The organism is Bacillus cereus, from assembly GCF_025917685.1.
GTDB classification, from domain to species: Bacteria; Bacillota; Bacilli; order Bacillales; family Bacillaceae_G; genus Bacillus_A; species Bacillus_A cereus_AT.
Window position 1 is genome coordinate 3340222 of record NZ_CP089518.1, and the last position, 115343, is coordinate 3455564.

Genomic DNA, 115343 nt, shown 5'->3' on the forward strand with positions numbered 1-115343 from the left:
GAAATGTTCACCAAAAACGAACACTCCTAAAATTAAACTAATAGTCGGCGCGATGTATTGTAAAAATCCTATCATATAGAGCGGAATAAGTTGTGCTCCTTTAGCAAAATAAAAGAGTGGTAATGCTGTAACAATACCCGCACCTATTAAAAGAAACGTTGATATTGCCGAAATAGAACCGAACGAACCGAAACCATGCACTCCTGTCATAAACAAATATATAAGTGCAAATGGCGTCACTAACATCGTTTCCATCGTAAGCCCGATTGTTGCGTCGTAATTTAATAATTTTTTCGTTAAGCCATATAATCCAAATGAAAAAGCAAGTGAAAGAGAAACCCATGGAATCGATCCGAAACGTACTGTTAAAATAACAACACCTAATCCAGCTAAACCAACCGCAACATATTGCCAAAAATTAAGCTTCTCTTTTAAAACAACCGTACCAAGTAAAATACTTATAAGTGGATTAATATAATACCCAAGACTCGCTTCGATTACATGGTTATGATTTACGGCCCATATGTATACAAACCAGTTTCCACTAATAAGTACCGAAGCAATTGTTAATGACATTAATAATTTAGGTCGTTTAAAAAGGGCCACTAACTCCCCACCAAACTGACGAAATCTCTTTGTTACTCCTAAAACTAACAACATAAAAACAAATGCCCAAACAATACGATGCGCTAATATTTCATCTGCCGGTACTTCCTCCACCCATTTCCAATAAATCGGAAGGACTCCCCACATCGTATACGCACCCGCCGCATATATAATCCCCTGCTTTTGCTCTGCTGTTTGACTCCCCATCTTTCTTTTTCTCCTCTTCTCTTTTTTTCTTCATTATAAGGTCTCACATGCTTACTTTACCAATATTCAATCTGCATTTCTTTCGACATTCCTCTTACAAATCCCTTATATGTATAAAAACACTCCTACTGTTATAATAACGAGCACTGGAATACCGAAGACAAATTTACTTTTATGTGTCTTATGACGAAACATATACATACCAATCCAAGCTCCAACCGCCCCTCCAGCTGCAGCTGATAAAAATAACGTACTTTCTGGCGTCCTCCACTGCTTTTTCATTGCTTTCCGCTTATCAAGCCCCATCATACTAAATGCTATAACGTTGATAATAATAAAATAAATCCATTTCATCTCTTTCTCTCCCTTAAAAAATTCGCTTTATTGTAACACGAAAAAACCACGCAGGCGAGTAGCCTGCATGGTTTTATAATTCAGTCTCTTGATTCTCTTGTTCTTTTTGTTCTTCCATTTGTTGTTCTGCAATTTCCGCGGAAATCATTCCATAATAAATTTCTGGATACAATCCAAATATTTGATATACACTTCCTAAAAATGGCATCGGAATCCCTCTTTTCTAAAGTTGTATTGCCATTCTTAAGGATTCCCTTTTCACTCATTATACATTCGTTTTTGGCGTTTCTTCTTCATCGTGAACGTGTAATATATTTTGCCATTTTTTATAAGGAGCGCTATTTGGATCTACATACCCTTTCGCATACGAACGATCCCACAATTGTTTCATAAACATCTCTTTCTCTTTCTTTGCAACCATATCTGCACCTGTTCCGTAATAATTTTGAAAATACAGCTCAATTTCATCAAGGAATAGTCTTAACAACTCATCCGATGTTTCTTCTAACGTCAGATCATATTTCGCCTCACGGTCATACATTAAAATCATATCTAAAATATTATGGACATGCTCTTTACGAAGCCATCTAATATCTTGAGCACCCAATACAAATGGATGTGTATATAAATGTCCACCTTGTATCATCGCTTTTTCTTGTTCTTCTTCAAACCTGGACAAGATGTTTTCATAAATGAACGGATTATGAAGCAACGCTCTGTGCAACTTATAACTTTCGCTTGAAATATTTTTCCCCATCGACTGGATTAAAAAGCTACGGCCGACACCGTTATATTGATACACGAATTGTCCATCAACAGCAACTAAACTAATCCAGCGGTACATATAGGCGTATAGAAGAGCACGATTGCATTTATCGTAATCTAACTTTGTTTGCGTTGCATTCAAGTCTGGCATAAAGGCTGGCAAGTGCCAATATTTATCTAAATGCGGCGTCAAACTGGATTTTTTACTATTTAATTTGTTTACGCGGCGATAATACGATTGGAAGTAATCACCTTTATCATTCATAAAGCCATTTGCAATATGCCCAGATGAAAGCTTAGGAAAATCTTGTAGCGATAATCCGTAATGAGCACGATAACAAATCACTTCAAATGGTGAAAACGCCTCGTTTACCGTATCTTTTTCTTTAAACATTTCTTGCAATAACTCTTCTTGCAATTCTTGTTTTAAAGATGGATGTACGCCCCAATATTGTAATTCTCTATGATGAGAAACTTTCGGAACGAACGGACTTGCTAAATGGAAGAGATCTTCAATTTTTTCACGAACGTATTCATCACGGTCACGCTTCTTGAAATCTGCTTCTTTTCGCAATGCCTCAACGATATTAAGCTCTAATTTGTCACGATAGCGCACTTTAAGTTCGTCATAACAATAACTCAATATATGTTCACGATAGAAGTCTTCAACCTTTTTCGACTGAATTTCTTCGGCTTTCGCATCACGACAATATTCCCCGTACAAGCTCATATAAATTTCTGCTGATATATCTTTCGGTAATACACCTAAATTTAAATGTTGCTGCATATCTTGCCAAATCTTTTCTTGCAATTTCTCTTCAGCTAATACATATACATTCGTCGGGTTCGTTTTCCCCTCAAATTCTTTGCTTCGCTTTTGAATTTCAAACAATAAATTTTCACGTGTTTCGTGTAAGTTATCAAAAAACCTTTCCCAATATTGAATCATTTTATCAACTGCTTGGTATAGCGATTGATACACGAGTTCTAACAACATCTCTTTACGATACTCACTTAATTTGTGCACATATTGCGTTACGATATCTTCAAATTCTTTTTTGAACAAACGTTGCTGATTATAAAGCATTTTTCCGAACCAACCTTGTTGCTGCGCAATTTCAACACGGCGAACAGCCGTTACCGTTCCATCAATATTACTCACATTAAATTTCTTATCGTAGTTTTGGATTAAATTACGCTTTTGTTCATTATTTTCATGTAGTCGATTCATCTTCTCTACTAACTGCTTTCGAATTTCATACAACATAAAACGTGATGCGACTGGATGGACAGGATCTGTTTTCTTTAAAAACCATGTGTTTAATTGATAAGACTGTCCTTCTGAGCCACTCGGTGTAAAGCGATCTGATTCGATCATATCATATAAAAGGGTAGTTACATGTTCATGTACACGGCTCGGAATCGCATACGCATATAAACGCACCGCATGATCAACTCTGGCTACTTCACCTTTCATTTGTTCCATTATTTTAAGTTTCGCAGCCGATATTTTGCACTCATGCTGCAGGCGGTTTAATTCCTCATCTTTTTGCACTGTACGGTGTACATAGCTTTCAACAGCCTCTAAAAACAACTTAGACTTTGCGACACCGACCTTGCCGCCCTCTGCTCCTTCACGCGTTTCATTAAACATTTGTCTATAAAAAATATGGGCCTGCTCTGGACGAGTAGCAAGATGCTCTAAATCTTCTAAATAACTTTTCCCGCGCTCTGGCTTTTCACGCTGCATACCACGTTTGACATCTTGGTCGTATCTTTGCTTCTTTTCTTGAAACAGTTGATCTAAATGCAGCCAAGATTCATCTAAACCTTGAACCGCCCATTTTAAAGCACAATATTTCAAAACGTGCTCATACGGATAAATAAGTTTTGCCGTTCCTGCTCCGCAATATCTACCTTTCCCGCTCGATTCTGCCAATTGCTGAATTTGATTATCTTCTTGTGCAAAATGATTTGCAGACATCGGACTAAATAACTGTAAATGAATTGTATTTGCCATTTGCTCCATATAATCTGATAAATTGTGCAAATGGTGCCCATGTAAATTTTCATAATCATATAAGAAACAATAATTGTACGGTAAATGATGCTGCTTTATCGTATGATTCGTTCTTCCATCTTCATCCACTTGATCAGGACGATATTCTAATTCAATCGTGACGCCGCCTCGTTTTGATAATTCACCAGTAGAGCCGAGCGTAATAGCGTGCAACTCTTTTAACGATGCATAACCATTCGCTTGCACTGTTTCAAACTCTTTCGCACTAACCGTTCTCGTCTTCACTAAAACGTCTGGCATTAAAAACGCGCCGCGAATTAAAATGTTGTGATGCTGCAACTTTTTCCGAAGCATTTCACGCAAATATAATGCGATTTGTAAAAACATCCCTGAACCTGTTCCGCCAGCTAGTGACGTTACAATAATGACACGTACACCATATTCTGTCTGATCACTTGTAACCGGAAAAATCTTCTCTATTTCTTGCCAAAACGATGTCAGCTTATCTTCTTTCATCGCTGCACGTAACGCTAAACGTGAAATGACGCGCAACTGTCCGGCCCCTTCTGTTAATGGTTTATCAAGTATAGTCGGGTCCATCGGAAACCACTCCGGAATCGTTGGATCTCCCGCAATATACTCTCGCGGCGTTTTACTCGAGCTCGTTTGCGTCTTAAACTTACGAATATGATCAAATTTACTCAATGTATTCACATCTGTATCAAATACATGCATTGCTACCTTTTTTCGGCGCTCTTCTGGTAATTTTTCATATATTTGATGTGTCACAGTACTACCGATTCCACCTAAACCAATTAATATCGTTGGAACTTGTAATGTCATGTGAACCACCTTCCTATTCTTGCTTGTTTGAAAAGATAGGGGGAAAGAAAACTAAAACCCCTCCTCTTTTCCCTATCTACTATTCACACTCGTACCTATAAATCTCTTTACCATATCCTCTATCAATTAATAAAAGTTCATTTGGATATAGTGTCTTATGTTCCATTCCAACCTCATCCTCTGTTATAAACATTCCATCAATAATCATCCCAACTACTTGTGACTCTTTCGCTACAAATATAGATTTCGATCCTTTTTTCGCTATTAATGTTACAGATTGCACCGTCTTTCTTTCTGCTCGGAATGGAATGCCAAAATAGTGCTTCCACCATTTATTTTTAAGTAATTCTGGTTCGGATTGATACAGCCAATCTTTCGCTACTTCTTGATCCCATTCATAATATAATAATGCTTTTCGGTGAAATCTCGGACGAACAATCCATCCTAAAATAATAATTCCCACTATTAAAAGTAATAAAGTGATAGGAATTACAAATTTAAAAATGAGCGCATATTTCTCAAAAAATGGCGCATTTTCTATGTGAAGTACAATCTTTTCCTTTACTTCTTGTAATTTTGAATCATTAATCGTGATGGTAGCTTCTACGGTGCCTGTATCTGTAAAATTGAATGTGTCGGAGTAATAAGGTCGAGGATAAACGTAAATTTGATTATCATGTTGTTTTACTTCATAGTTGATTGATTGATTGGATGTGACACCAGTAGATTTTAATAGTTTCTTTACAGCCTCTTCTGTCATCGGTTTACCATCTAACTGTGGCTGTAAAATAAATGGTTTACTATTTTCCAAATTTGTTACCTTTTCTTCATAACCTTTTGTAACAGTTTGAAGTGTTAATTTCGGTTTTACGGATGTATCAATTTTGAATTCTTTCGTCTGCCTATAAAATCCCTTTATGTTCATATGAACTTTTCCACGTACTAACTCTTTGCCAACTTTTGTTTCATAATAAAACACATGTCTTTTATCATCCCACTTCATCGGATACTGCTTTCCGTCTATTTCTACTTCTGCTTCAAAATAAGAAATTTGAATTGGTAGCTCCGTAGGTTTTGCTTCAATAACAGCCGTTACTCCTTCGTACATTTTCTCAACATTTTTTCTATCTTTATCATCTTTGTCATACGTAGAAACAGTATAATTGAGCGCTGGTTCAACAAGTACTTGTAATCCTTCTTTCTCAATATCTTGATCCACTTCTATCGTATATGTCCCTGGCTTAATCACTTCCTGATTCGCTGTACTTACATGTACTATATTTCCGAATAATTTAGCTTCTCCTGGTGCATGTATGGAAAAAGAAGACTGCATTTGTAACGGTTTAGAAATTTGCATAACTTTATAATTGGACAAAGACGATGATTGTCGTACAAGCGTCATACGCTTTAATGGGAACGGTGTTGTAATCTCTACTTTTTTCCCTACTACTTTCGTTTTTACAATCGATTCAACTGAGGAAAATGGATCACGATTGGCAACTAATGCTGCCACTTGATTTACACTTTTTACAATGCCGTCCTCACCGCTAGACGGCATGACAACTCCATTCATTTCTTTTTTCCAAATCTCTTTAAACGTATTTAACTGCTCTTTTTCTTGCTGCCCTAAATCCTCTTCCATCGTGATTAAGACTGGGTGTAAAGAAATCTTTTTAGAATCCATTTCTTTCTTAAACTGTGCTAGCTTCTGCGTAATTTGTTCTTTTCCGCCAACCTTATCTTTCTCCAAATCATTAAATGCCCCGTCAGTTAATACAATAAGCCAAAATTCACGTTTTCCATCTATATCTGCTTCCTTTTTTATAGATTGCATCGCCGTTTCTACTGCGCTAAATGGAGTATTTAAATATGTTTTCCACGCGCCGATCCCATCAATTTCTGTTTGCCTTCGATCCTTTGTTAACGAAATGTTTAACGGATCATTTGGTTTACTCATTGGAACGTAAGAAAATTTATCTTTCTCATCTAATAGCGCAACTAAACTTTGCAAAGCGTAATTGGCATACTTCCAGCGATCGTTATTTCTCATGCTGCCCGAATCATCATATACAAGTGAAACGACCCTTTCCTTTGCCTCCTCTCCTTTTGCAAAAGCTGAAAAAGGTAAACATATAAATAGAAACAACATGAACGTGGCACAAATTCGAATTTTCATGATGAGGCTTCGCCACCTTTGTAGACAAATTCCTATGTTTAAATTTATGAGAGGAAACAAGATATATGACTTGTATTTTAGGACAACAGTTCACAACAATCACATTATGTAAACAAAAATAAAATACTCCATATTTTATTTCGAGTTTTTTCCTTATTATATATCTGCAATATCCCCTAGCTTTCATACTTTTCCCGCTATAAATTCCACCATTAAAGTTTGATTTTCTTTTCAATACAAAAAATAAAGAGCACGCTATAATTAGCGCACTCTTTATTTCTTCACATACACTTCAACAATCGGATTTTCCTTCTGATCTGCATGTAAACGTATATTCTCTTCACTTGTATTGTAAATACTAGCTAACAGCATAACAGTTAGTAAGTTAGGTATCTTCGCATCGCTTCCGTATTTTCTTTCAAGCGCCTCCTTATATTCAAAATCTAAATCTCCTTGCACATATGTATACACTTCAAAACCATCCTTCAAATTACATATGACCGTATCAATAATATCCGCCCCTACTTGTTTCTTTATTTCCCCCCGCAATGCTTCAATAAATTCTTCCCAAGGAACTTCGTACGTTTGAAATTGGTCTGTAGATTTCATTTCATTTCCTCCTCACTATATATCCTTTTCATATATTTCCCCTTTCCTATAACAATTATGATAGATAGGTCATTCATACAAGCCGCACTTGTCCCGCTTACATATCGTATTACTGTAATGGGAAGGAGGAAAGAACATGCATAGACAAAAATGTTATGATACATGCCAACGTTATTTCGGAAAAGTAGTTCGAATTGAAGATCGTGACGGTCGCATCCATTTAGGTAAAATAGTAGACGTGACAAATGATTCTGTTTGGATCGAACCGGTAAAAGGGCGTTCATCTTTTGATACAGGATTTGGATACTATGACTCATATTCAAACGGTGGATGTGATATTTGCGGTGGTCTTAGTAGATGTGACAGCTGTGGCTTCGGATGTGGCGGTAGCTGGGGCGGCGGCGGCGGCTGTGACCGTGGTTGTGACCGTGGTTGTGGCGGCGGCTGGGGTGGCGGCTGGGGCGTTGAACTCGGATTTGGTTTCATTTTTGGAATTACTTTAGCTGCATTATTTTTCATCTAACATAGTAAAGAGTTGACTATCTTTAGCCAACTCTCTTTTCTATTTTTCACATATAAAAATACGATGCCCTAAAATATGTTGATACATAAGTAGTACTTGTTCATGCTGTACCCACGCCTCATACAGCTCTTCTGGAATAAATGATGATACATTCCACTCTGGCTCCTCCATATGTCCTGCAACTGTTTGTGCAATAGTTCCGCCACCAGCAATTGTGATTTTTTTGAAATTTGCCATTTTAAATAAATGAACCCACTCATTCTCAGTTAATAATTCTTTCATGCCATATAATTGTACGATTTTTTCTTCCTCATTTTTCTCAATATGACTTTCAATAATCATTTCAATGACAACAAGCTTTCCATCCTTCTGTAATACACGATAACATTCCGAAATAACCTTTTCTTTATTTGTAAAAGCGAGTATAGATTCTCCAAGTACAAGCTCAAATGAATCATTTAAACACGGTAATCCTTCTACATCGCCTTGAATCAATTGTATATTTAAACCATCAAACAACCATCTATCTTTCGCTTTTTGAATCATAATTTCATTCTTTTCAACCGCTGTCACTTTATAACCCAATTCTTTTGTCATATACGCCGCTGTTTTCCCCGTGCCGCAACCTATCTCAAGAACATTTGCTCCGTGTCTAAGTGGCAATTGAGATAGCAATTGTTTTGTTAACGTAAAACCACCAGGATGGGCACTCCCTATTCCGTAATAAGCTAGAAAATCGATGTATGTGTTTCGTTTCATGAAATTCTCCCTTTTTTATTTTATATATTCCAGGAAGGGAGAAAAGTGCATAAAAAAAAGGGCGCATCGCGCGCCCTCTCTCTTACTTATCTTCAGAAATATATGCCCATTTGTAGCTATAATCTCCACCAACTGGGTGATGAATAATACCTTTTACTTTCGGTCTTTGAATAAGGGCATCACCACGTTGATATAACGGTGCAATTGCTGCATCTTCAAGTAGCATTTTCTCAGCTTTTAGTAAGCTATCCCAACGCTCTTTCGTTTTCGTTAATAGCTCGCCTTTACCTTTTTCTACAATTTCATCATATTTCGGATTTGAGTATCCAGTTTGGTTATGAGGTCCATTTGTAACGAACATATCAATGAATGTCATTGGATCTAAGTAGTCAGGTCCCCAACCAGCGTAAGATAAATCATAATCTAGATCTGATTCTAATTTTAATTTTTGTTTAAACGGTTGATTTTTCAAATTCACTGTTAATCCTGGTAAGTTCTTCTCAAGCTCTCCTTTTAAGAACTCCCCTACTTTTTTCGCATTATCGCTATCATAGTTTAATAGCTCTACAGTTACTTGCTCTTTTCCAAGTTCTTTTTTCGCTTTTTCCCAATGCTCTTTTGCTTTTTTCACATCTGTTTTTAAAATATCTCCATTTTCTTTACGGAAGTCTTTTCCATCTGGACTCTTCGCAAATTCTTTTGGCACTAAGTAATCTGCAGGTGTAGATCCGTCATTTAAAATAACATTCGTTAAACCTTTTTTATCATATGCCATCGCAATCGCTAAACGTAAATCTTTACTCTTTAACACTGTATCTTGGCCACCACGTTTTTGGTTTAAACGTAAGAAGTACGTTGACGGTGTTTTTTGTGTAAAGAAGTCTGGATTTGATTTATATTTGTCAACCATTTCAGATGCAAGTGCAGCACGATCGATTTGTCCACTTTCATATAAGTTTACACGTGTACCACTATCTTTTACTACGTTAAAGTTGATTTCTTCTAACTTAACTGTTTTATTATCCCAGTATTGTGCATTTTTCTTTAACTTCCAACCTTCTTCATGTTTCCAGTCTGTTAATGTAAATGGTCCGTTGTATAACGTTGTATCTGATTCTAAACCGTATTTTTCTCCTTTTTCTTTTACAAATTTTTCATTTAACGGATAGAATGTTCCGAATGAAGTTAATTCTACAAAGTAAGGAACTGGATTTTCTAATTCTACCTCTAATGTGTAATCATCTACAGCTTTTACACCTAACGTATCAAGTGGTGCTTTCCCATCATTAATTGCTTTTGCGTTCTTTAAATCAAACATAATGTATGCATATTCCGCTGCTGTATTTTTATCTACCGCACGTTGCCAAGCAAACACGAAATCTTTCGCTGTTACAGGGTCTCCATTTGACCATTTCGCATTTTTATTTAATGTGAATGTATATTTTTTACCATCATCACTCTTTTTATATGATTCAGCAACCCCTGGTGCTGCTTTATTATCTTTATCAAGTCGATATAAACCTTCCATTACGTTGTTTAAAGCAAGAAACGATACTTGGTCTGTCGCTTTTGCTGAATCCATAGATGGAATCTCTTGAGTTTCTGTTAAATTAAGTACTTGCTTTGCAGCTAATTTTCCGCCTTCTTTTTCGCCACTTTTCGGCGTTGTGCTTGCCTTCTCTTTATCCCCTGATCCAGAGCAAGCTGTTAATGCCATACTCATTACTAGAACTGGTGCTACAACAGCTGTTAATTTTGTCATCTTTTTTCTCTTCATTTTTTTGTACCCTCCCCAATTATATGTACGATATTAACATTTAGAGATTCTCTATTAACTTTCGTTATCAGAAAATTCTTATTAATTAATATTCTACTGTTTTTTCGAGTTTTGTAAAGTATTTTTGTAAATTTTCTAAATATTTATTTTTTTATGATAGTAACTTGTTATTTTACTATTACTACTATATGAATTATCCCCCATCTACTATATGTAAACATCCCCATCCTTATTCTTCTCTATTGCTAATTTCTATATTTTCCTTATTCATATGAAATCTTTTACTATCATTTATCTTTCCAACCGTTGAATTTTATTCTAATATCCTACAGTAAACTTTAAAATGTGTCCTCAACGTTTCTCAAAAATTCAATAAGCCTTATCCTCCTTATACTAAAAAAAGCATTTCAAAAGCATATTAACCACTTTTGAAATGCTTTCATATTATTTCTTTCCGCCATCCTCAGTTACATACGCCCACTTAAAGCTATATTCTGGACTGATGTTGTGTTTCACAATTCCTTTGACATTCGGTTTCATTACATATGATCTTCCTGTTTGATATAAAGGAACTAATCCAGCATCTTCTTCAAGGAATAATTTTTCTGCTTTTCCTAACGCTTCCCAACGTTTCTTCGGATCAGACAGTAATTCATTACCTGCTTTTTGTACCATTTCATCGTATTTCGGGTTTGAATAACTCATTTGGTTATATGGGCTCTTCGATTCAAACATATCAATAAACGTCATTGGATCCGCATAGTCTGGACTCCAACCTGCATAAGAAATTTCATAGTCTTGTGCTGATTCTAATTTTAATTTTTGTTTGAATGGTTGAATTTTCGTGTTAATTGTTACACCTTTTAAATTCTTCTCAATTTGATCTTTTACATAATCAGCAATCTTTTTCGCAGTTCCATCATCATAGCTTAGTAATTCGATTGTAACTTGATCTTTTCCAAGTTCTTTTTTCGCTTCTTCCCAAGCAGCTACGCCTTTTTTCAGATCGTATTTCAGACCATTTTTAAATGTATCTTGATAATCTTTTCCATCCGGTCCTGCCGCAAGCCCTTTTGGAACCAATTGATCTGTTGCTTTTGATCCATTATTTAAAATAACGTTTGCTAAACCTTTTTTATCAACTGATAATGCAATTGCTTCACGAAGCTTTTTGCTCTTTAACGGTGTATCTTGTCCGTTACGCTTTTGATTTAAACGTAAGAAGAATGTACTTGATTCTGCATACTCACCGTATTCATCTTTATTCGATTTATATTTATCTACAAACTCTCCTGATAGTAGTGTGAAATCAATTGATCCTGTATCATATAAATTTACTTTCGTAGCAACTTCTTTTACTACACTATAATTAATTTCTTCTAATTTCACAGTCTTATTATCCCAATATTTGTCATTTTTCTTCAACTGCCATCCTTGTTCATGTTTCCATGAGGACATAACGAATGGCCCGTTATACACCGTTGTATCTGCTTCTAAACCAAACTTATCTCCTTTTTCTTTTACAAACTTTTCATTTAATGGATAGTATGACGGGAATGCTAATAAATTTAAGAAGTACGGTACCGGTTTTTCTAATTCTACTTCTAGCGTGTAATCATCTACCGCCTTCGCTCCTAATTCTGTTGCAGGTTTTTCTCCTTTATTAATCGCTTCTGCATTTTTTATATAGTAAGCAATAAATGCATATTCTGCAGCTGTATTTTTATCAAGTAAGCGCTGCCATCCGAACACGAAATCTTTTGCTGTTACAGGATCTCCATTTGACCATTTCGCATCTTTACGCAGTTTAAACGTATATTTTTTACCATCTTCGCTTTTCGTACTAGATTCTGCAGCAGCCGGAATAGGCTTATTATCTTTATCAAGACGATATAACCCTTCCATCGTGTTCCCTAAAATTTGTGCCCCTAAAGTATCAGTAGATTTAGAAGTGTCCATCGTCGGAATTTCTTGGTTTTCCGTACGATTTAATACTTGCTTCGCTGCATATTTAATATCAGATTTTTTTTCTTCCCCACTATTAGATGTAGTAGTCGTTTTCTTTTCCCCACCTGATCCAGAGCATGCTGTCAATGCAACACTCATCGCTAAAACCGGCACTACAACCGCTGTTAACTTTTTCATCTTTTTTCTCTTCATTTTTATACCCTCCCTAATTATATGTACATTACCAACCCTTGAGAGACCCCTTGTTAATGATTTACTTTTCAGAAAATTATAACTAATGTTATTCTACTCTTTTTTTCGCATTTGTAAATAGTTTTATTTTAAATATTCTGATTTTTATCTTCATAATTTAGTATGATTTATCCCCCATCTACTATATGTACATACTATACGCCTTGTTCTTCTCTATTTAACTGAACTAAAAATTAGTATTTTTAGCTCACTAAAAAAAGCATTTCAAAGTAGCTAAGCTACTTTAAAATGCTTTTTTAACTCTATTATTTTTCAGTCACGTATGCCCACTTAAAGCTAAATTCTGGACTGATATTATGTTTTACTACACCTTTTACATTTGGTTGTAAAACATAAGAATCTCCACGTTGATATAAAGGTACAATCGCTACATCTTCTTCAAGTAATGTTTTTTCAGCTTTTCCTAACTCTTCCCAACGTTTCTTTGCATCGCTCATTAATTCCGTTCCAGCTTTTTTCACCATGCCGTCATATTTAGGGTCAGAGAAGCTCATTTGGTTATGAGAATGTCCAGTCTCAAACATATCTAAGAACGTCATTGGATCTGCATAATCTGGATTCCAACCACCGTATGAAATATCATATTGTTGCTCAGATTCTAATTTTAGTTTTTGCTTAAATGGTTGAAGTTTAATGTTAACTGTTACACCTTTTAAGTTCTTCTCAATTTGGTCCTTAATATATTCTCCAACTTTTTTCGCATTACCAGTATCATAGTTTAAGAATTCAATTGTAACTTGGTCTTTACCTAGCTCTTTTTTCGCTTCTTCCCAAGCTGCAGCAGCTTTTTTAGCATTTGGTTTTAAACCATTTTTAAAAGTTTCTTGGAAGTCTTTACCGTCTGGTCCAGTTGCTAAACCTTTTGGTACTAAGAAGTCAGCTTCTTTTGATCCATCATTTAAAATTACGTTTGCTAAATTCTTTTTATCAACTGATAGTGCAATTGCTTCACGTAGCTTTTTACTCTTTAATGGTGTATCTTGTCCATCACGTTTTTGGTTCATACGAATGAAATACGTACTCACTTGTGAATATGTTCCGAATTCATCTTTCTTATTTCTATATTTATCTACGAACTCTCCAGTTAATAAAGCAAAGTCAACTTGACCGCTATCATATAAATTGATAAGAGTTGCTGGTTCTTTAACAACACTGAAGTTAACTTCTTCAAGTTTTACAGTCTTTTTATCCCAATATTGATCATTTTTCTTTAATTGCCATCCTTGTTCATGCTTCCAATCTTTAAGAACGAACGGTCCATTATAAACTGTTGTATCAGACTCTATACCGAACTTCTCCCCTTTTTCTTTTACGAATTTTTCATTTAATGGGTAGTACGATGGGAATGCTACTAAGTTTAAGAAGTACGGTACCGCTTGCTCTAATTCAACTTCAAGCGTAAGATCATCTACCGCTTTCACTCCTAATTCAGCTACAGGTTTTTCACCTTTATTAACCACTTCTGCATTTTTAATTGGGAATGCGATAAATGCATACTCAGCAGCTGTTTTTGGATCTAATAGACGTTGCCAAGCATATACGAAATCTTTCGCCGTTACTGGATCTCCATTTGACCATTTTGCATCTTTACGTAGTTTAAATGTATATTTTTTACCATCTTCACTTTTCGTGCTAGATTCTGCTGCAGCTGGAATAGGCTTATTATTTTTATCAAGACGATATAATCCTTCCATCGTATTCCCTAGCATTTGTGAAGATACTGTATCTGTTGATTTAGAAGAATCCATCGTTGGAATCTCTTGGTTTACTGTTCGATTCAACACTTGTTTTGCCGCTAATTTTCCCTCTGACTTGCTATCTCCACTTGAGTTTGTGCTTGTCTTTTTATCTCCGCCTGATGTAGAACATGCTGTTAGTGCCATGCTCATTGCTAAAACCGGTACTACAACTGCCGTTAGTTTTTTCATTTTTTTCTTTTTCATTTTTTGTACCCTCCCTAATTCTAAACGATATCTAATCAAGAATTTTCTGATAATTCTGTTTTTCTTTATATATTTATCAGACGATTCTTACTAATTCTTATTCTACTAATTTTTTAAAATTTGTAAAGTATTATTATTAAAAATTTTTAAAAAATTATTTTCTTACAGTAATATTCATAAAAATTCCATATAATGTTCAAATTCTATTTCTCATTCATATAAATGTACCATTTTAATAGTCTTTATTATATTTACACATTAAATCTCTGTGAATTATTGTTAATAAATAATGTATATTTTTAGAAACTCTTTTCCTACAAAAATAAAAAAAGTCAGCAAGGCTGACTTTTTTTATCCGGCCATTTTCTCTTTTTTCATTTCATCTAACACTCTCGTATACTTCTCATCATTGAATTCATTTTCGCTTTTTGCCACAACTACAGTCGCTACACCGTTACCAATTAAATTTACAATCGCTCTTGCTTCTGACATGAAACGATCTACACCCAATAAAAGTGCTAACCCTTCTAACGGGATAACATTCATCGCAGATAAAGTAGATGCTAGTACAATAAATCCCCCGCCCGTTACTGCTGCTGCTCCTTTCGATGTAACTAATAAAATAGCTATTATAGTTAATTGTTGACCTAGTGAAAGATCGACGTGAAAGACTTGAGCTAAAAATATAGTAGCCATTGATAAATAAATCGTTGTTCCATCTAAGTTAAAAGAATAGCCTGTTGGAATGACTAAACCTACTACCGGCTTCGAACACCCGAAGTCTTCCATCTTTGTCATCATTCGCGGCAGTACTGATTCTGATGATGATGTCCCCAAAACAATAAGTAATTCTTCTTTAATATGCGCCAAATATTTCCACAAACTAAATTTATACAGTTTACAAATAAAATTTAAAACAATAAAAACAAATAATGCCATTGTCGCATATACGCAAATCATCAATTTACCAAGTGGAATAAGTGTACTTAAACCATATTTACCAATTGTAAACGCCATTCCACCGAATGCTCCAACCGGTGCTAATTTCATTACAATTGATAAAATGTTAAAAAATACTTTCGATAATCTTTCAAAAAAGTCGATAACAGGTTGTCCATTTTTCCCTAGCATCGTTAACCCTGCACCAAATAAAATGGAGAAGAATAACACTTGTAATATATCACCTTTTGCAAATGCCTCAAACATATTAGAAGGCACGATATGTAAAAAGAAGTCCATCCATTTCATTTCTTGCCCGCTTTGTACATATTGTGAAACATCTCCGCCCTTTAACTTTGAAGGATCTAATCCATCTCCAGGACGTACGACATTCGCTACGATAATACCAATGACAAGAGCAAAAGTTGTAACAATCTCAAAATATAATAACGCTTTCCCACCAACTCGTCCTACCTTTTTCATACTTCCCATACTTGCAATACCAAGCACAATTGTTAAAAAGATGATTGGTGCAATGACCATTTTTATCATATTAATGAACGTCTCACCAATTGGCTTCATTTGTTGTCCAACACTAGGCCAAATCGCTCCTACTGCAATACCACAAATAATTGCCACAATAACTTGGAATGTTAAATTCTTTACAATTTTCATTTTTAATACTCCCCTGTTTCTTTCATTTCTCCCATACTATTTCTATCGATGACAATCATTTATTATATATGATAGCCCCCTTGCTATTTAACTTGAACCCCTTTATTATGTTACACTATTATGTATAATTTTTAAATAGTATATAATAATTAAATATAAAAGTTATACTGTTAAACAAAAAAGCCCACTAATTAAGTGGACTTTCTACTTTACAACGGCAAATCTCTCTTCCTAAACACTACAATTGCTAATATAAAAATACATAGTGCTCCAACAGTTAAGCCTAAGCTTACTGGCCATATATTATATGTTCCTTCAACAATTTCTTTCGGACGAAACAATGTAAATAAAGATATATTTCTCATCCATTCTAACTTATCACTTAATTTACCTACCATATCTAATACAAAAAATAAGATAGTTAAACTTGCTGAATAACTTAGTGCCTTTCTTTCGTCATTACATATACAAGAAAAGAAAAATGAATAAGCACTAACTACTAAAAATATTAGGCCTCCGACTACATTTATTTTTAAAAATAATTCTTTATTTAAATTATTATCTTTTAAAAACCATTCTGCACCTAATATACCAGCTACATAAGTAACAATTACAATAATTAATAGTCCCAATATGAGAACGGTAGCTTGCGTAATTGCAATTTTCACCCTGGATACAGGTGTTGCTAATAAATATGCCATCGCTCCTTTATCTACATGACGAGCAATTAAATGCGTTGCAACCGTGACGCAAAAAATTGTTAAAATGATAATAAACAATAGGCTATAATATTCACCAGCTAAAAAATCCATTACGTTTTGAATTGGACTCTCCATTCCAACGATTTTTTTTACACTATCAGGCATGCCACTTATTAATTCATTTAACCCTTTCGCTGAAACCATCGATGGGAATATCCAAATTAATAACCATAAATAAAGAGCTGCACCAGTAGCATAACTCAAAATACTTTTTTGCGTTTCTTTCAAACTAGCTAAAAATAATTGCTTATTCATGCTTTACCCCTTCTTCCTTATCGTAATAATGCATAAATAAATGTTCTAAATCCGTCGCTCTCGTTTGTAGTGCAGTTACATTATAGTTTGAAAGTATTTGTAAAACAGTTTGATAATTTCCTTGCACAATAATTGATGCTGTTTTCCCTTTCACAGCCTCGAATTGTAAATTTGATTGAGTAAGTGACTGTATTTCAGCTTGAGATGCTACTGTTACATCTATTACTTGTCTTCGCATTCCCTGTAAATCATGAATATCTTCAACCGTTACAAGACGACCATCTTTAATAATAGCTACTCTGTCACAAGTTCTCTCAATTTCAGTGAAAATATGCGACGACATAAGAATCGTTTTCCCTCTTTGCTTTTCCTCTAATATTAAATCTATAAACACTTGTTGCATAAGTGGATCGAGTCCTGATGTCGGTTCATCTAAAATTAGTACTTCTGGATCATGCATAAATGCAGCAACAATCCCTACTTTTTGTTTCATTCCTTTAGACATTTTTCGAATTGGTGTTTTCACATCGAATTGCAGACGCTCTATTAAATCATCACGTCTCTTCGTTTCCTTCAGCCCACGCATTCCTTGCATCAAATTTAAAAACTCTAATCCATTCATTCCTTCAATAAAAGAAATTTCTCCTGGTAAATAGCCAACTTCTCTTTGAATTTTCGCAGCATCTTCCCAACAATCTAATCCGAAAATTGTCGCTTTACCAGCTGTCGGTTTTATAAATCCCATTAAATTACGAATTGTTGTTGATTTCCCAGCACCATTTGGTCCTAAGTAGCCAAAAACTTCCCCTTTTTTCACTTCAAATGTAATATCAAACAAGCCTTTCCCATTTGAAAACTGTTTTGTGACATTTTGAACTGAAATCATAAGCGCACCTCATTTTTTGAAATATTTAATGTATGATATTTCAAAATTATTGTACTCCTCATCTTTCATATTCGCAACAACTTTTTGAAATATTCATATGTCCATATTTCAAAAATATTGTTTTCAATTATTTTTTCTTGTATATTTTAAATGAGGTGATTGCTTTGAACGGCTTTGAAAAAGTGAAAGAAAAAAAAAAACGTGCCATTAAAGATGCTGCCTTTAAATTATTTTCAGAACGTGGATTTAATGAAGTGAAAATAGAACATATTGCAAAGAAAGCAAACGTTTCTCAAGTTACAATTTATAATCATTTTGGAAGTAAAGATGCGTTATTTAGGGAGCTTATACAAGAATTTATAATATCTGAATTTCAATATTATAAAGATCTTGCAGAAGAAAACTTACCTTTTCATGATATGATGCAAAAAATGATTGTAAGAAAAATGAATACTGGCGGGTTATTTCAGCCTGATATGTTACTACAAATGATGCAAAGAGACGAAGCGCTCAGAGAATTTATTTATAGTTATCAAAATGAAAAAATCCTGCCTTGGTATTTAGAAATATTAGAACAAGCACAGCAAAAGAATGAAATTAATCCACACCTTTCAAAAGAAATGATGTTACTTTACATTCAAATGTTCACTAAGTTAGGTGATGATTTCGGGGTGCAACTTCTTGAAGGAGATCGAGAAAAACATATACAAGATATAGTCACTATGTTTTTTTACGGCCTTTCTGTTCCACAAAAATAAAAAAGACACGAAATTCGTGTCTTTTTTATTTTACAGGAATAACTCTACCCGTTTCACTACTTTCAATAGCTAATTGAATCACTTTAATAACATCTAAACCTTCTTCTGCTGTTACAGGTGGTTTCTCACCATTTACAATACTATCTCTTACACCTTTATAATACATTTCATAACAGCCGACTTCTGTCGGCATACATACTAATTCTTCTTCTGTTTCTATAGTAGCAAAATTCTCTTCAGAGTCTGCACCATAACCATTATCTCCTGGCTTCATTCCTTCTTTTAATTGTTCTTCCTGTGAATCCATACCATACTTCACAATAGAACCTTTATCTCCATGCAGTGTAAAATGTGGACCTGCTTGGTTTACGTAACTGCTACTATGTAAAATGACACGCTTTACTCCGTAATGAAGTACAACATGGAAGTAGTCATCAATTTCTGCACCTGGTCGTTGCTTTATTACATCAGCATTTATCGCATCTGGTTTCCCAAATAATGATAATGCTTGATCAATTAAATGTGAGCCTAAATCATATAAAATTCCCGATCCTGGTAAATTCTTTTCTCTCCAGCGATCACGTACATGTGGGCGGAAACGATCGAAATGCGCTTCATATGCGTATACATTCCCTATTCTTTTTTCTTCTAACAATTTCTTTATCGTTAAGAAATCATTATCAAAACGGCGATTGTGATACACACTTAAAACGACATTATGTTGCTTCGCTAATGAAATAAGTTCTTCTCCTTCTTCAATTGAAACAACGAATGGTTTTTCCACAACAACATGCTTACCATGTACAATCGCTTCTTTTACATATGGAAAATGAGTTGTATTCGGTGAAGTAATAACTACTAAGTCAATATCAGCACGATTTACTAATTCCTTAATTGTGCCAACAACTTCAGCATTTGGTAATGCTTGTTTCACTACTTCTTCTTTTGATGATAAAATAGCACGAATATCATATTCTTCTATCGTTTGTAATAACGGGATGTGAAATGTTGTACTAGAAAATCCAAATCCTACAATCCCTACACCTATTTTTTTCATGTTGCCCCTCCATTTATCCCGCTACTTGCGGGCAGTAAGACCCCTACCTCAAAATTCAGCGAAAGCAAAGAAGTTAGGTGAGGGCCTTACTGCCCGTAAAAGCCCAATTGGTTCAACTAATAATCAGTGGGGGATGAAGAAAACCCCCACTGATTAAAGTTTCACTTCATGAGAACGATTTCATTCCACTATTATAACAATATTATTTTTATATACATAATGATTTGCTTATAAAAAAGCATCTTGCTATGAATGATAGCAAGATGCTTCCTTTACTCCGTTCTTTTCTTCGTCCACGTTTCTACAACTTCACCAGTATCATTAACATCTAATACTAAACTACCGTTACTATACCGGTCTTTATTTCGATACGCTTTCGGATCAATCTCTTCTACAATGTGTTTCTCTGTCTTCATGTAAACTAGTTCATCGTCTCGAACAATTTCAATACCGACAATGCGGTACGGATTACGTTTTAACTCTTTGAAAATAACAAGACCTCGCTTCGCCCTCGTTGATTTCTCAATTTCTGATGCTTTTAGACGTTTTACAGCACCACGCTGCGTTACGAGAATAAGTTGATCTTTGTCACCATTTAATGGTTTACCAGAAGCGACATAGTCATCTTCTTTTAAATTAATTGCTTTCACACCAGCGGCTCTTACACCAACTGGACTTACTTCATCTTCATGGAAAATAAGTGCATATGCACCATGAGTTGCAAGAACAATATCACTCGTTCCATCTGTCGCAAATATATCAACAACTTCATCTTCTTTTTTCAAGTTTACAGCGACGAACGCTCTTGAATAACGTTGCACTTTATATTGGTTTAATTCGGTTTTCTTAATCATACCGTTTCGTGTAACAAATACGATAAATCGTTTTTCTTCTTCAAAATTCGGTACGACGGTCGCCCAGATAATCATTTCATCCCGCTCGAGTGAAACGAGATTCGCAACGTGTTGACCTAAATCTTTCCAACGGATTTCTGGCATTTCATATACAGGAAGATAAATATAATTTCCTTTGTTCGTAAATAAAAGAACGGTTTCTGTCGTGTTTGTATCGAAACGCTCAAGTAAGATGTCACCCTCTTTCATACCGAAGTCTTTCCCGTTCGATGCATTATGTGAACGCCAACCCGTTCGTTTCACATATCCTTCTTTCGTTACAGTAACGATGACATCTTCTTGCGGAATCATAACTTCCACATCGATTTTAATTTCCTCAATTTGTTCTTCAATAATAGCACGGCGATCATCACTATATGTTTTCTTTACTCTCTTCAAATCTGTTTTAATAACTTGAAGTAGTCTTTTTTCACTTTGTAAAATCGACTGTAACTCTATAATTTTCTTATTAAGCTCATCCGCTTCTTGTTCTAACGCCGTAATATCTGTATTCGTTAAACGATATAATTGCAGCGACACAATTGCTTCTGACTGTGCTTCTGTAAATCCAAATTTCGCACTTAAATTATCTTTCGCGTTACGCTTATCTTTAGAAGCACGGATCGTTTCAATCACTTCATCTAAAATCGATAATGCTTTCTTTAAACCTTCTACAATATGTTGACGATTTTCTGCTTTTCGTAATTCATATTGTGAGCGTCTTGTAACAACTTCTTTCTGATGCCCAATATATGCATCCAAAATCTTAGGTAATGTCATAAGTGTCGGACGACGATTATTTATCGCTACCATATTAAAGTTGTACGGAATTTGTAAATCTGTATTCTTATATAAATAATTTAAAATACCTTCAGCATTTACTTCTTTTTTTAATTCTACAACGATGCGAAGACCTGTACGATCTGTCTCATCACGCACTTCAGCAATTCCATCTAGCTTTTTATCTAGACGTAATTCATCCATTTTCTTAACAAGGTTTGCTTTATTTACTTCGTACGGAATTTCTGTAATAACGATTTGTTGCTTCCCACCACGAATCGTTTCAACTTCTGCTTTTCCGCGAATAATAATTTTACCTCTCCCTGTTTCGTACGCTTTTTTAATACCATCAATCCCTTGAATAATACCACCCGTTGGGAAATCTGGTCCTTTAATAACTGTTAATAAATCATCAACAGTACTATTCGGCTTATCAATACGCATCATCGTCGCATCAATTACTTCTCCAAGGTGATGCGGAGGAATTTCTGTTGCATAACCAGCTGAAATCCCTGTCGATCCGTTCACTAATAAGTTTGGGAACATTGCTGGTAATACAACTGGTTCTTCACTCGTATCATCGAAGTTTGACACAAATTCTACTGTTTCTTTATCAAGGTCACGTAATAACTCAGATGCAATTGGTGATAACCGTGCTTCTGTATAACGCATTGCCGCTGCTGGATCGCCATCAACACTACCATTATTACCATGCATTTCAACTAAAACATTACGTACTTTCCAAGTTTGACTTAAACGTACCATCGCCTCATATACAGAGGAATCACCGTGTGGATGGTAGTTACCAATAACATTACCTACTGTTTTAGCTGATTTACGAAACGCTTTATCATGTACATTTCCTTCTACATACATAGAATATAAAATACGTCTTTGTACCGGTTTTAAACCGTCACGCGCATCTGGAAGCGCGCGGTCTTGAATAATATATTTACTATAACGTGCAAAGCGATCACCTAACACGTCTTCAAGCGGGAGGTCATGAAACTTCTCTGCTTGCATGTTATTCCACCTCCGTCTCCATAATCATTTCATTTTCTAAAATATTTCCCTCTTCTTGCATACCAAATTGTACATTTCGTTCGATCCATTTACGGCGAGGTTCTACTTTATCACCCATCAATGTCGTAACTCGACGCTCAGCTCTTGATGCATCGTCAATTTTCACACGAATTAACGTACGTGTTTCAGGATTCATCGTTGTCTCCCATAATTGATCGGCATTCATTTCACCAAGTCCTTTATAGCGCTGCAACATATAGCCTTTACCGACCTTTTTTGTTACACCATCTAATTCTTCATCAGACCATGCATATTCAATTACTTCACTTTTCCCTTTTCCCTTACTTACTTTATATAAAGGTGGAAGTGCGATAAATACTTTACCAGCTTCAATAAGTGGCTTCATATAGCGGTAGAAGAACGTCAGTAGTAACACTTGAATATGTGCTCCATCCGTATCTGCATCGGTCATAATAACAACTTTATCATAGTTAATATCTTCAACAGCGAATTCATTCCCTACGCCACCGCCAATTGCGTAAATAATCGTATTGATCTCTTCATTCTTAAAAATATCAGCAAGCTTTGCTTTTTCTGTATTAATTACTTTACCACGTAATGGTAATACTGCTTGGAAACGTCGGTCTCGACCTTGTTTCGCTGAACCACCGGCAGAGTCACCCTCTACTAAGTACAGTTCATTTTTCTGTGGGTTACGTGATTGTGCAGGTGTTAACTTACCACTCAATGTACCTTCTGATTTCTTTTTCTTTTTACCAGTACGCGCTTCTTCTCTCGCTTTACGAGCAGCCTCACGCGCCTGCGCTGCTTTAACTGCCTTTCTCACAAGAAGTGTAGCAACATCCGGGTTTTCTTCTAAAAAGTAAGCTAAATGCTCAGATACAATTGCATCAATTGAAGAACGAGCTTCACTTGTACCTAGTTTCCCTTTCGTTTGCCCTTCAAACTGAAGTACTTCTTCTGGTACACGTACAGAAACGATAGCCGCTACACCTTCACGAATATCTGTACCTTCTAAGTTTTTATCTTTTTCTTTTAATAACGATACTTTACGAGCATACTCATTGAACACACGCGTCATTGCTGTTTTAAATCCAGCTTCGTGTGTTCCCCCATCTTTTGTACGTACGTTATTTACAAACGAAAGAATGTTTTCTGAATAGCCATCGTTAAACTGGAATGCTAACTCTGCTTCAATTCCGTTTTGTTCACCAGTGAAGTATACAACTGGATGAATCGAATCTTTCTCTTCGTTTAAGTATGAAACGAAAGCTTCAATTCCTGTTTCATAATGAAATACATCCTCTAAATCATTACGTTCATCTTTTATCGATATTTTCATTCCTTTTAATAAGAATGCAGATTCACGTAATCTCTCACATAATGTTTCATAATTGTAATTTGTTGTACTGAAAATAGTTGTATCTGGTTTAAAATGTATTGTTGTACCAGACTCTTTTGTCTTCCCGATTTTCTCTAACGTCGTTGCAGGAATACCACCATTTTCAAAGCGTTGTTCATAAATATTTCCGTCACGTTTAATCGTTACTACTAACCATTCTGACAAGGCATTTACAACTGATGCCCCAACACCGTGCAAACCACCACTTGTTTTATAGCCACCTTGACCAAACTTACCACCAGCATGAAGTACAGTTAAAATGACTTCAGGTGTTGGTTTCCCAAGTTTATGCATTCCCGTAGGCATTCCTCGCCCTTTATCAATAACACTAATACTATTATCTTTATGTATTACGACAGAAATTTCGTCGCCAAATCCCGCTAACGCTTCGTCAACGGAGTTATCTACTATTTCATATACTAAATGATGCAATCCACGGCTATCCGTACTCCCGATATACATACCCGGGCGTTTTCGAACGGCTTCAAGTCCTTCTAACACTTGAATTGCATCTTCATTATATTGGAACTGATGCTTCGCCAAACTCCTTGCCCCTTTCCTAATTAAATCAGAACATATGTTTCTATTATAGAATAACGCCTCGACTATAGTTTTGGCAAGTTATCTTATCTATTTTATATACCATTTTCAATAGAAAAATCCTTGTTTTTTCACAAGGATTCCTCTAGGCTACTATTTCAGAAAAATAATCGTTTGTCAACGAGAAATGGATATGTATTCCAATATTATACATTCCATACCTTTATCATGATCCAAATGATCAATATCCAAAACGGGATAACAAGTAACAATCCCCAAAAACAGCCTTTAAAAAATCTCATGATGAACACCTCGTCCATCGGCCCTACTTATGTATATTGTGAGGGCTGAATCAATCTTTTTATCTTTAAAGTCTATACTACTTTGTCATCGCATGCTCTACTTTAATACAACGATCCATTATTACAGTATAGCCTTTTTCTTGTAAAAGTTTATATGTATCTTCATCTTGTACTCCTAATTGTGCCCAAAAAACATCTGCATCAATCTCTACAAACTCTTTCCCAACATCCATTAAAAATTCTGAACGGCGGAATACGTTTACGATATCAACATGTTCTTTAATATCCTTTAGTGAAGGCACTGCCTTTTCTCCAAGTACTTCATCAACTGTTGGATTTACCGGTATAATGCGGTACCCCGCGTCTTGCATTGCTTTTGAAACCATATACGATGTACGTTCTGGTTTATCTGATAATCCAACAACTGCGATTGTTTTGCTTTTCTTCAATACTTCACCAATTTCCGTACGAGTTGGGTTTTCAATTGTCATAATTAATCCCTCCTATACCTTTAGTATATCCGATAAAGAAAGTCTCTTTCAACATGAAAGAGACTTTCTTTTATTCCGATTGATGTAAGCTAATAATCAGAAGGAAGAGAACTCTCCACTGGTTAAAGGTTACATTTATTGATTCTTTGTAGCTGAATTATCTGCTAATGTAGCTGTTTTCGTCATTTTTTGACCATTGCGATAGAATGTAACTTCTACTTTCTCGCCTACTTTTTTCTTTTCATATAAATATTTACGGAATTGAAGTGAATTTTCTACTTTTTGATCATCTAATGCTACTACAATATCATATTGCTCTAAACCAGCTTTTTCTGCTGGTGATACTGGATAAATTTTACCTAATACAACGCCATTTGTTACTTCTTTTGGCACTTTTAATTGATTTACTGCATAAGCTTGCACATCTTCTAATGAAACGACACCGACTCCTAGTGCTGGACGTTTCACCACTCCATCTTTTTCAAGTGATTCAATAACTGGTTTTGCGATGTTAATTGGAATTGCAAAACCAATACCCTCTACTGATTGCTGAGCTATTTTACTTGAGTTAATACCGATTACCTCACCGTTTTGGTTAAATAGTGCACCACCACTATTACCAGGGTTAATCGCTGCATCTGTTTGAATAACTTGTGCTTGCCAATCAGGACGTTTATCACCATCAATATCAACTGGAATTTCACGCTCTTTACTACTGATGATACCTTCCGTTACACTTCCATCAAATCCTAATGGATTACCGATTGCAATTGCTTTCTCACCCGCACGGATTTTACTGGAATCACCTAAACTTGCAACTTTATTCACATTAGATCCATCAATCTCTACAACAGCTAAGTCCAACCAAGGGTCCTTACCAACTAATTTTGCATCGACTTGCTTTCCATCGCTTAGTTTAACGGCAAGTTTATTTGCACCATCTACTACGTGGTTATTTGTTACGATATATGCTTTATTTCCTGCCTTTTTATAAATAACACCTGAGCCTGTACCAGCTGTTTGTTCTTGGCCTGTCGGCTGCATCGCAAATGGATCAGCACTTTGTTGCATATTAATCACACCAACAACAACATCCTTCGCGCCCTCGATCATTCCCGGTAAATCAGTTTCATTTTTCGCTTTATTTACAACTGGAACTACAGTTCCTTCTACTTGTTTATTAGAATTGAATGACGAAACAGCTGCACCATTATTTTGCACCCATGGCATGTACGGTGCTGCAAAACTAATCGAAACTGCCCCGACTACAGCTCCAACTAAACCTGTGAAAAAATATCCTTTTTTACTACCTGATTTTTTCATTTCTCTCGTTTCACTATGCTCTTCATTTAAATTCGGTCCGTCGTAATATCCCATGTTTTATTTCCCCTCTCTGGTGAACTCGTACTTTCAGTATAGTCACTTTTTGTGTCCTTCTTGTGAACTCATCGTGAAATCCAATTAAAAAAATACTCCTATCTATCATTGTAGACAAGAAAAGTATTTTTTGTACATTCCACCTACAAAGGAGAGTATAAATTTGCTATATCCCGAAGCTAAAGTGCATAGTAACTTAAAGGTTATTCTTCAAATTTATAACCCACTCGAATGACAGTACCGATATGCTTCGCTCTATCTCCTAGCTTATTTCGCAGTTTTTTAATATGTGTATCAACCGTTCGATCATCGCCGTAGTAGTCATATCCCCATAACTGATCTAATAAATGTTGACGCGACAACACAATTCCTTTGTTCTCCATTAAATAAACAAGAAGCTCAAACTCCTTATGTGTCAATATAATTTCTTCTCCCTCTACTAAAACTGTTCTAGATAGTCGATTCACTTCTATTCCAGCTAAAGACATAGCATTTTCTTCAGTTACTCCTACCGCACCATCCGCACGTTTCAATAATGTCTTTGCTCGAGCTACTAACACTTTCGGACTAAAAGGTTTTGTTACATACTCATCTGCACCTAATTCGAACCCTAGTAATGTATCATCCTCATCTGAACGTGCTGTCAACATAATGATTGGTACTGCTGATTCTTTTCTAATTCGTCTACAAACAGACCATCCATCTATTTCTGGTAACATAATATCTAACATAATTAAATCAATTTCATGCTCTGCAAATAATTCTAACGCTTTTTTTCCGTCTTCTGCTTCGATTACTTCAAAGCCTTCATTACGAAAATAATCACTAACGATTTCACGTAATCTTCTTTCATCTTCAACAAGTAATACTGTTTTATTCATATAATCTATCCCGCCTTTTTACTCTTTCAATCGAATAATACGTTGATTGGAGCTTCCGCGAAATGGAAGTGTTAAATCTTTTTTCTCGATTTCAAATCTTCCATCGACTAAAACATCCCCATAATGTAACAACTCTATCATATCATTATTTTGAGAACTCTGTATCTCTTCTAACGTATAACCTGTATACATCCATAGATTTTTTTTCAAACCTTTCACAACTTTTGCTACTTTTTTCACTTCAGCAGCTTGGAAGAATGGATCTCCACCTGAAAATGTTACATCAGTTAATGGATTACTTGCAATCTCTTTCACAATCTCTTCTACCGTCATTTCAGTTCCATTGCAAACATTCCAAGATGCCGGATTATGGCACCCGAAACAACGATGCGGACAGCCCGCAAAAAACACGACTGTCCGCAATCCTTCTCCATCTACTACACTATCATGAATGATGTTCATAACTTTCATTTATGCTTCACCCGATCCATCTCTTCACTACGTTTCGCACTATTCCACTTCGACATATCTCCTACAAGATAGCCCGTTATACGGCGAATTCTTTCTATATTAGCTTCATCTTCATTTCCACAGCTTGGACATTCATTCCCAATAACTCCATGATAACTACAGCACTTACAACGATCAACTGGATGATTAATTGAACCGTAGCCAACGCCATTCTCTGCCATCGCTTGCACAATTTGCTTTAATGCCTTTTTGTTATGCATAGCTGCTCCGTCTAGTTCAATATACGTAATATGTCCCCCGTTACATAGGGCATGGAAAGGTCCCTCTAAACGAATTTTTTTTATAGCTTGAATGTTATAGTAAACTGGGATATGGAATGAATTCGTATAATAATTATGGTTCGTTATACCGCTAATCACACCAAATTCCTCCCTATCTTTTTTCACAAACTTCCCTGATAGCCCTTCGGCAGGAGTTGCAATTACTGAGAAGTTCAGTTCATGTTCTTCTGTCGCTTTATCCATTCTATCTCTCATAAAGGAAATGATTTCATACCCGAGTTTCCATGATTCTTCATCTTCTCCGTGATGCTTTCCTCTTAAAGCTACTAAACATTCCGCAAGACCGATAAAACCAAGACTTAACGTCCCTTGTTTTAAAATGGATGCTACAGAATCTTCAGGCTGTAACTTTTCTCCACCGCGCCATACACCTTGTGAATATAAAAATCGAAAATCTCTCGCTCGCTTCGTACATTGATACTCAAATCTCTCTAATAATTGCTTAATTCCTAAATCTAAATAATAATTTAACGCTTCAAAGAACGCTTCTTTTGAACCACTAATTAACGCTAATTTCACTAAGTTTATAGACGTAAATGATAAATTCCCTCTTCCAATCGCTGTTTCTTCTCCATGTATATTAGACATAACACGAGTACGACATCCCATGTAACATACTTCACTTTCCGGTCGGCCATCATAATGCACTGCATTAAATGGCGCATCTAAAAATGAAAAGTTAGGGAATAATCGTTCAGCCGTTGTCTCTAACGCTAATTCAAATAAATCATAGTTCGAATCACATTCTTCAAAGTTCACACCTTTTTTCATTTTAAAAATTTGAATAGGAAAAATTGGTGTTTCCCCTTTACCAAGACCCGCTTGTGTCGCTTTTAAAAGCTGTCTAACCAATAACCGTCCCTCTTTTGATGTGTCTGTTCCATAGTTAATAGAAATAAACGGTACTTGTCCCCCGCCCCTACTGTGCATACTATTTGAATTGTGAATAAACGCTTCACACGCCTGATACGTATCATTTTCTGTTTCTTTCCATGCAAATTCTTCTATCTGTTCTTTTGTAAGCGGATATGACTGTAATCGTTTCTTATGTCTCGCTACTGTTTTTCTCACATATGGAGCTAAATCAATATCAAAGAGTGCAAACGATTGACCACCGTGCTGCATATTTTGATTCGCTTGAAAAATAATAGACGAAAGAGCCAATGCACTTTTAATGTCTTGCGGTTGTCTCATATGTCCATGTCCGGTATGAAAACCGTTAGCAAGCATTTGTGCTAACGGAATTTGCGAACAAGTCGTCGTTCCTGTCGCATAAAAATCCAAATCATGTGGATATAATATATTTTGATCTATCGCTTTTTTCACTTGATCTGATAGTAAATTTGCTACAGCATAATACTTTGCGCTCTCAGATGCGAACGTTCCCATCACTCCCATTGGAGATCGGCCATCTACATTTGCATTTTCCTGCATTAAATCTTGTTCATTACCGTGGATAATTGTCTCAAATACTTTCATTAATTCTTCTCCACGTACATTTTGTTTCAACATTCATAACCCTCCACCAACATGTTGTTGTCTTTTGATTAAAATCATACAACATATAGTTCTAGTGTATTTATGAAAAATGTAACATTCCTGTGAAAGTTTTTTTAAAAATTAATGACTTTTTCATTTGTAAAAAAGAAATGTGCTCTTTACAAATGTATGGTACAATATACGGGAAAAACTCTTTTTACCCTTTATCAACACATTTGTATAAAGGAGACTGAACTCATGATTATTACATATCTTTTATTTATCGTTGCCTACTTACTTGGCTCGATTCCGTTTGCATTAGTCGTTGGAAAAATTGGCTATGGAATTGACATTCGTGAGCATGGAAGCGGTAATTTAGGCGGAACAAATACATTCCGTACACTAGGGAAAAAAGCGGGTTTTATCGTTACAATTGCTGACATTTTAAAAGGTACATTAGCAACAAGTCTACCGATTATTTTCGGGTTAGATGTTCACCCACTATGGTTTGGATTAGCAGCTGTTCTTGGACATGTATATCCAATCTTCGCGAAATTCCGCGGGGGGAAAGCAGTTGCAACTTCTGCTGGGGTGCTATTATGCTATTCACCTATTGTTTTTGCAATATTAGCTGTTGTCTTTTTCAGCCTTTTATTTACAACAAGATACGTATCACTTTCTTCTATGGTAACAGCTGTCGTTGCTGTTATTGCATCAATTGTTAGCGGGGATAAAATCTTCATTATTGCGATGTGTTTATTAGCAGGTATGGTTATTTATAAACACCGTGCAAATATCGGGCGAATTATAAATAAAACTGAACCGAAAGCAAACTTTTCAAAAAAGCAAAAATAAGATCGTAACCCACATAACGCAAAAAGAAAACGTGAAGCATATTAATAGCGTCTTTTTGCGTTATTTTTTATACTAAAGAAAAAGCAACATAATTTGGAGGAACTATACATGAATCTTTCCGTAACAAAAGAAGCAGCACAATGGTATAAAAACGAATTACACTTACAATCGGGTGAAACACTACGCCTTTTCGTACAATACGGCGGTTGCAGTACTGTACAAAAAGGACTTTCTTTAGGTATTCGTAAAGATGACCCTGCGCACCCTGCTGTTCAAACTCAAGAAGAAGGTATTAACTTCTTTATTGAAGGCGATGATGAGTGGTTCTTCGATGGACATAATTTATCTGTTACATTTAACGACGGTGATGATTTCCCCCAATTTAATTATGAAAAATAAAAAAAGCGTGGCTTCTGCCACGCTTTTTTTATTTCTTTTTAATTTCCTCATATTTCGCATACCACTCAGGATATAATTTTTTAAATGATACAGGGCGGAACCCTTCTTTTTTCGCACAAATATTCGTTGTACTTGCAGTAATGCAAAGCTCACCATCACCGTTATATATTTCATAACCATATACAACACGAAGCGGGCTCACAGTATCAATCCACGTTTTCACAATTGCTTTTTCTCCGTAACGCATCGCTTTACGATATGAAATTTGCAAGTCTAATACAGGAGAAATAATTCCCTCTTTCTCCATTTCAACATATGAAAATCCTAATTCTTGTATAAGTTTAGTGCGCCCAAGTTCCAGCCACACTAAATAGTTTGAATGGTAAACAACACCCATCTGGTCTGTTTCCGCATAGCGGATTTCAACTTCATGTTCTGCTACAAACATTTCTATTCGCCTTCTTTCACTTCTGCTACCTTGCATACATTTAATCATAATACAGTGGAATCAAAAATAAAATAAAAACAGTGAATCTTTTACCGAAAGGGGCAAGTATATGATCCAAATTGTAACTGTTCGTAGCGGTGATAGTGTTTATGGTTTAGCATCAAAGTACGGATCTACACCTGAAGAAATTGTAAAAGACAATGGACTAAATCCAGCTGAAACACTCGTTGTTGGTCAGGCACTTATTGTTAATACAAAAGGCAATAATTATTATGTACAGCCTGGTGACAGCTTATATCGAATTTCTCAAACGTATAACGTTCCTCTCGCTAGCTTAGCTAAAGTTAATAATCTTTCATTAAAATCTATTCTCCATGTCGGCCAACAATTATATATACCAAAAGGTACAAAACGAGCAGTAGAATCCATCGCTTATTTACAGCCTTCAACAATACCGATAAAAGAAAGTTTAGTAAATGCTACACGTGCTATTAATCCATTTTTAACCTATTTAGCCTACTTCAGCTTTGAAGCAAAAAGAGACGGCACTTTAAAAGAACCAACGGAAACAGCGAAAATCGCTAATATTGCAACGCAAGGTAAAACCATCCCTATGCTCGTTATTACAAATATCGAAAACGGGAACTTTAGTCCTGAACTAACATCTGTTTTGTTGCGTAACCCAACCATTCAAAACAAATTTATTACTAACATTTTGCAAACAGCTGAAAAATACGGCATGCGAGACATTCATTTTGATTTCGAGAATGTAGCACCTGAAGATCGCGAAGCGTATAATCGTTTTTTACGAAATGTGAAAACACGCTTACCTAGCGGGTACACATTAAGTACAACGCTTGTACCAAAAACAAGTTCCAATCAAAAAGGGAAATTTTTTGAGGCTCATGATTATAAAGCACAAGGGCAAATTGTTGATTTCGTCGTCATTATGACATACGACTGGGGTTGGCAAGGCGGACCACCGATGGCGATTTCTCCTATCGGGCCTGTGAAAGAAGTACTTCAATATGCAAAATCTCAAATGCCACCACAAAAAATTATGATGGGGCAAAATTTATATGGTTTCGATTGGAAACTTCCGTTCAAACAAGGAAATCCACCCGCAAAAGCAATCAGCTCTGTTGCAGCTGTTGCACTAGCTCGTAAATATAATGTTCCTATCCGCTATGACTTCACGGCTCAAGCTCCTCATTTCAATTACTTTGACGAAAACGGCGTACAACACGAAGTTTGGTTTGAAGATTCACGGTCCGTTCAAAGTAAATTTAATTTAATGAAGGAACAAGGTATAGGCGGTATTAGCTATTGGAAGATTGGCCTACCATTCCCACAAAATTGGCGTTTACTCGTTGAAAACTTCACAATCACGAAAAAAGGCTGACATAAGTCAGCCCTTTTTTCATATTGCTGTTGAAAATACACCTTTAATTCCCTCACAAAAAAGAAGAATGATAATATCCTTCTTTTCTAACCGTTATCTACAATTGGTTGTTTGCCAGTTTGGTCTTGCATTTGCTTCCCTTTATTGCCACCAGCTTTTTTCGATTGTGTTCCAATTTGATTTGGTGCAAAGTCTTTTGAATTCTTTTTCGGATTACCCATTACTATCGCCTCCTTAACACTAGTATCGTACTAGTGTTAAGAATTATTCAGCCTGCTTAAAAAGTTTCATTTCATAACGTTTTTCAATACGTTCTTCAATTCGATCGATTGCATCACGATCGCTTAATAATTGTTGTTTATTTTCATTTACAAGTTCTTCAAACGATTTACGGCGACTTCTTCTCATGCTGCTCACCCTTTCTCCTTTGCTTTCTTACTACATAGTATGAGCAAATGAAAAACTCTTTAATCAGATTTGCAAGAAAATTTTATGTTTTAGTACTCCTAAAAAAACTCCGTGTACAATATTTTGCACACGGAGTTTTTTTATACCATAACATTTAAATACTCTTTCAGTTTTTCATCTGCATTCTTTTCATTTTCTTTATAATCATGAAGCGCCTGTAATACAAAATCATACTGTTCTAAAATATAACTTTCTAATTTCAAGACATCCTCTAAGTTATTAAGCATAATTCTCGTATTACCAACTTCACTTTTTAACGCCGGTTCACATTTTAAACTCGTACATATTCCCTTGACATCATCTTCTAATATCTCTGTTAATACGTATTTCTTTCGCCCTTTTACCTTTAATCTCATAACTGGATAAAAAGCTTTTATATCTAGATAACTACCTACGTTCATACAACGTAGCCATTCTACATTTCGTCTATTACGTACAAGTATCTCTTTCACTGCTTCGTATACCGCAGTTTCATCAAGTACGACCTTATTTACTTTTCGTTTCCCATCTACTTCAATAGATGCACATTTTTGATAAACAGCCGCGCACGTAATACAATCGTCAAATGCATTATGAGAACTTAAGCGAATTCCAAGCATTCGCTTTAACGTTTCAAGTTTATGATTAGGTGCGTGCTTCATATATTTCTTAGCTAAAAACACCGTATCAATTACTTTATTTTTAGGCTCAGGTAATCCAAGCATATTTACATTACTTTTCAAAAAACGCATATCAAAAGAAGCATTATGAGCCACGATAACATTTGTATGTAAAAACGCTAAAAATAACGGTAACACTTCTTCAATTGTCGGTGCATCCGATACACGATAATTTGTAATACCTGTTAAACTCGTAATTCGGTTCGGAATTGGACGCTCCGGATTTACATATGAAACAAACTGATCTACCAGTTCATGATTATGATATTTCACTGCTGCTACTTGAATAATTTTATCATTATAAGGGTTAAACCCTGTTGTTTCAAAATCAATTACAACATAATCTAACGGTAAGGATATATTCCCCACTCCAAATACACTCCTTTTTCTCTAAACGTTTATATTTCTTTTATCATATCACGAAGCTTTCACTACTTGAAAAAGAAAAGGCAGAAATGATTATATTCCATCTCTACCTTTTCATCGTTATTTTAATTTAGCAATCCGTTTCTCCATCTCTTTTTGAGTCATCGGTCCAATGAACTTATCTTGAATGACACCTTTTGTATCTATAAAATACGAAGTTGGTATGGTAATTACTTTATAAGCTGTTGTCACATCAATGTTCTTGTCCAATAAAATAGGAAAAGTAATTCCTTTTTCTTTAGCAAAATTGCTTACCTTTTCTTCTCCCCCACCTTTTTCTGAAGGCGTATAATTTATTGCTAAAATTTCTACTTTTTCTTTATGTTCTTTATAGAAAGCCTCCATATCAGGCATTTCTTGCTGACAAGGCCCACACCACGTTGCCCAAAAATTTAAAATCACTTTCTTTCCTTTTAAATCAGATAACTTTACATGCGTTCCATCTAACTTAGTTAATTCAAAGTCTGGCGCACTCTTCCCTATTTCAATACCATTCCTTGCAATCATCTCTTTCATAGCAGCTTCACTTTTTTCTTGCTTCCCCTGTACCGCCTGATCTTTTTTACCAAACTGTTCATAAGCCGCATATCCCGCTAAACAAAGTAACACTGTAATAATCGTAAGCTTCCGCCACATTTTATATCACCCTAACGTGTTTTTCTTCTTATAACATAATCACAAAGATACTATATACCTTATTTTAGCTTATACGGACAAGCTTGGAAATATTCACATTCGAAATAGTTAGAATATTTATAGTACAGATGAAATATTTACCTTTTTATCATATAATTAGAAATAAATACAAAACCTGCGAGGTGATATGTATTTTACAATTACTTATCAACCCTTTTACTTTTGTTTTCTTTACTTTACCATTACTATGCATTTGTTTTAGCGGCTTGCTATACAAATTCAAATGGGCTGCTATTATTATTTCTTTTACTGTTCCACTTATTTTTTTCATTATCGTCTCGGGGTTTGATATACACCTAACTTTACAAAACTTAGACGTTTGGATTATTTATAGTGCTATTTATTCTGTACTTTCCTACATAATAGCAGCTCTAATACGAAGAAAACTGCACATGTAAAACTTTCAAAAAGGGGGATTTTTATGAATCTATTTGAAAAAATACTATTATATATTCTTAGTTTTATATTTTCCCCAATCGGGATTATCACTTGGATCGTCTCGCTCTTCAGTAAAGATCCTGAAAAAAAGCAAGTTGGGCGTATTTGTCTCTTTATCGCTTTAATCTCATTTATCCTTTTAGCCGGTCTCGGTATTCTTAGTTTCTTCACGATGACTACCACCACTACTATACAATAGTTATAGAAAGGATGATTGTTTTGGGAGAGCATCCTATTAGTAAAGAACTTCGCTATATACGAATATGTTTAGTTGTTTTAGTAATCGTTCTTTTATTTTTCAACGGTGAAAGAGTCGTTAAAATTTCTACAAATCATGATGCCGTAGAAAACGTTTCAACCAGTAATATGACACAAATTGCTGAAAATACATTTGCTATCCAAGAATATAATCCATCACTAAGTAGCGAACATACGGTCAAAATTTTCAAATATAATCCGGATACAAATCAACTTACTCTAGTCAAAGAGTTTAGTACTAACGATCCAGAGTCTTATACGTATCAACTTAATAAGAGTGAATAAAGATAAGAGCGCTATATAGCTCTTATCTTTTTACTAGCATCTCTTTAAACAATGACTTACAAGTTAATAATTCTCTAGGATCCCCACATTCCACAATACTCCCATTATTCATGACGACAACTCGATCCGCTATCATCGCCCTCTCAACATCATGTGTCGTCACAATTCTCGTTACATTCCCTCCTAGCCCTTTCAGTATATTCCAAACCACTTCTTGATTGTTCGGATCTAATCCCGAAGTTGGTTCATCTAAAATAATGAGATTCGGATTTGATACAATCGCTCGCAATAACGCCAGACGCTTTCTCTCTCCTCCCGAAAACTCTTCTCCGCTTTTATGTAGTACAGTCTGAATACCTTCAGATAACCTCCAAATAATCGGCTTCGCATTTACAAGTTCAATATTTTTTTCTAATTGTTTTTCTAGGCGCTCTTCCCCGAAATACATATTCTCTTTTACTGTCGTTCGAAAAAAACGAGGTTCCTGCCATATAGTAGTCATACAAGCTTTATTACCATAATAAGCAATACTACCATTAGATGGTTTATATAAGCCCGTGATTAATTTTAAAAGCGTCGTTTTACCTGCACCACTTTCCCCCACAATGATAACGAGTTCGCCAGGATTAATTTGCAAATGAATTTTTTTAATTCTACATCTCTCTTCACCGTTCTCTTGAAATGAAACATTTGTTAATCTGATTCCTATCGCTCTTTCTACATTTCTGTATTCAGCCTGTATATCTAAAAAACAAAAAACTCGATTTGCCGAAGCGATTGCGACTTGCGTCATCATCAATAAATCACTCGCATAACGAACAGGGAAAAAAAGCATCTCAATTGTAGCTAATACTGCAACGAGCGATCCAACTTCCATATCCCCTTTTATTATTTTTTGTGCTCCTATAATAAGAACAACTATATACGCGACCGTTTCAATCACCGTTCCAACTATTCCAATGCAATGTTGCATCATCGTCTTCTTTACTTCCGTTTTATAAGATTGTGCTGTTACTCCTTTAAATAAGTGAATTGCCCATTTTTCTTTTTGTAAACTCCGTAAATCTTGTATACCTTTTACAAACTGTGACACCATCTCTACAACACTTGATTGATTTTTTTGAGAAATATCCGCAATATTCCTTACCTTTTTCCCCATAACCATTGGAACAATTGCGCTTAAAAATAAAAACGGAGTTATCCACCATATAAAGTCTATTTCTATATGTTGTAGCGCTATGATTGCACCAATAAATTGCGCAAGTGCATGAATATATTCGACTAATATAGATCCATATAACCTTACCCAGTTCGGGATATCAGAAACGACTAATGTTTCTAGCTCTCCTTGTTTTACCTTCTCGCTTTCTTCAAATGGTAATAGGAAAAAATGACGCAATACATCTATACGCTTCTCTCTTAATATTCGCTGACTCGCTTTTGAGCTTACATAATCAAATGAAAGATTGTTCACCCACATTAACAAGCGGCTGACTGTAAACAAAGTAATGTAAAGATATGCTCCCTTCAGCTCTCGTTGAATAAGATTATCTACAATTAGCCCCATAAATAGTGGCCGAGATAAATTTAAAATAGCTGCAAAAAGTCCACTGCATACAGCTGCTATTACTAATAATTTTTCTTTCTGTAACGGTAACAATATTCTTTTATATTCTTTCATGATGTTCCCTCCATTTTTATAGTAAAAAGAAAAGGATGAAACCAAATGGTTTCATCCCTTTCCATAAAATAAGGAAGCTAACAATTGTTAGCTTCCTTATCGTTTATTTCAATTATTTAGTTCGACACTTTAGACTCTTCAATTTTCTCACGAAGAACCATTTGCAGGATACCACCGTGACGGTAGTAGTCAATTTCAACTTCACTATCGAAACGAGCTACTACTTCAAATTGTTTTTCATTGCCATCTGCATCGGTTGCAACTACTTTTACAAGATCGCGTGGTCTAACTGTTTTGTCAATTTGAATTTCAAATGACTCGTTACCAACAAGACCTAACGTTTCAGCGCTGTCGCCATCTTTAAATTGAAGTGGTAATACGCCCATTAATACTAAGTTACTGCGGTGAATACGCTCGAAGCTTTCTGCGATTACTGCTTTAATGCCTAATAAGTTTGTACCTTTCGCAGCCCAGTCACGAGAACTTCCCATACCGTAATCTTTACCAGCAACAACTAGAAGACCTGTTCCATCTTCTTTATATTTCATAGCAGCATCATAGATAGATGTTACTTCACCAGTTGGCCAATATGTTGTATATCCGCCTTCTGTTCCTGGTGCGATTTGGTTTTTAATACGAATGTTTGCGAATGTACCACGCATCATGACTTCATGGTTACCACGGCGAGAACCGTAAGAGTTAAAGTCAACTGGTTGTACACCGTTTTCTAATAAGTAGCGTCCAGCTGGTGTATGCTTACCGATTGAACCTGCTGGTGAGATGTGGTCTGTCGTTACAGAGTCACCAAATTTACCAACTATGCGTAAACCTGATAATGTTTCAACTTCACCTGGCTCTTTAGATAAACCTTCAAAGAATGGTGGGTTTTGAATGTATGTTGAGTCATTATCCCAAGTATATAAAGCTTCATTTGAAGTTTGGATTTCATTCCAACGCTCATTGCTGTTAAATACTTGCGCATATTCTTTCTTGAACAGTTCAGATGTAACAACATTTTGAACTACGTCTTCAATTTCTTTAGCTGATGGCCAAATATCGTTGAAGTAAACAGCATTGCCATTTGCATCTTTACCGATTTCATCATTTTTCAGGTCAATATCAACAGTACCTGCAAGTGCATATGCCACAACAAGTGGTGGTGATGCTAAGTAGTTTGCTTTTACAAGTGGGTGAATACGACCTTCAAAGTTACGGTTACCAGATAAAACAGATGTTACTAATAAGTCGTTTGCTGCGATCGCTTCTTCTAATTCATCTGCTAATGGACCAGAGTTACCGATACAAGTCGTACAGCCGTAACCAACTGTTTGGAAACCTAATTGATCTAAATACGTTGTTAAACCAGATTTATCTAAGTACTCTGTAACAACTTTAGATCCTGGTGCTAATGATGTTTTTACGTACTCAGGTACTACAAGTCCTTTTTCAATTGCTTTTTTCGCAACTAGACCTGCTCCAATTAATACGTATGGATTTGATGTATTTGTACAGCTTGTAATTGCAGCGATTGCAATTGCACCTGTTTTCATCGTTACTTCTTTATCTTCTAATGTAACCTTCACTTCTTTATCAAACTCTTGCTCATTAAATCCAAGTCCTTGTGTTCCGACTGGTGCTACAACAGCTTTGTGGAACGCATCTTTCATATCTGAAAGTGGAATTAAATCTTGTGGGCGTTTCGGTCCAGAAAGGTTAGATTCGATTGTATTTAAATCAATTTCAACAAGATCAGTGTAAATTGGATCTTTACTGTCTGCTGTATAGAATAAACCGTTCGCTTTACAGTATTCTTCAACAACGCGAATTTGCTCTTCATCTCTACCTGTTAAACGTAAGTATTCTAATGAAATGTCGTCGATTGGGAAGAATCCACAAGTTGCACCGTATTCTGGTGCCATATTTGAAATTGTTGCACGGTCAGCTAAAGGCATGCTCTTTAGTCCGTTACCGAAGAACTCAACGAATTTACCAACTACACCTTTTTGACGTAACACTTGCGTTACTTTTAATGCAACGTCTGTTGCTGTAGTACCACTTGGAAGTGTACCAGTTAATTTCACACCGATTACTTCAGGTACTGGGAAGTATGAAGGCTGTCCAAGCATTCCTGCCTCTGCTTCAATACCACCAACGCCCCATCCAAGAACACCGATACCGTTAATCATTGTTGTATGTGAGTCTGTTCCAACTAATGAATCCGGGTATGCAACTAAGTCACCTTCAGTATTTTTCACAGCATGAACAACTGGTGCTAAATACTCAAGGTTTACTTGGTGTACGATACCTGTTGCTGGCGGAACTGCACGATAGTTATCAAATGATTTTTGTGCCCAGCTTAAAAATTTATAACGTTCTTCATTACGTTTAAACTCTAAGTCCATGTTGAATGCAAGCGCGTCTGCCGTACCCGCTCTATCAACCTGTACAGAGTGGTCAATTACAAGGTCTACAGTAATTTCCGGATTAATTTTATCAGGATCTCCGCCCATGTCTGCCATTGCTTTACGAAGTGAAGCCAAATCTACAACAGCTGGAACGCCAGTGAAATCTTGTAAAATTACACGAGATGGTTTAAATGGAACATCGATATCTTGCACATCTTTCGTTCCCCATTTTGCTAAATTTGTAACATGCTCTTCTGTAATTACGCGTCCATCTACTTGACGAAGTACAGATTCAAGTAAAACTTTCACGGAATATGGTAATTGAGATACGTTGCCAACCCCTGCGTTTTCAAGCGCTTTCAATTGATAATAATGATACGTTTTTCCATCTACTTCGAAAGTTGCACGTGATTGAAATGGATTATGTTTGACCATTATGTTTCCCCCCTGTTAAACGTGACTAAGTTGTCTGAATATAAAATGTAGACAAACTTTTCAATACCTTACGATAATATCTTATTACAACTTTCTAAATAAGTAAATAATAAGAAACTTATGGATTATCATAAGTTTTCTTTATCTTTCTAAATTTGAATAGTGTCCATGCTCTTTATGAATACTATTACCATAAAGTAAAGCGCTCTTTCAGCGTTTTACTTTACGTTCATATATGCTATGAACAACTCATGGTTCGTCTATAAAAAAACATTATAGAGGTGTGAAAAATGAATAAACGAAAAGCAAATCATACTATTTCAGGAATGAATGCTGCATCCGCACAAGGGCAAGGTGCTGGCTATAACGAGGAGTTTGCAAATGAACCTTTAACACCAGCAGAGCGACAAAATAATAAGAAACGTAAAAAGAATCAGTAACAAAAAAACCCAAAAGGTATGTCTGCCTTTTGGGTTTTTTTCTAATGTTTATAACGTAATAACTCCGAAACGGTTACAAATCGATACCCCTGCTTTTTAAGCTCAGGTAAAATTTCCGATAACGCCGCCACTGTCTGACTACGATCACTACCTCCATCGTGCAGCAGTACAATATCTCCACTTTTAGCATGTTTCACAACATGATTTACAATGGATTCAGTACCTGGGTTTGCCCAATCACGAGGGTCTTGATGCCACGACCATAGAACAGTTTGATAACCAGCTTCTTTAGCTGTTTTAAATACAGCATCGTTAATATATCCGCCTGGAGGACGGAATAACAAAGGTTCTTTCACCCATTTTTCAAAATATTTCTTTCCATCTAAAATATCATTTTCTAATTTCTCATCTGATGAATTATTCGCATACAAATGATTCATCGTATGATTTCCAATTTCATGCCCCTCTTTTAGCACTTTCTTTACTAGATATGGATTACGCTGAACTCGAAATCCAATCATAAAAAAAGTCGCTTCAGCTTTATATTGACGTAATAAATCCAATATTTGTGGTGTATAAGTTGGATCTGGTCCATCATCAAATGTAATTGCAATAATTTTTTCATTATTAGGTACTTCCCATGTTACATAGCCAGTTGGTTCTAGCTCTTTTCTGAGCAACATTTTCGCTTCCACTTTTTCCACTTGAAATATATGTACTGCGCAAATTAAAGAAAAAATTAGTAGAACAATTTTTTGTTTCTGCATATTAGCTCTAAAAGTTTTGAGGTTGTTGAATTCACAACAAGCTCATTTACTTTTCTAATTGATCTACATTTCGCATAATATTTTGGAGATTATTTTCGTATTGCTCAAGTTGTGGACGTTGTGTTTCCGAAGCTACTTCTAGCGCATTTTGAATCTGTTCATACGCTTCCTGGACCTCTTGGCGTAACTCTTTTAAATCATGACCGTAGTTCGGATCATTTTTCACGATATTGTTAAATGAATTTTCTGCTTGTGTAACTCCTTGCTGTGCAGCTTGAAAAGCTTGTTGTTTATCTTTATGATATGGCATTATATGATCCCCTTTCTGTAATAGTTAGTCCCATTTATCTTTACCCTTTTTTCTAAAAACATTCTCGTATAAATTCGCAAACTTCTCTCATTCTAAATAGGAAGAGGAGGTGTTATATACAATGGGCAAAAACAATCGTGAATCTAAAGAAAAAAAAGGACAACCTGAGCCATTAAGCGGATCTCATAAAGTAAAAAACCGTAATCATTCTCGTCAAAAAAATCATGCGCATCATGATATGTAAAACAAAACATTCACACTAGCTACCTTTGCCACATACAATGTTTATATTTTTCCATTTATTCTTCACCCCTGGCTCATTCATGCATAACATAGTATGAATTGAGATTTTACGGAGGGTGTCTTACATGGGCAAGAAAAAGAAGGATTGTCTTTTTCATGTTGATGGTTTCGAAGAATGGATGGATCAATTTTGTTCTGATTCTTGTAGTAATTTTAGTTTTCCAAATCAAATTCATATTGACCTTTGTGAAACAGAACAAGAATACATTCTGGAAACAGATGTACCAAATGTGACCGAACAAAATGTACTCATTAAAAAGATGGAGACAGGCCTAAACATATGCATACTTCATAAAAATACTTCTTTACAGCGGATCATTCCTTTACCCGCTAATATTATTTATAAGAAGATGCTAGCCTGCTTAGAGAATGGATTTTTAGCCATTCATATTTCCAAAAACGAAGTTGCCGATAAGCATGAAAAGAAGGTTCTTTTTTCAAATTGAGAGTTAACATAAATACAAAAATAAGCCCCAGTAACTTGCTGGGGCTTATTTTATTTCGCATGCATTTCTATATTAAAATTTCTATCATATCTTTTTTTCAATAAGCCTTTTGTAACTAAAAGTACAGGAAATGCTACAGTTGAAAATATAGCTAGCGCTAAAAATACTACAAATCCATTTTGGTACCCGTAATAATCGAGAAGTACTCCTCCAAACCAAGGACCAATTACTCCTCCAATTCCTGAAAAGCCCATCGCTCCGAAGTATGTTCCTTTCAGATTGGAATCAGCGATTTCATCAATAAATACATCTGTCATTGAAAACATTAACACTTCTCCAAATGTAAAAATAATGGTACAAATAGCTGCCCCTAACATAGATTCTACTAGTCCAAACCCAAATAATCCTCCGCTCACAAATAAAGTCCCAACCATAATTGATGCTAACGGTGTATACTTTTTGCACATTTGAATAACAGGGTATTGAATAACTACTACTGTAATTGCATTTAAAGCTAGCATATATGAGAACAACTTCACTCCATCCTGAAAGATTTGTGCATTTGCAAAATATTGAGATACTGTCGTCGTTAAATGTGAAAAGCCACAATTACTCAAAATAATACCGACTAAAGCAACTAAAAATACTACATCCTTTCGCAAAATACGAATAGCATTTAACATTGTAACAGGCTTTTCTTTATTTATTTTCTTTCGTTCCAGTGGATACTTCTTAAATTGGAACGCCAATATAGCTGTATATAAAATGTATACTCCAGCTGCTACTAAAAAAGGAATTGTTGATTTTGCGCTTCCAATCTGTAATCCGACAAGTGGGCCAATCGCTACTCCAACATTTATTGCACCATAACGCAAATTATATACGAGTAAACGATACTCTGGTTTCGTTAAATCAGATAATAAGGCTCTTGACGTCGGTTCAAAAAAGGACCTACATAATCCATTCAAAGCATTTAATAAAAAGAAACTTAAAACATGATCTGCAACTGAAAAACCTATAAATACAAACACCCAAACGATCATGGACCATATTATAATCATCTTTCGGCCGAATCGATCCGATAAATTCCCTCCGATAAAACTAGCAAAAACTCCAACAAGTGCACTCGTTCCGATAATAGCACCCGTCATTCCAGCTGATACCCCTTTAACAGTCGTTAAATAAATTGCTAAAAATGGAATACTCATTGACGTGGCGAACCTCGCAAATAAAGTCCCTATTATAATTGTCATTCCTAACGGATGAATATTTTGTAACTTCCCCTTCATCTTCAAACCTACTCTCCCTGTTCTTACATAAAAAAAAGAAAGCAAAGGATCTGCTTTCTTTTCCCTTTTTATACTTGAGATGTTTGTACCCGAGCTGTTCTCGTTATGTCCATATCAATTCCATATGTAAACTGTAATTCCTTACAAACATCTTTAATTAAAATTGCGACATTATACGCTTCATTAAATTGTAAAACTATGCTTTCTACTTCTTCGTATGTATACTTATATTCTCCTGTAATGACACTTTTTAAATCAAAGCATTCATTAATACAAAGTTGTACAAGTAGTTGGTCATATTTTTCTAGTACATCTTCTTTCTTCCAAAGTAACTCCTTTACATATAACCGATCAAATTTCACACTTTCTCGGTTACAATCCGTTAAAATCCGGGTCATTTCATTTAGTTCTCGATATAATTCAGAAATATTTCTGCTTAAACTAAGCAGTTTATCTACGCCGTTTTCATATGACATATTCATTCCACCCCCGCATTTTCTTCTTATTATAGCAAGAAAATTCTAAAAATAGTTTCTTTCTTCTGAAATATTAGGAAACTAATTTCAATTGCTTTACAATGAAACTAGCTAACACGAAAGGGGAAAGAAAATTGGAGCAAAAATTATATTACATCGACGCTTATAAGAAAGACTTTACTTCTAAAGTTATAAAGCAAGATTATAGTACAGAAGGAAACTTATATGTTGTCTTAAGTGAAACCGCATTTTATCCAACAGGCGGCGGACAACCACACGACACTGGAACTTTAAATGGTATTCCGGTAAGTAACGTTGAAGAAGTAAATGGAGAAATTCGTCATTTCATAGTAGAACAATTACATACAGAAGAAGTAGAGGGGAAAATAGATTGGGATCGCCGTTTTGATCATATGCAGCAACATACAGCTCAGCACATTTTATCTGCTGCTTTTTGGGATTATTTTAACATACCAACAATTGGGTTCCACCTCGGAAAAGAAACGATAACAATTGATTTAGAAACGGAAAATCTGCATGCAGAAACAGTTGAAAAGGCTATGCAAATTGCCAACAAAATTGTTTTTGAAAACCATCCGATCCGTATAAAGTGGATGAACTTAGAAGAAGCGAAAACATTACCTCTTCGCAAAGAACCGACTATGACAGAAAATATACGCGTTGTTATTATCGAAAACTATGATTACAACGGCTGTGGCGGAACGCATCCGAAACACACTGGTGAAGTAGGTCCTATTCAAGTACTAGGATGGGATCGCAATAAAGGTGGTATACGCTTAACGTTTATCGCTGGCTGGCGCACACTAAAATTAATGGGTCAACAACAACAAATTATGAAAGATGTTTCTAAACAATTAAACAGTAGCGAAGCTGGTATTCCAGCAAAAGTATCCCAACTTCTTACATCCCAAAAAGAAAACGAAAAAGCACTACAAACAATGAATGAAAAACTATTATTTGCAGAAGCGAATGAACTATTGCAACAGCCAGAAGGAATACACGCTGGAACACTTATTTCTAAAGTATTTATTAATCGTTCCATGCAAGAAATCGCAAAACTTTCCGCTATCATTACAGAACAACAAGAGCATGCAATTACATACTTCGTTATTGAAAATGAGGACAAATTACAATGTATTCTTGCTTGTGGTAAAGCAGTGACACTCGATATGAATGCTCTTTTAAAAGAGGCCCTTCCTATAATTGAAGGAAAAGGCGGAGGAAATAAAAAGAGTGCTCGTGGTGGTGGGAGAGCGATTATGGCTGGGGATGAGTTTTTAAATCAACTTGTTTCTTCTTTACAGTCAGCAGTGTAAAACATTTTAAGGAGATGGCGTCTAGTCAAATTTCAAACTAGAGACATCTCCTTATTTTTTTGCATCCTACATAGTAATACGGTAAATGAAATTACAGGAACGACATTTCGACAAGAGATATCGATTTACCGACAAAAATCGGTATTCTAAGTAGTTGATATTTACAAACCAATATTTTGTTTTAAACCTTGATAACTTCCTGCATTCAAGAAGTTTTCAGATGCAAGTTTAGTAAATTTATCAGAAAAACCATAACTACTTAATTCTTCTATCGCTACCATTTGTACATCATGAATTGGGTTGAGATCATATTCATTAGACGGAAGCGTAATTTCCCCTGTAATCCTTTCAAGCAGAAACGTAATATGCAATAAAGATGGGCTAGCATCTGGTTTATCACAAACATAGAGTAGCTTCTTAATTTTAACTTCTAACCCTGTTTCTTCTCGCATTTCCCGAATCATTGCTTCCTCTAACGTCTCACCATTCTCTACCCTTCCTCCAGGTAAAGACCAATTGCGATTAGCAACTTTTTGCTTTACTAGTAACACCTTTTCATCTTCAGTTAAAATTCCGGTAACACGAACTTGCATTACATTTTCCATATGTAATCTCCTCTTCCCATTATATTTACAAATTAATCCTTCCACAAAAAGAACGTATGTTTTATAATTAAAGAAAATTATGGAAGAAAGAAGTTGTTACATTCATGCGTCCACCTTTAACAAAGTCTATATCACTTGAAGATTTCCAAAACTATTATTGGTTAAAAGCAGAACTGCAAACATTTTGTCGTGAACATGATTTGCCAGCTAGTGGCTCTAAGATCGAAATAACCGAGCGTATCTCCCATTATTTAACTACTGGTAAAATATTAAAAAACAGCTCCGGTCAAAAGGTGAGTAAAGCCTCCCTATCCTATAAAGACCTTTCCCTTCAAACTATTATTACTAACAATCACCGCTGTAGCGAAGATGTTCGTGCTTTTTTCAAAGAAAAAATCGGAGCAAACTTCCGCTTTACAGTAGCTCTTCAACAGTTTTTTAAAGAGAATGTTGGAAAAACATATGAAGACGCGATAACGTTTTGGTACGAAGAAAACGAACGTAAAAAAGACCCATCCTATAAAACAACTATCGGCACACAATTTGAATACAATCGTTTTACTCGTGACTTTTTCGAAGATCCAAATAACAAAGGAAAATCAAAAACTGATGCTATCGCTGCTTGGAATGAAATAAAAGCAAAACCTGGTAGCAATGTTTATACTCCTCAAAGAGTAGAAAACTAGTGTAGGAGCTAGTCTTCTATTTTTTCAAATAATAGAGCAAGCCCTATCCCGCCCCCAATTCCTAATGTCGCAACTCCATATTTCATATGCTCTCTTTTAGCCTGATAAAACAAGCGTGTTACAAGCATAGATCCAGACGCACCGTACGGATGCCCGAGCGCAATTGCACCACCATTTACATTTAATTTTTCGTACGGAATTTGTAACTCCTTTGCACATGCCACAATTTTTGAAGCAAATGCTTCATTTATTTCAAAATAATCTATATCCTCTACTTTTACATTCATTTCATTTAATAATTTATTCACCGCAAATATCGGACCAGTTCCCGGAAGATTTGGATCCACTCCAACTACAGCACTACGAACGAAACGAAGTACAGGCTTGTATCCTAATTTTCGGGCTTGCCCCTCTTCCATTACAAGAACGGCACATGCCCCATCATTTACACCACACGAATTACCTGCCGTTACTGTACCATTCTGTAAAAATGCCGGTTTTGTTCTTTTAATGATTCGTTCATAATTCATTTCTAGCTTTATAGATTCATCTAACAATCCATTAAAAAACAATATTTCATCATGTATATATCCTTTTTCTAATGCTTGCAGTGTTCGTTTATAACTGAGGCAAGCATACTCGTCTTGCATTTCCCTCGTTATGTTATAACGCTCTGCAACATATTCAGCCGCTACTCCCATGTCAGGATCACCAATTGTTTCAGGCGAAAACCTCGCTCTATTTTGAAAAGGTGATGTACTTGTACTTTCTACTCCTCCTGCAATATAACAATTACCTGCCCCGCCTTGAATGAGATGGCATGCGGTACGAATGGCTTCCAATCCAGCACCGCATTGCCGATCAATCGTTACACCAGGTAGATGATAACCGAGCCCTGCTTCTAAAGCAGATAATCTTGCAACGTTACCTCCTGGTCCAACAACATTTCCTAATATGACATCATCTATTTCTCTCTCAATTCCTTTGCTTAAAAACGTAAGAAGTGGCGTTGCTAATTGCTGAACTTCATAATCTTTCAACATCCCGTTTTTTTTACCAATAGGTGTTCTTTTCGCTTCTACAATAACCGCCCTATTCATATATCTTCTCCCGGTTTTCAATCATACTTTTTGCTTCGATACGAGCAATCTTCCCACTATTTGTATAAGGTATTTCATCAACAAAGTGCCATTCTTTCGGTATTTTAAAAGATGATAATCGTTGTAAGCAAAAACTCTTTAATTGTTGCTTTGTAGCACTTCCTTTTACGATAGCGACAGGCTTTTCACCCCAATAACTATCTTTTATACCGACAACAACAATTTCTTCAACAGCTGGATGCGTATATAGCAAACTTTCTATCTCTTCTGGGTAAATATTGATTCCTCCAAATAAAATCATGTTCTTCTCTCTACCAACAATATATATAAAGCCTTCTTCATCTTGGTAGCCCACATCTTGTACTGTCATCCAACCATCTTTGGTCAATTGCGGGATTATAGCTCCATCCGATACATAGCCCATAAAAAACTGATCACTTTTCACATACACAGTTCCTATCTCACCTGTCTGTACCTCTTCTCCTGCTTCATTACATATTCGAACTTGTACATTATGACAAGGTTTCCCTACTGAAGTCGGCTTTCTTTCACTCTCTTCATCGACCAATGCCGTTACAAAGCTTAGCTCAGACGCACCATAAAACTCATATCTTTTTGCATAAGGTAACATATTCTTCATCTTTTCTTTCGCTTCAGCTTCCCATTTTGCTCCTGACGAAATAATTTTCATTTCACTTTCAATTACTTTATTTTCTTTATACAAAGACTCAAGCATTGTAGGAACTGTATACATTACAGAAATATTCTCTATCTTTATACTAGATAGCACTTGAACTGGTACAAATTTTCTCAATATGTGTACCGTTTGCCCTAGAAATAATGAACTTATTGCCCCGTATAAAAAAAGAGAATGAACGAGCGGCCCAGCTATTAAAATAGAGTCTTCTTTTTTCATATGAAAGTCATGTACATTACAATCAAAACTATGAATCCACGATTGTTGTGCACGTAAAAATGCTTTTGCCTTCCCAGTCGATCCGGATGTAAATCCCATATAAAAAGGAGCATGATGTACATTCTCTACAGGGGAATATGTAGGAAGATATTTCTCTATCATTCTCTTCCACTCACCAATTTCAATTACTCTTCCTTCTTCACCCGGTAGATCATTTACCTTATATCGCTCTGTCACAATCATATCCGGATTACTGATTGCAATTCTTTCTTCAAGCTCATCCTGTTTCCACTTTATATCTAGTGGTACACAAACCCACCCGGCCATAGCAGCACCAGCAAATAGTTGTAAAAACTCCATACTATTTTCTAATACAATTGCTACCGTTTTATTCTTCGATTCTTTTTCATGCAACCAGTTTGCTACTTTACAAACTGACTCAAACCACTCTTTATGTGTTAAAACTCTATCATTTTCCTTAATCGCTATTTTATTTGGTTGTAAAGAGACATGCTTTTTGTATTCTTTTGTAATCCCCATATGAGACGTCCTTTCTTTACAAAATAACAAAAAGAAACACGCAATTAACGTGTTTCTTCTCTTTCTTATCCCGCATTTGTATATTTTCCATTCTTTAAAGCGGGCGTAATAATGTGTTTCAATGAACGATGTAATTTTGTCACGAGGATTGCTGCTATAATCGCTTTTATGCAATCACCTGGTAAAAACACGATACTTACTTTCATCGTTTTCCATATGGAAATATCCATTACGAAAGCTTGTACAATAATACCAAATACATAAACAACGAAAATACCACCAATTATATTAATGCATAATACTTTTATAATAGAAACTTCACGTAAACGCTCAATTAAATAGCCAATTACAAATGCTCCTACAATATAACCAAGTAAATATCCTGCACTTGGACCAAAAAATACTCCAAGGCCTCCACGCCCGCCAGCAAGTAGTGGCGCTCCAACTCCGACAATAAGTAAGAAAATAAGCTGACTCAGTGCACCAAGACGTGATCCTAACAGTCCACCCGCAAGCATAACTCCAAGCGATTGTAATGTAATAGGAACTGGTGTAATAGAAAGAGCGATTGGAGGTATTAACCCTAGTACTCCCATAATAGAACTAAATAAAGCGACGAAAACTAAATTTTTTGTATTCATATTTGCTTCTCCTGTTTGTAAACTTAAATTCCATTTTAGATAACATATTATAGGAGTTATATTATCTTTCCGCTTAATTTTTGTCAACTTATTTTTAAAGAAAGTTAACAATTAAACTTATTTTATTTCTCTTTATGCAAATGCTCCAGTTCTTTCCGGAGCGTTTGCTTTAAAAACTTCCCAACAGATGTTTTCGGTATTTCTTCCATAAATACAATATCATCTGGTAACCACCACTTCGCAAACTGTGGTTTTAAAAACTCATATAGTTCTTCTTTTGTAACCGTACTATTTTTCTTTTGAACAACGCAAGCAATTGGTCGCTCTTGCCACTGCGGATGGGGAATTGCAACGACAGCCGCTTCAAATATAGCATCATGTGCCATTAAAGCATTTTCAAGATCAACTGAGGAAATCCATTCTCCTCCGCTTTTAATAACATCCTTCGTACGATCAACAATTTTCACGCAACCTTCCTCATCGACTGTAACGACATCGCCAGTATATAACCAACCGTCACGGAACCCTTCCACCGTACGTTCATCGTTATAATAACTTGCAGCGATCCAGGGTGCTCGTAAACATAGTTCTCCCATTTCAGTACCATCCCACTTCACTTCACCCTCTGCACCAACTACCTTCATCTCTACACCAGGAACAAGATATCCTTGCTTCGAACGAATCTCAAGTTGTTCTTCATACGCTAAATCTGTTTCATAACTTTTTAGACGTGCAAGCGTTACAAGTGGACTTGTTTCAGTCATGCCATATGCATGTACGAAAGGAACATTATATTTTTGCTCAAACGCTTTAATAACGCTTTTCGGTGCAGCTGCGCCTCCGCATAGTAATCTCGTTATACTAGATAAATCATAACTATTATTTTCTAACTCTTGTAAAACACCGAGCCAAATTGTCGGCACACCTGCAGCTATCGTTACTTTTTCAGTTTGAATCATTTCTAATAAAATTTTCGGCGTAAACATCGGCCCCGGAAGAACTTGTTTTGCCCCAAACCAAGTAGCCGCAAAAGGAAGTCCCCAAGCGTTCACATGAAACATTGGTACAATAGCCATTGCTGCATCACTTTCCGATAAAGCTGTCGTATCCGCTAATCCGAGTGCCATACAGTGCAACACTGTACTACGATGTGTATAAACAACCCCTTTTGGATTCCCTGTAGTCGCTGACGTATAACACATACCAGCAGGTGTAGTTTCATCAATATCCTTTACAAATTGGAAATTTGGATCACCCTCTGCTAATAGCTTTTCATAATGATATACAGGCTCCAGTGAAGTATTTGGAAGTTCATCTTTATCAGTCATAATAATGTAGGCTTGTACAGTTGATAATTCTGATTGAATATTTTCAACAAGTGGTACGAGATCTTCATCAATAAGTAGAATTCGATCTTCTGCATGCTGAATAATGTATGAAATATGTTGAGGAGATAAACGAATATTAATTGTGTGTAAAACGGAAGCAATACCCGGAATAGCAAAATATGCTTCTACATGTCGATGATGATTCCACGCTAACGTCCCTACACGTTCGCCTTCTTGAATCCCAAGCTTTTTTAACGCACTAGAAAGTCTTCTCGTTCTTTCTCCTAACTGCTTATACGTTAATGTCGTAACTGTATCATGTGTGCGTGAAACGATTTCTTTCTTTGGGAATAACTTTTCTGCTCTTTCCATCATAGAACTAATTGTTAGCGGTACATTCATCATCATATTGGTTACATCCCCCTTTAAAGCGTTTTCATTTTTCGTTTATTATAACAGACTTCCACAAATAATTACGACATTTTTCTGTATTTTCTGAATTATTTCTTTGGAAATAATTCAGAAAATACTAAGAGAAAATATACTAAAATTCCTTCTTACGATATATAAATACCGAAATAAAAAAAGAAAAGATATATATGATAACGCCAAATATTGTATATAAAATTGAAACGTATACAGATGAATTTAAATTTGATATTGGAAATTGGTCTATTAGATAACCAATTATACCTTGTAATCCAAAATAAGTAACAAGTCCCCCACATGCACCTCCAATTGTAATAGCATCAGATTTTTCTGCTCCAAAAACATAGAGGAGTGGATAGGCTATTGCTCCGGCATTAAGAATGATGAAGGTCCCTAAAGAAACACTCTTAAATATACCATCATCAATTGGTGTACCTGAAACTAAACCATGTACATAAAATATGCCATATGATAATAAAGTACCTATAATTACAACTAAAAAATAGAAAAAGTAGTGGCTTTGCACAATATTACTTCTAGTAACTGGTAAAGTAAGTACATACTTTTCATAACCTGACTTACTCTCATATTTAATAACTTCAAGTGCAGGAATTGCAGCAAATAAGATAATGAACGTAGCAATTAAGCGGTACATGGAAGCATCACCAAAATAAAAAACGACTCCGGCTCCCAATATCGCTATTCCCATAAACATAAAGAAAGTTCGATACACTAGATAATAGTTTGTCAATAATAAACCTCTCATTTATTTTTCACTCCTCGTTAATAAGACACTCATTTCTTCTATCGAGATGGTTCTATGAGCAATACCACTTGGTAATTTATGTACATCTGATACGAGTACATTGAAATAAGAACCATGGCTCCTTCTGGCCACAACTATATCTTTGTTAATTAAAGCTAGTTGTTCCTCATCAACATCTACAATGGAGTAACTTTTCAAAACTTTATCCTTTTCTTCGTTCAATAAAATTTCTCCATCTTTTATAATGATAAGATGGCTAGCTATTTTTTCTACATCACTCATAATATGAGAAGAAAGTAATATACCACCATTACTTTTACTCACAAAACTTTTTAATTCCTCTAACACTTCCTCCCTAGATGAAGGATCAAGACCTCCCGTCGCTTCATCTAGGATTAATAATTTGGCATTATGCGACAGCGCAACAGCTATAGTTAGTTTCATTGACATCCCACGCGAGAATTTACCTACTTTCTCATTAGTAGATAAAGAGAAAGTATTAACTAATCTATAAAAATTAGCTTGGTCCCAAGATTCAAACATCTTTTCAAAAACCTTATTTAGTTGCTTTATTGTAAGATGAGCCGGTAGATTCATAGCATCAAATACAACCCCTATCTTTTCCTTACTCTTGGCATCTTTATTTATATTTTCTTCACCAAATATTTTTACCGTACCGCTATCTTTAGAAATTAATTCTAGTACTGTTTTAAAGGTTGTTGATTTCCCTGCCCCATTGTCACCAATGAATCCAACAATTGATCCAGGCGGCACATTGAAGGAAACATCTCTTAAAACAACTTTGTTTCCAAATGATTTACTTAAATTTTCAATTTCTAGAAGATTTGACATCATTACACTCCTATCTAAACTTTTCATAAAAAATCGAATAAAAATAAGTTTTCTCCTATTAAAAATTATCCACTTTTTCTCTCACTTTCTTTTTCAGTTTAAAAATAAGACGATTACTATATTCTTTATTTTCTACTAAAATTCGATACATCTCCCACACTCCTACAACACGAACAAAAAGATAAACTCCGATAGCAATAAGTACAACACAGTACGGATAATACTGCACTAATTCGCCTGAAGTGATATGTTTTTTCTCAAACAAAAACGGGATTGCGCCTGCGGCTATAAAACAAAATCCAACAATCATCACTGCAGCATACTTCTTCTTAATTACTTCATATCTTTTTGTCAATTCTTTTAGAAAGTTTTGATCAAATAGTAGTTCTTCCTTTTTCAATACATTGTATCGACTCTCTTCTATCGTTGCAGGTACCATCATTGCTCCAATTCCAAGGACAGCAATGATAATGACAAGGAATGTCGACATTGTTGCATTTTCTTTAAATAATAAATACGGTATTGTAGATAAAATCAGCAAACTAAACCCTAACGCTATATATTTAGAAATTTTTTGTCCATACACTATATACCCTTCTGCCATTTCTTTACTTACGTAATAGCCATCTACATTTTCATTACTTTGCTCAGCAGTTTCTTTTAATAAATAGTCGAGTGATACTTCAAATACATTTCCAATCATTATTAACTTTTCAGTTTCAGGAAAACCTTGACCGTTTTCCCATTTACTAACCGCTTGCCTTGTCGTATTTAATTTTTCAGCTAACGCCTCTTGAGAAAGGCCCTTTTCCTTTCTTAATTTAAAAAGCTTTTCACCAAATCCCATATGTGTATCCCCCTTTGTTTTCTTAGCTAAATTGTATGTAAACATTGCCCTTACCTCTATCTTCCTGCGGTTGCACTTTGTCAACTTACGGTTGCGATTGTGTTATTTAGCGGTTTTATATACGATTTAGCTATTTTCCCCATGATTATGGGGTGTCAATAAAATAACCATCTCAATAACCAATTATAACAATTAAAGGTAATTATTGTTATAAAGAAATCAAAAAACTCCCTTATTCATTTAAAGGAGTTTTCGCTATGAAATATTCCAAGAAGAGCTAATTTTTCTTCCTCATATTGATTCACAATTTCTTCTATACATTCTTGTATGTCGTGCAACAATTAATAAGCATCCCACACAGTATAAGTTGTCATCTCTTTATACAAGGCATACCCATATATATGTAAAATATTACTCCTATTAAATTCCCTAATAAAAACACTTCTCAATAATCATAACGGCTTCTGCTTAAACTTTTCATAATGTCGTACTTTTAATAAAAGGATATTCCCGCAATCTGTACAAATATAAGCATCCACTGGTGAAGATGTGAACATCGTCTCCTTTTTCCGTATTTGTGCATATCCGACAAACTCACCTTCTCCTATGTTTTGAGAACCACAATTAGAGCATGTCTGCACGTCTTTCTGTTTCATGAGAGCACCACCTTTAATCTGTTTCTACTCCCTTCGACGGTTAACTTCCATTTCCCTTCCAAAAAACTTCTTATCCTCTTACATTTCAACAGGAATCTCAGAACATAAAACGTATATGTACTATGAAATATATTTATTGACGGAGGAATTTTATGACTACTGTTATGACACTCAATACAGCACAAGAAATTGAAAACGCAGAAATACATATGCTTTCTTCTAGATTAGCGCTAATGCAAGCAATAAGCGGCAACCCAATGCAAGTACAAATGAAAAAGTTTGGGAGTGCCACTGCCTTTTCATCAAAAGTAATTGCTGGTCCTGCTTTTAACACAGTAAAAGGTGTTACCTTTACAACTACAGATGAGTTAGATGAAATTATCTCTTATTATCAATCACTACAAATCCCTTGCCGTTTTGAAATTACACCAGCGCAAGGTACAGCTGAATTATTTCAATACTTATCTCAAAAAGGATTTTACCAATCTAGCTTCCATACCGCTGTATATAGTAAACCGAAAGAAGATCCTTCTCTTCTTCCTTCTAACATTTTAGTACGCAAACTAAAAGAAACTGAGTTTGATATTTTTGCATATATATATGTATGCGGGTTTAACATGCCATCCTTTACAAAAGATGGCGTGCGCCAAAATAACGAAATTCTTTACAATAAACCAGGCTGGCATTTTTTCATAGCTGAAGTCCAAAATATCCCTGCAGGCATTGGTGTACTGTATGTAAATAAAGGTATTGCCTCATTAGCTGCTTCTGCTACTTTACCGGAATTTCAGCGTAAAGGGTGTCATACTGCATTAATTCAAAAACGAATAGAAACAGCTATAGCAACAGACTGTCATTTAATAGTTGGACAAGCAAGGTTCGGTAGCATCAGTCAAAATAATATGGAGCGCGCTCATTTAAAAATCGCTTATACGAAATCCATATGGACTGCAAAAGACATATAATTAACATTTTTTCTCCTTCCATTACAATCTTATACATTCTATGACAATTCCTTTTCTATCCTATTAATCATTTGAATATTCAAACTATATTTGTTACGCTATTACTAGATACATCATTCAACTTGCAATATGAAAAGAGAGTTCTAATCAAACTACAAGGAGGAGAAATGTATGACAAAGCATAATTATGGTTTAAAAGAAAAAGTAGAAGGTGCCATCGATAAGGTAAAGGGTGAAGTAAAAGAAGTTGTCGGAAAAGTAACTGACAATAAGAAATTACAAGCCGAAGGAAAATGGGATAAAGTGAAAGGCACTGCTAAAGATACAGTTGGTAATGTAAAAGAAAAAGTACATGAATATAAGAAACATAAATAATAAAAACACGTTAGATGTATTTCCATCTAACGTGTTTTTTTATTTTATCTTTACTTTATATACATAACTAACCAAATAACATACAATATATTTTTATTTCTCTATACTCTTTGTAAGCGGTTCTTTAAAGGCATTTCTATTCCACACAGCAAAAACAATAAGAGAAATAATAAAGAATACAACAAGACATATACCCAAATAATCAAAATTAACTACCTGTATGAGATTCCAAAACGGGCCCTGTAAATTATAGCTTTCAATAAGCAAAGATAATAGTTGATAACCCCCTATTAAAAAAGCCGTTATAACAGATATTGAGGTAATTAATACATTATATGAATTTCTTATTCGACTATTTTCCATTGCCCACTTATAATTCGTATTCATGAATGTACTATCTAATGTATCCATCAACGACATTCCTGCAGCAAACAAAATAGGAAAAGCAAATATACTTACAAGTGGAATGGACTGACTTGTTGCAGTTACTGTAGAAAGAGCAATTAATCCAATTTCACTTGCTGTATCAAAACCAAGCCCAAATAAAAAACCAATCATATACAATTGCTTTTGACTATCAATAAACCTAAATAAGCGCTGCGTGAAACGATATATAAATCCTAAGTTTTCTGGTTGCTTATCCTCTTGGCTTCGTAACACTTTAATAAGGTACAACAGATTGGTAAGACCGATAATAATAAGGAATGTGCTAGAAACGATTGTACCGATAATACCGCCTATAGTAGAAAAACTCTCCATTCCATGTTTTGCCGTTTTTCCAATTAAAGCAATTAATACTATCATCACAAATACTACAGTAGAGTGTCCTAATGAGAAGTAAAATCCCACCCCCTGTGAGTTCTTACCTTTTTCAATTAATTTCCGAACAGTATTATCAATTGCGACAATATGATCACTATCAAACGCATGACGCAATCCTAAAGAATATGCAATAATAGCCATTCCAATTATGCTATTGCCTTTATACAGTGCAGGTAATAATAAGAGAATTCCAAGCACATGAAGAAATATGATAATAACAAAAAAGTTAGTTGCTTTTTTCAGTTCACTTTTCCACATAGTTACTAACCCTTTCTACTCTAAATTGAATACTCTTAAAAAAGAAAAGTGCCATAATGAAAACTAAAATCGTTATAATAGTCACTAAAATAATTACAAAATCATTTAACACGTCTGTATGATTTGTAAGTGTTAACAAAGCTGGTATCGTTGCAGTAATCCAAGATTCAATGAAGCAAACAATCCCTACATAAATATGGATCTTCTTTTTCAACCCATCTTGCAGGAAAAATAAAAACCAAAGGAACGCCCAAAAGAACCAAATTATTGTACTTTGTAGACTTCCACTCTCATGTAATTGATTCACTATTCCCATAACCGTCGCAATAATAGCAACCCAAAGAGAATAGTAACCTACACCCGAAGAATCAAGTTTTAATATATTCGTAAGACCAACATATAAATAAGTAAAACCAAATAAAAAAATAGTTCCATTAGATAGGATAGTCCACTCATCGGATGGACTTCCTGTAAATAATAAATATAATGGTGTCAAAGTTTGTAATGCCCCTACAAATAAATTGAAGTACCCTACGCTTTTGCTATCAATGAGTTTAAAAGCTGCTAGTGAATTCATAAATAGAACTGCACCGACAAACAATAATCCCACATTAGTCATAGTATCCCCTTCTCCTACTTAATATTTTCGATAGGATGTTAATTCTTCATGCAAACAGTTCTCTCTAACAAAACGATGACACTGAAAAAATATGGACTCCATATCCTCTGTATTATGACTGAGTATGCGCATGACAAAACCTTTACAGGGCATAGAAGATATTCCAATCTTCATATTATTGGCGTTAGAAAGCGACGTTTTCAATGCTGCAATTAAATCATTTGTAATGTTCTCATTAATAACTATGAAAGTACCATAATGGGAATATTGATTTAATATTCCCATTTGATCTAACGACTCTTTGAAAGGGTTTAACAATAGATGATCGTAAACTACAAGTTTGTTTTCCATATATATTTTTGTTAGCGAATCAAAATACTGGTATGTGAACTTCTCCATATTTGGAGACCAACCAGGCGTAACTGAATCACATAAAATCAATGTAGAATTACTTTGCATATATATATTTGTTTTTTGCTTATATGCTGCATCCTTGTACATAATTAACGGATCTGGTAAATACTCCATAACAGCATTTTCACCAATACAAACATTCAATTCTTGCAAAGCATAACTATTTGGAGTCTTGTAAACTTTCGTTGCTGATTGGCTTGTTACATATGTTTTCGCATCTTCACGAACATTTATATTTATAGAATAGAAGTCTCCTTTTAAATAGCCTCCACCAGAATTCATGATATAGTAATATGCTCTACCATAATCGTCCAAATATATTGGCTGCGTTACTTTTAAGGCATCTTTATGATAAACCTTAATAGGTACGGTTTTATGTCTCTTTTCCATCACATCAATGTTTAAGACACCTGTAGGGGCTTTCATTTTTTCAATCCTTCTAACATGATGTTTTGTCGCATCCAATTTATTAATTCCTGTAAGCCTTCCTCATCCTTCAAATTTGTAAAAAAATATGGTTTATTATGTCGGTAATTTTTCGTATCCTGCTCCATAACTCCAAGATCAGCCCCTACATAAGGTGCCAAATCCGTTTTATTAATCACAAATACATCAGATTTGATCATTCCTTGTCCACCTTTACGAGGAATCTTTTCTCCTTGTGCCACATCGATAATATAAATTGAAAAATCCACTAGCTCTGGACTAAATGTAGCAGCTAAATTATCACCCCCACTTTCAATAAAAATAATATCTAAATTATTATGTCTAATCATGAGTTCTTCAATTGCTTCAAAATTCATAGAAGCATCCTCTCGAATTGCTGTATGTGGACACCCTCCTGTCTCTACACCAATAATTCTATCTTCTGGCAAAACACCTGTTTTCAATAAAATCTTTGCATCTTCTTTCGTATAAATATCGTTTGTAATTGCTGCAATTTCATAATCTGTATTTAAATATTTTGTTAACTTTTCAACTAACATTGTTTTCCCAGCACCTACCGGGCCACCAATACCAATTTTAATAGGCTTTATCATTTTATTTTTCCTCCCTATGACATGAAGACTCTTATATTTACATCTTCATGTTGCATTTGATTTATTTCGAATTCAGGATCATTCAATCCAAAATCCTCTAATGAAAGCATTTGAATTCTATCAATAGATTCACAGATCAATTCATGGCATTCTTGTAATAGTTTTTGACCATCTGTTTGCCCAAGAGGAATGGCTCTCACACCATTTTGAATAATGCTTCCAACACTTGAATATAAGAAAACTAAGAGCGTTTCTTCTATTGTCATTTTCAATTCCGCCCCTAATATTCCGTATACAATACTAGGATGTCCTTGTAATCTATTACAAAAAATATTTTCTTTGTACACATTTAAATTTTCAAATGAAAACAATTCACAACACAACTTAGAGGCACTTTTACTAATCATTCTATTTGCTTTTCTACATTCAAAAGGCAATGTTTGTGCCGTTATTAATTCATCTAAAAATGTAATTTTCTTATCATCATTATTCTTAATGGCTTCGTAAGTATATTTGCAAATTAAGCCGTCCGTGTGTGTTAATTGCACTTTTACATATCGATTAATCCATTTGAAAAATTCGCCTTTATTTGTAACTTGTCCCTCTTGAATAAATGTTTCTAATCCAAAAGAGTGACTAAAACTTCCTGTTGGGAAGTTCGAATCACTAATTTGGAGTAGGTTAAGTAGGTTAAATATGCTTGTGTGAAGCATGCTTGAACGGTTTTGGTAATACTCTATGTTCTTTTTGATAAGGAACACCTTCCTTTTTGAGTAACTCTTCTACTAAGTAGTCGTTCGCCAAAATCATACACCCTTCATCGAATTGTGCTGGCAAATGTCTATTTCCTAAGTTATGCGCAATAATTCCCATTTCTTTTATTGACGTTGGAGTAATTACAATTACCTCTTCTGGTAACACTTCAATATATACAATACGATGTTCATCTTCATATAAAATATCACCGTTCTTTAATGTTTCCCCATTATCTAAAGACACTCCAATTTCAAAACCAGATTCTGAAAATAATTTCTGAACCCTCTTCAGTAAAAGTTCACTAGAAATCAATATTTTATCAAGATGCTTTTTTGTATTTGAAAAATCATTCATATTGCATACGTTGTTATTAATTTTTTCAATAATCATTTTATCTCCCCCGTTATATCAAAATAAAAAATATCTTTGAGCCATAGGTAATACATCTACTGCTTCACACGTAATAACTTGTCCATCAACTTTAACTTCATATGTCTGCGGATCTACTTCAATTTCTGGTGTTGCATTATTCAGCTTCATATCTTGCTTAGAAATCTCTCTCGTATTTCTAACAGGTAATACAACTTTATTTAAACCTAATTTTTCTTTAATATTATTCTCATAAGCTACTTTAGATACAAATGTAATCGAACTTGACTGTACTGCTTTTCCATATGCACCAAACATCTTTTTTTCATAATATGGTTGTGGTGTAGGGATCGAAGCATTCTCATCTCCCATTAATGCCATCACTACCATCCCGTTTTTCAAAACCATATCTGGCTTAACACCGAAAAATTGGGGATCCCATATTACAAGGTCTGCATACTTTCCTACTTCAATAGAGCCGACATATTCTGAAATCCCATGTGTAATAGCTGGATTAATCGTATACTTAGCTATATAACGTTGAATTCTATTATTATCGTTATATTCTTTATCTCCCTCTAAACTACCAATCTGCTTTTTCATTTTATCGGCGGTTTGCCAATTGCGAATAATAACCTCTCCAACCCTTCCCATCGCCTGTGAGTCAGAGCTAATCATGCTGAAAACCCCTAAATCTTGCAAAATATCCTCTGCTGCAATTGTTTCTTTTCGAATCCTTGAATCCGCAAACATTACATCTTCTGGAATATTTGCTTTTAAATGATGACATACCATGAGCATATCTAAATGTTCATCCAACGTATTCACTGTATATGGCAAGGTCGGGTTCGTTGAAGAAGGTAAAATATTATTCAGTGCAGCAATCTTTATAATATCTGGTGCATGCCCACCGCCAGCCCCTTCAGTGTGGTACGTATGAATAACACGATTATCAATAGCCTTTATCGTTTCTTCCACAAAACCACATTCATTTAACGTATCCGTATGAATAGCAACTTGAATATCATATTTATCGGCGATCTGTAACGAGTGATTAATTGCTGAAGAAGTCGCGCCCCAATCTTCATGAATTTTTAATCCAATAGCCCCTGCAAATATTTGTTCTTCCAGGGCAGGTAAACTTGAACTATTTCCTTTCCCTAAAAACCCAAGATTTATAGGAAAAGCTTCTGCTGCTTCTAGCATTTTTCTTAAATTCCAAGATCCAGGTGTTATTGTAGTTGCCTTAGTACCCTCTGCCGGTCCTGTTCCTCCACCAATTAAAGTTGTTATACCTGAAGCTAATGCTGTATCAATTTGTTGTGGGGATATGAAATGCACGTGTGTATCAATACCTCCAGCTGTAACGATTTTCCGCTCACCAGAAATTACTTCCGTTGATGTTCCAATGATGATATCAATATTATCCATAACTGAAGGATTACCACTCTTACCAATTGCTGAAATCCTTCCATCTTTTATACCAATATCCGCTTTATATACTCCTGTATAATCAATAATAATTGCATTGGTAATAACAACATCCACAACACCCTGTTCCCTTGTAAGTTGCGAATTTTGTCCCATACCATCTCTAATTGATTTCCCTCCACCAAAGACAGCTTCATCACCATATACGGTGTAATTCCGATCAATATGTGCGAATAATTGTGTATCCGCTAAACGAATAGAATCTCCTGTAGTTGGACCATATAAATCAGCATATTGTTTACGTGACATCTTAAAGCTCATGCTATCTCCCTCTTTTTTTGTAAGATTGAATATCGCCATCCACTTTATTTTTAAATCCATATACTTCTTGCTTCCCTGAGTATGGAACTAATTCAATCGTTTTTTCATCCCCAGGCTCGAATCTTACCGCTGTACCCGCTGGAATATTTAAATGTTGTCCAATTGCTACACTACGATTGAACTTTAACGCCTCATTCACTTCATAAAAGTGGTAATGAGATCCAATTTGAATCGGTCTATCTCCCTGATTTAACACCTTAACTTTCGTTGCTTTTTTATTTCCATTACATACTATGTCTTCTTTCGCAAGGATATATTGCCCTGGAATCATCTCATTCACTTCCTTTAATGAATTGGTTGATGAATAGTTACTAATTTTGTTCCATCAGGAAAAGTTGCCTCAACTTGAATATCTGATATCATGTCTGCAATACCATCCATAACATCTTCAGCACTTAAAATATTTTTTCCAAGCTCCATTAATTCCGCTACATTTTTACCATCTCTTGCTCCTTCCAAAATTTCATACGTAATAATAGCGATACTTTCTGGATAGTTTAACTTAAGCCCTCTCTCCTTTCGTCGATAAGCTAAATCAGCCGCAGCAACTACCAGCAGTTTATCAATTTCTCTTGGCGTTAATCTCATTACAATCTTCCTTTCTGAAGTATTTTAAAACTAAGAATATTCTAAAAACAAAAAGTGTACTTCCAATGTCCTTTCCGTGTTTTCTCCATGTTTTTTTCTGCCAATCAAATAAAAAAAGACTAGAATTTCTAGTCTTTTTTTATTTCCCTTCATTCTTCTCTAACACATACAAATCTTCTTCAATATTCGTTAATTTCTCACTTACAAGTTTTCTTGCATCTCCAATTGCTTGATTGTATGCAAATGGTCCTACTAACTTTATCATTTCTTCTATTAAACGTTCTGCTTGGAAACGTCCAATCTCATCTAAATCTTCTTCAACGAAAAATTGCTGAATTTGTGCTACAAGCTCTTCTTTTTTATCATTTGGTATTTTTATGTTCATCATCATTCGTTACTCCTCTATATTTAAGATAATACTTTTCTTAACTCTACCATAGAAAAGCGATTTCCTGGACAAGTTTTTGTAACCCCTTCTAACTCCCTATGGCCGAGTATATTTACTTTCTCTATGGCAAACTGCTTCATAAACATTTTACATAAAGAATATAATGAATTCATTTGCGGGGTAGTTGGATCATATTTATCAAAATTTCCCGTCATACATATTCCAATTGTGTCACTATTATTATCTTTCGCATGTGCTCCAATATGTAAACCTCGCCCTTCGACTACAGTTCCATCTTCTTCAATAAAATAATTGTAACCAATCCCGCTCCATCCTCTTACCTTTTGATGAAATTCGTGAGTTTTATACACATCCCATCCATCTTCTGACGTATGGTGGATAATCAGTTTATTTACTTTCTCTAAAGGAACTAATTCATCTTGAAATGTTAAATTTACACATTTAATTTTCATTTGAACTTCCTCCCCTTAAAAATCAATTATAATAATTGTTTTATCATCTGGTCTTATTCTATTTTCTCCTTCTAGCCTTTCAATGATTGCTACATATTCTTTTATACTATTCTTTCTTATATATACCACAATTTGTTCTAACGACCACTCCGGATGGAACAATCCGTCCGAACAAATAAAGATCCCACTTACATCAGCTACATGTAATTCCCCATGTTGTAAATAAGTCATTGCCTCTTTCATCCCATTTGCAACTGAGTAACCGTTTGGCACATTTGCAAGATAGCGGTTGTATTTTAACTGCTCCCGAACATCTTGAAAAACATGTTCTTCTGGGACTTGTAATCCTTTTTTACGATCCTCTTCTCTCTTCTTTTTTGCACGTTTACTAATTCCCTTAACTGTATCTTTTGTTAATACTCTTATCGCTCCATCCTGAAGTATTGCAACAATCATACAATCACCTAATTGTGCATATTCAAGTTTCTCGCCTTTTATTTGAACTGCTGCAATACATGTACACCACAGATGGTCTTTTTTTCTCGTATCGACCTTGTACTCTAGCATCTTATTTTGCAATAATTCATTCGCCTTTGCAACTTCACCTTGTAAACTATTAATCTCCCTTAACGAAGTAAAATGACTTGCAAATAAATGCGAAGCGATGTATGCTCCATTATGTCCTTCTTCATCACCAAACGGAACGAGCGGTGTTGCTCCATCACATACACCATAAATCATTTTATCTTCATTACAAAAAAATGAATCCTCACACTCTTGTTTTAAAGGACTCTTCTGTTGGTATGTTGTTATCTTCATATCTGTATCCCCTCCCAATTTATCAAACACTCGAACTATTTAGATTAATCTAATTTTCCAAAATAAACTGTTTTCCCCTAAAACTTTCAATTTCATATATAATCTTGAAATAATATGATTATTTAGTGAAGGACGGGAAAGAGATGGTCAGATTTCTTGGTGTTATTTTTGGTTCTATTATTATTGCAATTGCCTTTAATCTTTTCCTTATCCCCCATAAAATTTTAAGTAGTGGAATTGGCGGAATTGCTATTATTTTAGGAATTGCAACCCCTGTGAACACAGGTATTATTAACTTTGTATTGAACTTACCTATCCTTATTTTAGGATACATAGGTCTTGGAAAAAAAGTAATTTTTAACACAGTTGTCTCTGTAATTGTATTATCTGTTGCACTATATTATATTCCTGTAAAAGTCGTGGCAACAGACCCACTTTTATCATCTGTATTTGGCGGTGTCATCGCCGGAGCTGGTATTGGTCTTGTCTTTAACTGCCATGGTTCAACTGGTGGATTTGATATTATCGGTATGTTGTTATCTCGTAAGCGAGATATTAAACTTGGTGGATTCCTTATTGCATTAAATACTGTTGTTGTTGTCATTGCAGGATTTTTCTTCACTTGGGATGTTGCCCTTACAAGCTTACTTTCAATTTATGTAACTGGTAAAGTAATTGATGCCGTTCATACGAAGCATCGTAAAGTTACACTTATGATTGTAACAAATCAAGCAGAAGAAATGAAAAAAAAACTTCTTTCAACTGTAGTACGCGGAATTACATTACTGGATGGTGAAGGTGCTTATTCAAACGAGAAAAAACGTGTACTTATGACAGTCGTTTCTCGTGAAGAGTTAGCAAGTATGAAACTAACAATTTCCGAAATTGATCCTCATGCATTCGTTAATATTACGGAGACTGTTGAAGTATTAGGATTGTTTAGAAAAGCGTAAAAAACTAGGTGGACCTCCACCTAGTTTTTATTTTCCATGAATTCAATTCGATTTCCAAACGGATCTGACACGTAAAATCTAATCACATCTGGTCGTGCATTGTCATCTATTATTTCAACACCTTGCTTTATTAACTCTTGTTTAAATTCATTAATTTTCAAAACATAAAAAGCTGGATGCGCTTTTTTAGCTGGATTAAAGTTCTGCTCAACTCCGATATGAATCTCTTGATTTCCACACTTAAACCAACACCCACCACGCTTCTTTAATTCCTCTGGCTTTGGGATTTCCTCCATACCAATTTTATTACCATAAAATTCTCGTGCTTCTTCTTCACATCCTACTGGCGCCGCTACTTGTACATGATCAATTCCTTGAATATAATTTTTCATATTCCTTCCCCCTCTTCTATTCTAATGTTATAACGAAAATACATTCATGTAACTTAGAAAAAATTAATAAAGCAATATAAGATTCTCTTATTATTTATTTTATATCCCTTACCAAAATCAAGAAAATAAATTTTATTCGGTAATTTCCATTTTTTATAGAAATACACATCAAACCTATATTATAGTTATTAATAGATCCATCTTTTTTAGATGCCAGTTGTACGGAGGAAATATTATGAGTCGTAAAAAATATTCATCTACTCAAAAAAAGCGTCACCCAAACGTATCAGGACGCCTACGAAACCATATACAAAATCGTTCTTTAGCAGAAATGTATGCATCTCTTTTTGAACATAATCCTGATAGTATTATTTCATTGAATTTAGAAGGAGTTATTTTACATATTAACCCCGCTGCTGAAAGAATATTAGGTTATACTTCTAGCGAATTAGAGCGAAAAATAATCACTTCTATTTTAGAAGCACATATTTCTGATCGAGTACTACAATACATAAAAAATACTGCAGCTGACAATCAACAAGAGTATATCGTCTCTATTTATCATAAAGACGGGTATTCACTAGATGTCGTAACAAAATTAGTTCCTATTTTTGTTGAAAACCGTTTAACAGGTGTATACGCCATTATGAAACCCCTTGAAAAATCCGAAAGAATTGAGAAAGCATTACAAGAGAGTGAGAAACGATTACGCACATTAATGAATTCAATGCCTGCGTTTGTTATTTTTAAGGATCATGAAGGGCGCTGGCTTGAAGCGAATGACTATGCGCTTTCTTGTTTCAATTTCCATAGCGTTCCTTATCATGGAAAAAGAGATAATGAACTCATTCAATATAACGAAGCATATCGGGAAGCTTTTTTGCATTGTGAAGAAGTTGATGAACTAACATGGCAAAAAGGACAAATTCTTCACGGAGAGGAATTTATTATACATAGAGATGATTTCGACTTAATTTTAAGTATTTCAAAGGTTCCACTCTTCCACCCTGATGGCTCACGCAAAGGTCTTATAGTGATGGGAAGGGACGTTACCGAACTAAAAGAAACTGAAAAATTATTACGAAAATCCGAAAAACTTGCAGTAGTAGGACAACTGACAGCTGGAATTGCCCATGAAATTAGAAACCCACTCACTTCATTAAAAGGATTTTTAACATTATTACATCCAGAAATAAATGAGGAAAATAAATGGTATGTGGACGTTATGTTGAGTGAAATTTCACAAATGGAATCTATAACAAGCCAATTTATGGCGATGTCTAAACCACAAGTGTTATCTATTCATACATGCAACGTACAAGCATTAATTGAAGAAGTTGTAACTTTTATTTTACCAACAGCAATTATGCATAGCGTTCATATCATCATGGATCATTTCGATTATATTTCTGACATTCAATGTGACAGCAATCAATTAAAACAAGTTTTTATTAACATATTAAAAAATGCAATCGAGGCGATGCCTGATGGTGGTAACATATTCATTCAAACAGCTTCGTTAGAAAATGATTTTATTTCAATACGCATTATTGATGAAGGTTGTGGGATTCCTGAAGAGCGCATGGCTCGTCTTGGCGAACCTTTTTATAGCTTGAAAGAAAAAGGAACTGGCCTTGGCTTAATGATGTGCTATAAAATCATTCAAGAGCATCACGGAAAATTATTCATTTCCAGTGAATTAAACATAGGAACAACTGTCGATATCCAATTACCGATTACTACAGCTCAGCCTGTAACAAACTCTTAACTATGCTAAATTAATATAGTAAAAGACATCTGTTATAAGTAGTTGGGTTATTGCGGAAAACATCTACACTAATACGTTAAAAAGCTCAAAGTCCCTATATGACTCTGAGCTTTATTTTTGTATACGATTTATTTTATTAAATCCACTCTTTTCCATGTTTACGAATAAACTGAATATCATTTTCATAATGTTCAAGATGCCCTTCATCTATCATCTTTTGGAAGTTCATATCGCCTTCTAGTGCTTTTCTTTTCATGTATTTACATAATCCTTCTAATCGTAGAAGTACCATCTCCAAATAATCCTCGGCCATGCCATCACTTTTATAGGATTCAAAAAACAATTTAACTCTTTGCTTTATACGGTCTGCATGCTGTAATGAATTATAATAAACCGCCTCACCTGTTTCCTTATAATAAACTCTACTTAATGGGACACAAGTGTAAAGAGTATAGGCTATGTCCCAAAGTCTTGGTCCAGGACCCGCAACATCAAAATCAATAATACCTACTGGTTTTTCGTTATTAAAAATAATGTTGTATATTGCAAAGTCATTGTGGCATACAACTTCTATATTATTTGGAGTATTATCCATCGGTTTCCAATCATCTGATAAAGGAAAATCACTCATAGCATCATGATAAAGCCGAAGCATCTTCGCTATTTCTTTTAAAACATCATTAGACCACATGTACTTTTTTAAAGGATAATTACCGGCTTTCCCTTCAATAAATGATAATATCTCTCTATCTTTATCATCAATACCTAAAAACTTTGGTGCATAACTAAAACCTTTGTTTTCCAAATGATTTAATAACTTATGAATTTTGGTACTGCCTTTCTTTAATTCTCGTCGAACAGTATCTTCCGAACGATATACGTTTGAAACATTCCCTCCCGTTAGCATTTCTTCATTTTCGTAGTTTGCCATCTAATAGTTTCCCCCTCATTATTAAAAAAATCCACACTCCTGTTCATTAACAAACAGGAACCCCTTTACTTTTCTTTATATTTAAACATAGTTTTCCTATTCTCCTTTAACCCCTTAAATCACAATAAAAAACGGGTATAAAATCTTTATGATTTTATACCCGTTTTTTGTCTATCATTTATGCCTGTGAAGCCATTTTTTCATACCATTCTGTTGCCTTCTCTACTTCACCAATCGTTAATTGATGCCCTCTATTTTCCCAATGCATTGTTACATTTGCATTTGCATTTTCTAATAGCATCTTCAATTCCTCTGACTCAGAAGATGAACAAATTGGATCATTTGTTCCAGCAGCAATAAACACTGCTTTCTCTACTAAATTAGGAAGTTCTATCCCTCTTCTTGGGACCATTGGATGATGAAGAATAGCACCTTTTAATGCATTTTCATAATGGAATAATAAACTCGCTGCAATATTTGCTCCATTTGAATACCCAACAGCTACGATATTATCTCTATCAAATTCATATGTTTTTGCTGCTTCATTTAAAAATTCATTTAATTCCTTCGTACGGAAAACAAGATCCTCTTCATCAAAAATACCTTCTGCTAATCGGCGGAAGAAACGAGGCATCCCATTTTCTAATACATTTCCACGAACGCTTAATACAGAAGCTTTTGGATCAATTCTTTCTGCAAGCGGTAATAGATCTAATTCATTTCCTCCTGTGCCATGAAGCAATAACAATACTGGTTTTGATGTATCTTTTCCTTTTTGAAAAACATGTTTCATCATATTCCTTTTCCCCTTTCAATCACTTTAGTCTAGATTTCTCACTTCAAATGGTAAGAGTGTCTGTTCAATTTGTTTTCTATGTTGTTCATATCGGTCCGGTAACTTTAACTCCTCACCCATCGTCTCTAAAGATTCGTCATGGGCAAAACCAGGAGGGTCTGTTGCAATTTCAAATAAGATTTCGCCGTGTTCTCTAAAATAAATTGCGTTAAAATAATTTCGATCTTGTACAGGGGTTACACCATATCCAAAGCGAGACACATGCTCTTTCCAGTCTAGTTGATCGGCATCGTCACTCGCTCTCCAAGCAATATGATGAACTGTACCAACACCCATCTGACCACGTCCGATTGTTGATAACCTCAAGTCGATAATATTTCCAATGTCAGCAGAAGAACGGAATCGAACAAATTCACCTTCTTCTCCAATTTTCTCAAGACCCATAACATGCTCTAACAATTCAGCTGTTTTTTGAGGTTGTGCAGATAAAAGGACAGCACCGCCAAATCCTTTAATTGCTACTTCTGGCGTAACTTCTCCAAAACTCCACGTATTTAATTCGCCCGCTTCTCTTTCTACTAATTCTATATGCAAACCATGCGGATCATCAAATTCCAAATACTTTTCTCCAAAGCGAGTCATTTTTGTATACGAAATATTGAACTTCTCCAATCTCTTTTCCCAAAATCCCATAGCACCTTTAGGTACAGCGTAAGAAGTTATCCCTACTTGACCATCTCCAATAACACCTTGCTGAGCACCTGCCCATGGGAAAAATGTAATAATAGTTCCTGGTGTTCCTCCGTCATTCCCAAAGTAAAGATGATACGTGCCTGGGTCATCAAAATTCACTGTTTGTTTTACTAAACGTAATCCTAATACACCTGCATAAAAATCTACATTTTCTTGTGGATGACCTACGATTGCTGTAATATGATGTATCCCCATTGTTTTCTTTTCCATTTCGCCCACTCCTTCTTCATTTCGTTATAAAAACTGTTTATACACTAAAATTCATTATTCATTTTGCCCATAGCACAAAGTAAAATCCATCATAATAATTTTATCTTGAATTCGAGATATTAACCAAAAAAATTACCACACCAGTGTTCACGGAACTAAAGTTATCTTGAATTCGAGATGTTTTCCAAAAAATATATATGTTATTTCAAATTATAGAACATCTTTACTATTTATATAACGTTCAAAATTTATCTTTGATTCGAGATTTATTATATGTTAATTGTTTTTTATTGTCAATAAGTTCCTTATTTAATTATTTCTCTTTGATTAACTTTATGATCAAAGAAAAGGTCATACAAACGTATGACCTTTAACGCATATATTTTATCTTCTATTTACTATAGGGAACAATTCCGACAGTGGAACGATTCTTCCGCTTTCATCTTTAAACACAATATGCTCTCTCGTTAAATGACGCGGACTCTTCACTCCCGCTGCTGCCGCTAATGAAAACAAACTATATCTCATACTAATAACATAGTTCATTACTCGCCATTTCTTTTCATACGGATCTAATGCTTTTTGGTAGTGTGGATTCGTAGTTGCAACCCCAGATGGACATTGTCCTGAATTACATTGAAGCGCCATAATACAACCACTCGCCATCATAAATCCGCGTGCTGAATTTACAGCATCTGCACCAATAGCTAAAGCAATCGCCACTTTATCTGGTGTGATTAACTTCCCGGAGGCAAACACCTTTAGTTTATCCCTGACACCAAAATGATTTGCCGTATCAATAAATGTAAGTAATGCCGGTATAAGCGGAAGCCCCATACTATCTGCCATCGATTTATATGTTGCACCTGATCCACCTTCTGAACCGTCGATTGTAATAAAATCTGGATAGATGTTTAATTCTTTCATTGTTTCTAATAAATCTTCCAAAGGCTCCTGTTGACCAATTACAATTTTCATCCCGATTGGTTTACCGCCGTTTTCTTGCAACTTTCGAATAAAATAAAGTGTATCCGCTGCATTTTTTAAAAATGAAAATCGATTCGGTGAATTAATCGTCTCCCCTTCTCGTACGTTCCGAACAGAAGCAATTTTCTCATTTACTTTTTGTCCCTCTAGATGGCCACCACGTATTTTAGCACCTTGCCCAAATTTCAACTCGAACGCCTTAATATTACTTTCTTTCGCTTTATCCATAAATTTCTCCATTGAAAAATTCCCGTCTTCATCACGGTATCCGAATAACCCTGGACCAATTTGCGCAACGATATTCGCACCTGTATGTAAATGTTCTGGAATTACACCCCCTTCTCCAGTATTAATCCATGATCCACCTGCCATTTTCGCACCAAAACCGCTCGCTAAAATATAATTTTCTCCAATCGCACCGTAAGATGTCGCTGATGCTCCAAACATTCCATGTAGCTTCCACGGATATTTTCGGTTTTCACCGACTATAATTGCATCGTCTTCTTCATACAGCCAAAGATTTGTTGTATCCGCTGTCAATTTTTCTCTTCTTGAAAATAAACCTTCTTTATGAATCACATACTTTTTACCTTCTCGCTCTTGCAATAGATTCACACTTAATTCCTCAGTTAATATCGGAAACAATGTATTAGCAATATAATAGCCAGAAACTTCAAAATCTCGTTTCGATCCAAAACCAAGTATTTCAGAGCGATATTTCGCTAAAAACATAACACTTTGAAAATCATAACGTGAAAAAGGCTTTCCATCCGTATCGTGATCAAACCAATATTGCCGAAATTCAGGCCCTATCTTTTCAAGTAAATAGCGCATTCTCCCTAAGTATGGATGCAGTTTTAATATAGAATGATGCGTCCGTTTTTTTACAAAAAATGTAATGATAAAAAAGATGATTAAAAGTAACATCAAAAAGAGCAATATACTAATAATAACGAGTAGCGTTTCACTCATTCCGCTTCCTCCTATGAAATTCTATAATAAAAGGAGAACACTCGATGTGTTCTCCTTTTATCTTTATTCACACTAATGTTACAAGATGCTCTTTCGCGTCATATTCAACTAAACTTTCAGCACGTTTAATGCGATGAACAAAGTCTGGATTAGCAATTAACGGTCTTCCGAATGCTGCTACATCAATTGTTCCTTCTTGTAGTGCTTCTTCTGCCTCTTTCGGATTCAAATTACCTACTCCAACTATAGTACCATCCCAATATTTTCTTACTAGTTGATGAAAATTCTTTCCGTCAGCAATCACTTGCGTATAATTCATCGTTGAAGGATGGATCATCGTTAACCCCGCTTCTTTAAACATATTTACGAACGTTTCAAGCGCAAGTTCAGGATTTTCCCACATATAAGTAGGGTTATCACCTTTAAAGGCAGAGAAGCGAAGAAGTGTTTTATCAGCTCCAACTGCTTCAATTACAGCCTGAACAACTTCTTTCATAAACGTTAATCTTTGCTTTAAATCACCGCCGTATTTATCAGTTCGCTTATTCGCAAGTTCATAAGTAAATTGATCAATTAAATATCCGTGTGCACCGTGAATTTCTACACCATCAAATCCAGCTTCTATCGCATTCTTCGCAGCTTGTGCATATTGACCAATTACTTTCTTTATTTCTTCTATTGTCATTTCTTCTGGTGTATCAAACGGTTTACGAAAACGTGGAACATTCCCTTCTGCAGCAATGGCTGACGGTGCTTGCGGCAATTGACCACCAATTATTTCATGGTGACTCATGCGTCCAACATGCCATATTTGAGCAATAATCGTTCCACCTTCTTTATGTACTGCCTCCGTAACCGGTTTCCAAGAGTTGATCTGTTCTTGTGTATAAATCCCTGGTACTCCTGGGTTTCCTTTTGCTCTCGGACTAATAACAATTCCTTCTGTAATAATTAATCCAATCCCATCCTCGGCACGTTTTCGGTAATACTCTACTACGTCAGTGCCAACTACTCCGGTTTCATTGTCTGCAAAACATCTCGTCATCGGTGCCATTGCAATACGATTACGAAGAGACCAAGATCCAATTTGAATCGAATCAAACAACTTCGTCTTTTCAATATTTTCAAAAGATCCCCAAGCATTTATATTTGTTCCTTCATAAATACTTGCCGCTTTATTATTTGAACTTGTCATTTTTCTTCCCCCTAAAAAAATCTTACTATAATCGCATCATACTTACTTTTAGATAGTAACGTCAATTTATACGCTTTTACCATAAAACATTCGAATATCAAAAAAATAGAATGATATAAATAAAATTAAAAAAGGTTTCCTAAGCAGGAAACCTTTTTTAGTTGACCATATATGGCTAACAATTCGTTTATCTCTTTTATATAAAGAATATAAACTATTATTATCTCTTCACATATAAAAAATTACTTAACAATAGAAGTGAGAGTGGTTCAGTATTCTTCTAAAAATAATAACTTATATATACCTAAAACAATGAAAGCCCTACCTCTCTTTCATCCTTACGGCTCCTCGTCCGTGCCAGTGTGAATCAGGATTGCAAAAATCAAGTAACTATTTTATCGAAGTATTTAATGAAACTTCGAACATTCGTAAAAGAATTTAAAAAATAAAAATGGATTTGATTGTAGTAGTAACAAAAGAGGTTAATGCTCTAAAAGTGGTTTGAAAGAGTTGAATGTCTTTGAAATGATTGATTCTCTATAATTATATTCCCAAAAAATTCAAGATCTTTTTTGGGATGTAATACATTATTTGTAATAAATCTTAACAAAAGCTTTTTATTTGATTTTCTGTGATACCTTCAATTAATCCCAGTTCACTAATCAAAAATTCATGTGCGTTATCTAACATTTTCTTTTCGCTTGCATTAAGTGCTTTTTCTTTCTGCATACGCAATAAATCACGTACAACTTCAGCACCTTCTTGTATTTTACCCGTTTTTATTTTATCAGTGTTCAATTTATACCTTTGTTTCCACGTAAGTAATCTATCTGATTCCCCATGTTGAAAAACATCTATTAAGTGTGTTAATGCCTTTAAATCTGTAACTGGTCGTATATTTGAATTCAATATTTTCCCCATAGGAATCATTACTTCCATATTACTAGCCGACATTTTTATAACATAATACTGTTGTTTTTCCCCTGAAATTTCCTTTTCTTCTATGGCTTTAATTATACCTGCTCCGTGCATTGGATAAACAATGTTATCGCCAATTTGAAACAAATAATCCACCTCCATATATGGTAACCTTCTCAAGCATAACACACATTTATTTTTTTAGCAAAATTTTTATAATATCACAAAAATATTTTCCATGTCAATTTATTTACACATAAAAATTCAATTTGTACAGAAACACTAAAGAACCCGCATTTTTGTTACCTTTTCCTCCAATTTTATATACCTTGTAAAACAAAAAATACATCGCTACATATAAGTAGCGATGTATTTTTATATAATGTGCAACATGAAAGACACAAACGGTTACTTCAAAACTTCACACACAATTCTTCGCTTATATACTAACCTGTTTACTAATCGTTTCTCGTGCTAACAGAAAACTCATAATCACTTGCGCAGCTACTCTACTCGTCATATCCCTAAAATCAAGAGTTGGATCAATTTCTACTATATCCATCCCTTGAACGAGTGGCTCTTTACCAAGGAATTCAATTGCATCAAGTAAAGTTGTACTATCCATTCCACCAGGGCCAATTGCTGGACAGCCTGGCGCAAACGCTTGGTCTAATACGTCCATATCAAGAGAAATGTAAATAGAAGTCACACCTTGTTTTCTTAATACTTCAATACTTTCTGAAATAAGATCTTTTATTTCTCGCTCTCTTACATCTTTCATTGTATACACTGTCACGCCATGCTCTTTTGCATATTCATGGTACGTACGTGCATTTGAAAAATTACGAATTCCGATTTGAACGAGTTGTTTTCCTGTAATGACATCATTTTCTAGTAAACTACGGAACGGTGTACCATTTGACGGACCACCATCATCTAAATTGCGTAAATCATGATGGGCATCAAATTGAATAATACCGACCTTTCCTTTACTATTTGCAAAACCTGTTATACTCGGGAAACTAATCGAGTGGTCACCACCAAGAACAATCGGTATCATTTTCGGATTTACTTTCGTCAAGTGACCAACTGTTTTCGCAATTCGGTTATGACTTTCTTTTATATCTGTCACATGCATCGTAATATCACCGCAATCATGAAGAACACTTTCTTTCATATCGTGTTCTTCTGTAATTGCGTACGTGCTATATGCATCTAACATCGCACGAATTGTTTTCGGTGCAAAACATGCCCCTGAATGACTAATAGATGGTTTAGAAAGGGGTGCACCAATTAAGGCTGCACCGAATATTTCTACGCCTTCCTCCCAATCTTTAATCATCTCACTCCATTTCGTTACTTCACGATCAATAAATTTTGCATTTTTCTTTAAATAGTGGCCGTGCTCCACGATTGTTCACCTCTTGTATATGCGATATTACCGTTCTTCCACACTGTATTTACATGACTTACGCCGTAATGGTACGGTACGTAAGCATAATTGTAAGCATCCCATAAAACTAAATCTGCCTTACGACCAACTCTAATTTTCCCAGCTACATCACCACGATTAATTGCGTAAGAAGAGTTAACTGTTACCGCATTCCAGACTTCTTCTGGTGTCATTTTCAGTTTCAACATCGCAATGCTCATAATAAGCTGAATGTTTTCAGTTGGACAGCTACCTGGGTTAAAGTCTGTAGCTAAAGCAACTGCTACACCTTCATCAATCATTTTGCGTCCACGTGCAAAACTTTCTTTATTTAAATAGAAAGTCGTTCCTGGTAATAAAGTCGCTACTGTATTAGAGTTTGCAAGCATTTCAATTCCTTTATCAGAAGCGCCAACTAAATGGTCCGCTGATGCTGCACCAATTTCAGCTGCTGCTTCCGCACCACCAAGAGGGTCGATTTCATCTGCATGGATTTTCACGTCAAAGCCAAGCTCTTTCGCTTTTAATAAAAATTCTTTTGATTCTTCTACAGAGAACACACCTGTTTCACAGAAAATATCGATGAATTCAGCTAATTGCTTCTCTTTCATTTCTGGCAGTAGGTCTAACATCCATTGTAAAAATTCTTTTGATCTACCTTTATACTCTTTCGGAACTGCATGAGCACCTAAAAATGTGGAAACTAAATCGATTGGATGCTCTTTTTGTAATTGTGCAGTTGCCTCTAATTGTTTCCATTCCGTCTCGTCATCTAATCCGTAACCACTCTTAGCTTCTACAGTTGTCACACCAAAAGATAACATACGGTCTAAATGAAATTTCGCTTTTTGAACAAGTTCTTCTTTCGACGCCTGCTTCGTTGCATTTACAGTTGAAAGAATACCTCCGCCTTTTTCTAAAATTTCTAGGTACGGAACTCCTTGTAATTTTAGTGCGATTTCATTTTCACGAGATCCACCAAATACAAGATGAGTGTGCGGATCAACAAGACCAGGAGAAACCATTTTCCCGCCGCAATCAATAACTTCTTTCGCCTGAAGCCCTTTTGCTTCTTCCGCTGTTCCAACGAAAGTAATTACGCCGTTTTCAATTCCAACTACACCGTTTTCAATAACAGGAAGCGTGTTCATCGCTTCCCGTCTTAACAAGCCATCTTCTTGATCCATTGTTAGTAATTGACCGATATTTATTAGTAAAGTGTCCAGCATGTTTTCTCCTCCTTATTTCATCATTGGAATGTTAACGCCTTTTTCTTTCGCTGTTTCAACAGCTAAGTCATATCCAGCATCTACGTGACGAACAACACCCATTCCAGGATCAGAAGTTAATACGCGCTCAATACGTTTTGCTGCTGCTTCTGTTCCATCTGCAACAATAACCATTCCAGCGTGAAGTGAATAACCCATACCAACGCCACCACCGTGGTGAACAGATACCCAGCTCGCACCGTTTACACTGTTAATTAATGCATTTAAAATTGGCCAGTCTGCTACTGCATCACTGCCGTCTTTCATCGATTCTGTCTCACGGTTTGGAGATGCTACTGATCCGCAATCTAAATGGTCACGACCGATAACGATCGGTGCTGATAATTCACCATTCGCCACCATTTCATTAATGATGCGGCCAAATTTTGCGCGCTCACCGTAACCAAGCCAACAAATACGTGATGGAAGGCCTTGGAACTCAACTTGCTGACGAGCCATACGAATCCAGTTACATAAATGCTCGTTATCAGCAAACTCACGTAAAATTACTTCATCAGTTTTATAAATATCTTCTGGATCACCAGAAAGCGCTACCCAGCGGAATGGTCCTTTTCCTTCACAGAATAACGGACGGATAAATGCTGGAACGAATCCTGGGAAATCGAATGCATTTTTTAATCCTTCATCGAAAGCAACTTGGCGAATGTTATTTCCGTAATCAAATGTAATCGCGCCTTTTTCTTGCATTGCAAGCATTGCTTCCACATGTTTTTTCATACTTTCTTTTGATAATTGTACGTAACGTTCTGGATCTTCTTCACGAAGTTTCGCTGCTTCTTCTAACGTGTAACCTACTGGAATATAACCGTTTAATGGATCATGAGCAGATGTTTGATCCGTAACTAAATCTGGCGTAATATTACGCTTCACTAGTTCTGGTAAAATCTCCGCTGCATTTCCTAACAATCCGATTGAAATCGGTTCTTTCTTCTCTTTATACTCGTTCGCAATAGTTAACGCTTCTTCTAAAGACTCTGTATACAGATCACAATATCTCTTTTCAATACGACGATCGATACTACGCTTATCTACATCAATAGCGATCACAACACCGCCATTCATCGTTACAGCAAGAGGTTGCGCACCACCCATACCACCTAAACCAGCAGTAAGTGTTACTGTACCTTTTAATGATCCATCGAAATGTTGACGTGCCGCTTCACCAAATGTTTCATATGTTCCTTGTAAAATCCCTTGTGTTCCAATGTAAATCCAGCTACCAGCTGTCATTTGGCCGTACATCATAAGACCTTTTTTCTCCAGTTCACGGAAGTGATCCCAGTTCGCCCATTTTGGTACTAAGTTTGAGTTCGCTAACAGAACGCGAGGTGCATCTTCATGTGATTTAAAAATTGCAACTGGTTTTCCTGATTGAACAAGTAACGTTTCATCGTTCTCTAACGTTTTTAATGAATCAACAATTGCATTGTAGCTTTCCCAGTTACGAGCTGCACGGCCAATTCCGCCATATACAACTAATTCTTCTGGTTTTTCAGCAACTTCAGGATCTAAATTGTTCATTAACATACGAAGTGCAGCTTCTTGAACCCACCCTTTCGTTTGTAACTCAGTACCTCTTGCCGCACGAATTGTTTGTTGTACTTTTTCCATTTCAATCTCTCCCTTTTCTTGTTTTATAGTGCTGCGTTTACATCCAATCTTTCTTTTATCGAATAATTCGTTTTTAACCAATGCGTGATATTTTCAATATCCGTTGAGAATATGCGATCATTTGTAATAGAAGGTACTTGCTGACGGCCTTGATGATAGAACGTTTTCGTTACTGTACTCATGTTTTCAATACCGCGATATTCTGCTGCTTGCATCGCACAAATCATCTCAATAGAAAGAACGCGTCTTGCATTTTGAATAATTTGATGTGCGTGACGTGAAGCGATTGTCCCCATACTCACGTGATCTTCTTGGTTAGCTGACGATGGAATTGAATCTACACTCGCCGGATGTGCTAACGTTTTATTTTCTGAAACGAGTGAAGCCGCTGCATATTGCATAATCATTGCACCAGACTGAAGTCCTGGCTCTGGACTTAAAAATGGTGGTAGATCATTTAATTGCGGATTTACTAAGCGTTCAATACGACGCTCTGAAATATTTGCAAGTTCTGCCATTCCAACTTTTAAGAAGTCCATGGCAAATGCAATCGGTTGTCCGTGGAAGTTACCACCTGAAATTACTTTTTCCCCGCCATCAAAAATAAGTGGGTTATCTGTCGCTGCATTCATTTCAATTTCTAATTTTTCTTTCACGTAATTTAAAACTTGCCAAGAAGCACCGTGTACTTGTGGGATACAACGAAGTGAATATGCATCCTGTACACGAAGTTCTCCTTGTTTTGTCACTAACTTACTATCTTGAAGGATGTCACGAATTCTGCTCGCTACTTCCACTTGCTCTTTATAACCGCGTGCTTTATGCACATTTTCATCAAATGCATCAATAATGCCTTGTAATCCCTCAATTGTCATAGAAGCAATTAATTCAGCTTGATAAGCCGTTGCTTCTGCTTCTATATAAGATAGTACTCCTTGCGCTGTCATCGCCTGCGTGCCATTAATTAACGCAAGACCTTCTTTCGCTTCAAGTTCAATCGGCTCAAGGCCCTCTTCTGTAAGAGCAACCATCGCATGCACTCTCTTCCCTTTATAGAACACTTCACCTTCACCTAATAAAACAAGAGCAAGATGAGATAGAGGTGCTAAATCGCCACTCGCACCAAGTGAACCTTGTTGCGGAACGACTGGGTGAATTTTACGATTTACAAACTCAAGAAGCATATTTACAACAAGCGGTCTAACACCAGATACTCCTTTAAGCATCGTGTTCGCTCGTAAAATTAACATACCGCGTGATACTTCTTCAGGAAATGGATCGCCTATCCCGCATGCATGTGATTGAATTAAGTTGTGCTGAAGTGCCTTTACATCATCTTTTTGAATAAGCACATCACTAAACTTTCCAAAACCAGTTGTAATACCGTAAACGACTTTTCCGTCCTCTACAATTTTCTCGACAACTTCGCGGCACTCTGCCACCTTTTGCATACTAGTTGGGCAAGCTGTTACACCTTCACCTTCAAGTAACAACCTCTTCATTTCTTCAACTGTCAATGTGTGTCCTGTTAGCGTAATCATTCTTTTTCCTCCTTATAAAGGCAAAAGGGGACCTTATCTTTTTAAGACAGACTTCTGTCCTAAAAAAGTAAGGCCCCCTTCTAACTAATAGACTATGGGCAAATCATATGTGATTAATTCCTAAACCAATCGCCTCATGCTCAGATCCTTTTACAGGTGCACCAATCGTTCCATATAATGCAACAGCAACCCATTCGCCTTCTTTTTTTCCGTCGTATGGTCTACCGCGCACAATCGCAAAGCGAAGTCCTACTGTACGAAGAACGTCTGCTAACTGAATTTGACCTCTCGTCACTCCGTACAAAGCTTCCATTATTGCATGATAAAGTGCATGTGTTTCTCTGTAAACGTCTGTTTCAATAACTTGGGTGCTTTTCGCCGCTGTTTCCATTGCTGCTACAACCTTTTGCGAATTCATAGAACCCACTTTCCCCGTACAATACTTCCAACCTTTTGGAATAGATAATACAGGGCTTTCATTCTCATCCGCAAGTGCCAACAGCATGGCCATACGACCAATTCGATGTGTTCCTTGAAGAAGCATGTGACTCTCTCATTTCTTTTGAATTATTTGAATATTACTTAATTTAAGAATATATGAAAATGGTTAAATCGTCAATAGTTTAAAATAATATTCAAACAATTTTTTCATCTTCTCAATTTGTGTACACAAATTATTTACATAAATTTTTCAAGCGTGCTATAGTCTCACTAACAGATGCAAAGGAGCGAAATTTCAGTGGCGAAGCGAAAAGATATTCATTTTCGAATTGAAGAAAAATTACTTGAAAGATTTGAAGCAGCACTCCATTACGAAGGTTTAAATAAAACAGACGTATTAACACATGCAATCCAGCAATTTTGCATAAAGGTGGAATGTGAAAAAATGAATGATGTAAAACGCCAATACAGCGTAAGCAACCATTTACAAACACGTATCAATACGCATAAACATTTTGAAGAGAAACGAGTGAATGTAGATGAAGTCGTCATGGAACATTTACAACTCCAAGGAGAAGAAAAAATATTAGAGGTCGGATGCGCTAACGGAAAATTCCTTTCCCTTTTACAAACAAACGGTCATAAAGGACATCTAACCGGCTTTGATCAATCGGAAACTATGCTTTCTGAAGCTGCAATAAAGAATAAAATAATTGAATGGAAACTGGGAGATGCTAGTAAACTTCCTTTCGACGCTAATTGTTATGACTGGGTAATCGCAAGGCATATGCTATACCACATGAAAGATGTCGAAAAAACAATTCAAGGATTCCATAAAGTAATTCGTCCCGGCGGCGCGCTTTTAGCTACAACAAATTCTAAAGTTTCAATGCCTCGTATAGTTGAAATGTGTAACAGCATGCTAGACGCATTTGACTTACCAAAAACATCACCAGCAGTAGCTCCATTTTGTTTAGAAAATGGTAAAGAGATAATAAAATCTGTTTTTTCAACTGTTGAAGAAACAATTATTCATAATGCACTCATTTTCCATCATGCCTCTCCAATTATAAACTATATTTCTAGCATGTTTCCATCGCTGAATATACCTGATAATATGTATCTTCATGCTGAAATGAAGGAGTGGCTGAAAAAAGAAATAGAAAAGGAATTATCACTTCACAACGGTATATGGCGCGATCCGAAAACGATAGCGATTTATCGATGTAAAAAGGAAAAAAGCTAGCAAATGCTAGCTTTTACACGTTTTTCGGTAATAGCTTCTCCATCATCATATTGCCCTTACCACCATAAAAATTTGTATTATGTTCGTTCGCTACTCCAAAATAAGAAGCAACTGCTATTCCGAATGGTACAAAAGCATGTCCTTGTGCTGTAATAATATTTGAGTGTCGCACAACTTCTTCATACACAAAATTTTCTACTGGAAAACAATCTATTTTTTTATAATCGATAGTCACTGTATACGAGATTTCTTTGAATAAGCCTGCTTTTGCTAGCGCATACGGTCCAGCACAAATAGCAGCTACTAATTTTTCTTGTTCGTGAAATTGACGGATGACTGAAAAGAGCACTTCCGCATCCTTCATATGTATTGCATCTCCGCCCGGAATAATAATCCCCTCATATTCTTCTACACGCACTTCACTTAATTCTATATGCGGTTGTACTTGCAAGCCTGTTTCACTTATAATCAATTCTTTTGTTAAACCCGCAGTAATGATTTCATATTTCTTTTTCAGCAATGCTGTTGCTACTGTAATTTCAAACTCCGCAAATGTTGGATATACGAATAATAATATTTTTTTCATAGTCCTTTCTCCTTTAACCAGCCCATAAAATATGCTTCTAATTCATCCACTGTTAATGTATTCGTGTCCACACAAGTTACAGGAAATTGTTTATACCATTCTTTTTCAGTTTCTACTAATTTAAATTGTTCCTCAAAAGTACTTCGATTTCTTGTCATATCATTATTTTTTCTATCATATACATTCTCTTTCGAAACGTCTAAATAAAAAATTGCATCCGAACGGCATTCTCTTAATTTATACAATTCATCTTTTAATTCTGTTTCTATATCCCACTCTTTCCCTATCACTTTCGGATAAAAGAGTGTATAAAATTCAATATCTTCTGGCCCACGATCAAAAATCACGACTGAACTTTTCACATTTTGAAACTCTTTTATTTTTGCTTCAATAAACATTTTTTGATTTGTAATAAATCCCTCTTTTGTACACATATCCAAATTTAATTTTTTTCGCTTTTCTACAATTTGATAAGGATTTTCATATATAACTGAAAGCCCACATCGCTCTAAGCTTTTGGCCAATGTTGTTTTTCCACTTGCCATCGGTCCTTGAAGTGAAATTACGTATACCATCCCTCTCATTCCCTTTTCTTATAATACATTGATAATATACAGAATTTTGAAAACTATCAACATAATATATATCACCTTGTTTCTTATTCTTATGTAACTTATAATAAAAAATAGAGATTATGACGGACGCAAAATAATGTAAGCTTGGAAATCCAAGCTTACATTATTTTTTGCTTTCCCTTTTCTTATAAAAAGAGTATACTAAATTAGAACGTATGTTCTTAATAATTACATACAGTAAGGAGATAGAACAATGGTATACGACACAAAAGCAATTTCTTGGAATGCATCTTTAAAACAACTTCAACGCCGCTATACAAACAAACAAGTTGACCGAAAAGAATTTGAAGATATTGAACTAATGGAATTCTTCCGCGATAACGACTACATTTCTTTACCTACACATATAAGCGGCCTATCAACAGCGCGTTTTACTTCTTACTCTATTTTCACAACTGAAGATAAAGATCGTAAAGTTGGCACACTTATTATTGAGTACGTTGAAGACGATACTAATAATTTATGTGTTGAACAACTATACTTCGTTTAAACTATAACGCTTGGTCAAATTGACCAAGCGTTCTTGCTTTCTATGAATCTCACTGTTTATAATATGAATAAAAGAAAGCCGCAATCATTAAGGGGGGATATACTTGCTCGAAGGATGGTTCAGTTGGTTCATTGTATTATGGACTGTAATTTTATTAGGACTTATGTCTATCGGTGGATACTTTATGTTCAGAAAATTTTTAAAACGATTACCGAAAGAAGACGGTATGTCTATTTTAGATTGGGAAGCACACTACATTGATCAAACACGACACTTATGGGATAACGAGCAGAAACAATTATTAGAAGAACTCGTAAGCCCTGTTCCTGAACTATTTCGTGATGTTGCTAAATCAAAAATTGCTGGTAAAATTGGAGAACTAGCATTACAAGAAAATGCCTCTCAAATTACACAAGATTTAATTATAAAGGGATATATCGTTGCCACACCGAAGCGTGATCATAAATTTTTAATAAAAAAACTACAAGAAAAAGAGATTGATTATTCTCATTATCAATCTTTACTAACAAAATACCCTTCGTAAAAAAAGATTGCTAGCTTATGGCAATCTTTTTTTACTGACAGTTACTGATTTTACGGCTGTTAATCTAGCTTCCGCTAAATCTATTTGTAATCCAATCGCACCGGCATAAATATAATCAAATGTATTTGGAATATTAACCATTGTAGAAGTTGTCCCCGCTGTCAATACTCCATTAGCAGGGACATCATTAGTCACATCAAATTCAGCACGTCGATTCGTTGCAGCTGTTCCAATCGGCATATTTCTATCCCAAAAACCTCCGACTGTATCTAAATTTCCTAAATAATTATTGACTTGTGAAGCAAAAAAGTTAGGATTTGCATTGTTAGGTCCTGAAAGTGCTCTACCATTTAAAACAAATGTATCTGCAGTCGCATCCGTATCACCATTAGGAATTCCAGTTGGAACCTTGAATCCATCAGAATCAGTAACTATTTCATTCCAAGTACAGGTTATTACACTTCCAGCTAATAGAATGATTACAAATATCGCATCAGTTACGTATACTTCTCAGCCTGATCCTACTAGACCACCCGTCACAACAACGACAACAACACCACCAATTACGATAGAAGTAAACCCGAATGAGCCAAACACATTTATTAAGACTGCAAATGTAAATAGCGTCCAGCTCGGTGACTTCATAACATATACACTTAGCTTCACTAACAATGGCACTATACCAGCAAATAATTTACTCATTACCGATCCACTACCTCCTGAAGTTACTTTCTATCAGGATTCAGTAACAGTAAACGGCGTATTACGTCCTGGAAGTAATCCAACTATTGGTATTCTTATTGAAACTGTTAATCCAGAGGAATCCGTTATCGTTCGCTTCTTCGTACAAGTAACAAGCGAGCCACAAAATGGCCTTATCCAAAATACTGCGCGAGTTAGATATACACTCAGACCAGACCCTACTAAACCACCGATTCCTGTCGATGAGACTTCAGAACCAAACATCATTCCGTTTATCGGTCCATTCATCTCACCAAACTTAAATTGTTTTTTTAATGGTGAACGGTTTATACGTCGCGGTTGGAACAGAGGATGTTAACAATATAAATAAAAAGACAGCGTTTTTGGCGCTGTCTTTTTACTTAATACATATACAGTTTTAAGTTAGTTTCATATCTTTTTCATTATAAAAACCGTCTTCTTTTTCCATTTCCTTCTGTAATTTCGTAAAGGAACGGTACATCGCAATTCTCCATGACACAATCATCGCAAACGCAAGTAAGAAGAACATACCGCTAAGTTGTCCTAAATCAAGAGATTGACTTAAGTATGTTTTAAATACAATCCGCACTACAAGTAATCCAATTAATATAAAAACAAATGCTTTTGAACGCTTCAAATAAATCTCTTGTCCTCTAATTTCAAATTTAGATGTTTTAATAAGAAAAATAGAGAAAAACAACCCGACACCAATTGCTTCTAACATTTCTGCTGGAGTTAATCGAAATTCAGGAAAAACATACATCAACGCTCCCGTACTCATAAAAAATGGCGGAAGTATAATCTTTTTCAATGTTGCAGGTTTCTTAGCTGCCTTTAAACGAATAAACATCGCACCAACAGCCATACAAACAGCAACGATACTGGATAAAACAACTATGTTCATATTTTCTCATCCTTTTTTGTGGCTATATGCAAAATATACTTTCATTATATGCTTTTCCGTTAGTATTTCCAACATTTTCACAGAATAATACTAAAAACCGGTAAATCCACCAAATAAACTTGAGAAATATACGATAATTTTCGTCATCCAATTAAAATATAAGAATATCCCCATGACAATCATAATGTATCCTCCGATTTTCATGAAAGCCATACTATTTCTTTTAATCCAAGACATTTTCGTAATAAAGAATGAAAGTACGAAAAACGGGATAGCAAATCCAAGTATGTAAGCAATCATATAAATCATTGCCGATTCTGGGTTTGTTGCAGCTAATCCAATTACAGACACTAAAATAGGTCCAGTACATGGTGTCCACCCTGCAGCAAATGCCAATCCAATTAGAACTGAACCAAAATAACCACTCGGACGATTCTTAAAAGTAAATTTACGATCTTGCATTAAAAACTTCGGCTTAAACACACCGACAATTATAAGACCGAACACGATGATAAATATACCACCTAACTGTCTAATTAAATCTTTATAATCCGTAAAGATGCCTCCGATAAAACTTGTACCAAATCCAATCGCAATAAAAATAATTGAAAAACCAAGTAAGAAAAACGCTGTATGTATCATACTTCTTTTGCGAAGCATTGCATTTTCTTCTTTCAATTCAGAAACCGACATACCTGTTATGTATGATAAAAATGCCGGGTAAAGCGGTAAGCAACATGGGGAAATAAATGATAGAAACCCAGCGCCAAACGCTAAAAAAATACTAATATCTTGCATGATTCCACTCCTCTCCTTACATATTGTAGCAAAAACACATAAAAATACTATGAACAATTCGTGAACTCACTTTAACAACATGATAATAAGAAAAAATACCTTTACAAACAGTTTCTAATAAAACGTTTTCATTTCCTTCTATTATATAGAACAATCTCAATTGGATTATAAAGCTCTTCCTAATTGTTACTAACATAACAAAGGTTTCACAGTTTCTCAAATACTTAGCACATTACAATTAACTTCGCACATATTGGCCTGAAAAAATATTTTTTTCAAATGCTGTCTTTATACAATGTAACGCTGATTTTACAATACTTTAATTATTATTAATTTCAAGATTATGCATAAATATCATACTTTTATTATTATTCTATAAAATGTCGCACTTTTCTTTCAGTTGACCCTTTATTTTTAATTTTGTATACTTCCCTCTAGTTATATATGTCCGTTACGGAACAATTTCATATAGATGGGAGGAATTTTTCATGCTTCGTTATTCTCTTTTAGTTTTATTAGGAGCGTGTAGTTATGGGATTTTAGCTATTTTTGTTAAACTTGCTTATGCAGAAGGATTTTCACTCGGAGAGGTAATTGGTAGCCAATATTTGTTCGGTTGGATTACTTTGCTTACTATTACACTTCTATTTTCTAGACACCGTGTTCCATTAAAACAAGCGTTAATTCTATTCGTTGCAGGAACATCGGCAAGCTTTACTGGAATTTTTTATTATGCTTCATTAAAAACTGTACCAGCTTCTATTGCAATTATACTTTTATTCCAGTTCGTTTGGGTTGGGATTATCATTGAAGCAGTCGCAACGAAAACATTACCTTCAAGAGAAAAAGTTATTTCAGTTATTTTCTTACTTGTAGGTACATTTTTATCAAGTGGTTTACTAGAAAAATCAGCAGGTGATTTCGATACGACTGGAATCATTTTAGGTTTATTATCTGCCGTTACATTCGCAACATACATTTTCGTGAGCGGAAAAGTTGCTGTTGAAGTGCCTTCATTACCGCGCGGTGTTCTTTTAATGGCTGGTGCTTTAACTTTAGTAATGCTCGTATTCCCGCCAACATTTATTATGAACGGTGCCATTTCTCAAGGGCTTTGGAAATACGGCTTAGGATTAGGAATATTTAGCATCGTTATTCCATCTATTGCCTTTACAATTGGCATTCCAAAAATCGGTTCTGGATTAGCAACTATTCTTGGTGCAGCAGAACTACCAGTTACAACTATTATGTCTGTATTCGTTTTAAAAGAAGCTGTACTATCTTCACAATGGTTCGGTGTATCACTTATTTTAATCGGTATTGCAATCCCGCAAATTGCCTATGCAATGCGTGGACGCTATCAAAAACATCATACACATAAAAAAGTGGCTGCATAAACGAGAGAGGATTTTCACTTGAGAGTCCTCTCTTTTATTGTTGTATACTTATAGTAAATACTTCGTTTAAGAAAGAGGGCATAATACGTGGCATCTATTCCAAATCAATTAACAGAAAAACTTATTTCTATTCGTCGACATTTACATGAGTATCCAGAACTATCGTATGAAGAGTTTGAAACAACAAAAGCGATAAAAGATTGGTTAGAAGAAGCAAACATTACTATTATTGATTCCAATTTAGAAACAGGAATTATCGCTGAAATTTCTGGTAATAAAAACGGTCCCATTGTAGCAGTTCGTGCTGATATTGATGCCCTTCCTATTCAAGAAGAAACAAATTTACCGTACACTTCGAAAAATCACGGTAAAATGCATGCTTGCGGGCATGATTTTCATACAGCTGCTACTATTGGTGCAGCCTATTTATTAAAGGAAAAAGAATCTTCTCTTAACGGAACTGTCCGCTTTATATTCCAGCCAGCTGAAGAAAGTAGTAATGGCGCTTGCAAAGTTATTGAAGCTGGACATTTACAGGATGTACAAGCTATCTTTGGTATGCATAATAAACATGATTTACCAGTAGGTACAATCGGTATTAAAGATGGGCCACTAATGGCTGGAGTTGATCGGTTTGAAATTGAAATTCACGGAGTTGGTACACATGCAGCTGTACCAGATGCTGGCGTAGACCCTATTGTCGCATCTTCTCAAATTGTTATGGCACTGCAGACAATTGTAAGTCGGAATATAAGTTCATCTCATAATGCAGTTGTTAGTGTTACAAACATCCATTCAGGAAATACGTGGAACGTTATTCCTGAAAAAGCTACGTTAGAAGGAACTGTACGTACATTCCAAGCTGAAACACGTGAAAAGATTCCAGCATTAATGGAGCGTATTATTAAAGGGGTTTCTGATGCACTAGGTGTAAAAACAGAATTCCGATTTTACCCAGGCCCCCCTGCTGTTCATAACGATAAAACACTCACTAATCTTTCTATTCAAATTGCAGAGCAAATGAATCTAAACGTTATCTCTCCTACACCATCAATGGCCGGAGAAGATTTTTCTTTTTACCAACAAGAAACACCAGGTTCATTCGTCTTTATGGGAACAAGTGGTACACATGAATGGCATCATCCAGCTTTTACAGTAGATGAGCAAGCATTACCTATTAGCGCGGAGTATTTCGCCTTATTAGCCGAAGAGGCTATTCATCAATTAGCACATACAAAAAGCCGTTAAGTTAATCCTTAACGGCTTTTGCTTATGCTGTTAAATCTCGTTTTATAAATATTGTATAGGAAATCCCTAGAAATACAATTAAATACAGAAGAAGCATACAAGAAGCGAATGGGAATGTTACCCCATCAATAAAGCTTCCATTCTTTGAAATACTATATAAATCTGTGTTTGCTGGCAATAAATATTTCGCCCATTCATATCTAGTTGCTGCTATTAACGCAATATTTCCTGATAAAGCAAGAAATAGCGAAATACCAATTGCGCCGCCACTAGATCTCGTTAAAACAGAAATCATAAACGCAAACGCTGCGTACACAATAGTTGGCAACCACGATAAAACATAATACTTACTTACTTCCATAAAAATGTTTTGTTTTATTATATTTCCATCTTGGAAAATAAATTCACTCCATGCAGGCTGTTGGAATTTATAAATAACAAGTCCACATAAAGCGGAGAAAATCATATTAAATATAAACAATAACGCTGCAAATATAACGATTGCTAAAAATTTTGCTGTTAATATTTTAAATCGATTTGCCGGACGGATCGTTAAAAATTTATATGTTCCCCAGCTGTATTCATTCGCAAAAATTGTACTTGCATACACAAGAATAAACGGAAGCAAAATTGGAAATACGATAAAACCTGTATCTCTCATAAATGAAAGCGGAGAACTACTTGACGGTGCTGTGTCCGTATCTAAATACTTCATTTTAAGCTGATATTCCTTTACAAGCTCGTCCCCTGACTTTTCTGCTAAAATATCCGCTTTTTTCATGCCGAGTTTTTTCTCTATTTCTACAGTGCGTTCTGTATAATCCGCTTTCCACCCTTTTGTTTCTGGCTCTAAATACTTGACCGTAACCCATCCTAATCCAATAATTAATACTGCAATAACTGCAAAAGGAATAATCGTTCGCTTTCGCTTAAATATTTTATACAACTCGTTATAAACTAGATTAAACAATATCTTTTCCTCCTGTTAATTCTAAAAACTGCTCTTCTAGCGTTTTTCTTTCTTCATATACACGATAAACTTGAATGTTTTTCTCCATCAATGTACGAAGAATATTTGGAATTTCTTCATCTTTCACGTTTATAACTAATTCGTTTTCTTCTACTAAAACATCGTATTCTAAAACTTCTTTCGCTTTATTCACATCATCTACACGTATATGTATTTTTTCCGTTTCTTCCTTTTTGTCACTTTGAATATTTTGTGTTGCGACATATTCTCCGTGCTGAATAATAATAACTCTGTCACACATTAATTCTACTTCTGAAAGTAAGTGACTAGATACAAGAACCGCCTTTCCTTGTTCATGTGCAATTTTCTTTATGTACATCCGCATTTCATGTATACCACTAGGATCTAATCCGTTCGTTGGTTCATCTAGTATTAATACGTCTGGATCATGAATAAGCGCCTGAGCAATTCCTAAACGCTGTCTCATACCGAGTGAATATGCTTTTACTTTACGATCAATTACTTGTCCCATCCCTAGCAATTGCACTACTTCATCGATACGTTCTTCGGTCACATTGCCATTCATTCTTCCGAAATATGTTAAATTTTCATAGCCGCTTAAGAAAGGATAAAATTCCGGTGTCTCAATTACAGCACCAATTTTCGCAGCAGTTTTTTCAAATTGCTGTTTTACAGATTGACCATCAATCCATACTTCTCCTTCTGTCATACGAATCATTCCAACCATCATTCGCATTAATGTCGTTTTCCCAGCACCATTTGGTCCTAATAAGCCAACTACTTCACCTTTTTTCACTTCAAAACTAATATTTTCTACTAACGTCTTTGAACCAATTCGCTTTGTTAATCGATCAACTTTTACGATCGCTTGCTCATTTATCATTCCATACAACCTTTCTTCTTAACTCTTTTTTTCAGTTCTTCCCACTGTATCATGATTAATAACATGTGTAAAATGAAGAAAAAGCCATGATTTCTCATGCCTTTCTCCTCGTTTCATATGACTTTTCATTTTTTAACCTTTGTATAAATCTACAACATTGCCACATCGATATTATAATGACGGTTATCATAACAACTGCTGTTACCATTATCGCATACAACGTAATTGGTGCATTTGTTACTCCTTGGATTCCTACTACTTTCATAAAAATAATAATAAATAATTTCAGAAATAACATACCATGAATTAATCCGAAAACGAAAGCTCCTCCGTAAGTTAATAATTGCTCCTGGCATAATAAACATAACATTTCTTTTTTCTTCATATTCACTACTTCATACGATCTAAACTCCTCTCTTCTACTCTGTAAAAGAGAGGCTGTCATTTTATAAGTAATGAACATACACACAAAAATTACAAATAGAAACATTGCATAAAACCACTTTACAAATATAGGTGTATATTCCGCTTTACTTATTACAGCTTCATTGAACCGGAATGATATCATAAAAAAACAAACCATTGTATTCATAGCAATCCACATAAATTGTTTTAACCTTTTGGTAGCAAATGTTTGTATATTTTTTCTCGTCAACCGAAATAAAGACATAAATTTCTTCCCCTACCTTACTTCATAACATACGTATTCTATACTACTAGTGTATAAAAATATGACATTTTAAACATCGCACTTCAATCGGAATCTTTACTAAGCCTTTAGTCCTAGAAAATAAAATGGGAATAAAACCATTTATATACTATAATTGTAAAAAGCAGGGGTTATACGCGTGTAAAATTACTGTTTATTCTTTCTTTGTTACTTTTCACTAGTTGTGTAGCCCACTAAAAAACAATGAAGGTGCCACTGTTAAACCATATAAGTTAACAAAAGAGCAATCTGATATTTTACAAATGACTCCTATAGGAGAAGGAAATAGAATGTTTTATAACGTTACAATCAAAAATAATAAAGATGAACTCCATGCTACAATTGACTATTATCAAAATGGTAAAAAAGTAAAAGAAATTGCTAACATAGCTTCATCACATTTTTCAGAAAAGAACATAAGGCTTTCCTTCATAGCACCACATCTCCAATTTGATAAAGATGTACAAGAAAAAGGCCAATGGTATATTAATATCAACGGTGGTTCAACGCTTGTTCCTGAAGAGTCTCCTCCAATCGTAAATAGTTCTGCAACTACTACAATTCAATCTACTAAAAACGTAAAATACAATCAAAAAACGATTTTAGCCGCTGTAATCCCAACAAATAAAGAAACTATAAGCGTCCCTACAATTGATGAAGAAACGGATATTGATCTACTCTTAAAAGAAAACGAACATGTTTATCTATTTAGTATCGAGCTAAAAAAACAATAAAGCGGAAATGCAATTTAGGTGCATTTCCGCTTTATTGTTTAACAAGGTGTAGTTTTGTGTATCTTAATTAAATCCCTTCTCCGTCATGGTTACTGCTCACCCTTCTCATCTTCCACTTCAATCCTTTTTTTCTCTCTTGCAATTTTCAAAAACTCTAAAAGCTCTGGGTTAGTATTCATTTTTTTATAAGCTACCGACATTTCTGCAACAAAATTAGAATCATATAACTCTTTATATACAACTTCTGTTTTATATAATTTATTTGCCGATACAGGGATTACTGTAATCCCAATCCCTGCTGCTACAAGCCCCATAACTGTTTGATATTCTGTTGCTTCTTGTACAATTTGAGGACTAAAGCCAACCTCTCGACAAAGAGATAAAATTGTATCATACAACGCCGGCCATACTGGTCTCGTAATAAATACAAACGGTTCATCGCGTAAATCTTCTATATGTATTTCATCTTTCTCTGCAAGTGGATGTGCCTTTGGCAAACATAAAGTACAAGATAACCTTTGAATTGGTTCTAACTCTAATAATTGTGTTGGAATTGGTGGACGTAAAAATCCAATATCAATACGATTATCATGAAGTGCATGCACTTGATCTGGTGTAGATAATTCATGTAATGCGACAGACACTCTCGGAAATTTCTTTCTATACTCCCTGACGATAGACGGTAAAATATCATATATCGCCGCACCTACAAAACCAATTGAGAGTGATCCAACTTCTCCCCTTTGCGCACTTTGTGCAACTTCTACTGCTTTTTCAATTTGCTCAAACGCTTTTTTTACTTCTTTTAAAAACATTTCTCCTGCTTCTGTTAATTCAACCTTTCTCTTCGTTCTTGAAAATAACAGAACTCCCATTTCTTTTTCTAATTGCTGAATTTGTTGACTAAGTGGTGGTTGTGTCATTTGTAAACGAGCAGCCGCTCGTCCAAAGTGTAACTCTTCTGCCACAACAACAAAATATTGCAAATGCCGTAATTCCATTTTGGACACCCTTTTCACTTTCAATTAATACGTCTAATATATTAATAACATATAATTTATATATTAGACAAATATTTTGAATGAACGTATAGTAGAAATTGTTAATTCTTTTTTACAATTTTTATGTAAAAAAAGAAAGAGGTGGTTACTGTATGAAATGGTGGAAGTTAAGCGGGCAAATTTTATTATTATTTTGTTTCGCTTGGACAGGTGAATGGATCGCAAAACAGGCACACCTCCCAGTTCCAGGAAGCATAATCGGTATTTTTTTATTATTAATTTCATTAAAATTTAACCTGGTGAAAAAAGAGTGGATACAAGACGGAGCAGACTTTTTATTAAAAGAACTTATTTTATTTTTCATTCCTTCTGCAGTCGCTGTCATACGCTACAAAGATACACTATCACAATATGGAATCGATCTCATTTTAATTATCGTGATTAGTACACTTTGTGTCACTCTCGTAACGGGACTATTAACAGAATTGCTATTAAAGCGGAAAGGATCAACACAATGATCGGCTTTCTTTGTTTGCTATTAACACTATTCACATATTGGGTATCTAAAAAAATGTATCAACGCTGGAATTGGAGCTTACTTTCTCCCCTTCTTGTATGCCCAATCATTTTAATTGCTTTATTACTCGGATTAGATACACCATACGAAACCTACGAATCCGGTGGTCATTGGTTAACAGAATTATTAAAACCTGCAACGGTTGCTTTCGCATGGCCAATCTATAAATATTTTGATCTATTAAAAAAACATGGAACTGCTATTTTAATTAATGTCATTGTCGGTTCTTTTCTATCAGTTATTACTTCAGCACTATTAGCTAATTTTTTTCAAATTGATTCATCAATCGAACAGAGTTTAGCACCACATATTGTAACGACACCTATTGCAATGGCTATTTCAGAAATGATTGGTGGCATGTCACAATTAACAGCAGTTTTCGTCGTATTAACTGCCTTAACTGGGGCATTACTCGGTCCTACTCTCATACGCATATGCCGCATTAAAACAGCGCTCGCAAAAGGTATAATGCTAGGTACTAGCGCGAATGGAACCGGAACATCAAAAGCATTTGAAATCGGTCCTGTCGAAGGTACAATTGCAAGTTTATCAATGCTTTTAACAGCCGGAGCTAGTTTAGTTATCGTTCCGCTTTTCTTATCTTGGATACATTAAAAAAGCGAGTGTTTAAACACTCGTTTTTTTATTTATATATTTATTTAAAATCTTATAATCCTCCGGGAAAGATAGCGTTAATTCCTTCATTTCATCTATCCTCTTCCAAGCAATTTCATGTATTAACTCATCAGGATCTTGGATTTTCATACTACCGCCTATTTTTTTAACGACATAATAATGAACGTATACAGGAACCCCGTATGTAATACCTTCTTTTTCGTATATTTTATTTACAACCTCCACATTGTAACCCGTTTCTTCCCAAACTTCTCGAATACAACATTCTTCTAGTGTTTCTCCATTTTCAAGCCCACCACTTGGAACAGACCACCTTTTTTCTTCACCCTTTTGCCCTTGCAACACCATTAAAACTTCATTTCTTTCATTTACACATACTGCTGCACAACCTACCCATCTTTCCATATACATCCCTCCCCTATAAAAATTCACCTTCTTTATCATTTTCTCCTTGAAAAAAGAGGAAAAAAGTAAACTAATGACGAAAAATCACATTAACTTCATAGACAATCCCTTCTTAGAAATTAAAAACGGAAGGATGAAAATATGATTTCTAAATATGTTGTGGAATGTGTCTTTTGTGAAGAAAACCGAAAACCTCGCCAAGCTATCGTAACAGTTCCTGCCACTACTCAGCTACTAGCCATTGAAAAAGTGCGTGCGGAATGTAAACGTCGTTTTGGAAAAGCTTTATTATTGCAAACAGAAATTAAAGAAGAAATAGTTTTTGAACAAAAAGAAAGCTAACCATAAACTGGTCAGCTTTCTTATCCGATCATATTTTCACATGAAGATTAGGGGCATCCTCTTTAAGGATCGGGATTTACCCATTATGTGCGTTCCATAATGGTCATCGAACAATATATTTCTATACAATAAACTATTGAATAGAATAGGGCAAAACTTGTTCGCATTTTTAGAAAAGGGATAGGGATATAATTCAAGTAATACTTCGAATACTCGAACTTTACACTCATTATATTAAAGCAAATCCTTTTATATTGGAAATATGAATTACTTACATAATTCATTCGTAAAATATATTAATAATTTTCTTTACTCTACTAACAACATACATCCAGCTAGTATCGGTGTCATAATCATTGAAAATCTTAAAAGCATGCGAGGTGCATAATTTGTAAACTTAGCTCCTATATATGCCCCTAACATTGTCCCGATTAAAACTTGTACTAATAATACATAATCTAAATACCCTTCCGAACTATATCCAAGCCCACCTCCAATTGCGATTGGTAATATAACAAGCATTGTCGTGCCTACAGATTGCTGAATTGTTAATCCTAATAGAACTATTAATCCAAGTTGGATAAAAGGTGCTGAACCAATCCCAAATGAACCAGCTAACATTCCAGTAACCAGTCCGAGACATATACATTTAATCAAGTTATCTTTCGAAAGTTCGTTACGCCCTTTTAAAGACGACCGTTCCTTTTTTTGAAATATAATTAATCTAATAAACATAAAAATTGCAGATAAAAATAACATTCCCGCTGTAAACCAGTGTAGAAGATTCGCTGGTATTAGCGAACCAAACTTCGAACCAATAAAGGAACCAATTGCTCCAAATCCCCCAACAATTCCGCCTATTACAAGCACAACATTCCCTTCTCTATAATGACTTAATACCCCAGATAATGTCGTAAATGCCATAGCAGTTAGAGATGTTGCAAGAGCAACGTGAATAGGGATATGGAATACTAAAGTGAGTATTGCGATGATAAATCCTGCCCCTCCTGCTCCGACAAACCCTAATAAAACTCCCATTAATAACATTGTTATAATAATTGCCACATATTCCCCCTCCAATATTCCAATTATCTATCACATGCGCACTTCTATACAAACAAAAAGCATCCTAAATGGATGCTCTTTCTACTTTTTCTATATTAATAATATGTACTTACTCTTGATTAATCAAAATAACAGCGGGCCCAGAAACAACTACTCCGGCCACTTCTATCTTTTCAAATTCCATCACTGTAATAGATATAACCCCTTCTCTTTCCATCAATTCCTTACTCAGGACTTCAGTCGGTATTGATTTCACCGTCCTACCTCCTTTTCATTTTATACAAAAAACTACCCAATGCCTCTAAATATATGCATCACCACCACTTTCATTCCTTATTCCAGTCAAAATTCACATCCCCTTTCTATAACATATTGAAAAATAAAAAAGCACTCGCCAAAGCGAGTGCCTTTTCATTATTTACTCTCTATTACTTTTAACATTCTATTAATAAATGCTGCAGATTCCCCACGTGTTGCAGAACCTTTTGGCATAAACTCATTATTCTCATTCCCTTTTACGATACCTAACCCATAAACACGTTGAACCGCCTGTTTATCATACGCTAAATTTTGATCCGTAAATGGTAATGGAACTAAATTACCTTTTATATTTTTGTATTGCAATGCACGATCAATCATAATGACAGCTTCATCACGTTTAATCGTATCATTCGGAGCAAATATATCATTTCCTCGTCCACTTATAATCCCAGCACTAGCTGCACGATTAATACCATCTACTAGTGATGGATGAGCTGTGCTTATATCTTTGAAATTCGATTTCCCCTCTGGTAATTGCAATGATCTTGAAACTAAATTCGCAAATTCACCACGTGTTACAAGGCGTTCTGGCCAGTAAGAACCCTTTCCGTCTCCAACCATAATACCTCTTTTATCTAATTCACGAATATCCGCTTCATACCAACCGCCTGTAATATCATCTTTATGATTTGCATCATAATAAGCTTTTGTTCCCTGTAAGAATGGTTCCCATGCATTATTATTTATCATAATAGCCGGACAATTCTTTCCGCTCCAAAATTGATGTTTTTTCACATTTTCTAAAGGAATATTTAATTCCCCCATTAAATAGGCTGCTAGTTTGCGAGCATTTTCCACAGCTTTATTATAATCACCATCTTGATTGACAGCAATTTCAATTGCAATGGATTCTCTATTACCAGTTCCTTCTGCTCCATCTCCAGCATGCCAACCATTTTCATTTAATGGTAGATGTTGATAAATTTCTTTATCATCTACTGTAAAATGCCAAGATGCTGAACGATCAGTCGTTCCTGTTGCTTGACTGTATAAATATTGTGCATGGTTTTTAGCATTTGCTCCAACACTATAATTATCTGTCTCATGAATTGTAATGTATTTTGGTTTCATCGCATTGCCTGGACGAATATTTTCATTTCCTGTTGGCACAATCATTTCCTTTAATGGTACACCGTAAATATCCGTTGTTTTCTCTGCTGATGGCGCTGCATACATAACAGCTGCACGTTTTGTACGTGTTGGTGTTGTGTCTTGAATAAGCGAGGCCTTTGTCCCTTCAAATTTTGCTGAAGGTGCATAAATCCATTTCACCTCATTATCTATTTGGACTTGGAACCACTTTCCAACTTGTCCAATTGCAATAATTGTTTGCGGTTGTAACACTTTCTCATCTTTATATGAATTAAATGGTGCGGTATATGTAGCTGTCTCTTCATTAATTACTAACTTTTCGTTTACCAAGCGATAAACTTCCTTAACCTCTACATTTCCTTCACTATTTTGTATCCACCCAGCTCCAGATGATGTTTCAACATAGTAAGCGTTTCCTTTTCGTTTCTCGGCTTTCACTACTTGATTAGAAAGCTGCACACCTGTTGCTTTTTGTAAATCAGCAGAATCAAATAAAGATGCTGAACTTATTATATGTACAAGAAAATCTCCTTGCGCTTCAGTTGTTACTCCTTTGTCCTCTCCACGCCCATCTTCATCTTTCATATGTTTTTCAATACTTTTTAAAGCTTGCTCTTCAGTTGAAATTGTTACGGTCTTTTCTACTGTGTCAGCATAGGAAAAAGTTGGAATCGTTACCATACTAAATACAATTGATGCAGCTAAAACATTATAAAATCCTTTTTTCATAATAATTATTTAACACGCTTATATCGAAATTCGTGTTAACTTCCCTCCCTAATCTAAAAATTTAATACTATCTAGTAAACTTCTAAACTAAATAACCATTTACAATATAACAAACTCTATCTCATTCGTATAGATAGGAATGACTACTATTTGCCTGTTTTTTCTATATTGGAATATAGAAAAGAAGCTATAAAAGATATAGCTTCTCCTCTCACTATTTCAATCTCGTTGTACCTTATACTCTATAACTCTACCATCTTTATCAAATTGCAAAACAAGACATTCACTATCTATAGGAATGAAACTACGTTCATTCCCAAGATAGTATAGTGTAGTAATTCCCGTTTCCAAACTGCTTGTTTTCGTAGGGACCCCTAACAATTTTATGATTTCCTCGTTTGATTTCCCTATCAATTTATGCCGCTTTAATAAGTCATCTATCATATATACCCGTTTTTCCTCATCATTTAACCACCGATCCTGATTAAAGTTTGAAGTGTATTTATTTAAACTTAATTGTAAAGTGCATACTATCAATGGAATGAGAGCAACCATCATTACAGTGAACAGCTGTTTCTTATCTTTATCACGTCTTGCTGATACATGTAAGACAGCCTTTTGAATAATAACTAGTAGAATAAAAGGCATTGCTACTACAAAAATACTCGTTACACTCAATGACACATGAACCATATCAATAACAAAGATAAACACAAGATACATTAATATATACAAACAAAAATAAATGTACAATATTCCCCACAATATAGAGCTTTTACCTTTCTCCACCCAAATAACACCTACTTTATCCCGTTAGTGACACTCCCAGCTCAAAATTCAGCTGTAAAGAAGTTATGTGGCAGTCGTACTGACCATAAAAGTCCGATTGATGCGGGTTAATAATCAGCCGGGAATGCCCCACTGATTAAAGTTTTACTTCGCAACATAATTCATCTGGCCAATCATATCTCTAATCTTTCGTAGTTCTTGTGCTGTATATATTACTTTACTTGTTAAAACTTCATTTCTGAAAAACGTTACAATTTGCTCTCTATCTTTAAATCTCGGCAATTCTTCATTAGAAAGATCAATAACTTCTTTTCCACTTTCATTTTCAAAATATACAATCGGTTTTATTTTTCCCTTTACAATATCTACTTGCATTTCTTCCAAACAATTATATAAAGTTTGAGATAGTATTTTCGCTTTATACGCTGGATTTCCTTCATTTCTTACTTGCCAAGTTAATGAAGTTCCATCCGTAATAAATTCAAATGTCTCTTCTTTTTCAATTTCATGTTGATACTTACCAATTTCCTCAATCATAAATGAATATATACCTGCATTTTCTCTCGTTAAGCCATGGATTAATTTCCCTGTCCATTCTTTCGTCTCCAGTAGATAAATACCAGTTTTACATAAGATGAGATGATGGATTCGATTATCGTTTACGTCACGTTTATGTCTATCTTTATCACTTCTCATAAAGATATTCGGCATAATATGAAACTCATCTTCTAGTATGATTCCTTGCTCAACAAAACCTCGTTTCATATAATGTAATGCTTCATGTGTATTCACTTCGGCACCATTTTTGGCATACTCTCGTAAATCTGCAATTAAATTTTGAAACATATGTAGTTCATTACTATGCTTATCTTGCATTTCACTACGTTCTTTACTATGTTGAACAGCTAGTTGATTTTTCATCATACGCATATTTTCAAGTTCTCTAGCTGTACTCACTTGTAAATCATTATATTTTTTTTGCTCCATATTCTTTAAAGTACTTTGTTGTTCTTTATGCTCTGTAATCGTAGCTGCAATTTCACTTTCATATGTTTCAATCGCTTGTTTCTTTTCAAATTCTACTTGCTGGCTCTCTGATTCTAACTGTTTATTTTTATAAAACAGTACAAACACTGCAGCTAATAATATTAAAATTCCACCTATTAGCACATACTCCATATTTTTTCTCCTTTATTTCACGTCCGATTATTTTTATAATTATATCGATTATATTATACTATGCTTTTAATATACACTTTGTAAAAATTATATATTTTTAATAAAAGGCACCTCAGTCGAGATACCTTTTAAGTTCACTTTATTGTACACCATACTGAATATAACTTGAATCATAGTATACCCATTGATTTGTCCCTAAGCAAAGCCATCCATCTTGCTTACTCCATACTCGATATGATTCACCATGATGTAACTGTCTTATAACATTCCCATTTAATGATGGAGCGTCTCGCAGATTCACATTATCGCCAGTAATAGTTGCCACATAATGTTTATACTGAATATAACTTGAATCATTATATACCCACTGATTTGTCCCTAAACAGAGCCATCCATCTTGTTCTCCCCAAACTTCGTATGATTCGCCACGATTCAATTGACGAATTACACTAGACTGTAAAGATGGTCCACTTCGTAAATTCACATTATCTCCATTAATTACAGCAACTCCGTATACTGGAGTCGCATTATTAGGCGTGGGAACATTACCTCCACCACTTGCTCCATTTCCTTGTAAAGCTTCTAATGAAACAGCTGCTGATACATCACAATTTCCTACACCTGAAATTTGCCCAGAATCTGTGTACTGCCATGCTGTCCACTCTGTCCATCCACCAGCATCAACAGGCGGTATACTAGAATATCTGGAAACCCATAGTGGAATGTCACTTAACCCGTTAATTCCAAATTCATTAATATACCAAACTCCTGTATATAACATTACATTTTTCCCAGTAGCTTGTTTCACATAATTTACGAAACTTCTTGCCCAATTCGATATAGTCGCACCTGTTAAACTACTATTGCTAGTATCCGTTGGCGATTCTAAATCTAAAACAGGAATTAAGTCCATCTGATTACTCTGTAATATATTCACAAAATATTTCGCTTCTGAAATGGCATCATTTTGTTCTGGGTGCGCAAAATGATATGCACCAATTAATACATTCGCATTTCTCGCAGCTTGTACATTTTGAACGAAAGTAGGGTCAATATAGTTCACACCTTCCGTCGCTTTTGCATACGCCGCTGGAATACCAGATGACTTCACAGCATTCCAATCGATGTTTCCTTCCCAATGAGACACATCGATAAACGTAACATTTGAACTGGATCTATTTTGCATATAAAAGCTCCTATCAATTTTTTTTATTCCGTATACAATATGTATAACTTCCGTTAGTGGACACGACTTTTATGCTATAGTAATAAAGTTCTAATATATTTATTTTGTCGAGATGTTTAAGAAAAAAGTGAAATTGAAACTACACCCTACACCACAAACTCCATTAATACACTTTTAACACCGCAAAAAAGGCCTTGTAATTACAAGGCCTTTTGCAAACTACCTTTATTTTGCAGTAAGTACATATTGTAATAAAGTCCTTGTTTACTAAGTAACTCTTGATGTGCTCCGCTTTCTACAATTTCCCCTTCATGCATAACAAATATTTGATCCGCATCTTGGATTGTAGACAATCTGTGCGCAATCGCTATCGTTGTTCTGCCTTTTCGCATTTGCTGCAATGCCGTTTGGATAGCCTCCTCTGTTTCTGTATCAATATTTGCCGTCGCTTCATCTAACACTAATACTTTCGGATTGGTTGCTATCGTTCTAGCAAAAGCAATTAATTGCCTTTGACCACTAGAAAATGCAGCTCCTCTTTCGACAACTTCTGTATCATACTGCTCTGGTAATTTTTCAATAAACGTATTCGCTTGCACAAACTTTGCCGCTTCCTCTATCTCTTCATCCGTAATCTCTTCATTATACATACGAATGTTTTGCTTTACATTTCCAGCAAATAAAAATGCATCTTGCAGCACAAGACCAATTTTCTTTCGAATTTCTTGTTCTTCAAACTTTTCTAAATCTACTCCGTCTATTACAATATTTCCTGATTTAATATTGTAAAATCTCATTAATAAATTCATAATCGTACTCTTTCCGCTACCAGTATGCCCTACAAAAGCAACCGTTTGCCCTGGCTTTACATGAAAAGATACATTTTTTAAAACGTCACGCTTTCCATCATATGAAAAAGTAACATCTTTAAACTGAATTTCCCCATTAGCTACTCGTGGCTGTTCACTCCCAATTTGAACAGGAGCTAAATCTTTATCATCCATTAAATGAAATACACGCGATGATGAAACAAGCGCTTGCTGGAAGAAAGATAGTTTCATCATCATCTCATTTACCGGCTGGAAGAAACGATGAATATAGTTAACGAAAGCATATAAAACCCCTACTTCAACAGGACTCTTTAAAGCATCGATTCCGAATAAACCAAGTACTAACGCAATTGCTACAATATGAACAAGATCTGTTGCTGGACGTAAAAGTAATGCATCTAATTTCAATGTACGACGTCCAGCATTAAAATGTTTATTGTTCACTTCTTCAAATTCTTTTCTCATCCGCTTTTCTTGTCGGAACACCTGAACAATATTCATACCTTGAATGGACTCATTTAACTTTGCATTTAATATACTCAGCTGATTACGTACCTCTAAATAAAAAGCTGCACTTTTCCGTTGATACAACACCATAATTGCAAACATTATCGGAATTAATATGAGCGAAAATAGCGCTAATTTTACATCTAATAAAAACATCGCTACTAAAATCCCTACTAAAAAGACTACATTTTTCACGAATGTTGATAGTACACTAACATAAAAATCCTTAATCGCTTCTGTATCATTCGTTATGCGGGATACGAGCGTACCAATCGGCGTACGATCAAAGAAGCTTAATGACAATTTTTGAACATGTTCATACACTTCAACTCGCATATCTTGGACAATCTTAAAAGCGATATTTTGAAAGTACAATAAGTCTAAATAAGTAAATAATACTTTTAATAAATGAGCAATAATATACACTACAAATAGGGTTACAAGTGCTGATTGTTCAAAGTTACCTGGCACTAAGTGTTCATCAAGAAATTGTTTAATTAAAAAAGGACCCATCATTTCAGTTACAGTTGCACCAACTAGAAATAAAAATGCTAACGCTAATAACCCTTTATAAGGCCTCATATAAGAAAGCAACCTTCTTAAATCACTCCGTTTTTTCTCAGCCATCATACGCCTCCTTTCTCTACTAATGCCTCTAACTGCTGGCTTTCGTACATTTCTTTATACCAACCATTTTCTTTCATTAATTGCTCATGTGTCCCTCGCTGCATAACCCTACCTTCATCAATAACAAGAATAAGATTTGCATGCTGAATAGCACTTAAACGATGGGCAGTAATAATCGTCGTTTTCTCTGCTCTTTCTCGTTTCAATGCAGTTAAAATAGTTTCTTCTGTTTTTGCATCTACGGCTGATAAACAATCATCTAATATTAAAATTTCAGCATTTGTTAATAATGCACGCGCAATAGAGATTCGCTGTTTTTGACCTCCTGATAGTGAAACGCCCCTCTCACCTACTAGAGTGTCATACCCTTCTGGAAATTGAAATATATCATTATGGATACAAGCAATATCAGCAGCTCGGCTAATTTCTTTATATGTAGCATCGGCCTTTCCAAAAGCAATGTTCTCCCCAATACTCGCTGAAAATAAAAAGTGATCTTGCGGTACATATGAAATTGCAGAACGCACACCGTGAAGTGTTAAGTCTCGAATATCCCGCTCCCCAACTTTTAATTCACCATTAAAATGATCATACTCTCGAATTAAACATTTTAACAACGTCGTCTTCCCTGCACCGGTACGTCCTACAATTCCTAACGTTTCACCCTTTCTTAAATTAAAGTAAATATCTTTTAAGTTTAATAGTTCATTCTTTTTATAAGAAAACGAATCAACAGCGAACGAAACATCACCACTTGCTATAGTATTTATAGCATTGTCCCTATTCACTACATCTGAAGTTTGTGAAAGTATTTTCTCCACACGATCATACGAAGCACGTCCACGCTCCATAATATTAAATAGCCATCCAAAGGCTAACATTGGCCATACAAGTGTCCCTAAGTACGTTGTAAATGTTACCAATTCACCTACAGTTAATTCACCCCGTACGACTAATAATGATCCGTAACAAATTGCGATCAAAAATGAAAATCCGACAATTAAAGAAATCGTTGGATCGAATAACGAGTCAATACGTGCAACTAGCATATTTTTGTGTACGACATCTTCAGATTTTTTCCGAAACGCTTGTAAATCCTCTTTCTCTTGTCCAAGTGAGCGAATTACCTTCATCCCACTCATACTTTCTTGTACTTTATCATTGATTTCAGAAAACGATTGCTGTGCCTTATGAAATCTTCTATGCAATAAAGTTCCATAATAATTTGTAGAAATAGCTACAATTGGCATCGGAATTAAACTTAATAACGTTAACTTCCAACTAATTGTAAATCCCATCGCTACGAGTACACATCCTCCAACAGCTAAGGAATCAACGAGTGTTAAAACACCTGACCCCGCAGTTTGCTGAATCGCCTGAATATCATTTGTCGCATGTGCCATCAAATCGCCTGTGCGACGTGATTGATAAAAGGATGGGCTCATCTTAGTAAAATGTTCATATAAATTCTTTCGCAGTTGACGCGCTAGCTTTAAAGAAGATCCAAAAATCATAATACGCCATAAGTAACGTAATATATACATCGTAATTCCTACAACTACTAATAGAATAACCCAGTTCAACAATTTTTCAGACGTTAATGTTCCATTATTAATTTCATCTACTACAATCCCTAGTACTCTTGGCGCTACAAGTTCAAGAAGCGCGACACCAAATAACATAATAATTCCGATTATGTACGCTCGTTTTTCTTGCTTAAAAAACCAAGCTAAATTAAAAAACACTTTCATATTTATCCTCCTCCCTTAAAATGAGCGATGTTTTCAGTTTAACAAAAACACAGAATTTTTAAAAGTTTTAAACACTTATTATCCCCAAAAGAAAAGGACACTCGGTAAGAGTGCCCTTTTCTTTTGGAAAGATTTTTGCCCCATTTGCATCAAAACCCTTATACATCAAGGTTTGACGACTATTTCCCACCGCTATTTTTGTTAAGAAAAATATAGCACATCTTCATTTACCTTGTCTATAAAATTCCAGTATCTTATACAAAAGTGGTTTATCATTCGTCTATTTTTGTAAAATCGTCACTTCACAAGTTAAAATCATTTACTGCTTTTGTCCAAACTCTTTCATCCAAGCAACCTCAGAAGAATAATGTTCTATTCAGCAACCAAATCTATTTTTAAATATTTCACCTTTGAAATCATATCACCACTATAACTATCCTTACATTGTGTTTTTACAATTAAAATTGCATTCCCCTCATTTTCTTAGTTATTTTGGGTCTGGAACGCTTTTAATATCATTAGTATATTTGTTTAACAATTCTATGGCTTTCTGTTTTAATTCTAATCCTTCTTTCATTTTGCTTGAATTTAATTCCTCTACTGAGAGTATTATTTTCACTCCACTATCCATGTAAGTTTCATAACTTTTTAATAATGTTTCATGATGTTGTTTATATGCATCTGGAATATGTTGTTGTGGGTATGTTTTTAATGTGTCATAATCATTTCCAATTGCTTTGTATCCATTTCTTATAGCATCTTTCCACTTATTGTCTCCAAACAAACTTGTGTTATTATTTGCTTCCATAAGAAGTTTCTCTATAAGTTTGTTCGATATACCAGTTTTTTCAGTAATGATGACTATATTATTAACATATTTTTGTCTTTTTTCTTTCTCAATATTAACTAAATCTATTTTTGGCTCTTCTTTAGCCTGTTCAACCTTAGTTTGTTCTACTTTTTCTTCTACTTTTGGTTCTTCATTTTTAGGTTCTTCTTTGACTGTATCTGTCTTTGACGAACATCCAGCCACTAATGCCACCATCAATAGCGTAACTCCCCATTTTTTCAACATTTTCATATCCCTGCTCCCCTTTTATGAATTTCACACTACCACTAATAAAAATACCATGTTTTTCCATACACATGAACTTCCTATTATGTAATATTTTCAAAAATCAGATTCCCGTAAACCTTCAAAAAATATTCTACTACGAGAATTGTTCATAGTAGAATGCTTACATTTTTCATACTTCTTTAAAATTCATTTAAAGTATTCTTTTTATTGTATGAAGGAAATGGCGGAAGCAGACTGAACGAAGTGAGGTAATGAGCCGAAGGCGAACAGGGGAGCGTTAGCGAAAGAAAGATAGGAGAACCTTCCTTTTTTACTATCTATAGAAATCTTTTTAAATGCTTCATTTCTTGGCGCTTGTTCTTCATTGTCTTAGGTGTGAACCCTTTTGCAAACAGTGGTACAAATACTCTTCAATTACATCTTCTAATTCCAACAAAAAAACCACCTTTCCCATTGGTTTATATTCCAACAGAAAAAGTGGTTTTTAAGAAAAACAAAGCAAATTTCGTGAAAATTTCAGAGAAAGATAAACCAATGAATACATTGAGTTTATTCATTCACACGAAATTAATACTTATATCATATTGATGAAACGCTTGCGGCTCTAAGGATTACCCATCCGCTTATTTCGTTTGTTGCTTGCTCATCGCGCTCATCATTTGATTGATTTTCTTTTGGGAAGGTTTTTGTCCCATTTGCATCATCATCATTTTTAACATTTGTTCATTAATTGGTGGATTTTTTTCTAAGTAGTTCATCATGTATTTGCGGGCAATGAAAAATCCTAACGCCACGCCTGCTACTAGTGCTACTACGCCCACTAGAATACCTAACCAAATTGGCATATATTTTCCTCCTTCATGTTGTCTACCTTACAGTGTACTAAAACCTTTTCAATAAGACAAGATAGAATTCGACATTTTTTACACATATGTTCGTACTTGTTTTAAAGGATTCAGCCATCCATACTTTGTATTTTCATAATCCATAGCTAAAAATGTTAATTCACACTTTCTTAACACCTCAAAGAAAGTCGTTTCCATAGAGACATTTCCAGAGGTATTCATGCGAATATAGTGTGGTTTCACCATTATTTCGCCATATTCCGCTCCCGTAAAAAGTGTATGTGTACGATGTGTTCTATCATATTTACCAAGAACGCGCAAAGCTTGCTCTAATTTATGATGAATTTTCATTACTTGTAATGGCATCGTTATATACATCATTTGTTTATATAGTACTTTTTTCTCTGAAAGGGACCCAGATTCTGAAAATCGAGCAAATAAATCAAAAAACAAATATTCACGACCAAAATAAGCTTTCGCAATATCCTCTTGAATTAAATACAATTCATACGTTTTCATTTTTCCCCTCCCAATCTGGACAACCTTTTCTCTTCATTATATAGAAAAAAATTTGCAATGATTGTCTGACTGCGGAGAGATAAAAAACTTTTTCTGTCGAAAATACTCATTTACATAGAAAAACCTCTCCATGCCGGAGAGATTTTTCTAAAATCATTAAAGCATTTCTTTTACTTTACGAACAACGTTCTCTACAGTAAATCCATACTCTTCCATAATCTTCTCACCAGGAGCAGAAGCACCGAATGTATCGATACCTAGTACATCTCCATCAAGACCTACGTAACGGTGCCATCCGATTGTAGCACCCATTTCAATCGCGAAACGTTTTGTTACTGCTTTTGGTAGTACAGATTCTTTGTACTCAGCAGTTTGAGCTTCAAAGCGATCCATAGATGGCATGCTAACAACAGCTGCATCAACGCCGTCTGCTGCTAGAGCTTTTTGCGCTTCAATTGCTAAGCTTACTTCAGATCCAGTTGCAATTAAGATTACATCAGCAGTTTCTTTTTTGCTTGCAGAAACTACATATGCACCTTTTGCTACTTTTTCATAAGTGTCGTCTTTTGCACCTTCTAATGTTGGAAGGTCTTGACGAGTTAACACTAATGCAGTTGGTGTTTTTGTTGATTCTAGAGCTATTCTCCAAGCTGCAACTGATTCGTTACCGTCTGCTGGACGAATAACAGAAACGTTTGGCATTGCACGAAGTGCTGCTAATTGTTCGATTGGTTCATGTGTTGGACCATCTTCACCAACAGCAATACTGTCATGTGTAAATACATACGTTACAGGCAATTGCATTAATGCTGCAAGACGAATTGCTGGACGTAAGTAGTCAGAGAATACGAAGAACGTACCACCGTAAGTTTTTAAACCGCCATGAAGTGCGATACCGTTCATTGCTGCACCCATTGCGAACTCACGCACACCGTACCAAATGTTTTTTCCGCTGTAATCAGCTCTTGTAAAGTCTTTTTCGTTATTCATGTATGTTTTGTTAGAACCGGCAAGGTCAGCAGATCCACCGAAGAATGATGGTACAGACTCTGCAATTGCATTAATTACAGCACCTGAAGAATTACGTGTTGCTGCTTTTGATCCTAATTCATAAGTTGGTAAGCTTTGTTCCCAACCTTCTGGAAGAAGACCGTTCATTGCTGCTTGCAGTTCGTTTGCTAATTCTGGATATGCTTGTGCATATTCACCTAGCATCGTGTTCCAAGCCGCTTGCGCTGTTTCACCAACATCTTGTACTGTTTTACGGAAGTTGTCATATACTTCTTCTGCTACATGGAAGTCTTGTTCAGCAGTCCAAGCGTATGCTTCTTTCGTTAATTTTGTTTCGTCTACACCAAGCGGAGAACCGTGTGAAGCTGATTTTCCTGATTTGTTTGGAGAACCGAAACCAATTGTCGTTCTTACTTCAATTAGCGTTGGGCGTTTTTCGTCAGCTTTCGCTTCTTCAATTGCTTTCGCGATTGCTTCAATATCGTTTCCATCCTCAACACGGATTACTTGCCATCCGTATGCTTTGTAACGATCTTCTACACTTTCAGAGAATGAACGATTTAAATCGCCATCTAATGAAATATCGTTTGAATCGTAAAGCACAACAAGACGACCTAATTGTAAATGAGCAGCTAATGAAGATGCTTCAGCAGAAACGCCTTCCATTAAATCTCCATCACCACAAATAGCGTATGTATGATGATCTACTACATTATACGCATCACGGTTATATTTAGCCGCTAAATGTCTTTCAGCCATTGCCATACCTACAGCAGTTGCAATACCTTGTCCAAGTGGACCAGTAGTTGCGTCTACACCTGCTGTATGACCGTACTCAGGATGTCCTGGAGTTTTGCTTCCCCATTGACGGAAGTTCTTTAAGTCATCCATTGTTACATCATAACCAGATAGGTGAAGTAGGCTGTATAATAACATTGAACCATGACCTGCAGATAATACGAAACGATCGCGGTTAAACCACGTTGGGTTATTTGGATTGTGTTTCATAAATTGAGTCCATAATGTATAAGCCATTGGTGCTGCACCCATTGGCATTCCTGGGTGACCAGAGTTTGCTTTTTCAATCGCATCAATGGATAATGTGCGAATCGTGTTGATAGAAAGTTGTTCGATTGAATGTGACATGCTATTCTTCCCTTCGCGTATGTTAGTAAACGTTTTATACATTTATATGATAGCTTCCCACGCAAGATTATACAACATGTATCGACAAATATGTTGATGTTTTTTTGATTTCCCATAAAAAATACAGTGATTCAGGGAATGTATGGGCATTCAATATGACATACTTTTTTATTATTTTTATTTTAGGAAGAAAGGGAATTATCTGTATTTTTATGCAAATACACTAATTTATTCTATACCAACTTTTTTGATAAACACTTAAAAATACAAAAAAGCATCTGAATTAGACGCTTTTAAAATAAGTTAAATAATTCGCTTACGAATAGAACTTGAAATAAAATCAATTATAATTACCATTAAAATAATACCTAATAAAATAATTCCCACACGAGACCAATTACGTGAACTAAGTGCAAAAATTAACGGCGTACCAATACCCCCTGCTCCAATAACACCTAAAATCGCAGCGGATCGTACATTAATTTCGAACCTGTATAACGTATACGATAGAAAATCCGGTAACACTTGTGGTAATACCGCATACCAAAGTATTTGAAACCGATTTGCACCCGTTGCTATTAACGCTTCCGTCGGCCCCTTATCTATATTTTCAATTCCTTCCGAATATAGTTTCCCTAACATTCCGATAGAGTGTAACCCTAAAGCTAGAACTCCGGCAAAAGAGCCTGGACCAACAGCTTTTATAAATAAAAGAGCCATAACTAATTCTGGAAATGTACGAACAAAACTAAGTACAAATTTCCCAGTTCCTGAAGTTAATTTTCCACTACTCATATTCGTTGCCGCCCAAAAAGCAAATGGAACAGATAAAAAAGCAGAAATAAATGTACCTAATATCGCAATTGCCAACGTATCAATTAAACCATGTAATAAATCTTCACCATCTGGCAAAGATACATACGACCAATCTGGGTTTAATACGCCTGTCATAATTGCTTTTGTAATTTCTCCCGCAGTATTCTTTATTCCCTCGAGTGGGACTCCTGAAAAGGCCCATACATATACAACTGTAAGTGCTATAAAAATAATCCAGCGATTTACACTCAGTTTCTTCGGTTTTGATATGATTATCGTCGTTTTACTCATTATAATTTCTCCCGCAACAATGTACTTATATAATCGATTAGCAATACAACAACAAGGGTATAAATAATAATGGAAGCAGTTTGTTGATATTGTAAAAATCCAAGTGTACGATCATAATATAATCCAATACCACCTGCTCCTACTAAACCTAGAACAGCTGCTGCACGTACATTCACCTCAAATGTATAAAGTACATAGGTGACGAAGTGCGCTTTCACTTGCGGAATGACCCCATAAACTATCCATTGCACCTTATTCGCTCCTACAGCTGTCATCGCTTCTAATGGACCTGGATCAATTGATTCAATTGACTCATACAATAATTTCGCTACGAGTCCAACCGAGAAACAAGTAAGAGCCAAAATACCTGGAAGTGGTCCTATTCCAAAAATCGCTACAAAAATAGCCGCTAATAATAAATCTGGTATTGTTCGTATAAAATTTAAAATCAATCGAGCTGGACTGTACAAAAGTACACTAGTAAATACATTACTTGCGGCAAATAGTGCAAGTGGAATGGCTAAAATCGCCCCTAAAGTCGTTCCAATAATCGCCATACGTATTGTATCTAACATTGCTGTTGTAATAATTTGAAAATAACTCCAATCTGGCGGCACCATTTCCTTCAATAAATCCATCATATTTGGAAAACCCACTACTAGTTTTGAAAATGATGCGTCGACCTGTACACTACTACCCCACAACAGTAAAATAACTAGAATAACCGTTAACATATGTTTCAATTTACTCGGCGGCTTCGGTATCGATTTCGAATATATCGTCACTTCATTCATTTTGCTGCCACCCCTAATAATGCGCTTTTCTGAGCTACGTCCCCATAAATTTCAGCGAATTTTTCATCCGTTGCCGCTTCTACTAATCCATCAAAAACAATTTCACCAGCATGTAATCCGATAATACGAGTAGCATATTGCCTCGCTAAATCAATAGAATGTAAATTTACAATTGTCGTAATTCCGAAATCTTCATTAATTTTCTTCAAATCATCCATTACTTGCTTTGTTGTCAGTGGATCTAACGAAGCAACAGGCTCATCTGCCAATATGATTTTTGCTTCTTGTGCCAATGCTCTAGCAATTGATACACGTTGCTGTTGTCCCCCTGATAATTCATCAGCTCGTGCATATGCTTTTTCTGAGATATTCACTCTATTCAACGCCTGGAATGCAAGCTCCACATCTTCTTTCGGAAACAGACCTAACGTTGTACGCAATGTAGAATGATATCCAACCCGCCCAGCTAATACATTCTTCAGTACCGTTGATCGCTTCACAAGATTAAAGCTTTGAAAAATCATACCAATATCTCGGCGCATGCGTCGTAATCCTTTTCCTTTTGCAGCAGTAATAGACTCCCCTTCAATAATAATTTCACCTTCTGTGATCTCATGAAGGCGATTTACCGACCTGAGAAGTGTAGATTTTCCAGCCCCGGATAGCCCGACCATTACAACAAACTCACCTTTTTGAATTTTCAAGTTTATATTATTCAATCCTTTTGTACCATTCGGATACACTTTGGAAACATTTCGAAACTCTATCACACATCTTACCTACCTTCTATGTATTATCAATAACTGAAAAACGGCAAACTAACTGAAATTACACACTTTCCAGTTAGTCGCCATTTCCATATGTATTATTGCGTTTTCACTTTCTTTCCATATTCACGAACGATATCAAATTTACTATCATCAGATTTAACATATCCTTCATGTGAGTATACTTCTTTAATGATTTTGTGCCCTTCCTCATTCTTTCCTATTTCAATGAAAGCATCTTGTAATTTCTTGCTCCACTCTGCATCTAAATCAGAGCGTACAGAAATCGTATCGTTTGGAATTTTCTCCGTAAATTTTACTATTTTCGTTTGATCGAATATATTCGGATAATCTTTTTTTACAATATTGCGAGCATCTTGGAATACAACAGCTGCATCTACATCACCATTTAAAAGAGCAATAAGTGACTGATCATGACCTTTTAATGTAACAGGTTTCACATCTTTCAACGGATCAATTCCCTCTTTTAACAACACCGCTGCCGGCCATACGTAGCCTGCTGATGATGTAACATCTTGATAGCCAATTTTTTTACCTTTTAAATCTTTTACACTATTAATATTAGAATCTTTCTTAACAACAAACTCTGATTTATAAACATCTACTAAATCCTTTGTGGGAGCTCCGGTTTCATCATCCACCCCAAAACGTTGCGCCTGTAAAATTACGTTTGCAGCCTTCTTCTCATGTGCTAACACATACGCTGTTGGAGGTAAAAAGCCTACATCTACTTGCTTAGATGCCATCGCTTCTACAATTGTATTGTAATTCGTTGAAATACTAACTTTTACCGGAATGTTTAATTTATCACTTAATAGCTTTTCCAATGGTTTTGCCTTCGCCTCTAACGTATCTGCATTTTGAGAAGGAACAAATTGAACATTTAGCGTCTTCGGTACATAACCTTTTTTCGTATCTTCATTTTTACTTGCACTTGATTCCTTCGTTCCACATCCACTTAATAATCCCGCTGCTAGTACAACTGTTGTACTCATTGCAAAAACTTTTTTCAACATGTTAATGCCTCCATTTTTCGTTGTTATAAAATACCCTTCCATAAACATGAAGAAATATATCACACATTTTTACAAATAATTGCTTATTTACAGAATCTTTACACATTCTATACATTCACATTAAAATTCTTTTCATATATTTGATATGATTAATTGAAAGATAACAATAGAAAAGGTGAATGATGTTGAATCAAAATCAAATTGTAACTTTAAATATTTTATTAACAAGTGATATACATGGTACTGTTTATCCAATTCACTACCAAGATAATTCCAAAGCAGAAATTGGTTTAGCTAAAATTTCTACTCTTATAAAAAAAGAACGTTCTAAAAATAAAAACGTTCTTTTAATCGATAACGGGGACTTTATTCAAGGAACTCCATTTACTTATCATTACGCTACATACGAACAGGATAAGAAAAACCCAATGTCCTTATTAGCAAACCACTTAAGTTACGATGCTGCCGTTATCGGGAATCATGAATTTAATTATGGAATGGATA

Annotated in this window: 116 protein-coding genes and 4 pseudogenes (2 of these 120 only partly in view); 27 read left to right on the forward strand and 93 right to left on the reverse strand. The window is 35.3% G+C overall.

Features of this window, described 5'->3' with window-relative positions; genetic code table 11:
• The 6 genes from rarD to LUS72_RS17345 all read right to left on the reverse strand — a co-directional run.
• Nucleotides 1-813 carry the 5' portion of an EamA family transporter RarD gene (gene rarD / locus LUS72_RS17320; protein WP_097832756.1) on the reverse strand. Its footprint begins 129 nt before the window's first position, so only the first 813 of its 942 coding nucleotides appear in the window; it begins with the start codon at nt 811-813; its stop codon lies beyond the left edge, outside the window.
• A 105-nt stretch (nt 814-918) separates the two neighbouring features.
• Complete coding sequence (locus LUS72_RS17325) at nt 919-1167, reverse strand: DUF1294 domain-containing protein (RefSeq protein ID WP_097832755.1); 249 nt, start codon at nt 1165-1167, stop codon at nt 919-921.
• Nucleotides 1168-1240: 73 nt separating this feature from the next.
• Nucleotides 1241-1375 carry a hypothetical protein gene (locus LUS72_RS17330; protein WP_002014348.1) on the reverse strand — a complete coding sequence of 45 codons (135 nt, stop codon included), beginning with the start codon at nt 1373-1375 and terminating at the stop codon, nt 1241-1243.
• 57 nt (nt 1376-1432) lie between these two features.
• Nucleotides 1433-4795 (reverse strand): tubulin-like doman-containing protein, encoded by a 3363-nt coding sequence (locus LUS72_RS17335; RefSeq protein WP_264447511.1) that lies wholly within the window; start codon nt 4793-4795, stop codon nt 1433-1435.
• A gap of 79 nt (nt 4796-4874) precedes the next feature.
• Nucleotides 4875-6971, reverse strand: a complete 2097-nt coding sequence (locus LUS72_RS17340; RefSeq protein ID WP_097832753.1) for a vWA domain-containing protein — start codon at nt 6969-6971, stop codon at nt 4875-4877.
• Nucleotides 6972-7244: 273 nt separating this feature from the next.
• A complete protein-coding gene (locus LUS72_RS17345) occupies nt 7245-7580 on the reverse strand; it encodes a hypothetical protein (protein ID WP_071747644.1) in 336 nt (111 codons plus the stop codon).
• 136 nt (nt 7581-7716) lie between these two features.
• On the opposite strand from LUS72_RS17345, the gene LUS72_RS17350 reads away from it, so the two are divergent.
• Nucleotides 7717-8103, forward strand: a complete 387-nt coding sequence (locus tag LUS72_RS17350; RefSeq protein WP_264447515.1) for a hypothetical protein — start codon at nt 7717-7719, stop codon at nt 8101-8103.
• 39 nt (nt 8104-8142) lie between these two features.
• Here the strand turns inward: LUS72_RS17350 and LUS72_RS17355 are convergent, their stop codons facing one another.
• The 7 genes from LUS72_RS17355 to LUS72_RS17385 all read right to left on the reverse strand — a co-directional run bounded on the left by LUS72_RS17355 (nt 8143) and on the right by LUS72_RS17385 (nt 18318).
• On the reverse strand, nt 8143-8862 hold the full coding sequence (locus tag LUS72_RS17355) for a class I SAM-dependent methyltransferase (protein WP_097829046.1): 720 nt from the start codon (nt 8860-8862) through the stop codon (nt 8143-8145).
• A gap of 82 nt (nt 8863-8944) precedes the next feature.
• The gene (locus tag LUS72_RS17360) at nt 8945-10639 is read right to left on the reverse strand and encodes a peptide ABC transporter substrate-binding protein (RefSeq protein WP_097829047.1); all 1695 of its coding nucleotides are present in this window, start codon (nt 10637-10639) and stop codon (nt 8945-8947) included.
• A gap of 444 nt (nt 10640-11083) precedes the next feature.
• The gene (locus tag LUS72_RS17365; protein WP_141533561.1) at nt 11084-12799 is read right to left on the reverse strand and encodes a peptide ABC transporter substrate-binding protein; all 1716 of its coding nucleotides are present in this window, start codon (nt 12797-12799) and stop codon (nt 11084-11086) included.
• A gap of 305 nt (nt 12800-13104) precedes the next feature.
• Nucleotides 13105-14802 carry a peptide ABC transporter substrate-binding protein gene (locus LUS72_RS17370; protein WP_097829048.1) on the reverse strand — a complete coding sequence of 566 codons (1698 nt, stop codon included), beginning with the start codon at nt 14800-14802 and terminating at the stop codon, nt 13105-13107.
• 351 nt (nt 14803-15153) lie between these two features.
• Entirely contained in the window at nt 15154-16416 is a 1263-nt protein-coding gene (locus LUS72_RS17375) for a dicarboxylate/amino acid:cation symporter (RefSeq protein WP_264447521.1), read from the reverse strand.
• Nucleotides 16417-16625: 209 nt separating this feature from the next.
• Complete coding sequence (locus tag LUS72_RS17380; RefSeq protein WP_264447523.1) at nt 16626-17432, reverse strand: ABC transporter permease; 807 nt, start codon at nt 17430-17432, stop codon at nt 16626-16628.
• Nucleotides 17425-18318 (reverse strand): ABC transporter ATP-binding protein, encoded by an 894-nt coding sequence (locus tag LUS72_RS17385; RefSeq protein ID WP_097829051.1) that lies wholly within the window; start codon nt 18316-18318, stop codon nt 17425-17427. The genes LUS72_RS17380 and LUS72_RS17385 overlap by 8 nt, the downstream gene beginning before the upstream one ends.
• Before the next feature lie 164 nt (nt 18319-18482).
• Between LUS72_RS17385 and LUS72_RS17390 the strand changes: the two genes are divergently transcribed.
• Nucleotides 18483-19076, forward strand: coding sequence for a TetR/AcrR family transcriptional regulator (locus LUS72_RS17390; RefSeq protein WP_097829052.1), 594 nt, complete (start codon nt 18483-18485; stop codon nt 19074-19076).
• A 25-nt stretch (nt 19077-19101) separates the two neighbouring features.
• Here the strand turns inward: LUS72_RS17390 and LUS72_RS17395 are convergent, their stop codons facing one another.
• From LUS72_RS17395 to LUS72_RS17430, 8 genes are all read right to left on the reverse strand, one after another.
• Entirely contained in the window at nt 19102-20133 is a 1032-nt protein-coding gene (locus LUS72_RS17395; RefSeq protein WP_264447527.1) for an oxidoreductase, read from the reverse strand.
• A gap of 272 nt (nt 20134-20405) precedes the next feature.
• The gene (parC, locus tag LUS72_RS17400) at nt 20406-22829 is read right to left on the reverse strand and encodes a DNA topoisomerase IV subunit A (protein ID WP_097829054.1); all 2424 of its coding nucleotides are present in this window, start codon (nt 22827-22829) and stop codon (nt 20406-20408) included.
• Nucleotide 22830: 1 nt separating this feature from the next.
• Nucleotides 22831-24795 (reverse strand): DNA topoisomerase IV subunit B, encoded by a 1965-nt coding sequence (gene parE, locus LUS72_RS17405; RefSeq protein ID WP_001062190.1) that lies wholly within the window; start codon nt 24793-24795, stop codon nt 22831-22833.
• A 376-nt stretch (nt 24796-25171) separates the two neighbouring features.
• The gene (locus LUS72_RS17410; protein ID WP_097829055.1) at nt 25172-25585 is read right to left on the reverse strand and encodes a CoA-binding protein; all 414 of its coding nucleotides are present in this window, start codon (nt 25583-25585) and stop codon (nt 25172-25174) included.
• Nucleotides 25586-25720: 135 nt separating this feature from the next.
• Entirely contained in the window at nt 25721-26962 is a 1242-nt protein-coding gene (locus LUS72_RS17415; RefSeq protein ID WP_097829056.1) for a S1C family serine protease, read from the reverse strand.
• A gap of 203 nt (nt 26963-27165) precedes the next feature.
• Complete coding sequence (locus LUS72_RS17420) at nt 27166-27843, reverse strand: response regulator transcription factor (RefSeq protein WP_097829057.1); 678 nt, start codon at nt 27841-27843, stop codon at nt 27166-27168.
• 18 nt (nt 27844-27861) lie between these two features.
• The gene (gene nrdG, locus LUS72_RS17425; RefSeq protein WP_097829058.1) at nt 27862-28314 is read right to left on the reverse strand and encodes an anaerobic ribonucleoside-triphosphate reductase activating protein; all 453 of its coding nucleotides are present in this window, start codon (nt 28312-28314) and stop codon (nt 27862-27864) included.
• A complete protein-coding gene (locus LUS72_RS17430; RefSeq protein ID WP_097829059.1) occupies nt 28311-30167 on the reverse strand; it encodes an anaerobic ribonucleoside triphosphate reductase in 1857 nt (618 codons plus the stop codon). Before LUS72_RS17430 ends, nrdG begins: the two co-directional genes overlap by 4 nt.
• A 225-nt stretch (nt 30168-30392) precedes the next feature.
• On the opposite strand from LUS72_RS17430, the gene plsY reads away from it, so the two are divergent.
• Together plsY and LUS72_RS17440 are read left to right on the forward strand one after the other, a co-directional pair.
• Nucleotides 30393-30989: a glycerol-3-phosphate 1-O-acyltransferase PlsY gene (gene plsY / locus LUS72_RS17435; protein WP_097829060.1), complete on the forward strand. Its 597-nt coding sequence runs from the start codon at nt 30393-30395 to the stop codon at nt 30987-30989.
• A gap of 108 nt (nt 30990-31097) precedes the next feature.
• Entirely contained in the window at nt 31098-31388 is a 291-nt protein-coding gene (locus LUS72_RS17440) for a HesB/YadR/YfhF family protein (protein WP_097829061.1), read from the forward strand.
• A 28-nt stretch (nt 31389-31416) separates the two neighbouring features.
• Here LUS72_RS17440 and LUS72_RS17445 read toward each other — a convergent pair whose 3' ends face one another.
• The gene (locus LUS72_RS17445; protein ID WP_000495819.1) at nt 31417-31836 is read right to left on the reverse strand and encodes an acyl-CoA thioesterase; all 420 of its coding nucleotides are present in this window, start codon (nt 31834-31836) and stop codon (nt 31417-31419) included.
• A gap of 109 nt (nt 31837-31945) precedes the next feature.
• On the opposite strand from LUS72_RS17445, the gene LUS72_RS17450 reads away from it, so the two are divergent.
• Nucleotides 31946-33238, forward strand: coding sequence for a glycoside hydrolase family 18 protein (locus LUS72_RS17450; RefSeq protein ID WP_097829062.1), 1293 nt, complete (start codon nt 31946-31948; stop codon nt 33236-33238).
• 86 nt (nt 33239-33324) lie between these two features.
• On the opposite strand, the gene sspN is transcribed toward LUS72_RS17450, so the two are convergent.
• From sspN to LUS72_RS17470, 4 genes are all read right to left on the reverse strand, one after another.
• On the reverse strand, nt 33325-33459 hold the full coding sequence (gene sspN / locus LUS72_RS17455) for an acid-soluble spore protein SspN (RefSeq protein WP_000527988.1): 135 nt from the start codon (nt 33457-33459) through the stop codon (nt 33325-33327).
• A gap of 43 nt (nt 33460-33502) precedes the next feature.
• On the reverse strand, nt 33503-33646 hold the full coding sequence (locus LUS72_RS17460) for an FbpB family small basic protein (protein WP_001254699.1): 144 nt from the start codon (nt 33644-33646) through the stop codon (nt 33503-33505).
• 140 nt (nt 33647-33786) lie between these two features.
• Nucleotides 33787-34734 (reverse strand): 3'-5' exonuclease, encoded by a 948-nt coding sequence (locus LUS72_RS17465; RefSeq protein WP_264447545.1) that lies wholly within the window; start codon nt 34732-34734, stop codon nt 33787-33789.
• Nucleotides 34735-34851: 117 nt separating this feature from the next.
• Complete coding sequence (locus tag LUS72_RS17470) at nt 34852-35427, reverse strand: redoxin domain-containing protein (RefSeq protein ID WP_097829064.1); 576 nt, start codon at nt 35425-35427, stop codon at nt 34852-34854.
• Between the two features lie 481 nt (nt 35428-35908).
• Here LUS72_RS17470 and LUS72_RS17475 point away from each other — a divergent pair, with 481 nt between their 5' ends.
• Together LUS72_RS17475 and LUS72_RS17480 are read left to right on the forward strand one after the other, a co-directional pair.
• Complete coding sequence (locus LUS72_RS17475) at nt 35909-36124, forward strand: hypothetical protein (RefSeq protein WP_097829066.1); 216 nt, start codon at nt 35909-35911, stop codon at nt 36122-36124.
• Nucleotides 36125-36135: 11 nt separating this feature from the next.
• The gene (locus LUS72_RS17480) at nt 36136-36468 is read left to right on the forward strand and encodes a YmzC family protein (protein ID WP_097829067.1); all 333 of its coding nucleotides are present in this window, start codon (nt 36136-36138) and stop codon (nt 36466-36468) included.
• Nucleotides 36469-36490: 22 nt separating this feature from the next.
• Here the strand turns inward: LUS72_RS17480 and LUS72_RS17485 are convergent, their stop codons facing one another.
• Nucleotides 36491-38149 carry an ABC transporter ATP-binding protein gene (locus tag LUS72_RS17485; RefSeq protein WP_141536796.1) on the reverse strand — a complete coding sequence of 553 codons (1659 nt, stop codon included), beginning with the start codon at nt 38147-38149 and terminating at the stop codon, nt 36491-36493.
• A 116-nt stretch (nt 38150-38265) separates the two neighbouring features.
• The gene (gene acnA, locus LUS72_RS17490) at nt 38266-40989 is read right to left on the reverse strand and encodes an aconitate hydratase AcnA (protein WP_264447550.1); all 2724 of its coding nucleotides are present in this window, start codon (nt 40987-40989) and stop codon (nt 38266-38268) included.
• 290 nt (nt 40990-41279) lie between these two features.
• On the opposite strand from acnA, the gene sspO reads away from it, so the two are divergent.
• A complete protein-coding gene (sspO, locus tag LUS72_RS17495) occupies nt 41280-41429 on the forward strand; it encodes an acid-soluble spore protein SspO (protein ID WP_097829070.1) in 150 nt (49 codons plus the stop codon).
• A gap of 41 nt (nt 41430-41470) precedes the next feature.
• Here the strand turns inward: sspO and pdaB are convergent, their stop codons facing one another.
• Both pdaB and LUS72_RS17505 read right to left on the reverse strand, forming a co-directional pair.
• On the reverse strand, nt 41471-42196 hold the full coding sequence (gene pdaB / locus LUS72_RS17500; RefSeq protein WP_141533353.1) for a polysaccharide deacetylase family sporulation protein PdaB: 726 nt from the start codon (nt 42194-42196) through the stop codon (nt 41471-41473).
• Between the two features lie 46 nt (nt 42197-42242).
• Nucleotides 42243-42506, reverse strand: a complete 264-nt coding sequence (locus tag LUS72_RS17505) for a hypothetical protein (RefSeq protein ID WP_001146300.1) — start codon at nt 42504-42506, stop codon at nt 42243-42245.
• A gap of 121 nt (nt 42507-42627) precedes the next feature.
• Between LUS72_RS17505 and LUS72_RS17510 the strand changes: the two genes are divergently transcribed.
• Nucleotides 42628-42750, forward strand: coding sequence for a small acid-soluble spore protein P (locus tag LUS72_RS17510; protein ID WP_000517651.1), 123 nt, complete (start codon nt 42628-42630; stop codon nt 42748-42750).
• A 124-nt stretch (nt 42751-42874) separates the two neighbouring features.
• Nucleotides 42875-43255, forward strand: coding sequence for an Hsp20/alpha crystallin family protein (locus LUS72_RS17515; RefSeq protein WP_141533354.1), 381 nt, complete (start codon nt 42875-42877; stop codon nt 43253-43255).
• Between the two features lie 50 nt (nt 43256-43305).
• Here the strand turns inward: LUS72_RS17515 and LUS72_RS17520 are convergent, their stop codons facing one another.
• Nucleotides 43306-44544 (reverse strand): MDR family MFS transporter, encoded by a 1239-nt coding sequence (locus tag LUS72_RS17520; protein WP_264447553.1) that lies wholly within the window; start codon nt 44542-44544, stop codon nt 43306-43308.
• A 68-nt stretch (nt 44545-44612) separates the two neighbouring features.
• Nucleotides 44613-45020 (reverse strand): hypothetical protein, encoded by a 408-nt coding sequence (locus LUS72_RS17525; protein ID WP_141533355.1) that lies wholly within the window; start codon nt 45018-45020, stop codon nt 44613-44615.
• A 134-nt stretch (nt 45021-45154) separates the two neighbouring features.
• Here LUS72_RS17525 and LUS72_RS17530 point away from each other — a divergent pair, with 134 nt between their 5' ends.
• Nucleotides 45155-46357 (forward strand): alanyl-tRNA editing protein, encoded by a 1203-nt coding sequence (locus tag LUS72_RS17530; RefSeq protein WP_264447554.1) that lies wholly within the window; start codon nt 45155-45157, stop codon nt 46355-46357.
• Between the two features lie 161 nt (nt 46358-46518).
• Here the strand turns inward: LUS72_RS17530 and LUS72_RS17535 are convergent, their stop codons facing one another.
• A complete protein-coding gene (locus LUS72_RS17535; RefSeq protein WP_097829075.1) occupies nt 46519-46962 on the reverse strand; it encodes an NUDIX hydrolase in 444 nt (147 codons plus the stop codon).
• A 104-nt stretch (nt 46963-47066) separates the two neighbouring features.
• On the opposite strand from LUS72_RS17535, the gene LUS72_RS17540 reads away from it, so the two are divergent.
• Nucleotides 47067-47648: a DUF6434 domain-containing protein gene (locus tag LUS72_RS17540; protein ID WP_097829076.1), complete on the forward strand. Its 582-nt coding sequence runs from the start codon at nt 47067-47069 to the stop codon at nt 47646-47648.
• Between the two features lie 8 nt (nt 47649-47656).
• Here LUS72_RS17540 and LUS72_RS17545 read toward each other — a convergent pair whose 3' ends face one another.
• The 9 genes and pseudogenes from LUS72_RS17545 to LUS72_RS17580 all read right to left on the reverse strand — a co-directional run bounded on the left by LUS72_RS17545 (nt 47657) and on the right by LUS72_RS17580 (nt 55723).
• On the reverse strand, nt 47657-48748 hold the full coding sequence (locus LUS72_RS17545; protein WP_097829077.1) for an acetyl-CoA C-acyltransferase: 1092 nt from the start codon (nt 48746-48748) through the stop codon (nt 47657-47659).
• Nucleotides 48741-50204 (reverse strand): acyl-CoA synthetase, encoded by a 1464-nt coding sequence (locus tag LUS72_RS17550; RefSeq protein ID WP_097829078.1) that lies wholly within the window; start codon nt 50202-50204, stop codon nt 48741-48743. Before LUS72_RS17550 ends, LUS72_RS17545 begins: the two co-directional genes overlap by 8 nt.
• Nucleotides 50205-50269: 65 nt before the next feature.
• A complete protein-coding gene (locus tag LUS72_RS17555) occupies nt 50270-50845 on the reverse strand; it encodes a biotin transporter BioY (RefSeq protein ID WP_097829079.1) in 576 nt (191 codons plus the stop codon).
• A gap of 122 nt (nt 50846-50967) precedes the next feature.
• Nucleotides 50968-52581, reverse strand: coding sequence for a long-chain fatty acid--CoA ligase (locus tag LUS72_RS17560; protein WP_097829080.1), 1614 nt, complete (start codon nt 52579-52581; stop codon nt 50968-50970).
• Nucleotides 52582-52717: 136 nt separating this feature from the next.
• The gene (locus tag LUS72_RS17565) at nt 52718-53368 is read right to left on the reverse strand and encodes an ABC-2 transporter permease (protein WP_097829081.1); all 651 of its coding nucleotides are present in this window, start codon (nt 53366-53368) and stop codon (nt 52718-52720) included.
• Nucleotides 53369-54220, reverse strand: a complete 852-nt coding sequence (locus LUS72_RS17570; RefSeq protein WP_097829082.1) for an ABC transporter ATP-binding protein — start codon at nt 54218-54220, stop codon at nt 53369-53371.
• A 58-nt stretch (nt 54221-54278) separates the two neighbouring features.
• Entirely contained in the window at nt 54279-55067 is a 789-nt protein-coding gene (locus LUS72_RS17575; RefSeq protein WP_097829083.1) for a helix-turn-helix domain-containing protein, read from the reverse strand.
• A 263-nt stretch (nt 55068-55330) separates the two neighbouring features.
• Nucleotides 55331-55441, reverse strand: a pseudogene (locus LUS72_RS27325) (N-acetyltransferase); the annotation flags it as partial.
• Between the two features lie 78 nt (nt 55442-55519).
• Entirely contained in the window at nt 55520-55723 is a 204-nt protein-coding gene (locus LUS72_RS17580; RefSeq protein WP_000810209.1) for a hypothetical protein, read from the reverse strand.
• Nucleotides 55724-55875: 152 nt separating this feature from the next.
• Between LUS72_RS17580 and LUS72_RS17585 the strand changes: the two genes are divergently transcribed.
• Nucleotides 55876-56688 (forward strand): GNAT family N-acetyltransferase, encoded by an 813-nt coding sequence (locus LUS72_RS17585; RefSeq protein WP_264447559.1) that lies wholly within the window; start codon nt 55876-55878, stop codon nt 56686-56688.
• A 171-nt stretch (nt 56689-56859) separates the two neighbouring features.
• Complete coding sequence (locus tag LUS72_RS17590) at nt 56860-57063, forward strand: CsbD family protein (RefSeq protein ID WP_264447561.1); 204 nt, start codon at nt 56860-56862, stop codon at nt 57061-57063.
• A 93-nt stretch (nt 57064-57156) separates the two neighbouring features.
• On the opposite strand, the gene LUS72_RS17595 is transcribed toward LUS72_RS17590, so the two are convergent.
• From LUS72_RS17595 to LUS72_RS17650, 12 genes are all read right to left on the reverse strand, one after another.
• Nucleotides 57157-58143 (reverse strand): HoxN/HupN/NixA family nickel/cobalt transporter, encoded by a 987-nt coding sequence (locus tag LUS72_RS17595; protein WP_002128522.1) that lies wholly within the window; start codon nt 58141-58143, stop codon nt 57157-57159.
• The gene (locus LUS72_RS17600) at nt 58130-58762 is read right to left on the reverse strand and encodes an AmiS/UreI family transporter (protein ID WP_264447564.1); all 633 of its coding nucleotides are present in this window, start codon (nt 58760-58762) and stop codon (nt 58130-58132) included. The genes LUS72_RS17595 and LUS72_RS17600 overlap by 14 nt, the downstream gene beginning before the upstream one ends.
• A gap of 18 nt (nt 58763-58780) precedes the next feature.
• Nucleotides 58781-59602, reverse strand: coding sequence for an urease accessory protein UreD (locus LUS72_RS17605; RefSeq protein ID WP_264449072.1), 822 nt, complete (start codon nt 59600-59602; stop codon nt 58781-58783).
• On the reverse strand, nt 59599-60216 hold the full coding sequence (ureG, locus tag LUS72_RS17610) for an urease accessory protein UreG (RefSeq protein WP_097829089.1): 618 nt from the start codon (nt 60214-60216) through the stop codon (nt 59599-59601). Before ureG ends, LUS72_RS17605 begins: the two co-directional genes overlap by 4 nt.
• A 14-nt stretch (nt 60217-60230) precedes the next feature.
• Complete coding sequence (locus LUS72_RS17615; RefSeq protein WP_097829090.1) at nt 60231-60929, reverse strand: urease accessory protein UreF; 699 nt, start codon at nt 60927-60929, stop codon at nt 60231-60233.
• A complete protein-coding gene (locus tag LUS72_RS17620; protein WP_097829091.1) occupies nt 60907-61362 on the reverse strand; it encodes an urease accessory protein UreE in 456 nt (151 codons plus the stop codon). The genes LUS72_RS17615 and LUS72_RS17620 overlap by 23 nt, the downstream gene beginning before the upstream one ends.
• Nucleotides 61363-61380: 18 nt before the next feature.
• On the reverse strand, nt 61381-63093 hold the full coding sequence (gene ureC / locus LUS72_RS17625; RefSeq protein WP_097829092.1) for an urease subunit alpha: 1713 nt from the start codon (nt 63091-63093) through the stop codon (nt 61381-61383).
• A 1-nt stretch (nt 63094) separates the two neighbouring features.
• Nucleotides 63095-63424, reverse strand: coding sequence for an urease subunit beta (locus tag LUS72_RS17630; RefSeq protein ID WP_000612162.1), 330 nt, complete (start codon nt 63422-63424; stop codon nt 63095-63097).
• 14 nt (nt 63425-63438) lie between these two features.
• The gene (locus tag LUS72_RS17635; protein WP_097829093.1) at nt 63439-63741 is read right to left on the reverse strand and encodes an urease subunit gamma; all 303 of its coding nucleotides are present in this window, start codon (nt 63739-63741) and stop codon (nt 63439-63441) included.
• Nucleotides 63742-63880: 139 nt separating this feature from the next.
• Nucleotides 63881-64132, reverse strand: coding sequence for a DUF2164 domain-containing protein (locus tag LUS72_RS17640; RefSeq protein WP_002066602.1), 252 nt, complete (start codon nt 64130-64132; stop codon nt 63881-63883).
• A 17-nt stretch (nt 64133-64149) separates the two neighbouring features.
• Nucleotides 64150-64602, reverse strand: coding sequence for a peptidoglycan recognition protein family protein (locus LUS72_RS17645; protein WP_097829094.1), 453 nt, complete (start codon nt 64600-64602; stop codon nt 64150-64152).
• Nucleotides 64603-64617: 15 nt separating this feature from the next.
• The gene (locus LUS72_RS17650) at nt 64618-65421 is read right to left on the reverse strand and encodes a protein phosphatase 2C domain-containing protein (protein ID WP_097829095.1); all 804 of its coding nucleotides are present in this window, start codon (nt 65419-65421) and stop codon (nt 64618-64620) included.
• A gap of 143 nt (nt 65422-65564) precedes the next feature.
• Between LUS72_RS17650 and LUS72_RS17655 the strand changes: the two genes are divergently transcribed.
• Entirely contained in the window at nt 65565-66374 is an 810-nt protein-coding gene (locus LUS72_RS17655; protein ID WP_002146290.1) for a YitT family protein, read from the forward strand.
• 20 nt (nt 66375-66394) lie between these two features.
• Here the strand turns inward: LUS72_RS17655 and LUS72_RS17660 are convergent, their stop codons facing one another.
• Nucleotides 66395-66766 (reverse strand): VOC family protein, encoded by a 372-nt coding sequence (locus tag LUS72_RS17660; RefSeq protein ID WP_071747691.1) that lies wholly within the window; start codon nt 66764-66766, stop codon nt 66395-66397.
• A 235-nt stretch (nt 66767-67001) separates the two neighbouring features.
• Here LUS72_RS17660 and LUS72_RS17665 point away from each other — a divergent pair, with 235 nt between their 5' ends.
• Nucleotides 67002-68534 carry a BA3702 family sensor histidine kinase gene (locus LUS72_RS17665; RefSeq protein ID WP_264447577.1) on the forward strand — a complete coding sequence of 511 codons (1533 nt, stop codon included), beginning with the start codon at nt 67002-67004 and terminating at the stop codon, nt 68532-68534.
• Nucleotides 68535-68670: 136 nt separating this feature from the next.
• Here the strand turns inward: LUS72_RS17665 and LUS72_RS17670 are convergent, their stop codons facing one another.
• From LUS72_RS17670 to hutP, 11 genes are all read right to left on the reverse strand, one after another.
• On the reverse strand, nt 68671-69465 hold the full coding sequence (locus tag LUS72_RS17670) for a phosphotransferase (RefSeq protein ID WP_264447579.1): 795 nt from the start codon (nt 69463-69465) through the stop codon (nt 68671-68673).
• 178 nt (nt 69466-69643) lie between these two features.
• The gene (locus tag LUS72_RS17675) at nt 69644-70258 is read right to left on the reverse strand and encodes an alpha/beta hydrolase (RefSeq protein ID WP_264449073.1); all 615 of its coding nucleotides are present in this window, start codon (nt 70256-70258) and stop codon (nt 69644-69646) included.
• Nucleotides 70259-70285: 27 nt separating this feature from the next.
• Entirely contained in the window at nt 70286-71224 is a 939-nt protein-coding gene (locus LUS72_RS17680) for a ring-cleaving dioxygenase (protein WP_097829099.1), read from the reverse strand.
• Between the two features lie 384 nt (nt 71225-71608).
• Nucleotides 71609-73183 (reverse strand): FMN-binding glutamate synthase family protein, encoded by a 1575-nt coding sequence (locus tag LUS72_RS17685; RefSeq protein ID WP_264447582.1) that lies wholly within the window; start codon nt 73181-73183, stop codon nt 71609-71611.
• 67 nt (nt 73184-73250) lie between these two features.
• A complete protein-coding gene (locus tag LUS72_RS17690) occupies nt 73251-74378 on the reverse strand; it encodes an alkene reductase (protein WP_097829101.1) in 1128 nt (375 codons plus the stop codon).
• A gap of 603 nt (nt 74379-74981) precedes the next feature.
• Nucleotides 74982-75443 carry a CarD family transcriptional regulator gene (locus LUS72_RS17695; protein ID WP_170961010.1) on the reverse strand — a complete coding sequence of 154 codons (462 nt, stop codon included), beginning with the start codon at nt 75441-75443 and terminating at the stop codon, nt 74982-74984.
• Nucleotides 75444-75735: 292 nt separating this feature from the next.
• Nucleotides 75736-76707 (reverse strand): formimidoylglutamase, encoded by a 972-nt coding sequence (hutG, locus tag LUS72_RS17700; protein ID WP_000399820.1) that lies wholly within the window; start codon nt 76705-76707, stop codon nt 75736-75738.
• On the reverse strand, nt 76686-77957 hold the full coding sequence (hutI, locus tag LUS72_RS17705) for an imidazolonepropionase (protein ID WP_264447586.1): 1272 nt from the start codon (nt 77955-77957) through the stop codon (nt 76686-76688). Before hutI ends, hutG begins: the two co-directional genes overlap by 22 nt.
• A gap of 12 nt (nt 77958-77969) precedes the next feature.
• Nucleotides 77970-79628, reverse strand: a complete 1659-nt coding sequence (gene hutU / locus LUS72_RS17710) for a urocanate hydratase (protein WP_097829104.1) — start codon at nt 79626-79628, stop codon at nt 77970-77972.
• A gap of 23 nt (nt 79629-79651) precedes the next feature.
• The gene (gene hutH, locus LUS72_RS17715; protein ID WP_097829105.1) at nt 79652-81169 is read right to left on the reverse strand and encodes a histidine ammonia-lyase; all 1518 of its coding nucleotides are present in this window, start codon (nt 81167-81169) and stop codon (nt 79652-79654) included.
• A gap of 103 nt (nt 81170-81272) precedes the next feature.
• A complete protein-coding gene (gene hutP / locus LUS72_RS17720; RefSeq protein ID WP_000926520.1) occupies nt 81273-81713 on the reverse strand; it encodes a histidine utilization transcription antiterminator HutP in 441 nt (146 codons plus the stop codon).
• Between the two features lie 195 nt (nt 81714-81908).
• Here hutP and LUS72_RS17725 point away from each other — a divergent pair, with 195 nt between their 5' ends.
• Nucleotides 81909-82856, forward strand: a complete 948-nt coding sequence (locus LUS72_RS17725) for a class I SAM-dependent methyltransferase (protein WP_264447592.1) — start codon at nt 81909-81911, stop codon at nt 82854-82856.
• Between the two features lie 13 nt (nt 82857-82869).
• Here LUS72_RS17725 and LUS72_RS17730 read toward each other — a convergent pair whose 3' ends face one another.
• A complete protein-coding gene (locus LUS72_RS17730; protein WP_264447594.1) occupies nt 82870-83442 on the reverse strand; it encodes a DJ-1/PfpI family protein in 573 nt (190 codons plus the stop codon).
• Nucleotides 83439-84026, reverse strand: a complete 588-nt coding sequence (locus LUS72_RS17735) for an AAA family ATPase (RefSeq protein ID WP_141533357.1) — start codon at nt 84024-84026, stop codon at nt 83439-83441. The genes LUS72_RS17730 and LUS72_RS17735 overlap by 4 nt, the downstream gene beginning before the upstream one ends.
• A 244-nt stretch (nt 84027-84270) precedes the next feature.
• Between LUS72_RS17735 and LUS72_RS17740 the strand changes: the two genes are divergently transcribed.
• Both LUS72_RS17740 and LUS72_RS17745 read left to right on the forward strand, forming a co-directional pair.
• The gene (locus tag LUS72_RS17740) at nt 84271-84567 is read left to right on the forward strand and encodes a hypothetical protein (RefSeq protein WP_097829109.1); all 297 of its coding nucleotides are present in this window, start codon (nt 84271-84273) and stop codon (nt 84565-84567) included.
• A 103-nt stretch (nt 84568-84670) separates the two neighbouring features.
• Nucleotides 84671-85111: a DUF2621 domain-containing protein gene (locus tag LUS72_RS17745; protein WP_264447596.1), complete on the forward strand. Its 441-nt coding sequence runs from the start codon at nt 84671-84673 to the stop codon at nt 85109-85111.
• 15 nt (nt 85112-85126) lie between these two features.
• Here LUS72_RS17745 and LUS72_RS17750 read toward each other — a convergent pair.
• A pseudogene (locus LUS72_RS17750) lies at nt 85127-85501 on the reverse strand (hypothetical protein); the annotation flags it as partial.
• Between the two features lies 1 nt (nt 85502).
• Here LUS72_RS17750 and LUS72_RS17755 point away from each other — a divergent pair.
• Nucleotides 85503-86171, forward strand: a pseudogene (locus tag LUS72_RS17755) (DUF11 domain-containing protein); the annotation flags it as partial.
• 60 nt (nt 86172-86231) lie between these two features.
• Here LUS72_RS17755 and LUS72_RS17760 read toward each other — a convergent pair.
• The 3 genes from LUS72_RS17760 to LUS72_RS27285 form a co-directional block, all read right to left on the reverse strand.
• Nucleotides 86232-86738 carry a CcdC family protein gene (locus LUS72_RS17760; protein ID WP_001028639.1) on the reverse strand — a complete coding sequence of 169 codons (507 nt, stop codon included), beginning with the start codon at nt 86736-86738 and terminating at the stop codon, nt 86232-86234.
• Between the two features lie 90 nt (nt 86739-86828).
• Nucleotides 86829-87536, reverse strand: a complete 708-nt coding sequence (gene ccdA, locus LUS72_RS17765) for a cytochrome c-type biogenesis protein CcdA (RefSeq protein ID WP_071747706.1) — start codon at nt 87534-87536, stop codon at nt 86829-86831.
• A 16-nt stretch (nt 87537-87552) separates the two neighbouring features.
• Complete coding sequence (locus LUS72_RS27285) at nt 87553-87702, reverse strand: peptidase T (RefSeq protein ID WP_306475211.1); 150 nt, start codon at nt 87700-87702, stop codon at nt 87553-87555.
• Nucleotides 87703-88024: 322 nt separating this feature from the next.
• Here LUS72_RS27285 and LUS72_RS17770 point away from each other — a divergent pair, with 322 nt between their 5' ends.
• Both LUS72_RS17770 and LUS72_RS17775 read left to right on the forward strand, forming a co-directional pair.
• Nucleotides 88025-88933: an EamA family transporter gene (locus tag LUS72_RS17770; RefSeq protein WP_264447600.1), complete on the forward strand. Its 909-nt coding sequence runs from the start codon at nt 88025-88027 to the stop codon at nt 88931-88933.
• An 87-nt stretch (nt 88934-89020) separates the two neighbouring features.
• Complete coding sequence (locus LUS72_RS17775) at nt 89021-90181, forward strand: M20 peptidase aminoacylase family protein (RefSeq protein WP_097829114.1); 1161 nt, start codon at nt 89021-89023, stop codon at nt 90179-90181.
• 22 nt (nt 90182-90203) lie between these two features.
• Here LUS72_RS17775 and LUS72_RS17780 read toward each other — a convergent pair whose 3' ends face one another.
• From LUS72_RS17780 to LUS72_RS17790, 3 genes are all read right to left on the reverse strand, one after another.
• Nucleotides 90204-91151, reverse strand: a complete 948-nt coding sequence (locus tag LUS72_RS17780; protein ID WP_097829115.1) for an ABC transporter permease — start codon at nt 91149-91151, stop codon at nt 90204-90206.
• Complete coding sequence (locus LUS72_RS17785; protein ID WP_141533359.1) at nt 91144-92055, reverse strand: ABC transporter ATP-binding protein; 912 nt, start codon at nt 92053-92055, stop codon at nt 91144-91146. Before LUS72_RS17785 ends, LUS72_RS17780 begins: the two co-directional genes overlap by 8 nt.
• 94 nt (nt 92056-92149) lie before the next feature.
• Nucleotides 92150-92725: an FtsX-like permease family protein gene (locus LUS72_RS17790; protein WP_097829117.1), complete on the reverse strand. Its 576-nt coding sequence runs from the start codon at nt 92723-92725 to the stop codon at nt 92150-92152.
• 153 nt (nt 92726-92878) lie between these two features.
• Here LUS72_RS17790 and LUS72_RS17795 point away from each other — a divergent pair.
• Nucleotides 92879-93498: pseudogene (locus LUS72_RS17795) on the forward strand (histidine kinase).
• Between the two features lie 89 nt (nt 93499-93587).
• Here the strand turns inward: LUS72_RS17795 and alsR are convergent.
• Entirely contained in the window at nt 93588-94499 is a 912-nt protein-coding gene (gene alsR / locus LUS72_RS17800) for an acetoin biosynthesis transcriptional regulator AlsR (protein WP_097829118.1), read from the reverse strand.
• A gap of 152 nt (nt 94500-94651) precedes the next feature.
• Here alsR and LUS72_RS17805 point away from each other — a divergent pair, with 152 nt between their 5' ends.
• Complete coding sequence (locus LUS72_RS17805) at nt 94652-95017, forward strand: CidA/LrgA family holin-like protein (RefSeq protein WP_097829119.1); 366 nt, start codon at nt 94652-94654, stop codon at nt 95015-95017.
• Nucleotides 95014-95691 carry an LrgB family protein gene (locus LUS72_RS17810; protein WP_097829120.1) on the forward strand — a complete coding sequence of 226 codons (678 nt, stop codon included), beginning with the start codon at nt 95014-95016 and terminating at the stop codon, nt 95689-95691. Before LUS72_RS17805 ends, LUS72_RS17810 begins: the two co-directional genes overlap by 4 nt.
• 12 nt (nt 95692-95703) lie before the next feature.
• On the opposite strand, the gene LUS72_RS17815 is transcribed toward LUS72_RS17810, so the two are convergent.
• Nucleotides 95704-96117, reverse strand: a complete 414-nt coding sequence (locus LUS72_RS17815) for an NUDIX hydrolase (protein ID WP_097829121.1) — start codon at nt 96115-96117, stop codon at nt 95704-95706.
• A 141-nt stretch (nt 96118-96258) separates the two neighbouring features.
• Between LUS72_RS17815 and LUS72_RS17820 the strand changes: the two genes are divergently transcribed.
• On the forward strand, nt 96259-96459 hold the full coding sequence (locus LUS72_RS17820; RefSeq protein ID WP_000624205.1) for a DUF3903 domain-containing protein: 201 nt from the start codon (nt 96259-96261) through the stop codon (nt 96457-96459).
• A gap of 309 nt (nt 96460-96768) precedes the next feature.
• Here the strand turns inward: LUS72_RS17820 and LUS72_RS17825 are convergent, their stop codons facing one another.
• From LUS72_RS17825 to LUS72_RS17900, 16 genes are all read right to left on the reverse strand, one after another.
• Nucleotides 96769-97524 (reverse strand): sulfite exporter TauE/SafE family protein, encoded by a 756-nt coding sequence (locus tag LUS72_RS17825; RefSeq protein ID WP_097829122.1) that lies wholly within the window; start codon nt 97522-97524, stop codon nt 96769-96771.
• A 109-nt stretch (nt 97525-97633) separates the two neighbouring features.
• Nucleotides 97634-97780, reverse strand: coding sequence for a BC1881 family protein (locus LUS72_RS17830; RefSeq protein WP_000836278.1), 147 nt, complete (start codon nt 97778-97780; stop codon nt 97634-97636).
• A 158-nt stretch (nt 97781-97938) separates the two neighbouring features.
• On the reverse strand, nt 97939-99666 hold the full coding sequence (locus LUS72_RS17835) for an S-layer homology domain-containing protein (RefSeq protein WP_264447612.1): 1728 nt from the start codon (nt 99664-99666) through the stop codon (nt 97939-97941).
• A gap of 219 nt (nt 99667-99885) precedes the next feature.
• A complete protein-coding gene (locus LUS72_RS17840) occupies nt 99886-100455 on the reverse strand; it encodes a hypothetical protein (protein WP_097829124.1) in 570 nt (189 codons plus the stop codon).
• 144 nt (nt 100456-100599) lie between these two features.
• Nucleotides 100600-101634 (reverse strand): nuclease-related domain-containing protein, encoded by a 1035-nt coding sequence (locus tag LUS72_RS17845; RefSeq protein ID WP_264447614.1) that lies wholly within the window; start codon nt 101632-101634, stop codon nt 100600-100602.
• 139 nt (nt 101635-101773) lie between these two features.
• Nucleotides 101774-102820 (reverse strand): GH25 family lysozyme, encoded by a 1047-nt coding sequence (locus LUS72_RS17850; RefSeq protein ID WP_264447616.1) that lies wholly within the window; start codon nt 102818-102820, stop codon nt 101774-101776.
• A 200-nt stretch (nt 102821-103020) separates the two neighbouring features.
• Nucleotides 103021-104784, reverse strand: a complete 1764-nt coding sequence (locus LUS72_RS17855; RefSeq protein ID WP_264447618.1) for an ABC transporter ATP-binding protein — start codon at nt 104782-104784, stop codon at nt 103021-103023.
• On the reverse strand, nt 104784-106535 hold the full coding sequence (locus tag LUS72_RS17860; protein WP_264447620.1) for an ABC transporter transmembrane domain-containing protein: 1752 nt from the start codon (nt 106533-106535) through the stop codon (nt 104784-104786). The genes LUS72_RS17855 and LUS72_RS17860 overlap by 1 nt, the downstream gene beginning before the upstream one ends.
• A 487-nt stretch (nt 106536-107022) precedes the next feature.
• Entirely contained in the window at nt 107023-107616 is a 594-nt protein-coding gene (locus tag LUS72_RS17865; RefSeq protein WP_264447622.1) for a hypothetical protein, read from the reverse strand.
• A gap of 620 nt (nt 107617-108236) precedes the next feature.
• Complete coding sequence (locus LUS72_RS17870; protein ID WP_001123316.1) at nt 108237-108458, reverse strand: YneF family protein; 222 nt, start codon at nt 108456-108458, stop codon at nt 108237-108239.
• A 78-nt stretch (nt 108459-108536) separates the two neighbouring features.
• The gene (gene sirA, locus LUS72_RS17875; RefSeq protein WP_097829130.1) at nt 108537-108977 is read right to left on the reverse strand and encodes a sporulation inhibitor of replication protein SirA; all 441 of its coding nucleotides are present in this window, start codon (nt 108975-108977) and stop codon (nt 108537-108539) included.
• A gap of 156 nt (nt 108978-109133) precedes the next feature.
• Nucleotides 109134-111134: a transketolase gene (tkt, locus tag LUS72_RS17880; protein ID WP_097829131.1), complete on the reverse strand. Its 2001-nt coding sequence runs from the start codon at nt 111132-111134 to the stop codon at nt 109134-109136.
• A 303-nt stretch (nt 111135-111437) separates the two neighbouring features.
• Nucleotides 111438-112241, reverse strand: coding sequence for a phosphonate ABC transporter, permease protein PhnE (phnE, locus tag LUS72_RS17885; protein ID WP_097829132.1), 804 nt, complete (start codon nt 112239-112241; stop codon nt 111438-111440).
• Nucleotides 112241-113035, reverse strand: a complete 795-nt coding sequence (gene phnE / locus LUS72_RS17890) for a phosphonate ABC transporter, permease protein PhnE (RefSeq protein WP_264447630.1) — start codon at nt 113033-113035, stop codon at nt 112241-112243. The genes phnE (LUS72_RS17885) and phnE (LUS72_RS17890) overlap by 1 nt, the downstream gene beginning before the upstream one ends.
• Complete coding sequence (gene phnC / locus LUS72_RS17895; RefSeq protein ID WP_097829134.1) at nt 113032-113805, reverse strand: phosphonate ABC transporter ATP-binding protein; 774 nt, start codon at nt 113803-113805, stop codon at nt 113032-113034. Before phnC ends, phnE (LUS72_RS17890) begins: the two co-directional genes overlap by 4 nt.
• A gap of 95 nt (nt 113806-113900) precedes the next feature.
• Nucleotides 113901-114839, reverse strand: a complete 939-nt coding sequence (locus LUS72_RS17900) for a phosphate/phosphite/phosphonate ABC transporter substrate-binding protein (RefSeq protein WP_002137777.1) — start codon at nt 114837-114839, stop codon at nt 113901-113903.
• A gap of 179 nt (nt 114840-115018) precedes the next feature.
• Here LUS72_RS17900 and LUS72_RS17905 point away from each other — a divergent pair, with 179 nt between their 5' ends.
• A protein-coding gene (locus LUS72_RS17905) for a bifunctional metallophosphatase/5'-nucleotidase (protein WP_264447636.1) crosses the window boundary here: on the forward strand, nt 115019-115343 show its 5' portion. The gene runs 1265 nt beyond the window's last position; 325 of the gene's 1590 nt are visible here — the first part of the coding sequence; the start codon lies at nt 115019-115021; its stop codon lies off the right edge, out of view.

What these genes read in the sequence shown, in the direction of transcription:
- LUS72_RS17325 (WP_097832755.1), bottom strand. Translation starts at nt 1,167, where the DNA reads ATGAAATGGATTTATTTTATTATTATCAACGTTATAGCATTTAGTATG.
- LUS72_RS17330 (WP_002014348.1), bottom strand. Translation starts at nt 1,375, where the DNA reads ATGCCATTTTTAGGAAGTGTATATCAAATATTTGGATTGTATCCAGAA.
- LUS72_RS17335 (WP_264447511.1), bottom strand. Translation starts at nt 4,795, where the DNA reads ATGACATTACAAGTTCCAACGATATTAATTGGTTTAGGTGGAATCGGT.
- LUS72_RS17340 (WP_097832753.1), bottom strand. Translation starts at nt 6,971, where the DNA reads ATGAAAATTCGAATTTGTGCCACGTTCATGTTGTTTCTATTTATATGT.
- LUS72_RS17345 (WP_071747644.1), bottom strand. Translation starts at nt 7,580, where the DNA reads ATGAAATCTACAGACCAATTTCAAACGTACGAAGTTCCTTGGGAAGAA.
- LUS72_RS17350 (WP_264447515.1), top strand. Translation starts at nt 7,717, where the DNA reads ATGCATAGACAAAAATGTTATGATACATGCCAACGTTATTTCGGAAAA.
- LUS72_RS17355 (WP_097829046.1), bottom strand. Translation starts at nt 8,862, where the DNA reads ATGAAACGAAACACATACATCGATTTTCTAGCTTATTACGGAATAGGG.
- LUS72_RS17360 (WP_097829047.1), bottom strand. Translation starts at nt 10,639, where the DNA reads ATGAAGAGAAAAAAGATGACAAAATTAACAGCTGTTGTAGCACCAGTT.
- LUS72_RS17365 (WP_141533561.1), bottom strand. Translation starts at nt 12,799, where the DNA reads ATGAAGAGAAAAAAGATGAAAAAGTTAACAGCGGTTGTAGTGCCGGTT.
- LUS72_RS17370 (WP_097829048.1), bottom strand. Translation starts at nt 14,802, where the DNA reads ATGAAAAAGAAAAAAATGAAAAAACTAACGGCAGTTGTAGTACCGGTT.
- LUS72_RS17375 (WP_264447521.1), bottom strand. Translation starts at nt 16,416, where the DNA reads ATGAAAATTGTAAAGAATTTAACATTCCAAGTTATTGTGGCAATTATT.
- LUS72_RS17380 (WP_264447523.1), bottom strand. Translation starts at nt 17,432, where the DNA reads ATGAATAAGCAATTATTTTTAGCTAGTTTGAAAGAAACGCAAAAAAGT.
- LUS72_RS17385 (WP_097829051.1), bottom strand. Translation starts at nt 18,318, where the DNA reads ATGATTTCAGTTCAAAATGTCACAAAACAGTTTTCAAATGGGAAAGGC.
- LUS72_RS17395 (WP_264447527.1), bottom strand. Translation starts at nt 20,133, where the DNA reads ATGAAAAAAATAGGTGTAGGGATTGTAGGATTTGGATTTTCTAGTACA.
- parC (WP_097829054.1), bottom strand. Translation starts at nt 22,829, where the DNA reads ATGCAAGCAGAGAAGTTTCATGACCTCCCGCTTGAAGACGTGTTAGGT.
- LUS72_RS17410 (WP_097829055.1), bottom strand. Translation starts at nt 25,585, where the DNA reads ATGACAATTGAAAACCCAACTCGTACGGAAATTGGTGAAGTATTGAAG.
- LUS72_RS17415 (WP_097829056.1), bottom strand. Translation starts at nt 26,962, where the DNA reads ATGGGATATTACGACGGACCGAATTTAAATGAAGAGCATAGTGAAACG.
- LUS72_RS17420 (WP_097829057.1), bottom strand. Translation starts at nt 27,843, where the DNA reads ATGAATAAAACAGTATTACTTGTTGAAGATGAAAGAAGATTACGTGAA.
- nrdG (WP_097829058.1), bottom strand. Translation starts at nt 28,314, where the DNA reads ATGAAAGTTATGAACATCATTCATGATAGTGTAGTAGATGGAGAAGGA.
- LUS72_RS17430 (WP_097829059.1), bottom strand. Translation starts at nt 30,167, where the DNA reads ATGTTGAAACAAAATGTACGTGGAGAAGAATTAATGAAAGTATTTGAG.
- plsY (WP_097829060.1), top strand. Translation starts at nt 30,393, where the DNA reads ATGATTATTACATATCTTTTATTTATCGTTGCCTACTTACTTGGCTCG.
- LUS72_RS17440 (WP_097829061.1), top strand. Translation starts at nt 31,098, where the DNA reads ATGAATCTTTCCGTAACAAAAGAAGCAGCACAATGGTATAAAAACGAA.
- LUS72_RS17445 (WP_000495819.1), bottom strand. Translation starts at nt 31,836, where the DNA reads ATGTTTGTAGCAGAACATGAAGTTGAAATCCGCTATGCGGAAACAGAC.
- LUS72_RS17450 (WP_097829062.1), top strand. Translation starts at nt 31,946, where the DNA reads ATGATCCAAATTGTAACTGTTCGTAGCGGTGATAGTGTTTATGGTTTA.
- sspN (WP_000527988.1), bottom strand. Translation starts at nt 33,459, where the DNA reads ATGGGTAATCCGAAAAAGAATTCAAAAGACTTTGCACCAAATCAAATT.
- LUS72_RS17460 (WP_001254699.1), bottom strand. Translation starts at nt 33,646, where the DNA reads ATGAGAAGAAGTCGCCGTAAATCGTTTGAAGAACTTGTAAATGAAAAT.
- LUS72_RS17470 (WP_097829064.1), bottom strand. Translation starts at nt 35,427, where the DNA reads ATGTGGCGGAAGCTTACGATTATTACAGTGTTACTTTGTTTAGCGGGA.
- LUS72_RS17475 (WP_097829066.1), top strand. Translation starts at nt 35,909, where the DNA reads ATGAATCTATTTGAAAAAATACTATTATATATTCTTAGTTTTATATTT.
- LUS72_RS17480 (WP_097829067.1), top strand. Translation starts at nt 36,136, where the DNA reads ATGATTGTTTTGGGAGAGCATCCTATTAGTAAAGAACTTCGCTATATA.
- LUS72_RS17485 (WP_141536796.1), bottom strand. Translation starts at nt 38,149, where the DNA reads ATGAAAGAATATAAAAGAATATTGTTACCGTTACAGAAAGAAAAATTA.
- acnA (WP_264447550.1), bottom strand. Translation starts at nt 40,989, where the DNA reads ATGGTCAAACATAATCCATTTCAATCACGTGCAACTTTCGAAGTAGAT.
- sspO (WP_097829070.1), top strand. Translation starts at nt 41,280, where the DNA reads ATGAATAAACGAAAAGCAAATCATACTATTTCAGGAATGAATGCTGCA.
- pdaB (WP_141533353.1), bottom strand. Translation starts at nt 42,196, where the DNA reads ATGCAGAAACAAAAAATTGTTCTACTAATTTTTTCTTTAATTTGCGCA.
- LUS72_RS17505 (WP_001146300.1), bottom strand. Translation starts at nt 42,506, where the DNA reads ATGCCATATCATAAAGATAAACAACAAGCTTTTCAAGCTGCACAGCAA.
- LUS72_RS17510 (WP_000517651.1), top strand. Translation starts at nt 42,628, where the DNA reads ATGGGCAAAAACAATCGTGAATCTAAAGAAAAAAAAGGACAACCTGAG.
- LUS72_RS17515 (WP_141533354.1), top strand. Translation starts at nt 42,875, where the DNA reads ATGGGCAAGAAAAAGAAGGATTGTCTTTTTCATGTTGATGGTTTCGAA.
- LUS72_RS17520 (WP_264447553.1), bottom strand. Translation starts at nt 44,544, where the DNA reads ATGAAGGGGAAGTTACAAAATATTCATCCGTTAGGAATGACAATTATA.
- LUS72_RS17525 (WP_141533355.1), bottom strand. Translation starts at nt 45,020, where the DNA reads ATGTCATATGAAAACGGCGTAGATAAACTGCTTAGTTTAAGCAGAAAT.
- LUS72_RS17535 (WP_097829075.1), bottom strand. Translation starts at nt 46,962, where the DNA reads ATGGAAAATGTAATGCAAGTTCGTGTTACCGGAATTTTAACTGAAGAT.
- LUS72_RS17540 (WP_097829076.1), top strand. Translation starts at nt 47,067, where the DNA reads ATGCGTCCACCTTTAACAAAGTCTATATCACTTGAAGATTTCCAAAAC.
- LUS72_RS17545 (WP_097829077.1), bottom strand. Translation starts at nt 48,748, where the DNA reads ATGAATAGGGCGGTTATTGTAGAAGCGAAAAGAACACCTATTGGTAAA.
- LUS72_RS17550 (WP_097829078.1), bottom strand. Translation starts at nt 50,204, where the DNA reads ATGGGGATTACAAAAGAATACAAAAAGCATGTCTCTTTACAACCAAAT.
- LUS72_RS17555 (WP_097829079.1), bottom strand. Translation starts at nt 50,845, where the DNA reads ATGAATACAAAAAATTTAGTTTTCGTCGCTTTATTTAGTTCTATTATG.
- LUS72_RS17560 (WP_097829080.1), bottom strand. Translation starts at nt 52,581, where the DNA reads ATGATGATGAATGTACCGCTAACAATTAGTTCTATGATGGAAAGAGCA.
- LUS72_RS17565 (WP_097829081.1), bottom strand. Translation starts at nt 53,368, where the DNA reads ATGAGAGGTTTATTATTGACAAACTATTATCTAGTGTATCGAACTTTC.
- LUS72_RS17570 (WP_097829082.1), bottom strand. Translation starts at nt 54,220, where the DNA reads ATGTCAAATCTTCTAGAAATTGAAAATTTAAGTAAATCATTTGGAAAC.
- LUS72_RS17575 (WP_097829083.1), bottom strand. Translation starts at nt 55,067, where the DNA reads ATGGGATTTGGTGAAAAGCTTTTTAAATTAAGAAAGGAAAAGGGCCTT.
- LUS72_RS17580 (WP_000810209.1), bottom strand. Translation starts at nt 55,723, where the DNA reads ATGAAACAGAAAGACGTGCAGACATGCTCTAATTGTGGTTCTCAAAAC.
- LUS72_RS17585 (WP_264447559.1), top strand. Translation starts at nt 55,876, where the DNA reads ATGACTACTGTTATGACACTCAATACAGCACAAGAAATTGAAAACGCA.
- LUS72_RS17590 (WP_264447561.1), top strand. Translation starts at nt 56,860, where the DNA reads ATGACAAAGCATAATTATGGTTTAAAAGAAAAAGTAGAAGGTGCCATC.
- LUS72_RS17595 (WP_002128522.1), bottom strand. Translation starts at nt 58,143, where the DNA reads ATGTGGAAAAGTGAACTGAAAAAAGCAACTAACTTTTTTGTTATTATC.
- LUS72_RS17600 (WP_264447564.1), bottom strand. Translation starts at nt 58,762, where the DNA reads ATGACTAATGTGGGATTATTGTTTGTCGGTGCAGTTCTATTTATGAAT.
- LUS72_RS17605 (WP_264449072.1), bottom strand. Translation starts at nt 59,602, where the DNA reads ATGAAAGCCCCTACAGGTGTCTTAAACATTGATGTGATGGAAAAGAGA.
- ureG (WP_097829089.1), bottom strand. Translation starts at nt 60,216, where the DNA reads ATGATAAAGCCTATTAAAATTGGTATTGGTGGCCCGGTAGGTGCTGGG.
- LUS72_RS17615 (WP_097829090.1), bottom strand. Translation starts at nt 60,929, where the DNA reads ATGCTTCACACAAGCATATTTAACCTACTTAACCTACTCCAAATTAGT.
- LUS72_RS17620 (WP_097829091.1), bottom strand. Translation starts at nt 61,362, where the DNA reads ATGATTATTGAAAAAATTAATAACAACGTATGCAATATGAATGATTTT.
- ureC (WP_097829092.1), bottom strand. Translation starts at nt 63,093, where the DNA reads ATGAGCTTTAAGATGTCACGTAAACAATATGCTGATTTATATGGTCCA.
- LUS72_RS17630 (WP_000612162.1), bottom strand. Translation starts at nt 63,424, where the DNA reads ATGATTCCAGGGCAATATATCCTTGCGAAAGAAGACATAGTATGTAAT.
- LUS72_RS17635 (WP_097829093.1), bottom strand. Translation starts at nt 63,741, where the DNA reads ATGAGATTAACGCCAAGAGAAATTGATAAACTGCTGGTAGTTGCTGCG.
- LUS72_RS17640 (WP_002066602.1), bottom strand. Translation starts at nt 64,132, where the DNA reads ATGATGATGAACATAAAAATACCAAATGATAAAAAAGAAGAGCTTGTA.
- LUS72_RS17645 (WP_097829094.1), bottom strand. Translation starts at nt 64,602, where the DNA reads ATGAAAATTAAATGTGTAAATTTAACATTTCAAGATGAATTAGTTCCT.
- LUS72_RS17650 (WP_097829095.1), bottom strand. Translation starts at nt 65,421, where the DNA reads ATGAAGATAACAACATACCAACAGAAGAGTCCTTTAAAACAAGAGTGT.
- LUS72_RS17655 (WP_002146290.1), top strand. Translation starts at nt 65,565, where the DNA reads ATGGTCAGATTTCTTGGTGTTATTTTTGGTTCTATTATTATTGCAATT.
- LUS72_RS17660 (WP_071747691.1), bottom strand. Translation starts at nt 66,766, where the DNA reads ATGAAAAATTATATTCAAGGAATTGATCATGTACAAGTAGCGGCGCCA.
- LUS72_RS17665 (WP_264447577.1), top strand. Translation starts at nt 67,002, where the DNA reads ATGAGTCGTAAAAAATATTCATCTACTCAAAAAAAGCGTCACCCAAAC.
- LUS72_RS17670 (WP_264447579.1), bottom strand. Translation starts at nt 69,465, where the DNA reads ATGGCAAACTACGAAAATGAAGAAATGCTAACGGGAGGGAATGTTTCA.
- LUS72_RS17675 (WP_264449073.1), bottom strand. Translation starts at nt 70,258, where the DNA reads ATGAAACATGTTTTTCAAAAAGGAAAAGATACATCAAAACCAGTATTG.
- LUS72_RS17680 (WP_097829099.1), bottom strand. Translation starts at nt 71,224, where the DNA reads ATGGAAAAGAAAACAATGGGGATACATCATATTACAGCAATCGTAGGT.
- LUS72_RS17685 (WP_264447582.1), bottom strand. Translation starts at nt 73,183, where the DNA reads ATGAGTGAAACGCTACTCGTTATTATTAGTATATTGCTCTTTTTGATG.
- LUS72_RS17690 (WP_097829101.1), bottom strand. Translation starts at nt 74,378, where the DNA reads ATGACAAGTTCAAATAATAAAGCGGCAAGTATTTATGAAGGAACAAAT.
- hutI (WP_264447586.1), bottom strand. Translation starts at nt 77,957, where the DNA reads ATGCTGGACACTTTACTAATAAATATCGGTCAATTACTAACAATGGAT.
- hutU (WP_097829104.1), bottom strand. Translation starts at nt 79,628, where the DNA reads ATGGAAAAAGTACAACAAACAATTCGTGCGGCAAGAGGTACTGAGTTA.
- hutH (WP_097829105.1), bottom strand. Translation starts at nt 81,169, where the DNA reads ATGATTACGCTAACAGGACACACATTGACAGTTGAAGAAATGAAGAGG.
- hutP (WP_000926520.1), bottom strand. Translation starts at nt 81,713, where the DNA reads ATGCTTCTTCAAGGAACACATCGAATTGGTCGTATGGCCATGCTGTTG.
- LUS72_RS17730 (WP_264447594.1), bottom strand. Translation starts at nt 83,442, where the DNA reads ATGAAAAAAATATTATTATTCGTATATCCAACATTTGCGGAGTTTGAA.
- LUS72_RS17735 (WP_141533357.1), bottom strand. Translation starts at nt 84,026, where the DNA reads ATGAGAGGGATGGTATACGTAATTTCACTTCAAGGACCGATGGCAAGT.
- LUS72_RS17740 (WP_097829109.1), top strand. Translation starts at nt 84,271, where the DNA reads ATGGTATACGACACAAAAGCAATTTCTTGGAATGCATCTTTAAAACAA.
- LUS72_RS17760 (WP_001028639.1), bottom strand. Translation starts at nt 86,738, where the DNA reads ATGAACATAGTTGTTTTATCCAGTATCGTTGCTGTTTGTATGGCTGTT.
- ccdA (WP_071747706.1), bottom strand. Translation starts at nt 87,536, where the DNA reads ATGCAAGATATTAGTATTTTTTTAGCGTTTGGCGCTGGGTTTCTATCA.
- LUS72_RS17770 (WP_264447600.1), top strand. Translation starts at nt 88,025, where the DNA reads ATGCTTCGTTATTCTCTTTTAGTTTTATTAGGAGCGTGTAGTTATGGG.
- LUS72_RS17785 (WP_141533359.1), bottom strand. Translation starts at nt 92,055, where the DNA reads ATGATAAATGAGCAAGCGATCGTAAAAGTTGATCGATTAACAAAGCGA.
- LUS72_RS17790 (WP_097829117.1), bottom strand. Translation starts at nt 92,725, where the DNA reads ATGTCTTTATTTCGGTTGACGAGAAAAAATATACAAACATTTGCTACC.
- alsR (WP_097829118.1), bottom strand. Translation starts at nt 94,499, where the DNA reads ATGGAATTACGGCATTTGCAATATTTTGTTGTTGTGGCAGAAGAGTTA.
- LUS72_RS17805 (WP_097829119.1), top strand. Translation starts at nt 94,652, where the DNA reads ATGAAATGGTGGAAGTTAAGCGGGCAAATTTTATTATTATTTTGTTTC.
- LUS72_RS17810 (WP_097829120.1), top strand. Translation starts at nt 95,014, where the DNA reads ATGATCGGCTTTCTTTGTTTGCTATTAACACTATTCACATATTGGGTA.
- LUS72_RS17815 (WP_097829121.1), bottom strand. Translation starts at nt 96,117, where the DNA reads ATGGAAAGATGGGTAGGTTGTGCAGCAGTATGTGTAAATGAAAGAAAT.
- LUS72_RS17820 (WP_000624205.1), top strand. Translation starts at nt 96,259, where the DNA reads ATGATTTCTAAATATGTTGTGGAATGTGTCTTTTGTGAAGAAAACCGA.
- LUS72_RS17835 (WP_264447612.1), bottom strand. Translation starts at nt 99,666, where the DNA reads ATGAAAAAAGGATTTTATAATGTTTTAGCTGCATCAATTGTATTTAGT.
- LUS72_RS17845 (WP_264447614.1), bottom strand. Translation starts at nt 101,634, where the DNA reads ATGGAGTATGTGCTAATAGGTGGAATTTTAATATTATTAGCTGCAGTG.
- LUS72_RS17850 (WP_264447616.1), bottom strand. Translation starts at nt 102,820, where the DNA reads ATGCAAAATAGATCCAGTTCAAATGTTACGTTTATCGATGTGTCTCAT.
- LUS72_RS17855 (WP_264447618.1), bottom strand. Translation starts at nt 104,784, where the DNA reads ATGGCTGAGAAAAAACGGAGTGATTTAAGAAGGTTGCTTTCTTATATG.
- LUS72_RS17860 (WP_264447620.1), bottom strand. Translation starts at nt 106,535, where the DNA reads ATGAAAGTGTTTTTTAATTTAGCTTGGTTTTTTAAGCAAGAAAAACGA.
- LUS72_RS17865 (WP_264447622.1), bottom strand. Translation starts at nt 107,616, where the DNA reads ATGAAAATGTTGAAAAAATGGGGAGTTACGCTATTGATGGTGGCATTA.
- LUS72_RS17870 (WP_001123316.1), bottom strand. Translation starts at nt 108,458, where the DNA reads ATGCCAATTTGGTTAGGTATTCTAGTGGGCGTAGTAGCACTAGTAGCA.
- sirA (WP_097829130.1), bottom strand. Translation starts at nt 108,977, where the DNA reads ATGAAAACGTATGAATTGTATTTAATTCAAGAGGATATTGCGAAAGCT.
- tkt (WP_097829131.1), bottom strand. Translation starts at nt 111,134, where the DNA reads ATGTCACATTCAATCGAACAACTTTCTATCAACACGATTCGCACATTA.
- phnE (WP_097829132.1), bottom strand. Translation starts at nt 112,241, where the DNA reads ATGAGTAAAACGACGATAATCATATCAAAACCGAAGAAACTGAGTGTA.
- phnE (WP_264447630.1), bottom strand. Translation starts at nt 113,035, where the DNA reads ATGAATGAAGTGACGATATATTCGAAATCGATACCGAAGCCGCCGAGT.
- LUS72_RS17900 (WP_002137777.1), bottom strand. Translation starts at nt 114,839, where the DNA reads ATGTTGAAAAAAGTTTTTGCAATGAGTACAACAGTTGTACTAGCAGCG.